Here is a 115,343-nt window from a genome sequence, read left to right on the forward strand (position 1 = left end):
TGACGCGAAATGAGAAGGGGCGATGGAGTCTTGCTCAAGAAGCGGTTCGCCCTGCGGCTCAAGATACATGGCAATGCCGCCCGACCACTTCTGGCATTGGGTGCAGTGGCATGCGTATACGTCAAAATTGTTGAGGCTCACGCTGAACTGACTCATTCCGCACAAGCAGCGTCCTTTGAATATGTGCATGGCGTACTCCTTTTTGACGCCAGAAATCCGTATAAAAAAAGCCAGCCACATGGGCTGGCCTTTTATCGTGACAAATCTTAGAACTGGTAGGTCAGGCCTACAGCTACGATGTTGTCGGTAGCAACGCCAGTTGCTTTGGTGAAGCTGTTGTCGTCAACCAGGTTGATTTTGTAATCAACATAGGTAGACATGTTTTTGTTGAAGTAGTAGCTCGCGCCAACGTCAACGTATTCAACCAGATCCTGGTCGCCGTATGAACCCAGGTCTTTACCTTTGGATTTCAGGTAAGCGATGGATGGGCGCAGGCCGAAGTCGAACTGGTACTGAGCAACAACTTCAAAGTTCTGAGCTTTGTTCGCGATATAACCGTCACCGAAGTTGGTCATGTTGCGGGTTTCAGAGTAGGTAGTTGCCAGGTAGATGTTGTTCGCATCATATTTCAGGCCAGCAGCCCATACTTCTGCGTTCTCACCGCCAGCGTTAACGGTGTTAGCGACGCGACCTGCAGCAACCTGACGGTCAGTACGGTCAGATTTCGCGTAGGTTGCACCAACGCCGAAGCCGTCCATTTCATAGGTAGAAGACAGACCCCAGCCGTCACCGTTCGCTTCGGTGATGTCATTACGGTCGTTTTTACCCTGGTACTGAGCGGCAACGTTCAGACCGTCAACCAGACCGAAGAAGTCGGTGTTACGGTAGGTTGCAACGCCAGTCGTACGGCCAGTCATAAAGCCATCGGTCTGGGTCCAGGTATCGCCACCGAACTCTGGCAGAACGTCAGTCCACGCGCCGATGTCGTAAGCAACACCGTAGTTACGACCGTAGTCGAATGAACCGAATTCGTTGAATTTCAGACCCGCGAATGCCAGACGGGTTTTGTTGCCGTCAGCGCCCTGAGATTCAGAACGGTTGCCTTTGAACTCATATTCCCACTGGCCGTAACCGGTCAGCTGATCGTTGATCTGAGTTTCGCCTTTGAAGCCCAGACGAACATAAGTTTTGTCGCCGTCGTTATCAGTATCATCAGAGAAATAGTGCAGACCTGTTACTTTACCGTACAGATCCAGCTTGTTACCGTCTTTGTTATAAACTTCAGCTGCGTTTACAACGCCTGCTGCCAACATGGAAGTCACTGCCACTGCAACTAATTTAAGTTTCATCTTAAATATTCCTTATAATTTTCTTAGGTATTTCCTGAGCCACTTTGAACAATTTCTAAACGAGGCTAATCGTCAATGGCATGCTATTTTTAAAAATCTTGTAGTCCTATTTCAATAATAAGTTTCAAATTATTAGTAATAATTTCAGTTAGTGTGATCGAGATCGGGTAAATGACGGTGAAATGGCGTGAATTGGTGAATATTCATTCAATTTTTTGCGTGATTGATTGCCAGTAATATAGTTGCGGTGTGGTTTTATAAAAAATGGTAATTATCGGTATTTTCGTTCTTTTTGTGGGGTCGGAGTGGCAATTCAAGCCGTAACACCTTGTTTTAAACCTTTAATGTACGGAATTTCCGTTCTATTAAATGAAATAAACAGAAACACACTATTGCACTTTGTGCTATTAAGATCGTGAGTATTCGCAAGTAACTAATCACGCACCGGTGTCAATTTGTGTCAATGGGAGTGAATGGAAATTTACGAAAGGACGCTAATATAAACAGAATCTAAACACACGCTCTACTGGCCTGACGAATATTTTGGCGTGCGCTCACATATTAAATTTATGTTAATTTTTTGCTGTCGGGTAATATTTATCCCGACAGCAAAACTGGCATTATTTTCTGGTGGCGTACCAGCAAAGTAACGACCCGGCGCAGACCATCAGCGCGCCTTGCCAGAATGCGAAGGAGAGTGGGGAATTCAGCACTGCGGCGGCAAGCGCGGCTGAGAGGACCGGGGTGAAATAGGATACGGCAGCCAGTACCGTGACGTTACCGTGAAGGATGCCAATATTCCATGCGGCATAACCAAACCCAAGGGCTACCCCGCACATCACGAGTTTTACCACCACCGGAAGCGTGAACACCATATCGGGCTGATCGCTGAGGGCATATTTCACCCAGAGACTCAGCGCTGTCAGCAAAACAAACAGGGTGATACCGTTTTGCCCTTTCGCAAATTTACTGGTTACGGTGCAGTAGGCCGCCCAAATAAATGCCCCGGCGAATGCCAGCGCATAGCTCAGCGGACTGGACACGATATTGCGGGTGATTTCATCAAGATGTAACCCCTGTTCGCCCCCTAATACCCAGCAGACGCCCAGCAGCGAGATGGCTAATCCGGGGATCACCCACAGGGTAGATTTTTGACCATTGAACAAAATGGCAAACACAATCGTCAGGCTTGGCCAGAGGTAATTCACCATACCGACTTCAATGGCCTGAGCGCGCGTTGCGGCATAGCCCAGCGACAGCGCCAGGCATATTTCGTAGCTGACAAATAAAACGCTGCCAGCAATAAGATACCGGGGCGAAAACCGCCTGATATCAGGAAATCCTACGGTTACCAGACACAGTAATCCGCTGAGGGTGTATATCATCGCCGCGCCGCCTACAGGCCCCAGCCCTTCGCTCACGCTGCGAATAAGGCCGACCATGGTGCTCCATAACAGTATCGCCGCCAGCCCAATAAGCGTTGCTCTCTTTCTGTCCATGTCGTTGCCATTGCAATAAAAATCAGAGGGAAAATGTAGCGCATTCATCCTGACGCTGTCGCGAATTATTCTCTTAAGCCGTTAATCAAAAAGGGGTATTTAACCGTACCGGAGGTGACTATTAAGGGGGGGAAGGGAGATGACCTTGATTTGACGCAAAAAAAACAGGGGCATTGCTGTTAGTTTGCGCCACGAAGTCTTATCAGATAACGAGGACAACAATGGACGTCAGCCGCAGACAATTTTTTAAAATCTGCGCGGGCGGTATGGCCGGAACAACAGCCGCTATGCTGGGTTTTGCTCCCAAAATGGCACTGGCTCAGGCACGCAACTTTAAGCTGCTGCGCGCGAAAGAGATCCGTAACACCTGCACATACTGCTCCGTGGGTTGTGGGCTTTTAATGTATAGCCTGGGCGATGGCGCGAAGAACGCCAGAGAAGCGATTTACCACATTGAAGGGGACCCGGATCATCCGGTGAGCCGCGGCGCACTTTGCCCGAAAGGGGCGGGCCTGCTGGACTACGTGCACAGCGAAAACCGCCTGCGCTACCCGGAATACCGCGCGCCGGGCTCTGACAAATGGCAGCGTATCTCCTGGGATGAAGCCTTCTCCCGTATTGCAAAATTAATGAAGGCTGACCGCGACGCTAACTTTATTGAAAAGAACACGCAGGGCGTGACGGTCAACCGCTGGCTTTCCACCGGGATGCTATGTGCCTCTGCGGCAAGTAATGAAACCGGCATGCTGACGCAAAAATTTGTGCGCTCTCTCGGCATGCTGGCGGTAGACAACCAGGCGCGCGTCTGACACGGACCAACGGTAGCAAGTCTTGCTCCAACATTTGGTCGCGGTGCGATGACCAACCACTGGGTTGATATCAAAAACGCGAACGTCGTGGTGGTGATGGGCGGTAACGCCGCTGAAGCCCATCCGGTGGGGTTCCGCTGGGCGATGGAAGCGAAAAACAACAACGATGCGACGCTTATCGTCGTCGATCCGCGCTTTACGCGTACGGCATCGGTGGCGGATATCTATGCGCCTATTCGCTCCGGCACGGACATTACGTTCCTGTCCGGCGTACTGCTGTACCTGATTGAAAACAACAAAATTAACGCGGAATACGTTAAGCATTACACCAACGCGAACCTGCTGGTGCGGGATGATTTTGCCTTCGATGACGGGCTGTTTAGCGGCTATGACGCCGAAAAGCGCCAGTACGATAAGTCCTCCTGGAACTATCAGTTCGATGAGAACGGCTTCGCGATGCGCGATGAAACGCTGACGCATCCGCGCTGCGTGTGGAACCTGCTGAAACAGCACGTGTCACGCTATACGCCGGACGTGGTGGAGAACATCTGCGGCACGCCGAAAGCGGACTTCCTGAAAGTGTGTGAAATGCTGGCCTCTACCAGTGCCGCTGACAGGACCACCACGTTCCTGTACGCGCTGGGCTGGACGCAGCATACCGTCGGCGCGCAGAACATCCGCACTATGGCGATGATCCAGCTGCTGCTCGGCAATATGGGCATGGCAGGCGGCGGCGTGAATGCCCTGCGCGGTCACTCCAACATTCAGGGCCTGACCGACCTCGGCCTGCTGTCCACCAGCCTGCCGGGCTACCTGACGCTGCCTTCGGAAAAGCAGGCGGATCTGCAAACGTACCTGACGGCGAACACGCCAAAAGCGACGCTGCCGGACCAGGTGAACTACTGGAGCAACTATCCGAAGTTCTACGTCAGCCTGATGAAATCCTTCTACGGCGACGCGGCGCAGAAAGAGAACGACTGGGGCTTTGAGTGGTTACCGAAGTGGGACCAGGCATACGACGTTATCAAATATTTCAACATGATGGATAAGGGTAACGTCACGGGGTACATCTGCCAGGGCTTTAACCCGGTAGCCTCGTTCCCGGATAAAAACAAGGTGGTTCGCAGCCTGAGTAAGCTGAAGTACATGGTCGTTATCGACCCGCTGGTGACCGAGACCTCCACCTTCTGGCAAAACCACGGGGAATCGAACGATGTCGATCCGGCGTCGATTCAGACCGAAGTGTTCCGCCTGCCGTCCACCTGCTTCGCGGAAGAGGACGGCTCCATTGCCAACTCTGGCCGCTGGCTGCAGTGGCACTGGAAAGGTCAGGATGCACCGGGTGAAGCGCGCAACGACGGTGAGATCCTGGCCGGAATTTACCATCGCCTGCGCGAGATGTACCGCACCAAAGGCGGCAAAGGCGCTGAGCCGCTGCTGAAGATGAGCTGGAGCTATAAGCAGCCGGATCATCCTGAGTCGGAAGAGGTAGCGAAGGAAAATAACGGCGTGGCGCTGGCCGATCTCTACGATGCGAACGGCAATCTGGTGGCGAAGAAAGGCCAGCTGCTGAACAGCTTTGCGTTGCTGCGCGATGACGGCACCACGGCCTCGTCCTGCTGGATTTATACCGGCAGCTGGACGGAGCAGGGTAACCAGATGGCCAACCGCGATAACGCTGACCCGTCCGGGCTCGGCAACACGCTGGGCTGGGCATGGGCGTGGCCGCTGAACCGCCGCGTGCTGTACAACCGCGCGTCGGCGGATATCAACGGCAAGCCGTGGGATCCGAAGCGGATGCTGATCCAGTGGAACGGCACTAAGTGGGCGGGGAACGATATCCCGGACTACAACACCGCCGCGCCGGGCAGCAACACCGGGCCGTTCATCATGCAGCCGGAAGGGCTGGGACGCCTGTTTGCCCTCGACAAGCTGGCGGAAGGGCCGTTCCCGGAACACTACGAGCCGATGGAAACGCCGCTGGGCACCAACCCGCTGCACCCGAACGTTATCTCCAGCCCGGTGGTGCGTATCTACGAAGACGACGTGCTGCGCTTAGGCAAAAAGGACAAATTCCCGTACGTTGGGACGACCTACCGCCTGACCGAGCATTTCCACACCTGGACCAAGCACGCTCGGCTTAACGCCATCGCGCAACCGGAACAGTTTGTGGAAATCAGCGAAACGCTGGCGAAAGCGAAAGGGATTGCCAACGGCGATCGCGTGAAGGTGAGCAGCAAGCGCGGGTTTATTCGCGCGGTGGCGGTGGTCACTCGCCGTCTGCAAACCCTGAACGTGCACGGGCAGCAGGTGGAAACCGTCGGTATCCCGCTGCACTGGGGCTTTGAGGGGGTGGCGCAGAAAGGCTACATCGCCAACACCCTGACGCCAAACGTTGGCGACGCCAACTCGCAAACGCCGGAGTACAAGGCGTTTCTGGTCAACATCGAGAAAGCGTAAGGAGCGATTAGATGGCGATGGAAACACAAGACATTATTAAGCGCTCCGCGACCAACCCGATTACCCCCGCGCCTCGTGCGCGGGATTACAAGGCAGAAGTCGCCAAGCTGATCGATGTCTCCTCCTGCGTAGGCTGCAAAGCCTGCCAGGTGGCCTGCTCGGAGTGGAACGACATCCGTGACGAGGTGGGGCACTGCGTTGGGGTTTACGACAACCCGGCGGATCTGAGCGCCAAGTCCTGGACGGTGATGCGCTTTAGCGAAACCGAGCAGAACGGCAGGCTGGAGTGGCTGATCCGCAAAGACGGCTGCATGCACTGTGAAGATCCTGGCTGCCTGAAGGCGTGCCCGTCTGCCGGGGCGATTATTCAGTACGCCAACGGGATCGTCGATTTCCAGCAGGACAACTGCATCGGCTGCGGCTACTGCATCGCGGGCTGTCCGTTTAATATCCCGCGCCTCAATAAAGAGGATAACCGGGTATATAAATGCACCCTGTGCGTCGATCGCGTCAGCGTCGGCCAGGAGCCTGCCTGCGTGAAGACCTGTCCAACCGGCGCCATTCACTTTGGCACCAAAAAAGAGATGCTGGATGTGGCGCAGGCGCGGGTGGATAAGCTGAAAGCGCGCGGCTATGAGAATGCGGGCATCTATAACCCGCAGGGCGTGGGCGGCACGCACGTCATGTATGTGTTGCACCACAACGACCAGCCAGAGCTGTACCACAACCTGCCGAAGGATCCGGCGATCGATACCTCGATCAACCTGTGGAAAGGGGCGCTGAAACCGCTCTCTGCGGCGGGCTTTATCGCCACCTTTGCGGGGCTGATTTATCACTATATCGGTATTGGGCCAAACAAAGAGGTGGATGACGATGAGGAGGAGCATCATGAGTAAGTCGAAGATGATAGTGCGTACAAAGTTCGTCGACCGCGCCTGTCACTGGACGGTCGTGATCTGCTTCTTCCTGGTGGCGGTGTCGGGGATATCGTTTTTCTTCCCGACGCTGCAGTGGCTGACCGAAACCTTCGGCACCCCGCAGATGGGGCGCATTCTGCACCCGTTCTTCGGCGTACTGATTTTCGTGGTGCTGATGTTTATGTTCGTGCGCTTCGTTCATCACAACATCCCGGACAAGCAGGATATCCCATGGGTGAAAGGGATCGTCGAAGTCCTGAAGGGTAACGAGCATAAAGTCGCGAAGGTGGGCAAATACAACGCCGGGCAGAAAATGATGTTCTGGACCATCATGAGCATGATTTTTGTGCTGCTGGTGACCGGGGTGATTATCTGGCGACCGTATTTCGCGCACTATTTCCCGATCCAGGCGGTGCGCTACGCGCTGCTGATTCATGCAACTTCGGCCATCATCCTGATTCATGCCATCCTGATCCATATGTATATGGCATTCTGGGTGAAAGGATCGATTAAAGGAATGATTGAAGGGAAGGTGAGCCGTCGCTGGGCGCAGAAACATCACCCGCGCTGGTACCGTGATGTGGAACGGCTGGAAGCGAAAAGGGAAAGTACGGAAGGAATAAAGTGAGCTCTGCGCCGTCGGCTTTGCCCGGCGGCGCTGCGCTTGCGCGGGCCTACGTTATGTATTGGTTACCAACGCATCTATCGCCGCAATCACAGTACTTCTCGCGCTGCGAAGATTGCATACATAATTTTTATTATTCAGTTTCTTTTTCTCCACGTGTGTTATGCCAGCGGTATTAAGGAAATATCGCTCAAAATCAATATTCACCAGTGGCATCGCGGCGTGGATATGCCCACGTAAATAGCTATGGTAACTTAATGGAAGAATCAGTCTTGTTGATAAGTCATCATAATAGTCATGTTGAATTATCATAAAGTAAGGCTGGTAGTCGCGTGTTCTCTCTGAAAGATTACGGTAAACGTCAAACTGAAAGCACATTAAATCCCTCCAAAGAAAGGATCGTCTGATAATAATCCCGCTTTAGCCGTAAATTCATTCATGGCTCTTATGAACTCCTTATCTTGCTGTTGCTGTCGTCTCCGCGTCTCTTGTGTCTGGGCTGGACGGGAGACTCCGCCCGCTACACGTTCTCTTTTGCCATAGTCTTTGCTTCGGTTTGGTTTCATTTTTATCTCCTTTGTTGGTGCGGTCATTATCAACCGCAGCCAACAAAAAACAATACCGTTTCCCCTGGTAATCTACATTCTGCGAGCCACCTTCTAGTAATATTAAAACCTCTCTGAAATATACCGGAACGGGTATTTCGTTGGCTTCACCTTACCTATTTTACGCTTCGGTAAATCGACCTTTTCAACGTGCAGTTCTTTATACGGAATCTGCGAAAGCAGGTGCGAAATAATATTCAGGCGCACGCGCTTTTTATCTTCTGAACGCGCCACAAACCACGGTGCCCAGGCGGTATCGGTGGCTTCAAACATGGCGTCGCGGGCGCGGGTATACTCGTCCCACAGGTTAAAGGATTTAATATCCATCGGTGAAAGCTTCCAGATTTTACGACCATCGTTAATACGGTCGCGCAGGCGGCGCTCCTGCTCTTTAGGCGTCACCTCCAGCCAGTACTTCAGCAGGATGATGCCGGCATCGACCATCGCTTTTTCCATGACCGGCGTGCCGTCCAAAAATTTCTCAACCTGTTCCTCAGTACAGAACCCCATCACCCGTTCCACGCCCGCGCGGTTGTACCAGCTGCGATCGAAAATCACGATCTCGCCTGCCGAAGGCAGATGCGGTACGTAGCGCTGAAAGTAGAGCTGGCTTTTTTCTTTATCCGTCGGGGCAGGGAGCGCAACAACGCGAAACACGCGGGGGCTGACGCGCTCGGTGATCGCTTTAATGATACCGCCTTTGCCGGCACCGTCGCGTCCTTCAAAGACGATACACACCTTTAGTCCTTTGGCGACGACCCACTGCTGGAGCTTAACCAGTTCGACGTGCAGGCGGCGGAGCTCTTGTTCGTACTCTTTGGTCTTCAGCACGGGTTTAACCACGCTATCTGCGCTTGCTTTGTTCACGGTCACTGCTTTGGTTTTCTTCTGTTTTGCGTTTCCCATGATAATCCTCATCTCCGGATCGGGTGATGTGCTTAGAAGGAACTAACACTTTGAAGTGTAATGCTGGCCTGCAACCTCCGCGGGAATTTTTGACATGTGTGTCTGATAAGCGTGTTTCTCTTCATCAGGTAACGGGTTAGAATGGTTGAGGGTACTGTATGAATAAACAGGTGGGTGTGATGACATTGATTATTGAGGGCGAAAAAATCGGTCGTACTCGTTTTACCGGCGAGAAAATAGAGAATGCAATTTTTCGTAACTGCGACTTTTCAGGCACGGATTTAACCAGCACGGAGTTTATTGGCTGTCAGTTCTATGACCGGGAAAGCCAGCAGGGCGGTAAGTTTACTCGGGCGCAGCTTAAAGATGCTATTTTCAAAAGCTGCGATTTATCGATGGCGGATTTCAGGCATTCGAATGCATTAGGCATCGAAATCCGTGAATGCAGGGCGCAAGGGGCTGATTTTCGCGGAGCCAGTTTTATGAACATGATCACTACGCGTACCTGGTTTTGCAGTGCTTACATAACAAAAAGCAACCTGAGCTATGCCAATTTTTCGAAGGTGGTTCTGGAAAAATGCGAGTTGTGGGAAAACCGCTGGAACGGTGCGCAAATACTCGGTGCCACCTTCAGCGGCTCGGATCTGTCGGGGGGCGAGTTCTCCTCTTTTGACTGGCGAGCAGCCAATTTTACCCACTGCGATCTGACCAACTCAGAACTGGGTGAACTGGACGTGCGCGGTATTGATTTACAGGGTGTCAAACTGGACAGCTATCAGATTGCCCAGCTGATGGAGCGGCTTGGCATCGTGGTTTTGGGCTAGCGGTATTCACAACCTTACCTGAATTAATGGATTAACCTGTCAGCCAGCTGATTTGAACTGGCTCACCATACAAGATTATTCAATAATGCCCGTCGCGAGTGATTAACCAGTGGTTGAAGTATGAAAAAGACAATTTTTTCGTTGGCGCTGAGCACCTTTGGCCTGGGAATGGCTGAATTTGGCATTATGGGAGTGTTAACCGAGCTGGCGCATGACACCGGCATTTCAATTCCCTCTGCCGGGAATATGATCTCGTTTTATGCCTTCGGGGTGGTGATTGGCGCGCCGATTATGGCGCTGTTTTCTGGCAAGCTCTCGTTAAAAACCACGCTGCTGTTTCTGGTGGCGATGTCCGCCGTCGGAAACGCCCTGTTTACCTTTTCAACGTCCTATTTCTGGCTGGCGGCGGGGCGCTTAATTTCGGGATTCCCACACGGCGCGATTTTCGGCGTCGGGGCAATTATCCTCTCGAAAATAGCGCCACCGGGGAAGGTGACGGTCGCGGTGGCCGGGATGATCGCTGGCATGACGGTGGCAAACCTGGTGGGCGTTCCGCTGGGCACATGGCTTGGGCACCAGTTCAGCTGGCGCTATACCTTTTTCCTGATTGCCGTGTTCAATGCGCTGGTGATCCTTTCAGTGCTGCTCTGGGTGCCGGACATCCATGACAAATCAGAAATTAAATTGACCGAGCAGTTCCACTTTCTGAAGAAACCAGAACCCTGGCTGATTTTTGCCGCCACGATGTTTGGCAACGCCGGCGTGTTCGCCTGGTTCAGCTTCGTTAAGCCGTTTATGGTCAACGTTTCCGGCTTCACTGAAGGCGTGATGACCATCATCATGATGCTGATGGGCCTTGGCATGGTGTTGGGCAATCTGCTGAGCGGTAAGCTCTCGGGTCGCTTTAGCCCGCTGCGCATTGCGGCCACCACCGACATGGTGATTGTCGCCTCGCTGCTGCTGCTTTTCGCCTTTGGCGAGCTGAAAACGGCCTCGCTGGTGATGGGCTTTATCTGCTGCGCAGGGCTGTTCGCGCTCTCTGCGCCGCTGCAAATCCTGCTTCTGCAAAATGCGAAGGGCGGTGAGATGCTGGGGGCCGCGGGCGGGCAGATGGCGTTTAATCTCGGCAGCGCGATCGGCGCGTACTTTGGCGGGATGATGATTACCCTCGGCTTTAGCTGGAACTACGTCACGCTGCCTGCGGCGATACTCTCTTTCTCGGCCATGAGCGCGCTGCTGATCTACGGCTATCTGCGGGCCAGGCAGGCTCAGGCTAACGCTCGCGCGCTAGCCTGATCGGTTCAGGCAAGCCAGGGCTCGCCCAGGGTCAGCATCAGGCGGTTGGCCCAGGCGAAGAACGCCGCGGACTGCACCAGGTCAAGCTGCGCTAAGGTATCCAGCCCCTCTTTTTCCAGCGCGGCAAGGTGCAGCGGCGTGGCGGCAGGCGGCGTAACCGACAGCGCTGCCGCAAAGTTAATTTCCGCCTGCCAGCGCGCAGACTGCCCCTCGCTCAGGGATTGCCCCGGACGCACTGCCAGAAGCGCCTCTACCGCGCCGTCATCCTTTGACAGCTGGCTGGCTTTACGCGCATGGACAGATGCGCAGTAGATGCAGCCGTTGATTTTACTGGCGACCGTTGCGGCCAGCTCGCGCTCGGCGCGCGGCAGTCCCCCTGAAGTATAAAAAATCCCTTTATCGGTCAGCGTGCGCTGTTCAAGCACCGGCAGATTGCGCCCCAGCAGGCGGAAATAGTCGGAATCGGTATGACCAAATTTCGCCAGTATGGCAACCTCATCGTCGCGGAAATCTGCCAGCGGTTTAGCGGCTAGCCACGGCTCCCAGCCCAGCTCCTGCTGGGTGAACGCGACGGGAGCCGCCTTCCCGGTGGCAGTGGTTGCGGTCGTGTGCCAGAGGCCCGCGGCCACCGGCGTATCGCTAGCGGCGACGGGCCTGTCGTTAAGCAGCCGCAGCCCGGCAATCAGTCGGCTCTGGAAGCTCACAAACGCGATGAGCTGCGCCAGGGTAACGATACTTTCCTTGCTCCATCCCGCCTGGGTCAATGCCTTTAACGCGGTCGGCGTGGCTTCAACGGGCGAGAACGTCAGCAGGCGCGCGAAGTTCAGCGCCGGGGTCAGGCGTTCTGAGGTGGGGTCGGCCAGGCCAAACCCCGCGTAGTGCGCGGCCAGCGCCTCCGCGCTGTGCCATCTGGCCACTTTCGCGGCCACGGCGAAACGCTCGTCGAGTGCAAAATCATCATCCTGCTGGCTGAAGAGGATTTCGTAGCTGCCCTGCGCGTGGCGCGTGGCGGCATCCCGCGTGGCGCGCGCCTCTGCCAGAGGGGAACCGGGTTTAATTTCCGCCAGCTCGGCGAGAATGTCCTGACTTAATGACATAGGTGTCTCCTCAAAGTATGTGGGGGGCGATGTGTTCAGCAATCAGCTCAATGGAGCGCAGCGTGTCGCGGTGCGAGGGTTCGACCGAATGGACCTGGAACGAGATATCCGTGGCGCGCCTGAGAATGGAATCAGCGTGCAGTGAACGCAGTACCGTCTCGGGTGAACCGATATGGGCGTCAAACTGACGGCGATAATCGGTGACGGTGTCACCTTTAACCGCGTGTCCGGCAGCGCGATGCTGTTGCGCCTGTTTCGTCAGGCCCGGCGTTGCCACCTTCAGCGCATAGTCATCGCTGTCGGCGACGAACGCGGTACGGGAGGCAAGAATGCGCGGTGCGATGCCCGCCGGCAGCGCCTCAAGGTAGGCATCCACAATCGGGTTCTGGATTTCATCGAGCGTGAGATCCGGCCGGTCCGCCGGGCGCGGCTGCGTGCGCGAGAGCATTAAGCCGTGTCCGGCCTGTGCGGCACGCACTGCGCCGTCTACGGAGAAGGTGGCAATCCAGATGCGGTCCGCCAGCTGTGGTGCCGGAGGGTATAAATGGTTATCCGGGTGGGCGAGGGAATCGCCGCGCCAGGCGCTCTGGAGCACGTGAAGGTTCTCGGCAAACGCGCTCGCGCGCGCTTCAAACGTCAGGCCGAACGGCAGGAATGAGGTGGGCGTGCCGCCTGACCCCAGCCCGACTTCAAGACGTCCATCGGCGAGTAAATCAAGCACCGCGGCATCTTCCGCCACGCGCAGCGGGTTTTCCATCGGCAGGGTGATGATAGCCGTGCCCAGGCGGATGGTTTCGGTATGCGCGGCCACGTGCGCCAGGAACAGCAGCGGCGACGGCAGCCCGCCTTCGCTTTCATGGAAGTGGTGCTGCGCAATCCAGGCGCTGTCGAAACCGTGGCGTTCAGCGTGGCGGATCTGTTCTGTTGCCAGACGATAGCGCTCCTTCGGCGCGGCGTCGTCAAGCAGGCGGGTGAAAAACCCCAGGCGTTTTCGCGTCATGCGAACTCCTCCGTAGCGGGTGAAAAATGGGGAATGGCGTCAATCAGCTCGCGGGTATAGGCGTTCTGCGGCGATGCGAATAAGGTCCCGACGTCGCCGTGCTCGACCACCTGACCGCTGCGCAGCACCGTGACGCTGTGGGCGATCCGGCGAACCGTGGAGAGATCGTGCGTAATGAAGAGGTAGGTCAACCCCAACTGCTGCTGCAGCTGCTGAAGCAGAGCCAGGATCTGCGCCTGGACGGTGACGTCCAGCGCGGAGGTGGCTTCGTCCAGCACCAGAATGCTTGGCTCCAGGATCAGCGCCCGGGCGATGGCAACGCGCTGGCGCTGTCCGCCTGAAAGCTCCCGGGCGGTGCGGCTCAGGAGTTCGACAGGCAGGGCAACCCGCTGCGCGACCGTCTCTACACGGGCCTTACGCTCCGCTTTGCGCAGGCGGGAAAAGTTCTTCAGCGGTTCTTCGATAATGTCAAACAGCGTCTGACGCGGGTCGAGAGAGGCAAACGGGTTCTGGTAAACAAACTGGATCTTCTGGCGAAGCTGACGACGGGCCTCGCGGCTGAGCGTGGTGGCATCGATATCGTCAATAATGACCTGCCCGCTGTCGGCCTGTTCAAAGCCCAGCAAAATACGGGCGAGGGTAGTTTTCCCGGAGCCGGATTCACCGACCAGCGCATGCGTGCTGCCGCGCCTGACGTCAAACGTTACCCGATCCAGCGCCTGAAGCTGATGGCCTTTGCCCAGCGAGAACCGTTTGCTGATGTCGCGGGCGCGAATGGCCGGTGACGCGAGCGGCAGACCGGCCACCGGGGCGATGGTCAGGCGCTGGCCCTGGAGATCGCTCAGCAGCTGGCGAGTGTAGGCGTGCTGCGACGTGCGGACGATATCGGCGGTGTTTCCCTGCTCCTGAATTTCGCCATCGCGAAAAACCAGCAGCCTGTCCGCGCGCTCTGCGGCCAGCGCCAGATCGTGGGTGACAAACAGGACGGCGGTACCCGATTCCCGACGCAGGATATCCAGCAGGTCGAGAATGCGTTTTTGCACCGTCACGTCCAGCGCGCTGGTGGGCTCATCGGCAATGATGACGTCCGGACGCAGCGCCATCGCGATGGCAATCAGCACGCGCTGCTTCATGCCGCCGGAGAGCTGATGCGGGTACTGCTTCATGCGCTGCTCGGGGTGGCTCAGGCCGACCTTTGTCAGCAGGGCGAGCACCTGCTCGTCGCGCTGGTGAGCCGTTACCTTTTGGTGCAGCTGAATAATTTCGCCGACCTGCGCGCCGATGGTTTTTACCGGGTTGAGTGAATTACCCGGGTCCTGCGGAACCAGGCTCACCCGCGCGCCGCGAAGGGTGTCGAGACGCTTAGCGGACCACTGGCTTATCTCCTCGCCGTTGAGAATGATTTTCCCCGCATCGCGCCGGGCGTTATCGGCCAGCAGACCGATAATCGCCTGCGCCGTGGTCGTTTTTCCGGAGCCGGACTCGCCGACAAACGCCAGCATTTCTCCTCGCCCGAGCGTGAAGCTGACGTTATGCACCACCTCTCGCCACTGGCGCGCGGTGCGGTAGCTGATGGTGAGGTTTTCTACCGAGAGTACGGTCATTTCAGGCCTCCGCTGAACTGTTGGCTGATACGGTTGGTTGCCAGCACCACGGCGATAACGGCCAGACCGGGGAAGGTGGTTAACCACCAGGCGGTAGAGAGATAGTTACGGCCTTCGGCAATCAATAAGCCCCATTCCGGCACGGGCGGTGGGGTGCCGTAGCCGAGAAAGCTCAGCGTGGAGAGCGCCAGGATGGCCTGACCAAACTGCAGCGTGGCAAAGGCGAGCACGGCGGTTAAGGCGTTGGGCAGGATGTGTCGCCACAGCACCGCAAAGAACGTCCCGCCGCTGCCATACGCCGCTTCGACATAATCCGTATGGCGGATGCGCACCACTTCACCGCGCGCGAGGCGGGCGAAGCTGGCAATGGAGGCTACGCCCACGGCAATCGCGGCGTTAACGGTGCCAAAGCCGAGCAGAATAATCACCGTCAGCGAGAGCAGCAGAGACGGGATGGACAGCAGCACGTCGACAAAACGCATCAGCAGAGACTCGACGCGTCCGGCGAACGCCCCGGCAACCACTCCTAAACCGGTACCCACCAGCAGACCCATCGTGACGGCGGCCAGCGCCGCGCTCAGGGAGTGGGAGGCGCCATAAACGATACGCGCGTAAACATCGCGGCCAAGCTGATCGGTGCCGAGCCAGTGGCCGGCCTGCGGCGCCAGGCGCTGTGCGCCCGCGATGCCCTCAATCGGGCTGTAGTGGGTCAGAAGGCCGGGCGCCACGGCGGCAAAAAGGGCGATAATAATCACCGCCCATGCCAGCCACAGCCCGGGCTGCCATTCGACGCCCTGCCAGGTGGGGACGCGTTTTCGCGCGGCGGCTGCGTAATCAACAAGGCTCATGATGCACCTCCGGAAAGGGGTTGCAGACGGGGATCCAGCAGCGGCATCAGGAGATCCACCAGCAGATTGATCAGGACAAAACCGAGGGCGGAAATCATCACCACCGCCTGAAGCACGGCGATATCCTGGTTATTCACCGCCTGCTGGGTCAGTTGCCCGAGCCCGCTGCGGCCAAAAACGGTTTCCGTGATCAGCGCTCCGGCAATCAGCTCGCCCAGCAGCAGCCCGGCAATATTCAGCACCGGCAGCAGGGCGTTGCCCGTCACGTGACGCCACAGCACGGCGGTTTCACTCAGCCCTTTGGCCCGGGCAACGGCAACAAACGGCTGCGTCGCCACCTGGTCCAGGCTGCGCATCAGGATTTGCGCCAGCGGGGCGGAGATCGGGATGGCGACGGTCACGATCGGCAGGATCAGCCCCTGCAGCGGCGTCGGGTTAATTACCGGGATCAGCCGCAGCTGAAAAGAAAAAAGCTGGATCAGGGCAATGCCCAGCCAGAACGTCGGTAACGAGATAAACAGGACCGGCAGAGACTGGAGGGTATTGCTCAGCCAGCGCAGACCCGGCAGCCGCGACGCAAAGGCCAGCGCAAACGCCAGCAGGACCGCGAGTACAAACGCGGGCAGGGCGAGGCTCAGGGTATCCGGCAGGTTGCTGGCAATCAGCTCGCTGACCGGCACGCCTGCCTGTAGCGAATAGCCGAAATCCCCGCGCAGCATCGCCAGCAGCGTGTGGCCGTACTGCTGCCACAGCGGGCTATCCGCGCCGTAGGCCACGCGCATCTCCTCGATTTGCGCCGGGCTTAAGCCCAGGTCCGGGTTCTGAAATTTAATCAGCACCGCGTCGCCCGGCAGCACCTGGAGCAACACGAACGAGAGGGTAAAGGCGGCCCACAGCACCAGCAGCCCGTGCCCAAAACGTTGAAGAAGTGCGTGGCGCATCGTCGGCTCCTCAGTGTTTCTCAATCCACGCGCCGTAGAACGACGGGCGGCCTACCGCTTCAAAACTCACGCCTTTCAACCACGGGGCGCCGGCGAAGACCTGCGGCTCCTCGAAAATCGGAATGACGTAGGCGTTATCCAGCAGGTAACGCTGGGCATCGCCGCTCAGCTGCAGGCGTTTTTGCGGATCGACCTCGGCGGAGATATCGACCAGCAGTGCGTTCAGCTTGTCGTCGCGGAAGTTTTTGACCTTGTCGCTGGAGCCGCCTTTCTGCAGCAGCGCGTCGCGGTTAGCGGGGTAGAACATGCTTTTCACCACGTCCGGATCGGCGCGGCCCACTTCGGAGACGGTTAGCGGCGTTTTCAGCGGGTCAAGGTTATCCAGGGTGCGGCTGCCAGCGTCACCGGCTTTGACGCTCAGCGCCACGCCCACCTGACGCCACTGCTGGGCAACCAGCTGCAGCACCTCTTTGTTTTGCGGCTGCGGCAGCGATTCATACACCGTCAGCGCTAGCCGCTGCCCGTCTTTGGCGCGGATCCCGTCGCTGCCCGCTTTCCAGCCCGCTTCGTCCAGCAGCTGGTTAGCTTTTGCCGGGTCGAAAGTCAGCTTGTCGCTGAGGTCGACAAAGCCTGCGGCGGAATCGGCAATCACCGACTTCGCCTGCGGATAGTTGGCCGAGAAGAGGGTCTCGACCACCTGTTTGGCATTGGTGGCGTGCAGCAGCGCCTGACGGACGCGAATATCGGCGACCAGCGGGTTGTCCGGGCGGAAGCTGATACTGTCATTCACGCCGCGCGTCGGGGCGGCGTAGATCTTATAGCCCTGGTCCGTCGCCTGCTTTTCGTCATACGCCTGCACCTGGCGGATAAAATCCGCCTGCCCGGCCAGCAGGGCACCTACGCGCACGCTGTCCTCCTGGGTCACGATAAACTTGATGCCGTCCAGATTGGCCGGCCCCTGCTGCGCCAGATTTTTGGGTCCCCAACGGTAGTCTTTGCGGGCTTCGAGCGTCACTTCGCGGCCGAGCTTCTCGTCCTTCACCACGAACGGGCCGGAGCCAATGATATGGCGGGCGTCTCCCAGCTCTTCAAAGTTGCGCTTCAGCGTGCTGAGCGAGACCAGGCCAGAGCCAATCGTGGCGGTGCCCTGCAGGAATCCCGGCGACGGTTTTTTGAAGTAGAACTTCACGGTCAGCGGGTCGACCACTTCGCTGCGATCGTAGTTATTGATCACTTCGGACACCGGCAGGCGCTGCGCCTTGTTGCCCAAACCGTAGGTATCAAAGTTTTTCGCTACGGCGCTGGCGTCCAGCGGCGTGCCGTCGGAGAAGGTGATGCCCGGGCGAATTTTAAAGGTGTATTCGGTTTTATCGGCGTTGGTGGTCCAGCTTTCTGCCACCCACGGTTCGACCTGCAGCGTCTTTGGGTTCTGCCAGGTCAGCTTGTCGGTGATTTGGTTCAGGATGCCGCCGTTCGGGTAGAAGCCGCCGGCGGGCGGGTAGAGGTTAGTGTGCGCCTGTTGCTCCAGATAAATCAGCGTGCCGCCTTTGACCGGCGCATCGGCGGACCAGGCTGCGGTTGTCGTCAGAATGAGCGCCGTCAGCAGCGGCAGACGAAATGGGGTTTGCATGGTGAATTCCTTTGTTATCTTCTTGTTAGCGTCGGATTCATCATCGGGCGCGGGGGAAAACAAGGGAACAAAGGAATTAAGATAAGGATTGCCGGAAAATGGCTATAAAAGCGCCCCGTCAGGGGGCGCAGGCTGGGAATTAAACGAATTTCGCCAGCGGGTCTGCGGCGGCAAACGCAACCGCTTTATCGGCTGCCGGGGGGTAGATCAGCTCGTTAGTGATGGCAATCTTGATCTTCTTGGCTTCATCCTGCACTGATTTAACGGCCTGATCCCAGCCCTCTGTATAAACCGCACCCCAGCCCCCCAGGTCCAGGCAGGTTACGTAATTCACCTGACGATAAGGATAAGGTTCAATGTTCAGCAGGCTGGCCGCCGCGTTGTGTCCGGCAAATTTCCCTAGCTGGATCGCGTGCTGGCAGGTCATCAGTGCCGTATTGCCCGCATCGTCTGTTTTGGCGTGAGCCATATCGCCAGTAGCATAGACGTCCGGATGCGCGGGAACCTGCAACGTCTCTGCCACGACCAGGCGACTCTGGCTATCGCGTTCACCGTCAATCTGCAGGCTAAGAGGGTTGGCCTCCACGCCGGCGGTCCAGACGACGGATGCAGTAGCAATACGTTCACCATTTTTCAGCGTTACCCCGTGGGCATCAACGGCTTCAACTTCACTGTTTAAGCGCCATTCAACGCCCAGCGCCTGGCTCGCTTCCGCAATGGTTTCACGTAGTGCTTCACTATAGCGGCCGCCAATGACTGGCCCTCTTTCAACTACGACTATTTTAATCTCTGTATCATCTCCAAGACGGGACCGCAGCCGGGCAGGCAGCTCCGTTGCCAGCTCAATGCCGGTAAAGCCGCCTCCGCAGATTACCACGGTGTTGCGTTCAGGCGTTGCGGGGCGTAACGCCAGCGAGTCAAGGTGACGCTCGAATGCCTGTGCAGTTTCCATCTGGTCGATATCGAAGGCGTAGTCAGCCAGGCCGGCAAGCGGTGGGCGTTTGGTCTGGCTGCCCGTAGCGAGAATCAGCCGGTCGAAAGAAGCCGTAGCACGATCGCCATGCGACGTCCGGTATAAAACGGTTTTCTTAGCGGTATCAATCTGTTCTGCGTGTCCGGCAATGAACGTAATATCAAGCTCAGCAAACAGGTCTGTTAATGGGGCGACCAGCGTTGACACGTTCTCCTCATAGAAGCGTGGGCGAACACGCAGTTCAGGCTCGGGGGCCAGTACGGCAATTTTAAGGCTGTCTTTTTCCTGCTGCGCCGACAGGCGCGCGGCGCTGACCGCAGCCCACATACCGGAAAACCCGCAACCCACAATTAATATCTGCTTTTTCATACTCGATCCTTTTGAACGGCAGGCCGTATACCTGACATAACTGCCACTATACTTGTCGGAGTTAACTGCGACAACTTCTTTCTGAGTTAAAAAACGTTATACTGCTGCGAACAATGATTCGGAGTGAACCATGGCGTTTTACAGTTCCGGTGTGGAATACGGCATTCACAGCCTGATGTGTATGGTGGATGCGAAGGGCAACGAGCGTGAGATGAGCGTCCGGGAGATGGCTGCCCTGCAGGGCGTACCGTATGATTATCTTGGAAAAATTTTTACGCGCCTGTCGCGCGCCGGGCTTGTCATCAGTACGGAAGGCAAGGGCGGGGGCTTTAAGCTGGCGCGTCCGGCGGAGCTGATCAGCGTGCTGGATGTGGCGCATGCCATTGACGGCGAGAAAAACATGTTCGAATGTCGTGAAGTGCGCCAGCGGCTGGCCGTGTTTGATGAAACCCCTCCCGCCTGGGTATGCGATGGCCCGTGCGGAGTACGTTCAGTAATGGACAGTGCGCAGCAGCGGATGGAAGAGGAGCTCGCGCGTCATACTATTCTCGACCTGGCGCGCAAAATGTATCGAAAGGCGCCGGACACCTTCCAGATTGAGGTTCAGGAGTGGATTTCAGTTCGTCGTTCGTCGTAGTTATGAGCCGGGTAAGGCGTAGCCATTACCCGGCAAAAGGTGTTTACGAACGTAAGTCGATCACCATACGGCCACGGATCTGGCCCTGTTCCATCTCTTTAAAGATGGCGTTGATGTCCTCGATCGGACGCATCGTCACTTTCGGCACCACTTTGCCTTCTGCGGCGAACTGGAACGCTTCCTGCAGATCCTGACGGGTGCCGACCAGCGAACCCACCACCTGAATGCCGTCCAGCACCAGGCGCGGAATATCGAGGCTCATCGCTTCCGGCGGCAGGCCAACGGCGACCACGCGGCCGCCGGCACGCACGGCGTCTACCGCCGAGTTGAATGCCGCTTTTGCGACGGCAGTGACGACTGCGGCATGCGCGCCGCCGGTTTTTTCCTGCACAATTTTAGCGGCATCTTCGCTGCGGGAGTTGATGGTTAAATCCGCACCCATGCTTGCCGCCAGCTTCAGCTGCTCGTCGTTAACGTCAAGGGCGATGACTTTGGCGTTAAAGACGTTTTTTGCATATTGCAGCGCGAGGTTGCCCAGGCCACCCAGACCGTAAATCGCAATCCACTGGCCCGGTTTAATACCGGAAATTTTTACCGCTTTGTAGGTGGTGACCCCGGCACAGGTGATGCTGCTGGCTGCAGCAGATTCCAGACCGTCCGGTACTTTTACCGCGTAATCCGCGGTGACGATGCACTCTTCCGCCATGCCGCCGTCAACGGAGTAGCCGGCGTTTTTCACATCGCGGCACAGGGTCTCGTTGCCGGTATTACAGTATTCGCAGTGGCCACAGCCCTCAAAAAACCATGCCACGCTTGCGCGGTCGCCGACCTTCAGCGATTTCACGCCAGGGCCGACTTCTTTCACGATCCCAATCCCTTCATGGCCCAGGATAACCCCGGTTTTATCGCCGAAATCACCGTTCTTCACGTGGAGATCGGTGTGGCATACGCCACAGCACTCCATCTTCAGCAGGGCTTCCCCATGCTTTAGCGGGCGTAAGGTTTTTTCGGTAACGTTGACCTGGTGGTCCTGTGTGACAACAGCAGCCTTCATGTGTATCTCCTTGTTCATGATAAGAATCTGCATAGCAGGTGTAATACCCCTTAAGGATTAATACATTAGCCTGGTAATGCAAGGCTGCCGCAACATAATGTCATCATTTGATTCGATTTCAGATTAAGAATACGGCGATCCTCTAATAATTAAGGGGGGAAAATGCTGGCCCGGCGAGGTGCTCGCCGGGCGCAGGCTTACAGCTGTGCTTCTATCTCCTCAATCTCCTTACGCCATTGTGCCTGCAGCTGGGGCTTTTGATGCTTCGGCTTACGCGCCAGATCGTCTTCCAGCAGCGTTTCCAGCGCAACCAGCCGTTCAAACAGATCGTCGTACGGCGAGGGTTGTACCGTCGCGGCAGCAGCGGGCGCAGCGGATGTCATAAGCCCCGCGCTTTCACGCAGCCGCTCAAACACCGCTTCTGCATCGTGCCACTCGCTCAGCGTTCCCTCTTCAATCAGCCAGAAACGGTTGCAGCTTTGGCTGATTAACTGACGGTCATGGCTGACCAGCAGCACGCCCCCTTCGAACTGCTGAAGGGTTTGCGCCAGCGCCTCTTTGCCTTCCATATCCAGGTGGTTGGTTGGCTCATCCAGCATCAGCAGGCTGTAGCGGGCAAGCGTAAGGCCAACGAACAGCAGGCGCGAACGTTCGCCGCCGCTGAGCGTGCTGACTTTTTGCCCGTGACGGGACCACGGAAACCCGGCGCTGATGAGCGCCATCTTCCTGTTTTGCGGGTCGGGCGCGAAGGGCTCCAGCGCGTCGAGCAGCGTGGCATCATCCGGCAGCTGGTTCAGCGTCTGGTCGTAATAGCCCGGCGAGACGCGCGGATGGATTTTCAGCCCGCTGCCTGCGAGCTCATCGGCAAATTGTTGCCAGATAAGCCTCATCAGCGACGATTTACCGCAGCCGTTGCGACCGACAATCGCCACGCGATCGCCGCTTTTCAGCCGCGCCATTTCGATGTTAAACAGCGGCGGTAGCCCGGGCGCAGGCGGGACGCCGAGGTTTTCCATCTCCAGCAGACGGTCCGCCCGCAGCGCGTCACCACGCAGGGTTAACGTCCACGGGCTGCCCGCCGTGAGCGCGGTCTGGCTCTCTTTGAGCCTTTCAACCTGTTTTTCCATCTGTTTGGCTTTGCGGGCCAGGTCTTCGTTGTCGTAAACCTTGCCCCAGGTCGCCAGACGTTTGGCGCTGGCCGTCACGCGATCGATCTCCTTTTGCTCCGCCTTGTGGCGCTGCGCGTCGCTTTCATCTTTTGCTTCAAGCGCCTGGCGTGCCGCCGTGCAGGGAAGGGCAAAGTAGTGCAGCGTTTTATCGCGCAGGATCCAGCTGCCGTTGGTAACGGCATCCAGCAGCTGTCTGTCGTGCGAGACCAGCACGAAGCTGCCTGACCAGTTCTGTAAAAAGTGCTCCAGCCAGAGCATGGTCGGCAGGTCCAGGTGGTTGCTGGGCTCATCAAGCAGGAGCAGGTCCGGCTCGTGAATCAGCGCCCGAGCCAGCAGCAGGCGGGTGTGCTGCCCGCCGCTGAGCGTCGCGGAGTGCAGCGACATATCCTGCGGCGTGAAGCCCATGCCCGCCAGCAGCGTTTCGGCTTTCCAGCGCAGGCTGTCGCGTTCCGCTAAGGGCAACTGGGCCAGGACGGCATCCAGCATGGTCAGCGGTAAAATAGCGTCCGGGAGGTGTTGCTCCACGCGCGCCATCAGGCAGTGCCCGGCCAGCGCTACCGTTCCGGCAGCAGGGGAGTCAGTGCCGTCCAGTACCTTCAGCAGCGTACTTTTGCCGCAGCCGTTATCGCCCAGCAGACCAATGCGGTCCCCTTTTTTCAGCGTAAAGGAGAGCGAGTCGAAGAGCGTGCCAAACGCCGTATCAACGCGTAAAGATTGTGCAGTGAGTAAAGTGCTCATTGTTGCTTACCCAAGAGTTACAGGCATGTTTATGCCTCGTCAAACATCGCTGACGATAACTCAGTAAGCCCGAGAGAAGGGATTTCAGGGGTTGGTGTCTTCGCTCAAGCAGAAGTTATCGCAGCACGATACCGATAACGCTTGAGCTGGTGCGATCACCAAATGTATGTGAAACATTGAAAATTTCACAGTACAGCATAATTGGCCTCCTTATATATTCAGTGGGTTAATGGATGAAGGGAGTGTAGCGGGGGAAAAGGGGTTTGGCTAGTGGGTATTCGATGGTGCGGTCTGTTCCCCTCACCCTAACCCTCTCCCAAAGGGAGAGGGAACGGCCGGCGCGCAGAGTTAAATCGAGGTGCGGCGATAGCTGCGGTATTCAGGCTTCCAGAAGTTGTCGTCGATGGCCTGCTGCAGCGCGTCGGCAGAGGTTTTCACCGCCACGCCCTGCTGCTGCGCCATTTTACCTACCGCGAATGCGATAGCGCGCGACACCTTGTGAATGTCTTTCAGCTCTGGCAGCACCAGACCTTCGCCGTCGTTGACCAGCGGCGAGTGGCCCGCCAGGGTCTCGCTTGCCGACATCAGCATTTCATCGGTGATGCGGGACGCGCCGGAGGCGATCACGCCCAAACCAATGCCCGGGAAGATATAGGAGTTGTTGCACTGGGCAATCGGATAGATTTTATCCTTCCACACGACCGGATCGAACGGGCTGCCGGTGGCAACCAGCGCGTTACCTTCGGTCCAGGCGATGATGTCCTGCGGCGTTGCTTCCACGCGTGAGGTCGGGTTAGAGAGCGGCATCACGATAGGGCGTTCGCAGTGCTTGTGCATCTCGCGAATAATCTCTTCGGTGAAGAGACCGGTTTGCCCGGAAACGCCGATCAGGATATCCGGCTTCACGTTGCGCACCACGTCCAGCAGGGAAAGGACTTCGTTGTCGGTATCCCAGTTTTTCAGGTTCTCGCGCTTCTGCACCAGTTTAGTCTGGAACGGCAGCAGGTTCGGCATGCCGTCGGTCAGCAGGCCGAAGCGGTCAACCATAAAGACGCGGGAGCGGGCCAGCTCTTCACTCAGGCCTTCGCGCTGGGTCTGGGCGATAATCTGCTCGGCGATACCGCAGCCCGCGGAGCCTGCGCCCAGGAAGACGATTTTCTGGTAGCTCAGCTGGCTACCGGCCGCGCGGCTGGCGGCGATAAGCGTACCCACGGTCACGGCGGCGGTGCCCTGGATGTCGTCGTTAAAGGAGCAGATCTCATCGCGATAGCGGTTCAGCAGCGGCATCGCGTTTTTCTGCGCGAAGTCTTCGAACTGCAGCAGCACGTCCGGCCAGCGATGCTTCACGGCCTGGATGAAATCGTCGACAAACTCATAGTACTCGTCGTCGGTAATACGCGGATGACGCCAGCCCATATAGAGCGGGTCGTTCAGCAGCTGCTGGTTGTTGGTGCCGACATCCAGCACGACCGGCAGGGTATACGCCGGGCTGATGCCGCCGCAGGCGGTGTAGAGGGAGAGTTTACCGATTGGGATCCCCATCCCGCCAATGCCCTGGTCACCGAGGCCGAGAATACGTTCGCCGTCGGTCACCACAATCACTTTGATATTGTGGTTCGGCACGTTCTGCAGAATGTCGTCCATGTTGTGACGGTTCTGATAAGAGATGAAAACCCCGCGGGAGCGACGGTAGATCTCGGAGAAACGCTCGCAGGCCGCACCCACCGTCGGGGTGTAGATCACCGGCATCATCTCTTCCAGATGGTTCTGCACCAGGCGATAGAAGAGGGTTTCGTTGGTGTCCTGAATGTTGCGCAGGTAGATGTGTTTGTCGATCTCAGTTTTGAAACCCTGATACTGGATCCACGCGCGCTCTGCCTGTTCTTCAATGGTCTCAACCACTTCTGGCAGTAAACCCAGCAGGTTAAAGCTGCTGCGCTCTTCCATGCTGAAGGCGCTGCCTTTGTTGAGCAGGGGGAATTCGAGTAAAACCGGTCCGGCGTATGGGATGTATAAGGAACGATGTTTTTTCAGTTTGTTGTCCATGTCACTCACTCTTTTTATGAAGATCCGTCCCTGACACTGCTGTTTGTCATCTTTCTGGCCTGTGCGCTGGGGTGCGGTCAGGCGGTATTATAAAGGAGCTAAATATTAATTACCGCAACACATAAACAAAAACACCATCGGGATTACCGATGGTGTTCTGGATCTCAGTCTGGAACTTACTTGCCGGCGTGGCGTTTTCTGCCGGTGGCGTGAGTGACTTGCGTTTCATGGTCGCCTTCAATCACCACTTTACGCTGATTAGAAAGCTTGTAGTTCAGTCCCAGAATATGGCGTGCCTGACGGTTCGATTTCATGTTAACTCCTCAATCCTGTTGATAGTTTTAAGGACCAGTTTGCTTACGCAAACGAAATGTAACCCCTTAGGTTGCAGATCCAGCTTAGCAGGTTTTTACAAGGGTGCGTTTTGCCCGCTGACGACGTAGTTAATGGTCTGCTGGTAGATGTCACTGAGGATGTCATTATCCGTGGATTCCACCCACTTGGTCAGTTCCATTAAAATGTCATCTTCAGTCACAGCACCGTGCTCGGCGTGAAGACCCTGCGCAATCGCGTTAACGAGTTCAGGTTGTGCTGCTGTGGTATTAGCCGGGTAATAAGTAAACATGCTGCCTCCGTGTCGTTGTCTGTTTAATGGTACGGCTCGCAAAAAATTTAATTCACAAACAGAATGGCAAATATTTTCCCGGTTGTGGCTCAGATTCATCTTAGAAATAAAAATGACATAAGTGCATGCTTTTATGCGCTTTTAGACGGAGAGGATATATCGACGAGTAACAGCGGGGATATTATGAGGGTGCTCCTGCTATCACGAATATATAGCAGGAGCAGAGGTTAAATTACCACTTCATTTCGCCGGTATTCACCTTCGCGCTTAATTCCAGCGAGCTCTCTTCCGCCAGGCCCGGATACTGTTTTTTCAGGGTGCTGATAACGCCTGCGGAATCTTTATGTGCGGTTAAGGCCTTTTCAAAGCGCTGCAGATAGTCGCGCGTAAAATCAATCGCGCCAGCGCCCGCCGGTGGGGTGCCCAGATAGTGTCCCGGGATCACGCGTTCTGGCTTGTGCGCGGCCATAGCCTGCAGCGTGTCCTGCCACTGCTTACGGCTTTCCGGGGTCTGGGTGTCTGCCGTCCAGACGTGAATACCCCAGGCTACCCCGGTGCCGCCGAGGATCGTTTTCGCTGACGGGATCCACACATAGGCCGCGTAGCTGTCCGGCTGCTCAATATCGACCTTTTCACCGTCAATCATAAACGTGGTGGAGGCGAGAACCTGCGGAACAATCAGTTCCGTAGGGGCGCCGTCTTTCATCTGCGGGCCCCAGAAGGCGAGCTTGGCGTCTTTGGTCGCTTTAATATGGTCAACCACGTGCTGCGTGGCCACCACTTTGGCATTCGGGAAGGCTTTGACCAGCGGCTGCAGGCCAAAATAGAAATCCGGATCGCCGGAGGTGATCACAATCTTATTCAGGGTTTTACCGCTGCGGCGAATTTTCTCCACCAGCGCTTCGCCATCCTTCACGCTGAACTGCGCGTCAAACAGCACCGCTTCCTTCGGGCCGGAAACCAGCGTGGAGGAGACCGCGAAAATGCCTTTTTCCTGCGGGTTGTAGGTATCAACGTTCAGCTGTGCGGCAAACGCGGCCGGCGTGATAAGGGTGGAAAGCAGGGCAAAGTGAGTGAGTTTCATGCTGTTGTCTCTGTTGTTCAGGAATGTCTCTATTGTACGGATATTCGCATTTGCCAGAATTCCTGAAACAAGACATGCTTAGTTTCATAAATCGAGCAAATGGAGCTTATATGGATCGCGTTATTGCCGCTCAGGTCTACAACCGGATATGCGAGCTGGGAAGCTTGAGCGCGGCGGCCCGCGCGCTGGGCATCTCCCGGCCGATGGTGAGCCGCTACCTTGAACAGATGGAGAAGTGGGCGGGCACGCGGCTGGTAAACCGCTCCACGCGAAAGCTGACGCTGACCGCGGCAGGGGAAAAGGTGCTGCAAAAAACGCGGACGCTCTCGCAGATCTCGCAGGAAATTGAGGGCCAGTCGGAGAAAGACCTTCCTTCAGGCACCCTGCGGGTGGCCTGCGCGCACTTTACCGCCATGCACCTGATAGCGCCGGTCCTGCCCGGCCTGCTCGCGCGCTACCCGCAGCTGCGCGTTGAGCTTGACGTGAACAACCACCCGGTGAGCCTGGTGGGGGAGCGCATTGATGTCGCCGTGCGTATTACCGACAACCCCGAGCCCGGCATGATTGCCCGCCGGCTGGGGGAATGTCGCTCGGTGCTCTGTGCTTCGCCGGACTATCTGGCACAGCGCGGTACGCCCGCCGGCCCCGAAGAACTCGCGCAGCATAACTGCCTGCACTACAGCTTCTTCGCCGGGCAGTCCTGGCACTTCCTGACGCCGGAAGGGGAAAGCCTGAGCGTGGCCGTCAGCGGTAACCTGAGCGCCAGCATCTCTTCGCTGCTGATGGACGCGGCGATCAAGCACTGCGGTATCGCCATGCTGCCGGAGCGCGAAGCGCGTGCCGCGCTGGAGCAGGGGTCGCTGGTGCCGGTACTGGAGGCGCTGGAACCCAAGCCGCTTGCCATCCACGGCATTTACCAGTCCCGGGAATATCAGCCTGCCGCGCTGCGGGTGTTCCTTGATGAGCTGGCCCGCTATCTGGCATAAGAGGCGATTACTTTGTCTTTAGCCAGGGAGACGTCGTGCTCCAGAAAATAATATCGGCCCCGAGATAACTTTCACCGAAGCGGACAAATTCAGCTTTGGTGAAGGGTTTACCGGTCTGAGGATTCTTGTAGGTCAGGGTCGGTTCCTGAACCGCCATCGCGATGAGCGGCAGCGTCTGTTTATTTTTATTGAAGAAAGGATAGGCATTCTTCATGTGTGCCTTGCGGTTGGGAACAATGTCCGGCCCACCCAGGCCTACTTTGTTGGCGCTGGCCCAGGCAAAAAGACGCCCCATGTAGTTGTGGTCATTATCCCATTCGCACGGCCAGAAGTTCACGTATTGCACCACGTGTGATTTCTGGAAAGCCTTCCGCGCAAAGGCCAGGTTTTCCATTTCTCCCGCAAAATAGCCGTCGCAGGTAAACCCGGCGGGCGGATTTTTTTCGTCGAGATCGATGGCGGTTTCAGGCAGGTTTACCCCATACACCTCGCCGTCAAAGCGTTTCGCAAGGGCCGCCAGCAGCGCCTGGTAGCGCTGGCGCACGGCGGGGTCCCACTGACGCGCCACCCATCCTGAACCGACGGGCTTGCCTTCGCCGGGGTTATCGAACTGCGGTGCAATTCCGCCACCGTATTGCTTATCATGCATCAGATAATCCGGCACGTAGCGGGCGTCCGGCTCGAAGAAACGATCCTGAACCTGGATGAAGAGCTTTTTCCTGGCAGCCTTAAGACGCGCCAGGTCCCGTTCAATGCGCGAGAAGTCGTAGCGATCCTTCTCTGGCTCAAGCGCGCGCCAGTTGTAGACGATCTGCACGCCGCCGATGTCGCTTCGCGCAACGAGCGGAAACGCGGCGTCGAGATCGCCGGAGCTGGTATAGATAAAGTTCTCCGGCGTTTTCGCCAGCGAAGACAACGATAAAGCCAGCGTGGTTACCGCAACGGCCATCCTGATTTTTAGCGCCATAGGTTTATCCTTTTTTGTCGGTACAGCAGGTGTCAGTCCCGGAATTGTCTGTGTTCCGGGGTGGGGCAAATGCGTAGTCTATACTTAACCCTTTGTAAGCCAAAAGGAGAGCAAGAATGACTATTCATAAGCACGGTTCGGCACACTGGTCTGGCGACATTAAGCGCGGGAAGGGAACTGTTTCCACCGAGAGCGGCGTTCTTAATCAGCAGCCTTATGGTTTTAATACCCGCTTCGAGGGTGAAAAGGGGACCAACCCCGAAGAGCTGATTGGCGCGGCACACGCGGCCTGTTTCTCGATGGCGCTGTCGCTGATGCTCGGCGAAGCGGGCTATACCGCCGATTCCATTGACACCACCGCGGACGTCTCTCTGGATAAAACCGACGGCGGCTTTGCCATCACGAAGGTGGCCCTGAACAGTAAGGTGACCGTTCCGGGCATCGCCCCGCAGCAGTTCGATGGCATTATTCAGAAAGCAAAAGCGGGCTGCCCGGTTTCGCAGCTCCTGAAAGCCGAAATTACGCTGGACTATAAGCTTAACTAAGCCTCAGCCGGGTTCGCGCCCGGCTATCCCTTCAGCGCGGCGGGGAACACCTCCGCCAGCCACGCAATAAATACCTTAAGACGGTGCGTTAAATGCCGGTTTTGCGGGTATACCACGTGAAACGGATAGGCGGCAGGGCGCCAGTTGCCCAGAATCGCCGTCAGAGTACCTGCCTGTAAATATGCGTTAGCCGAATACTCGAAGGTCTGCACAATCCCCAGCCCCGCCGCGGCCGCCGCCAGGTGGGCATTACTTTCATTTATGCCGAGATAATGCGGAATGTTGATTTCCAGCGTCTCGCCGTTCTCTCTGAAGCGAAACGGAAATGGCCGCCCGGTGACGGGCGAGAGGTAGCTAATGAGCTTGTGGCCGTTGCACAGCTCCTGCGGATAGGCCGGAACGCCGTGATTTTTCAGGTAGCCTGGCGTCGCACAGGTGACCATTTCAGCGTTGCCAATATGGCGGGCGATGAGGGTCGAGTCGTCTAGCGGGCCGCCGCGGATCACGCAGTCTACGTTACCGCCGATCAGGTCCACCGGACGATCGGCCACCCCAAGGTCGATGCGGATATCCGGATAGCGCTGCATGAAATCCGGCAGCAGGGGGATGAGCACGTCCCGGGCGGTGGAGCCGCCCACGTCAACCCGCAAATGCCCTTTTGGCGTCGCGCGGGAAACGCGAAACGAGGTGTCGATATCTTCGATATCTATCAGGACCCTGAGCGCTTTTTCATAGTAATCCGCCCCTTCCGGCGTCGCGACAACCCGTCGAGTGGTGCGGTGCAGAAGGCGTATCTCCAGATGCGCCTCAAGCGATTTTACCAGCTTGCTCAGCGTGGCGATGGGCATGTTCAGCGAGTCCGCCGCGCGGGTAAAGCTGCCGGTTTCCACCACCCGCGTGAAGGCGCGCATCGCCATGAGCTGGTCCATGATGACCTCTGATTATTTCTGTGGGTGAATAGTCATTTTCATTTTTGCCCATTTTTCACTAATGCCGCAAGGGCTAAAGTCTGTTCAACGCGAGCGAAAGCGCGCAACGCAAACCCAACAAAAGGTAAATGACATGAACACGACTCTCTCAGGAAAAATTGCACTGGTCACCGGCGGCAGCACCGGTATTGGTCTTGCCACGGCGCAGGAGCTGGCGGCACAGGGCGCGAAGGTGTACATCACCGGCCGACGCCAGGCCGAGCTGGACGCGGCGGTAGCAGAGATTGCTTCTAACGCAGTGGGCATTCGCGCGGACGTCTCTAAGCTTGCCGATCTGGACGAGGTCTATGCCCGGATAGCAAAAGAAGAAGGCCGCCTTGATATCCTGTTCGCCAATGCGGGTGGCGGCGATATGCTGCCGCTGGGCGCCATCACCGAAGAGCAGTTTGACCGTATTTTCGGCACCAACGTCCGCGGGGTGCTGTTTACGGTGCAGAAGGCGCTGCCGCTGCTCTCCGCCGGGTCGTCGATTATTCTGACCGGCTCGACGGTCTCCGTTAAGGGGACGGCAAACTTTAGCGTCTACAGCGCCAGCAAGGCCGCCGTGCGCAACTTTGCCCGCTCCTGGGCGCTGGATCTGCAGGGCCGCGGGATCCGCGTCAACGTGGTGAGCCCGGGCCCGATCAAAACCCCGGGGCTTGGCGATCTGGTGCCGGAAGAACATCGTCAGGGGCTGTACGACGCGCTGGCCGCTCAGGTACCGCTTGGGCGTTTAGGCGCGCCGGGTGAAGTGGGTAAAGCGGTGGCGTTTCTGGCCTCCGACGCGGCCAGCTTTATTAACGCCATCGAGCTGTTTGTAGACGGCGGGATGGCGCAAATCTAATCCAGACTGCGCCAGCAGCGAACGTCACGGCCCTCGCGAGAGGGCTGTAACGGCTGGGGACGTTCACACCCCAGCGCTGCCATCGGGCAACGGTCGCGGAAAAAACAGCCTTCGGGCAGGCGGCGGTTGCCGGGAAGCTCCGTTTTGCGCAAGGCCAGGTTTTCATCCAGCGGTTCACCGGTTCGAGGTACTGAGTCGAGCAACAGGCGGGTGTAGGGATGGCGCGGTTCTCCCAGAACCTGCGCGGCGCTGCCCAGCTCGACAATTTGCCCGAGGTACATCACCGCCACGCGGTCGCTCATGTGCCTGACCACCGAGACGTTATGCGAGATTAACACGTAGGTCAGATTACGCTGCTGCTGCAGCGTCACCAGCAGGTTGAGGATTTGCGCCTGCACGGAGATATCCAGCGCGCTGGTGGGTTCGTCGAGCACGATAATATCGGGGTCGGACGAGAGCGCCCGGGCGATGGCGATGCGCTGGCGCTGCCCGCCGGAAAAGGCGTGCGGAAGCCGGTCGAGATATTCCGGGCGAATGCCGACCTGCTGCGCCAGGTTTTCAGCCAGCTGGCGGCGTTCGCGCTCGCGGCTGCGCTTTTGTACCCACACCGGCTCGGTGATAATGCGCCAGACCGGCAGTCGCGGGTCGAGCGAGGAGAGCGGGTCCTGAAACACCATCTGCATGCCGCCCGCGTGGTGCGCCCGCTGGCATGCGCCGGTGCTGGGCTTAAGCATGCCCATCAGCAGCTGGGCCAGCGTGCTTTTCCCGCAGCCGGATTCCCCGACGATGCCGAGCGTTTCTCCCCGACGGATCTCCAGGTCGAGCCCGTTGAGGGCGTGGACCTGTTCCGTTACGCGCCCCAGCCAGTTTTTGCGCGCCGCAAAGTTCACGTGCACGCTATCCAGTTCCAGCAGTACGTCAGACATGGTGTTTCTCCCGTTGTGGATACCAGCAGGCGGCCTGTTGGCCCTCTGCGCCGTTGGGCTGCAGGCGCGGCGTTTCGCTGCATTTCGCCCCGGCGGCAAAACAGCGATCGCGAAAAGCGCATCCCTGCGGAAGCTGGCTGAGGTTGGGCACCGTGCCGGGGATGGCGGGAAGCAGGGCGCGCGGCTCGCCGTTTTCCGGTGCGCACTGCAGCAGGCCAATGGAGTAGGGATGCACGGGGCGGTGGATCAGCGTTTGCGTGTCACCGCTTTCTATCACGCTACCGGCATACATCACGTACATTCTGTCGCAGAGCTGCGACACCACGGCCATATCGTGGCTGATAAACAGCACCGAGGTGCCGCTGGCCCGCGCCTTGTGCTTCAGCAGCCGCAGCACCTGCAGCTGGACGGTGACGTCCAGCGCGGTGGTCGGTTCGTCGGCGACGATCAGCTCCGGCTCGCAGGAGAAGGCAAGGGCGATCATCACCCGCTGGCGCATGCCGCCGGAGAGTTCGAACGGATAGCGTTCCATCACCGCCTTCGCGTCCGGGATTTGCATCTCTTCCAGCAGGGTTATCGCCTTTTGCTGCGCCTCACGTCGCGACAGCGGCTGATGCTGGCGGATCACCTCCATCATCTGTTTGCCGATCCGCCGCGTCGGGTTGAGGGCGGTCATGGGCTCCTGAAAAATCATCGCCACTCTGGCACCGCGCCACTGGCGAAGCTGTTTCTCGGACGCCGTCAGGACGTTTTCGCCGAGTAATGTCACCTGACCATGATGAATGCGGTAGCTCCCTTCCGGCAGCAAACGCATGGCGAGCATGGCGGTCACGGACTTGCCCGATCCCGACTCGCCCACCACGCCGACGATTTCGCCCCTGTCGATCTCCAGCGAAACGTGGTTCAGCGCGTGGACCTCGCCGCGAAAAATCGGGAAGCTCAGGTGCAGGTCTTCTATGCGTAATACCGTTTCGGTCATCACTGTTTTCCTCCCGATTTCGGGTCCAGCAGATCGCGGATGCCATCGCCAAACAGGTTAAAGCCCACGGCGGTAATCAAAATCGCCGCACCGGGAAACGCGCAGTACCACCACTGGTCCAGAACGTAGTTACGGCCAACGGCCACCATCGCGCCCCACTCGGCGGTGGGCTGCTGCGCGCCCAGGCCAATAAACCCGAGCGTGGCGGCCATCAGTATGGCGCTGCCGATGTCCAGCGAAGCCTGCACAATCAGCGGCGGCAGGGCGTTGCGCAGGATATGCCATCTGATCAAATGCCAGCGGGACGCGCCGAACGTGCGGGCGGCCTGAACGTAGGTAAACTGGCGCACCACCAGGGTTTGTCCCCGCGCCAGGCGGACGTAGAACGGAATGCGGACAATCGCAATCGCCAGCATGGCGTTAAACAGGCTCGGCCCAAGCGCGGCGGCCAGCGCCATGGTCAGCACCAGGGAGGGAATAGAGAGCATTATGTCCATCACCCGCATGATGATGGCGTCGCCGCGCCCCCCCAGCACGCCGGACAAACAGCCCAGCAGCGAGCCGATGCCGCCCGCAATCACCACCACCGCCAGCCCGGCGGTAATCGACTGCTGGCTGCCCGCCAGCACGCGGCTGAACAGGTCGCGTCCCACCTCATCGGTGCCAAACCAGTGCTGCGCGGACGGCGCCTGCAGGCGGGCGGTCAAATCCAGCGCGTTCGGGTCATGCGGTACGATCCAAGGTGAGGCCACCATCAGGAACAGCATCACCATCATAATGACGCCGCCGACGATGGTGAGCGGGCTTTGACGCAGCATCCAGAACAGCTTTGCCCAGTTGATGCGTTGTCTGGCGGTTTTAACCGGGACGGGCGTTTCCTGAGTTAACATCATTCGGCACCTCCGCGCCCGATTCGCGGGTCAATCCACAAGTAAAGCAGATCGACCACCAGATTAACCAGCACGTAGGCCAGCGAAACAACGACGGCAAAGCCCATCACGGCGGGGAAATCGAGCGCCTGAATGGACGTCACCACCCACGCGCCCATGCCCGGCCAGGCAAAGACGGTTTCGGTCAGCACGGCGCCGTAAAGCAGATCGCCCAGCGCCAGCCCGAGCACGGTAATCGACGGGATCATCGCATTCGGCAGGGCGTACCGCAGGACGATGTACCAGCCGGGCAGGCCGCTGGCGCGGGCCGTGCGGATGTAGTCCTCGCTAAGCTGTTCGAGCATGGCAGAGCGAACCTGACGCGCCACGATGCCCAGATGCACAAACGCCAGCGTCAGCGAGGGTAAAATCAGGTGCTGAAGCGCATTGAAAAAGACCTCGCCGTTGCCCTCCAGCAGCGCATCCAGCAGATAAAAGCCGGTGACGTGCGTCGGCGGGTCGAGCCAGTCGTCCAGCCTGCCGCCGCCGGGCAGAAGCTGCAGATGCCCGTAAAACAACACGATGACGCCCAGGCCCAGCCAGAAGGCGGGGGTGGAGATGCCGGTCATCGCCATCAGCCGCACCAGGTGATCCAGCCAGCGGTTGCGGTATACCGCCGACAAAATCCCCAGCGGCACGCCGATGACCAGCGCCAGCAGCAGGGAGCAAAAGGCCAGCTCCAGCGTGGCGGGGAAAAAGGCCTTCAGATCTTCCGCTACCGGGCGTCCGGTGCGGATGGACGTGCCCAAATCACCGTGGGCCAGGGCGTCCACGTAGCGGCCAAACTGAATATACAGCGGCCGATCCAGCCCCAGCTGCTGGCGGATGTTCTGCACGATTTCGTCGCTGGCGCGGTCACCGGCCAGCAGACGGGCCGGATCGCCGGGGATCAGGTGCGAAATAATAAAGGTGATGATACAGACACCGGCCACCACCAGGAGTAACCCCCAGCAGCGCTGGCGCACGATGCTCCAGAACGTCATACACTTTCCCCCGGCAAGAACCGTTATTTGCTCATGGTGGCGATGTTAAACACCTGCTCGAGCATCGGATTAAAGGTGAAGCCTTTGACCTCTTTGTTCATCGCCAGCTGGTAGTTCTTCTGGAACAGATAAACGTAGGCCGCCTCGTCAATCACCACCTTTTGCGCCTGCTGGTAATCTTTAGTGCGCTCTGCCTGGTCCGTGGTTTTCAGCGCGGCCTGCAGCAGCGAGTCGACCTCTTTGTTCTCATAGAACGAACGGTTGCCCGGCAGCCCTTTTTTGTCTGATTCAAACCAGTAGTTCATGAACATATACGGGTCGGCAAAATCCGGGCTCCAGTTGCCGATGGCGATGTCGTAATCGCCTTTGCCGACGCGGTCGCGCATGGTGGCGTTCGCCAGCTTCTCCAGCTTGACGGTAATGCCGATCTTGCCAAGGCTGGCCTGGGTTGAGAGGGCGATAGGCTCCCAGTTCGGATCGTTGTCCGAGTAGAGGAAGGTCAGGCTGGCGGGCTTGTCTTTTACCTTCTCCAGGGCCGCTTTGGCTTTGGCCTCGTCAAAGCTGTACTGCATGGCCGTGGCGTCAAAGCCCCACATGCCTTCCGGGATCGGGCCGCGCATCTGCTTGCCGTTGCCGCTCAGAATGCCCTTCACCATGCCCTGGTAGTCCGTCGCCCAGGAGACGGTCCGGCGTAAATCCACCTGGTTGAGCGGGGCTTTGCTGTTATTGAGGTAGAGGTAAGTCACGCGCAGCGAGGGGTATTCCGCGACGGCGACTTTTCCTTCCTGCTTCAGGGCCGCGAGCTGATCGACCGGCAGGGAGTCGGCAATGTCCAGGTCGCCGCGGGAAAGCTGCAGCCGGCGGGAGGCGCTTTCACCGATAATTTTCACCGAGACGCGCTTAAAGTGCGGCTTCTCGCCCGGCCAGTGGGGGTTCGGCACCAGGATCAGCTGCTGGCCTTTCTGCCAGCTTTTCAGCATAAACGGCCCGGAACCGGCGGTGTTTTGCGCCAGATACCCGCGCGCGTCGTCCGCGGCATTGGCCTTCAGCACCGCCGGGTTAATGATGGAGGCCCCGTCGTTCGCCAGGGTGTACAGGAAGGGCGCGAACGGCTGGCTGAGGGTGAATTTCACCGTGTGGTCATCAACGGCGTCAACTTTCAGGTCTTTCGGGAAAGCTTCGGACGGCCCCTGGCTGAGCTTGAGCAGGCGTTCAAAGGAGAGTTTTACCGCTTCTGCGGTGACCGGCGTGCCGTCGGAGAATTTCGCGTTATCCGCAAGGGTAAAGGTCCACTCCTTCTGGTCGTCGGACGCCTTCCAGCCCGTCGACAGATCGCCTTCCACCTCGGTCGAGCCCGGCTTGTATTTGACCAGGCGCTGATAGGACGGATAGGTAACGGTCCAGTCGTTGTTATCGATGGTGATGGCCGGATCGAGCGTTTGCGGGTCGGCGGCTTTACCGATCGCCAGCATGTCTTTCGGGACGGCAGCCAGCGCCAGCGGGGCGCTCAGGACCAGCGCGGCGGCAATTACGGTCGAGAGAAGCGATGTTTTCATGGCAGTGCTCCAGGTTCAAAGAGGGGTGTGCGTCAGTGGAAAACAGGCAAAACGGTCATCAAGCAGCGGATAGCTAGCGGCGTTCGGCAGTTCGAAGTGCCACCATTCGCTGGCGATCCCGACAAAACCGCCGCCGAACATGATGGCGTTCAGCAGCAGACGGTTGCGCTGGGCGTGCGGCGGCACGGAGGGGTGATACGGATGCGAGCGGTCGTGCATTTCGTCAAAACCGGCCCCCATATCCAGCACGACGTTATCTTCGTCCATTAGCGTGACGTCGATTGCCGTGCCGCGGCTGTGGTTGGAGCCAATCGCCACATCGACCACATATTCCGGGTTCGGGCAGGCATCCCACAGCTGGGCCTGCGCCTGCTGCGGACGATAGGCGTCGTAGACAACCAGCTTCAGCCCGGCCAGCGCGGCAATGCTGATGGCTTTTGCCAGCGCGGTGGCGGCGTCGGTATGCAGCAGGCACAGCGCCTCCTGGTAGATCGGGCGGCCGGTGATGTTGTCGACGGTGGCGTACTTCAGATCGATATGCAGCGTGGGAAAGGTCTTCGCCACATCGATCAGTTCACTCTCTTCGGGCATAGCTCCGCTCCTTTAGCGTTCGAATTGTCCAAACTCTTGTTGTAATTGTCGGTTGACCGCCAGGCGCGCCGGAAGCGCGTCACCCAGCGCTTCCACCACGCCCGACAGCAGCAGGTTGAACAGACAGCTCACGGGGGCAAGTGAATCCCAGAAATGACCGGTATCGGTTTTCACCTGCAGTAAATCCAGCGGGTAATCCCGCGCCCACGGGCACCAGATGTCGGTGATCAGGGCCAGCGGAATGCCTTTCTCGCTCGCGACGCGGCAGTACTGGCGCGCCATTGCGGAGTAGGTGCGGGTATCGGTCAGCACGACGTAGGGATGCGAAAAACCAGAGTTCAGGGACTCAACCCAGCTCCCGGATGCTCCCTCTGAATAGCTCACGCGCGGGCGGAGGTACTCGAGGTGGCTGAAGAAGGCGTTGGCAATCCCGCGCGTTGACTGGATCCCCAGCACAAACACCGCGTCCGCGTGGGCCAGGTTGTGCACCACCTGACGGAAGGCGTCCGTTTGCGCCAGCTGATACACCTGCGTGATGGCGTCCACCTCCAGCGACAGAGCGTGCTGAAGGCGGTTGGGCAGGGGGCGCTGCTGCTGCCAGGAGTCCAGCCGCTCGTTCATGCCCCAGGGCTGATACGGGTCGCGCAGGCTTTTTTTGGCATCCTCCAGGTTGCGATACCCCAGCTTGCGCAGAAAGCGTCCGACGGTGATCCCGCTGGTCCCGCTCGCCAGACCCACGCTCTCCGCCGTTTCAAACGGGATTTGCGCGGCGTGCGCCAGCAGCCAGCTCGCAACCCGCTTTTCGCTGGGCGTGAGCTGGCTGAAGGTCGCTTCGATACGGCTCAACATCTCGGGTTTCGTCGTCATACCGCCTCGCTGTTAACAGGCTGTCAATGGCCGGATTCGTGTTACCAGGTTAACAATGCATGACGCGTGCCATGTTCACAGGAGGGTGAAAACCCGCTGCGCCGTAAACTTCATGCAATATTTGCTTAACCAATGATCAACATTTGTGCAGCGTAGTTCACTTTTGGTGCACTGGCTGAAGCGGCAGGTATGAATTTGATGAATACGTCAGCGTGTTCACATTTTTGATAAGATAGAGGCAAAGTGAATATAAAAAGGATCCCGGCATGGCGAATTTGCCCTGGCGAGTCAGCGTGCGCCTGATGGCGCTTGCAAAGAAAATGGCGATAGTCGTGGGGATCGTGCTGATCGTCCTGCTGGCGGTGCGGGTCTATCTCTCGCAGCAGGGGCCGGAACTGCACCTGTGGCATACCTGGCGGGCCGATGAGATGTCCGTGCGCGAGCTGGACAAAGCCGATTTTGCCGGGTATATCGCCCGGGAAAACGCCATTTTTGCCGATCTGGATAAGGCGGTGACGGCGAAAACTGAGCGTGAAGAACGCACGCCGCTAAACCGCTATTATCGCCAGAGCCTGGTGTGGCCCGGCCAGTTTTCACCCGATGCCAACCGCTCATTTGTGCTGATGCCTGCCGGAAAGCCGCGCGGCGCGGTAGTGCTGCTGCACGGTTTGACGGACTCGCCTTACAGCGTCAGGCGTCTTGCCCTGAACTACCAACAGCACGGCTTTGTGGCCGTCGTCCCGCGCCTGCCCGGACACGGCACCGCGCCCGGCGCGCTGACCGGCGTTGACTGGGAGATGTGGCAGGCGGCAACGCGCCTTGCCGTGCGGGAAGCCACGCGTCTGGCGGGGGAGAATGTGCCGCTGCATCTGGTGGGCTACTCCAACGGCGGCGCGCTGGCGATGAAATATGCTCTCGATGCGCTGGACGCGCCTGCGCTGCGTAAACCGCAGCAGGTCATCCTGCTCTCCCCGATGATCGGCGTGACGGCCTTTGCGCGGTTCGCCGGTTTCGCCGGACTACCAGCGCTGCTGCCGGCATTTGCCAAAGCGGCGTGGCTGAATATCGCGCCGGAATATAACCCGTATAAATACAATTCTTTCCCGGTGAACGCCGCCCGCCAGTCTTGGCTGCTGACGAAAGCCCTGCAGGAGCAGATTGGCCGCGCGGCGCGAGAGCAGCGGCTGGGGCAGCTTCCGCCGGTGCTGGCGTTCCAGTCGGTGATGGATTCCACGGTCAGCACCCGCGCGGTGGTGACCGGTCTGTTTGACCAGCTTCCGGCAAACGGCAGCGAGCTGGTGGTGTTTGACATCAACCAGGCGGCGAGCTTCCGCCCGCTGTTCAAGCCGTCGTCATGGACGGCAACCTCGGCGCTGCTGCCGGTGGCGCAGAGGCGTTACAGTGTCACGGTTGTCACCAATGCGGACGAACGCAGTTTCTCGGCGGTCGCGAAAACAACGCCGGCAGGCAGCACTCGCGAAACGGTCGTGCCGCTTGCGCAGTCCTGGCCGCAGGATGTCTATTCGCTGTCGCACGTTGCCGTGCCGTTCCCGCCGGATGACGATCTCTATGGCCGCGAGCCAGGCGTGAAAAACCGCTACGGCATCAGTCTCGGGACGATTGCGCTGTGGGGGGAGACGTCCGTGCTGAGCGTTGGCAAAGAGGCGCTTATGCGGGTTACCTCGAACCCGTTCTACGGCTATATGCAGGAGAGGATCGACAGTCGGATCGGGGATGGGGAAAAGTAACGTTCCCTTGTGGCGTGAATATGTTAGGTCGCATTGATTAAGTATGTTAAATAGTAGCTTCAAGGCACCGCTCTTTCTCATCGGAACCCATTTTTGTGCTGACTACTCTGATCTACCGAAGCCAGTTGAATTTATCCCAGCCGTCCACGGAACTGCGGGAGCTGGTGGAGCGCGCCAGGGGCCGCAACGCAAAGCTGAATATAACCGGTGTACTCCTTTCTAAAGGGAGCGACATCCTGCAAATCCTTGAAGGATCGGAAGAGAGCGTCGTCAGCCTGTTCCATACCATCCGTGATGACAAGCGGCACAGTGGGGTGGTTGAACTGCTGCGGGACTACGGCCCGCGCAGGCGCTTCGAAAACGTCGGTATGCTGCTGTTCGATCTGCAAACGCAGTCGCCGAAAGAGGTGCTGCAGTCGGTTCTGCACTACAGCAAGCTGGACAGCTATCTGACCTCCGACGATCGGGTGTTCAAATTCATTCAGACGTTTATTATGGGTAAGCGTCCGTCTCCGTCAGGAGCACGCTACGTTCCTGAAAAATGGACGCTTTCACCCGAAGCGTTACCCTTTGGCGAGAGCCTGGGCCTGATTGCCGGTCAGCCCTGTCAGTTTGCGCTTCAGCCCATTGTCGAGCCCTCGGAAGGGAAGATCAGCTCCCTCGAGGCCCTCATCCGCGGCAACGACGGCGGCAGCCCGGAGCATTTCTTCAGCACCCTCGACCCGGATAAAATCTACGAAGTCGACCTCCAGACGAAAGCGTATGCCTTTGCGCTGGCCGAAAAGCTCGGCATTGGCAGCCATAAAATTGCGGTCAACCTGCTGCCCATGTCGCTGGTGAACGTCCCCAATGCCGTGGAGTTCCTCGTCAGCGAGATAAAAAAACATGGGCTGCAGCCGGAGCAGGTGGTGATTGAAGTCACCGAAAACGAGATGATCTCCGGCTTCAACCAGTTTAATAGCGCCATCAAGCAGCTTCGCGGCGAGGGCGTTGGCCTGGCGATCGATGATTTTGGTTCCGGCTATGCCGGTCTTTCTCTGCTGACTCGCTTTCAGCCGGACAAAATTAAAATCGACCGGGAAATTGTCAGCGATATCCACCTCAGCGGCGTGAAGCAGGCGATTGTGCGCTCCATCATCAGCTGTTGCTCCGACCTCGAAATTACCCTGGTGGCCGAAGGCATTGAGAAAATAGAGGAGTGGTGCTGGCTGGAATCTGCCGGTATCCGCCGCTTCCAGGGCTTTCTGTTCGCCCGCCCGCAGCTTGACGGCGTCGGTGATATTTACTGGCCGCATCTGGTGCGCTAAGTCATTTTTCCTTCCCCGTTATTTCCCCTTTGCCCTGCCTGTGCTTAAATAGCTAAAACGGTTTAACATGGTTTAGCTGCGAGGATAACATGAAGAAAATCTGGGTACTGGGCGATGCGGTGGTGGATCTGCTGCCCGATGGAGAAGGCAGATTGCTGCAGTGTCCCGGTGGGGCACCGGCAAACGTTGCTGTGGGTATTGCCCGGCTGGGCGGCCAGAGCGCTTTTATCGGCAGGGTTGGCGACGATCCCTTCGGACGTTTTATGTATAAGACGTTAGCGGATGAACAGGTCGACGTGCAGCAGATGCGCCTTGACCCGGCGCACCGCACCTCGACGGTGGTGGTCGATCTCGACGACCACGGCGAGCGCTCGTTTACGTTCATGGTGCGCCCGAGCGCCGATCTGTTTCTGGAACCCGACGACCTGCCGTCGTTCAGCGCCGGGGAGTGGCTGCACGTCTGTTCCATCGCGTTAAGCGCTGAGCCGAGCCGCTTGGCGACATTTCAGGCGATGGAGGCCATTCGGAAGGCGGGCGGCTACGTCAGCTTCGACCCCAACATTCGCCCGGATCTCTGGCCGGACGAGAACGCGCTGCGCCACAGCCTGGAGCAGGCCCTGCAAAGCGCCGACGTGGTGAAACTCTCCGTCGAAGAGCTGGCGTTTTTAACCGAAAATGAGCAGGTGACCGCCGGCCTGGAGGCGCTGATGCAGCGCTGCCCGGCGCGTCTGGTGCTGGTCACCCAGGGCAAGGAGGGCGTTATCGCCTGGCATGAGGGCACCGTAAAACACTATCCGGCAACCCCCGTTCAGTGCGTCGATACGACCGGCGCGGGAGATGCCTTCGTGGCGGGCCTGCTCTACGGCCTGGCCGCTGGTCAGGATTTAACGCCGGTTATCGCCTTAGCCCAGCGCTGTGGCGCGTTAGCCACTACCGCCAAAGGGGCAATGACCGCATTACCCTGGCAGCACGATCTGTAATTCCTCCCTTCACTGGCCGCCATCCGGCGGCCTGAATTGTCGCCTCGATCACACTTACTAAATCGGTTTAGCAAAAAAGATTGCCGATCCAAAAATCACCGGTTTAGTATCAGCAACCTAAACCGGTTTAGCAATTTAGCACGTTTAATGACTTCTTTTAGGGATGCGACAAAATGTATAAAAAACGCAGACTTGCCATGATGATAGGCATGCTGGCCGGTAGTACCTCTGTTTTTGCCCAGACGGATATGTCCACTATTGAAGCGCGTCTTGCCGCGATGGAGCAGCGCCTGCAGGACGCAGAAACGCGTGCGCAGGTGGCTGAGAAGCGCGCCACGGCGGCTGAACAAAAAACGCAGCAGCTGGTTGCCGCTCAGCAGCAGGCGCAAACGACAACCCAGGAGGTGGCGCAGCGCACCACCGCGCTGGAGAAGAAAGCGGATCAAAGCAGCGGGTTTGAGTTCCACGGCTACGCCCGCTCTGGCCTGCTGATGAATGACGCGGCCTCCAGCAGCAAAAGCGGTCCTTACCTGACGCCAGCCGGCGAAACCGGTGGCGCAGTAGGGCGTCTGGGTAACGAAGCTGATACCTACGTTGAGCTGAACCTGGAGCACAAGCAAACTCTGGACAACGGGGCGACCACGCGCTTCAAAGCGATGCTGGCCGACGGTCAGAGAACCTATAACGACTGGTCAGCCGACACCAGCGATCTCAATATTCGTCAGGCCTTCGCGGAGCTCGGCAACCTGCCTGATTTTACCGGCGCGCTGAAGGGCAGCACCTTCTGGGCGGGTAAGCGCTTTGACCGCGACAACTTTGACATTCACTGGTTAGACTCCGACGTGGTGTTCCTGGCCGGTACCGGCGGCGGCGTCTACGACGTGAAATGGAACGATTCGCTGCGCAGCAACTTCTCCCTTTATGGCCGCAACTTCGGCAGCGTGGAGCAGACCGACAATAACGTTCAGAACTATATCCTCACCATGAACCACTTCGCCGGCCCGTTCCAGCTGATGGTGAGCGGCCTGCGGGCGAAAGATAACGACGACCGCAAAGACGCCAACGGCGATCTCATTAAAACGGATGCCGCCAATACCGGCGTTCATGCGCTGGTAGGCCTGCATAATGAGAGCTTCTACGGCCTGGGGGAAGGGTCCGCTAAAACGGCGCTGCTGTATGGTCACGGGCTGGGGGCAGAGGTCAAAAGCATCGGCTCCGACGGCGCGCTGCTGTCTGAAGCGGATACCTGGCGCTTTGCAAGTTACGGTGTCACGCCAATTGGCGGTGGCTGGAGCGTTGCGCCCGCCGTCCTGGCGCAAAGCAGTAAAGATCGCTACGTCAAGGGCGATAGCTATGAGTGGGTCACGCTCAACACCCGCCTGATTAAAGAGGTCACCCAGAATTTCGCGCTGGCGTTTGAGGGTAGCTATCAGTACATGGATTTAAATCCGGAAGGCTATAAGGACCGGAACGCCGTCAGCGGCAGTTTCTACAAGCTGACCTTTGCTCCCACGCTCAAAGCGAGCAAGATCGGCGACTTCTTTAGCCGTCCCGAGCTGCGCCTCTTTGCCACCTGGATGGACTGGAGCAGCAAACTGGATAATTACGCCAGCGATGATGCCTTTGGCAGCAGCGGCTTCAACGCCGGCGGGGAATGGAACTTTGGGATCCAGATGGAAACCTGGTTTTAACCCATCCCGCTCCCGCCCGGCGGGAGCGGTTTAAACATCATAAAAAATGAAGTCAGGCAGAGGTAACTATGGATTTTGATAATATCGCCCGCGCGCTTATTCCGCTGCTCGGTGGCAAAGAGAACATCGCCAGCGCGGCGCACTGCGCGACGCGTCTGCGTCTGGTGCTGGTCGATGACGCGCTGGCCGACCAGCAGGCTATCGGCAAGATTGACGGCGTAAAAGGCTGTTTCCGCAACGCCGGGCAGATGCAGGTGATTTTTGGTACGGGCGTGGTCAATAAGGTTTATGCCGCGTTTATTCAGGCGGCGGGGATTAGCGAGTCCAGTAAATCTGAGGCCGCGGACCTGGCGGCGCGCAAGCTGAACCCGTTCCAGCGCATTGCCCGTCTGCTCTCCAACATCTTTGTGCCGATCATTCCCGCGATTGTGGCGTCCGGTCTGCTGATGGGCCTGCTCGGCATGGTGAAAACCTACGGCTGGGTCAATGCGGATAACGCTATCTACATCATGCTGGACATGTGCAGCTCCGCGGCGTTTATCATTCTGCCAATTCTGATCGGCTTTACCGCCGCGCGCGAGTTTGGCGGTAACCCGTATCTCGGCGCGACGCTGGGCGGCATTCTGACCCACCCGGCGCTGACCAACGCCTGGGGCGTGGCGTCGGGTTTCCACACCATGAACTTCTTCGGCCTTGAGGTGGCGATGATTGGCTATCAGGGCACGGTGTTCCCGGTGCTGCTGGCCGTCTGGTTTATGAGCATCGTGGAGAAAAACCTGCGCCGCGTGATTCCGGACGCCTTAGACCTGATCCTGACGCCGTTCCTCACCGTCGTGATCTCCGGGTTTATCGCCTTGCTGATTATCGGCCCGGCGGGGCGCGCCCTGGGGGATGGTATCTCCTTTATCCTCAGCACCCTTATCGCCCACGCGGGCTGGCTCGCGGGACTGCTGTTTGGCGGACTTTACTCGGTGATTGTGATCACCGGTATTCACCACAGCTTCCACGCCATTGAGGCCGGGCTGCTGGGCAATCCGTCGATTGGCGTTAACTTCCTGCTGCCTATCTGGGCCATGGCGAACGTGGCGCAGGGCGGCGCCTGCCTGGCGGTGTGGTTCAAAACCAAAGATGCCAAAATCAAAGCCATTACGCTGCCGTCGGCATTTTCTGCGATGCTGGGCATCACCGAAGCGGCCATTTTTGGTATCAACCTGCGCTTTGTTAAGCCGTTTATCGCCGCGCTGATTGGCGGCGCGGTGGGCGGGGCCTGGGTGGTATCGGTGCATGTCTACATGACCGCCGTCGGGCTGACCGCTATTCCGGGCATGGCCATCGTGCAGGCCAGCTCGCTGCTCAACTATATTATCGGCATGGTGATTGCCTTCGGCGTGGCGTTTACCGTCTCACTGCTGCTGAAATATAAAACGGACTCTGAATAATGACGTTACCTTCCCGCTGGCCTGCGATCCTGCAGGCCGTTATGCAAGGCCAGCCGCGGGCGCTCGCGGACAGCCATTATCCGCAATGGCACCCCGCGCCGGCGACGGGGCTGATGAACGACCCCAACGGGTTTATCTGGTTTGCCGGCCGCTACCACCTGTTTTATCAGTGGAACCCGCTGGGCTGCGAGCATCGGTTTAAGTGCTGGGGGCACTGGAGCTCTGCGGACCTGGTGCACTGGCAGCATGAGCCGATGGCGCTGCTGCCCGATGAAGACTATGACCGCAACGGCTGCTACTCCGGTAGCGCCGTGGATAACGAGGGCGTTCTGACTCTGTGCTATACCGGCAACGTGAAGTTCGATGACGGCAGCCGCACCGCCTGGCAGTGCCTGGCCGTGGAACAGCCGGACGGGACCTTTACGAAGCTGGGGCCGGTGCTGGCGCTGCCGGAAGGTTATACCGGACACGTGCGCGACCCGAAGGTCTGGCAGCACGACGGGATGTGGTACATGGTGCTCGGCGCGCAGGATCTGCAAAAGCGCGGCAAGGTGCTGCTGTTTAAGTCAGCCGATCTGCACGCCTGGACGTCCTGCGGGGAAATCGCCGGTCACGGCGTCAACGGCCTGACGGATGCGGGGTACATGTGGGAGTGTCCGGACCTGTTTGCACTCGACGGGACGCACGTCCTGATCTGCTGTCCGCAGGGGCTGGCGCGCGAGCCGCATCGCTACCTTAACACCTATCCGGCCACCTGGATGAGTGGGGCGTTTGACTATACAAGTGCCGCATTCGATCACGGTGAACTGCACGAGCTGGACGCGGGCTTTGAGTTTTACGCCCCGCAAACGACGCTGGCGGCAGACGGCCGCCGCATTCTGATCGGCTGGATGGGCGTTCCGGACGGGGAAGAGATGCTTCAGCCCACGCGGGCGCACGGCTGGATGCACCAGATGACCTGCCCGCGCGAATTACGCTACCGTGACGGCAGGCTCTGGCAGACCCCGGTGCGCGAGCTGGCGGCGCTGCGCGAAGCAGAGCAGAGCTGGCAGGGGCACGCCAGCGCCGCGCCACACCTGGACGCGACGCGCCTGGAGTTTGAGCTGAGCGCCGCGCGCGTGAGCGTTGATTTTGCCGGCGCGCTGCGTCTCACGGTCGATGAGCAGGGCGTGCGTCTGGAGCGCGCGAGTCTGAAAACCGGTGAAACGCTGACCCGCTACTGGCAGGGCGACGTCCGCCATTTACGCGTCCTGTGCGACCGCTCCAGCGTTGAAATATTCATCAATCACGGTGAAGGGGTGATGAGCAGCCGCTATTTTCCTGACCATCCGGCACGGGTGCGATTCGAAGGTGCGTCCGACATCACATTACGCTACTGGTCGCTGCGCGCCTGCATGATAGAATGAGGGTTTTGGCAGCCGGATCTAAGTCGTTGTGAGAAAAACAAAACGCGTCACCATTAAAGACATCGCGGAGCTGGCGGGTGTGTCAAAAGCCACCGCCAGCCTGGTACTGAACGGGCGCAGCAAAGAGCTTCGCGTGGCGGAAGAGACGCGCGAGCGCGTGCTGGCGATCGCGAAAGAGCACCACTATCAGCCCAGCATTCACGCCCGGTCGCTGCGCGATAACCGCAGCCACACTATTGGTCTGGTGGTTCCGGAGATCACCAACTACGGTTTTGCCGTCTTTTCTCACGAGCTGGAAACGCTGTGCCGCGAGGCGGGCGTTCAGCTGCTGATCTCCTGTAGCGATGAAAACCCGGGGCAGGAGACGGTGGTGGTGAACAACATGGTGGCGCGCCAGGTAGACGGGCTGATTGTGGCCTCCAGCATGCTTAACGATGCGGACTACCACAAGCTGAGCGAGCAGCTGCCCGTTGTCCTTTTCGACCGCCACATCAACGACAGCGCGCTGCCGCTGGTCATCACCGATTCCATTACCCCGACGGCGGCACTGGTGGCCGACATTGCGCGCCTGCATCCCGATGAGTTCTATTTCCTCGGCGGGCAGCCCCGCCTGTCCCCAACGCGTGACCGCCTGGAAGGGTTCAAACAAGGGCTTCGCGACGCTGGCGTAGCGCTGCGCCCGGAGTGGATCATTCACGGCAACTATCACCCGAGCTCCGGGTACGAGATGTTTGCCGAGCTCTGCGCCCGTCTGGGGCGTCCGCCGAAAGCGCTGTTCGCCGCCGCCTGCGGGCTGCTGGAAGGGGTGCTGCGCTATATGGGCCAACATAACCTGTTGCAAAGCGACATCAGGTTAGCCAGTTTTGACGATCACTATCTCTACGATTCGCTGACGATCCCCGTGGATACCATCCGCCAGGATAACCGCCAGCTGGCGTGGCACTGCTTTGATTTGATTAGCAAATTGATTGAGGGCGAGACACCGGAACCGCTGCAGCGGAAGCTGGATGCCACCCTGCAGCGACGCTATAAGCCAGCGGTATAGGCCGGTTCGATACATCAATAACTTTAATTAATTTAAGTTTTGGAAGCGCCGATAACCATAAGGAATAATTTTCCTTGAGGTATTGGTTTATGTCGTTGAAAAAGTCGTCCCTGATTGTCCTGTTCTCGCTGCTTTTCTTCTTTGTTGTCAGCACCGTCACGAGCGTTGGCCTCATCATTAAAAGTAATAATTCCCTGGATAACGTGAACAAAGAGATCCAGGTTGTGCTGTCCATTATTGACCCCATCAACCACAGCCGTACGCTGCGCGTGCGGGTGATGGAGTATGTAAAGATGGTGGAAGCGGGCAACTCGGCAGACGAGTCTGCAAAGCTTGCCGCAGTAAAAGAGGCGCTGACCAAAGCGGACCACGCCTTTGCGGCCTTTATGGCGTCGCCGCGTCTGACGGATGAAGCCCCGCTGGTGAGTGCCTATCAGGATGCCTGGCAAAACTACCGCAATCAGGGGCTGGCGCCGCTGATCGATGCCGCCGCGGCGCACGACGTCGCCAAATTTAACGCGCTGATCCCGGAAGTGTCCCGCCTCGACCGCCAGTACGAGATTGTTCTCGACCAGGTGCTTTCCGTCCACCAGAAATACGCCAAAACCCTGAACGAGGATGCGAGCAGTAACTTCATCTCTGGCCTGGTCATTATTGCCGCTATCGCCTGTCTGTTTGTGGTGGTGATTGTCGCCGTCAGCCTGCTGATGAAGCGCTTTGTCTTTGCGCCGGTAAACCTGGCGCGCGAGCACTGCAGCCAGATTGCGGCAGGCAAGCTGGACATTCCGGTGCCGGTGAAGGGGAGCGCACATAACGAAATCGATCATCTGATGAGCTCGATGGAGCAGATGCGTCAGGCGCTGCTTGCGACCATCGCCCAGGTGCGCGATGCGAGCCATACCGTGACGCACGCGGCCCAGGAGATTGCCTCCGGGAATATCGACCTGGCTTCACGCACCGAGCAGCAGGCTTCCGCATTAACCCAGACGGCGGCCAGCATGGAAGAGCTGAGCGCGACGGTGGCGAACAATACCGACAACGTCTATCAGGCCGGGAAACTGGTGCAGGACGCGGTGAAAAATGCCCACACCGGTGAAGCGGTAACCCGCGAAGTCATCGACACGATGAATACCATCGCGGCGAACTCGAAGCGCATCGAAGACATTACCAGCGTAATTAACAGCATCGCCTTCCAGACCAACATCCTGGCGCTGAACGCGGCGGTTGAAGCCGCACGCGCCGGCACGCAGGGACGAGGCTTTGCGGTCGTGGCCAGCGAAGTACGCACCCTGGCGCAGAAAAGCGCGGTGGCGGCCAAGGACATCGAGAGCCTGATTGCCCAGTCGGTTTCCAGCGTGAAAAACGGCGCGGAGCTGGTGAGCCGTTCAGGTGAGGTGATTGACTCGATTATTTCATCGGTGAACAAAGTGAATACGCTGATGGAGCAGATCTCCGTCGCCTCTGAAGAGCAGAGCCGCGGGATTAGCCAGGTCGGGCAGGCGGTAACCGAGATGGATGGCGTGACCCAGCAGAACGCCGCCCTGGTGCAGCAGTCCGCCGCGGCAGCGGCCTCGCTGGAAGAGCAGGCGCAGCAGCTTTCACGGAGTATTTCGAGTTTTAGTTTGCCGGTGCAGGCTTGATTGATGGATTAAGGCCCCCTTAGGGGGGCCTTTCTTGTGGCAGGGGTAACGAGGAAGAAGTGTCAGACAAGGCTTACTTTTTACTACTAGCATTCATATGAATAATTTTTATATGACTTGCTCCATTTAAATTACGCGTGAACCACGCGAAAACATGGCTTTTTTCTTAACGCCCGTAATTTCTTTCTGCCGAAGCTAATGCCTTATTTAAATTCTCTATAAACGTGCTTCTTACTGCTGTCAGTGGATTAACTCGCCATTCTTTTGGCAGAGCGCGCCTGTTTGCTTCTTCTTGTAATGGAGAATACAGCTTAACCATATAATCAAAGAAAAGTGTTGCCCTCTCAATTCTTAATTTTATACGATTCACAACATCACTAGAGCTATTAGCTATAGCCCTTTCAAGCCTTTTTAATTCTTCCCAGCTTGCATCATCTGCGATGAATGTGTCGACCATTACAGATTCTACGAACATGAAATTTGAGATGAGGTCTCTGGTAATATATCCACCCAGTCGTGTTGGATAGAAGCTGGAACTAAAAGCAGCTTCATCGTGTGAAGCTGTGTTTACAAATCTAAGCCTACACAAATCCTTTAAAACTGCGATTGATATATCGTCACCAATACCTACGCTTCTTAAATGTTTTTTCATCTCAGAACCATCGATGTATTGGAATGAAGCCTCACTGCTATATTGAACAAGCGCAGAGAGTATGAATAATCTTAATAACTGCAAATTGGTTTTGCCTTTTCTAGCATCAAAAGGATTACCTACAAGGGAATAATCTTCCGCATATAATGCTTGATTCCCTAGAAGTATGGCTCTAAGGGCTTCGTGCCGGGGTAATACATAATTTCCTGTGCTTTTATAGGTTTGCCATGCTTTACCGACGTTAGTGTAACCATGTTCAAGAAATTCTCGTGTCATTCTTAAAGCATTACGAATATCACCTGCAGCAAGTACTTCAAGTAAACTTCCAACTTCTGTACCTAACACAGAGCTTTGAACAAGAGAAATTATATCTGCATTATTACCTACATGTACCCTCATGCCATTTTCTGCTTCAAAATCTCCGCTTTGACCTTGAACCATATTTTTAGCCAAAAAGAATCTTTTAGATAAAACTGCCTCAACCTGTGGTGGTTCAATTAAAATAGGGTCAAAATCATAAGCATTAAATGCAGCAGAGTTTCGATGTTCTACATATGTTGAATTTCTTAATGAAATAACTAAGTTTATTTTCAGTCTTTTTGAAAATGCTACGCAATCAGTGAATATTTGTGATTGAGTTTTCTGATCTAATTGGTCGACATTATCAATAACTAAAAATACAGGTGCGTGCTGTGTTGCATAGGAAAATAAATTGTCAATATAAGGTTTTGTTTTATTATAATCCTCTTGTAATTTATCAGTAATTACTTTGTCTATTGCCTCTTTATTGTTGACTATTAAGAAAGCAGGTCCTTTTTTAATTGCATCGATTTCTTTTTTATAAGCATGCTCTACACATAATTTGAAATCAGAAAAGTATGGATCTTCAATAATATATTCTTTCATCGTTTTGTAGATGAAATCTATTGAAGTTTCATCATTTGTATGAGCAAGAAAATCAACTCTTATCCAATGAGGATATGGGCTGCCAGTTTTCTTTTCAAATACAGCTGCTGCAGAAATGTTTCTTGTATAATGTAAAAAAGTTGTCTTTCCTGCGCCAACAGTTCCAAGAATGACTATTGCTAGAGGGTTGGAGTTCTTATGTGCTTTAGATAAAGCATCTCTGAAAACATTTGCATCTCTTTTTTGCATCGGCCTTATTGGCTGAGTATTAAAAAGGTGCTGGCTTTTAGATATATTCATGTTAATTCTTCTGTCGAATTTCATGCGATCAGGTGAATTGACATAACATTTTTCGAAAAGAGAAGGTTCAATATCGGTAATAGAGTCAGAAAAAGCTGTTGTGATAGCTTGTTCAATTAAAGGATAGATAGGGTTTCGTCCATCATAAGTATTATTTTTTCTAATGACATTTTTTAATCTTCTTTCTTCAATCTGATCTTCAATGTTGCCTAAAAGATATAATTCTAAACTTGAGTTTATAACTGCTTTTCGAGATAGAAGATCATAGAACTCGGTGAAATCATCCCTTAGTGCACTTTGTAAGCTGTTGAAAACTCTGGCATATGAAGAGTTAAACGCAATTTGGTCAGTTCTATTAGCCGGGAAAATTATCCACTGTACACCATTGGTTACTACTGCAAACTGTATGCTTAGCTTTCTGCAGTAATCCCTTGCTTGAACTATAGCCTCACCGAACGGACCAATAAGAGCGTTATTTGATAGCTTTAATCTTCTGTCATATTGCTGAGTAGCGAAAGGTACGCCGATCTTTTTTGCTTCTATGATGAATGCTGTACTTGCCGTTCTTACTACATAATCTGAATATGTAGTAGTCCCATCTTCGCTTACTCTTTCCTCAACAGTAACATCGTCTAATTCCCATTTTAGAACATCAAAAAGAATTTTATCGATGACCTTGAGTCGTGTTTCAGCTTCATTTGCATCGGCTAGATCAAGTCTTCTTGATATCATTATGATATCTTCAATTGCATTGCTCATAACATTCCTTATCTGCTGCAGCATTGAACATACGATCGATACTAAATCACTGTGTTTTGAAAAAAAGTGGACTGACCGTGCTTCTTGCATATTAGTTATAGAACCTGAGATTTTGGAAGAAATCAAGGCGCAGCATCTTGTTAATACCGATGTGCGCAGCGAGGCTGGGATAGTGCCCTATGTCTAATGTGATGACATGATTTGTTTTCACGTGGTGGACTGTAGTGTTGTGAGGTCAGAGTGTGAGGGTGGAGTGTGGCATTGAGTGTACATATGAGGATGTTTCGTACGAAGGAGGTATTTTTGCAGGATTACTTGTGTTCGATGTTCTAAACTTTAAAACAGCTTAGACCTAAGTTTTTGTATACCTTTTTGAAACACTTCGAAACTGCTATCAGTTCGTTTCCTGCGAATACCAACTCATCTTCTTGATATCCTCCGTTGATTCAATAACTTCAGACCTGATGCATATGAGTTAGAATGGTGCAGGCTGTGTGTAAAGAAATTCAGAGGTTTTTACTGCTTTATGTTAAATAAAACATACTTCGCGTCGACCTCACTGACTGATAAGATTTAGATGCCATCAAGTTTTCGTATTTTACATCTTAAACAGAGCTTGAAATTTGTCAGCCCCTTATGAGTCTTGCGGAGTGCAGTGCATCGAAAAGGCCCCATCTTTTAGCACTGGTTCGCAAGGTTCTACAATTTGTACGGCATGTAAGTTTCTTATCATCCCGCGAAATTTTTCATTCACCCCAGCAATATTTCCCTCCCTCATCCGTCTACCTCATCACAAGCCATACTCAGTTACTGTAAACGAGGTAAACACCATGAGAGATTTTGAAATGCACGGCAGAGGTCACGGGCGCGGATTTGGTCGCCACCGCATGGGCAAGGGCTTAGTCATCGGCGCGGTGATTTTCATCGTGCTCGGCCTGCTGGTGATGTCTCTGTGGAACGCCTTGCTCCCGGCCATTCTCGGCGTTAAGGCCATTGGATTCTGGCAGGCGCTGGGCATTTTGGTGCTGAGCCGCATTCTGTTTGGTGGGTTAGGTTTCCGCCCTGGAATGTTTGGCGCGCACCGCCGGATGCACGAGCGCTGGATGAACATGACGCCCGAACAGCGCGAGGCGTTTATTCAGCAGCGTCGCGAAGGGTTCGGTCGCCACGGTCGCGGGCACTGCGGCTGGCACGGTTATCGTGACGAAAAACGCGACGACGCCACGCCAAAAACGCCGGAAGCAGAGTGAGCGAAATGAAAGCCGGGGAGGCGGGCGGATCCATGCTGATGTCGGCGCTCAATGCCTGCCGCGCCCGGCTGAAAGCCTTCATTCGCGGGCGGACGTCCGTCCGCGATGATGTCGACGACATTTTGCAGGAAGTGACGTATCAGCTGATGAAAGTGGAACAGCCGGTCGAAAACGTCGCCGCCTGGCTGTTCCGCGCGGCGCGTAACGAGATGACCGACCGGGCGCGTAAAAAGCGCGAGGTTTCGCTCTCCGGCTATTTTACGGGCGATGACGAGGAGGGTTTCCCGGAGGACGAGCTGGCCGAAACCCTGTTCGGCGTACCGCACACGCCGGAAGAGGAGTATCTCAAAACGCTGCTGTGGGAAGAGTTGGGGCAGGCACTGTCTGAACTGCCGCCGCCGCAGCGCGAGGTGTTTGAAAAGACCGAACTTCACGGCTACAGCATTAAAATGCTGGCAGAGGAGACCGGCGCCAGCGAACAGGCGCTGTTATCCCGCAAGCACAAGGCGGTACTGTTTCTGCGCACGCGGCTGCGGGACGTCTATGACGCGCTAACGGGCGAATAGCGGCGACAGACAAAACCTTACACTTCCGGCACTTGTAGATTCATCACTATCGTTTATGATCGGGGCGTCTTGTTACTCTGGAATGTTATGCGCAACCGTCAGCTCCTCGGAAAATGGCTTTTGATCGTCACCTGTCTCGCGATGGCAATTTGCCTCGTGCAGAAGGCGGTGTATCTCAACCATTTTTTACAGGGACTGGATCCGCAGACGTCTCTGGTGGCAGATGCCCCGGCTCAAACCAGCAGTACTGAACAGTCCGGCCCGTCGCCCTGTCAGCTGGGCGCACACTCGCTGCTTTGCGCGCAGCCGCTGTTCTTCGACGGTGCGCTACCGGCCATTATTATCTTCTTCGCGCTGCTGCAGCTGTTTACTCAAGGGCGGGCATTTGCTCCCGCAGAACAGCCCGTTCAGGCACCGCCTCCTCGAATACACCTGAAAAACTGCGTTTTCCGTGAATGAAAAACATCGTCACCGCACGATAATTTTTCACTGTTCACGGAGTAAAACATGGTTAACCTCTTCAGGGGATTCGTCTTCCTGTGGCTGTCCTGCATCGGCATTGCCCATGCGGCGGACACGGGCTGGCTGGTTTCCCCAAAAAACGATCACGCCCGCATCCGCCTTCAGGCGGAGAGGGAACAAACGCACATTAAAGGCCTGCTCACCGTTGAGCTAAAGCCCGGCTGGAAAACCTACTGGCGATCGCCGGGCGAGGGCGGCGTGGCGCCGAAAATCAGCTGGCCGGAAGGCGTAACGGATAGCTGGTCCTGGCCGGTCCCGTCGCGCTTCGATATCTCCGGGATGACCACGCAGGGCTATCACGATAGGGTGCAAATCCCGATTACCCTCGACGGGGTGAAGGGCGACGTGCTCGACGGAACGCTCACGCTCTCCACCTGCAGTAACGTCTGCCTGCTGACGGACTACCCGCTGCACCTCGATTTTACCCAGCCGGTGGATGACGGTTTCCGCAGCGAATTCGAGCAAGCGATGCGCGCCGTGCCGGGCACGTCGGGCGTTGCTGCCGATTTGTCCGCCTGGCTCGCTGACGGCAGCCTGGTGGTGACGGGAACGACGGACGGGAAATGGGAGAATCCGGGGATCTACTTTGACCCGCTGGAGGGCGACATTCTGCCCGGCGATCCTGTCATTACCCACGACGGCAACCGGCTTCGGGTAACGGTGCCCGTTACCGATGAATGGGGAGATAAGCCCGCCTCACTGGAGGGCAAAGCGCTGTCGTTTGTGCTGACCAACGGCAACCGGGCGCAGCAAACCTCACTCACCGTTGGGGCAACGCCCGACGCACCCTCTGCGCCTGACGGGACCGGCAAAATGGTGCTCTTTGCGCTGCTGGGCGGGCTGATCCTGAACCTGATGCCCTGCGTACTGCCGGTGATGGGCATGAAGCTAAACAGCATCCTCCACGCGGGCTCGGACAGCCGTACGATCGGGCTGCGCTTTCTGGCCACCAGCGCCGGGATCGTGACCTCCTTTATGCTGCTGGCCGCGATGGTCACCGCGCTTAAGCTGGCCGGCGCGTCGCTGGGGTGGGGTATTCAGTTCCAGAACCCGTGGTTTATCGGCCTGATGGTCGCCGTCACCTTCCTGTTTGCGCTAAACCTGTTTGGAACCTTTGAGATGCTGCTGCCCTCTGCCGCCGCAGGACGGCTGGCAGCGGCAGGGGGGACGGGGATTGGCGGCAGCTTCTGCGAAGGGATGTTCGCCACGCTGCTGGCCACCCCGTGCTCCGCGCCGTTCCTCGGTACCGCGGTCGCTTTTGCCCTTGGCGCGCCGCTGCACGCCCTGTGGCTCATCTTCCTGATGCTCGGCCTGGGCATGAGCCTGCCGTGGCTGTTTGTCGCCCTAGTGCCAAAAACGGCCCTGCTGCTGCCTAAACCCGGGCGCTGGATGAACACGCTGAAAGTCGTTCTCGGCCTGATGATGCTGGCCTCCAGCTTCTGGCTGGCATCGCTGCTGAGCCTGCATCTGGGCGACGCGGTCACGCAGGTCGTGATGCTGGTTCTGGTCGCCGTCGCGCTGGGGCTGTTCGTGATGAAGCGTCAGGCGTCCTCGCCGCTGTTCTGGCTCGTGGTCATCGCGCTGTCGGCGTTCGGCGGGTATCAGGTGCGCGGGCTGCTTAACGCGCCGCCTGACGCGTCGGCGCAAAATACCGCGCAGGCCATCCCGTGGCAGCCGCTCAGCGAAGAAGCCATCGGGGAGGCGCTGGCGCAGGGGAAGCGGGTGTTCGTGGATATCTCTGCCGACTGGTGCGTGACCTGCAAGGTGAACGAGCACCGGGTGCTCAATCAGCCGGAGATCGTTGCCGCGCTGTGCCAGCCGGACGTGGTGGCCCTGCGCGGAGACTGGAGCCAGCCTTCTGCAATGATTGCGGATTTTCTGGCGAAGCGAAACCGCTACGCCATTCCGTTTAACGCGGTTTATGGCCCCGGCCTGCCTGATGGCGAAATCCTCTCGCCGCTGCTGGACAAGCGCACCCTGGTCACCACCCTGAACAACGCAAAAGGCTAACCGTGTTATGAAAAAATTCCTTATTACGCTTCTGCTCCTGCTGGCCCCGGTTCAGGTGTTCGCTGCCCAGCCGCTGACGCCGGACCAGGAGCAGCGTGCGCAGAAGATGGTGTATGATTTTCTGTTTAACGATCCAAACTCCCCGCGCATCGGCGCGAAAAATCCCAGGCTGACCCTGGTGGTGTTCACCGACTACAACTGTCCGTACTGTAAAAAATTCGATCCGTACCTGGAGAAGATTGTCGAAAAACACCCGGACGTGGCGGTGGTCTTTAAGTTTTTACCTTTCCGCTCGGAAAGTTCGCTGACCGCGGCGCGAGACGCGTTAACGCTTTGGCGTCAGGAGCCCGGGCAGTTTATGAAGCTGAACCACACCCTGATGGCGAAGAAGGGCTACCACGATGACGCCAGCATTCAGGAGGCGCAGAAGCGGGCGGGCGTGAGCGTCACCGCGCCGGATGACGAGAGCCTGCTGACGATCAGGCGCAGTATGATCGTCGCGGAAAAAATGGGGATCCAGGGAACGCCCGCCACGCTTATCGGCGAGGGATTGCTTCCCGGCTGGGTGCCTTTTGAGCAGTTCGATGAAATGGTCAGCGATGCACTGAAAAACCGCTAACCTGAAGGGGGCGTAATGCCCCCGACAAACCGGAGAGGGAAATGAAAAAATTACTGTTACTTTCGGCGCTGGCGACGTCAGGGCTGGTACAGGCCGCTGAAGCCATACCGGATGTGGTGAAGCACTTCAGCGAGCAGCAGAACATTAAAATCATCAAGAAGCTGGATGCGCCGGGCGGTGCACCAGCCTGGCTGGGGCAGTATCAGGACATGGGCGTCACGCTGTTTTTAACGCCGGACGGCAAGCACGTCATCTCAGGCTATCTGTACGATGATAAGGGGAAAAACCTCAGCGAAGGAATTTTCCAGAAAGAGATCTACGCCCCGATGGGGCGCGAAATGTGGAAGACGCTCAACGCGGCGCATCCCCTGAAGGAAGGGGCTGATAACGCTCCGCGTAAAGTGTTTGTCTTCGCCGATCCGTTCTGCCCGTACTGTAAGCAGTTCTGGTCCGAGGCGCAGCCGTGGGTGAAGGCCGGTAAGGTTCAGCTCAACACGCTGCTGGTGGCGTTCCTCAACCCCAACAGCGGACGTAACGCCGCCGCGATCCTGAATGCGAAGGATCCGGTTGCGGCCTGGCGCGAATACGAGCTTTCCGGCGGGAAAAAGTTACCGAAGCCAGAGGGCGAGGCTTCCCGCGAAACGGTAGCGATACTGCAGAAGCACCAGGCGCTGATGGACAGCCTGGGCGCTAACGCCACGCCGGCCATTTATTACATGAATGCGGAAAATGAGCTGCAGCAGGTGGTCGGTATGCCGGATGCGCAGCAGCTTGAGGCGATGTTCGGGGCGAAACCTTAAAAAAACAGGCAGAAACGGGGCGTTTCTGCCTGACGTTCACCTAGCTGCCCCAGCGTCCTTTCAGGTAGTTTACCGCCTGCTGCGTCTGCGGCTGGTTCAGGTAATCTTCCCGGAACAGGATGGTGCCGTTGACGTTGGGCAGCGAATCGTTGAGGTCGAGCTGTTTTTTCAACTCAGGCACGCCGCCCTGGACCGTCCAGTCTGGCTCATTTTTCGAAGGCTCACCCACCTTGTAGAACGCAATGCCGATATACAGGCGAGTGTGGGTCGGCTTCACCACGTCGGCCCACCATTTGGTCAGCACGTCGTAGCGCGCGGCATCCCGCGAGAAGGGCCAGTAAATCTGCGGAGCGATGTAGTCCAGCAGGCCCTGCTGCACCCACTGACGCGTGTCGGCGTAGGATTCATCATAGGCCGCGGCGCCGCGGGTGTCGGAGCCTGCCGGGTCAAACGAACGGTTACGCCACACGCCCGCCGGGCTGACGCCGAACTCCACGTCGGGCTTTGTCTGTTTAATCGCCCGGGAAACCTGGACGATCAGCTGCTGCGTGTTGTGTCTGCGCCAGTCGGCTTTTGAGGCAAATCCCTGGCCGTACTGCCGCCAGGTCTGCGCGTCATTGAGCGCTGAACCGGGCGTTTCGGTATAGAAGTAATCGTCAAACTGCACGCCGTCTATCGGGTAGTTCGCCACTACCTCGGTCACCACCCGGGTTATCCAGTCGCGAACTTCCGGAATGCCCGGGTCGAGCACAAAGCGGTCGCCCGAGACGCGCACCCACTCCGGGTGCTGGACATAGACGCTGGACGGGGTCTGGTATGACGTCCGGTTCAGGGCGGCAATGGTTGACGGCTTGGTGTTGGTCGACACGCGGTACGGGTTGAACCAGGCATGCACCTTCATACCGCGCTTGTGCGCTTCATCGAGCATAAACTGCAGCGGGTCGTATCCCGGATACTCGCCGATGTTGCCCGTCAGCATATCCGACCACGGTAAAATCTTTGACGACCAGAGCGCCGTGCTGTCCGGCTTCACCTGGAAAAATACCGTGTTAATGCCGAGGTGCTTCAGGTTGTCGAGCTTGCTGGTCAGCGCCTGCTTTTGCATCGCGATGCGCTGGTCAGCGCTGCGGCCGTTCACCGAGGCCACCGGCGGCCAGTCGAGACGACTGACCGTTGCCAGCCAGATCCCGCGCATCGGCTCGTTTGCCTGCTGCGTCGGTTTGCTCACGGTGGGAAGAGGGGTAACCAGTGACTTTGGCGGTTTTGAGGAGCAGCTCACAAGTAAAAGCGCGCAGCCAGCCAGCGCACCAATCCGTTTTACGTGTCGCGTCATTTGCGTATTAGCTCTTTGTAATCCGACTGTTGGCCCAGGGATTAAAGGCGGGCGCCTCCTGTTCAGTACTCACCTCATCGTCGAGAGAGTCCAGATACAGGGCTTCAACCTCCGCGCGCGCCCACGGGGTACGGCGCAGAAATTTCAGGCTCGATTTAACGCTGGGATCTTTTCTGAAACAGTTAATTTTGATTCGGTCACCCAGCTCGCTCCAGCCATATTTCGCCACCAGGGCGTTGACCATCATCTCCAGCGTTACGCCATGCAAAGGATCTTTGGAAATATGTGCAGTCATAGGCGTCCGAATGTCTCGATTTTCAGGGGAATGGGGTAAACGCTGAAAGGGTACAAGAAAGCAGGGGAAGCGGCAATTTTAGCGTGAGGTTTCTTCACCTCCGGAGAGGTGAAGAAAAGGGAAAAGTGCGTTTATTTTTTGTCGCTGAACAGCTCTGGCGCCCACGGACGCGGGTCAACCTCCATAAACGGCGCCCGTTCGAAGCGATCCTTCAGCGCCCACGGCACCGTGCAGTCGAAGATGGTCTTGCAGGAAATCCCATTGCCGCGAATTGAGGTGCTGTAATCCGGCGACTGCGACGGATCCAGCTGGTGGCCGCGGATCCCCGGGATGTTGGTGATGCTCACATCTCCCTGCATGCGGGTGGTCATCGCCCACAGGATGTCGTCGCTGTCGAAAATATCCACGTCTTCGTCGACCAGAATAATGTTTTTCAGCTCCGAATAGGTGGCTAAGGCGATGAGCGCCGCCTGGCCCTGGCGTCCTTCATCTGACGGCTGGCGTTTTTTCACCTGCAAAATACCAAGGAACTTGCCGCCGCCCGCGGTATGCGCGTAGACGTTTTGCAGGAAGCCCGGAATAGCCTCCTCAACGGCATTGCGGATGCTGGCCTCCGTCGGCAAACCGGCCAGCGTGGTATGTTCTTCCCCCGGGCCCACCAGCGTTTGCAGGATCGCGTGGTGTCGCATGGTCACGGCCTTCACTTTGATCACCGGCAGGGACGGGTTCGCCTCGCCGCAGTAGCCCGGGAACTCCGGCATCGCGTGCCCGGTGTTGGTGTGCTGATCTTCCCTGACGCGCACGCCCGGCAGCAGTTCGCCTTCAATGATGATTTCCGCCCGCGCGATGGCTTTCTCTTTTACCGCTACGCCCTGCACCAGCTCCACCGGCTGCTGGCGCAGCGCCCCGGCGACGCCCAGCTCGTTGTAGCCAAACGGCGTGGTGGGGGCCTCAAAGCACGCGCCGATATAGATGGCCGGATCGAGCCCCATGTTGATCGTCACCGGCAGCGGTTTTCCGGCCTCTTCCGCCTTTTTGCGGAAGACTTCGATATGGCGACCGGCGGCAAGGAACATCGAAAGCTCGTCGCGCTCCTGAACGCAGAGGCGGTGGATGGTGACGTCCGTCAGCGAGCTGTCTTCCGGATCGCTTGCCAGCACCAGCCCCAGACAGAAGAACGGGCCGGCATCAATTGGCGTGTTTGTCGGCGCCGGAAGCAGCTTGCGCAGATCGAAGTCAGGATCGTCAGCGTAGAAGACCTGTTCCTGACACGGGGCCTGCGCCGCCGGGACGACAACCGGCGCAACCGGCTTTTTCACCGCCTGGCCAACGTGCTTTGCCAGCTCAGAGGGCTCGCAGCCTAGCAGAAGCGCCGCGCGCTCGCGGCTGGCGTGCATGCCCACCAGGATGCGGGAGCCCGGATAGCCCTTCACGCTGTTGAACATCATCGCCGGGCCCGTGCGGGTCGGACGTTTTACCGTGCCGCCCGCGCCGATATGACGATAGACTCCCGCCAGCTCCGCGTTGGGATCGACCGGATAATCGGTTTCGATATACTGCCCTTCATGGCTCTGCAGCAGGGCGATGGCGCTTCTGAGATCGTTGATCGGGTTTTCCATATTTTCCTCCCTCGGTTGAATACCTCCATTCTTATGGCAATGACCAATAGCATCAATTGCATCATTACTGCTAAATTGATAAGTAAATTCATATCAATAAGGGAGGCGTTACGTGCAGTTTCGTCAGATGCGCCATTTCATCGTCGTGGCAGAAGAGCTCCACATGCACCGGGCCGCAGAGCGCCTGAACATGGCGCAGCCCGCGCTGAGCCAGCAGATAAAGGCGCTGGAGGAACGTTTAGGCGTCACGCTCTTTAGCCGGGCGAACCGCCGCTTAACCCTGACGCCCGCGGGCGAAGCGTTTCTGGTGAAAGCCCGGCTTGCGATCTCCCTGACCGAACAGGCGGTTCTGGACGCCAGGCAAACGGCAAGGGGCGAGCAGGGGGTGTTAAACCTCGGGTGCGTGTCGAGCGCGATGTTCGACGGCAGGCTGCCCGCCGCGCTGCGCCAGATGCACAGCCGCTGGCCGGCCATCACCATGTCGCTGATGACGGGAAATGTGCAGACGCTCTACGCCGCCGTGCAAAGCAACCAGCTGGACGTGGCCATTATCCGGGCGCCGCTGCCGTCGCTGCCTGACGATCTGCAAAGCCGCCCGTTTGCCTCGGAGAAAACGGTGCTGGCGCTGTATCGCCAGCATCCGCTGGCGGGCTCATCCGCGCTGACGCTCTCGTCGGTGAGGGACGAAAAATGGATCTCCCTGCGCGACCCGGAGGGAATGGGGCTGGAGCAGTACTTTTATGATGCCTGCAGCGGGGCGGGGTTTCAGCCGGACGTGGTGCAAAACGCGACCGACGTGCCCACGGTGATAAGCCTGGTCTCTGCCGGATTTGGCCTGGCGCTGCTTCCCGCCTCGGCAAAGGCGGTGATCGTTGAGAACGTTGTTTACGTGGACATCCTCGACCGGCTGCGGGAGAGCGAGCTGACGCTGGTTTGCCACCGGATTATTCGCTCAGAGGTGCTTAAAAGGTTTCTGGCTACCCTCGATCACACCTGACGTCCGGCGGCCTGCAGCAGCTGCTCGCGCAGCCAGGCATTCGCCGGATCATGGCTGTTTTTCGGGTGCCAGTACATGTTGATGGTAATCGGCTGGAGCGGCAGCGGCGGCGCGAAGAGATCCAGCGTGCTGGCGAACTGTTTGAGCATTCGTTCCGGCAGGGTGCACACCAGGTCGGTACCGGCAACAAGCGCAGGCGCCACGGCGTAGCTCTGCGTCGACATGACGACGTGTCGCTGGTGGCCCAGCCCGGCAAGGGTTTGATCGACAAAGCCGGTGAACGGATCCCCCGCCGAAGACACTACCAGATGAGAAAGGGCGCAGTAGCTTTCCAGATCTAAAGCACCTGTCCCGCGCGGATGGCCTTTACGCTGTGCTGTGGCAAACGCGTCATCGATGAGTTTGCGCCTCACCCAGCCGTCATGGGCGCCCGCGCTCACGCCAATGTAGATATCCACATCGCCATTTTCAAGCTGCTGCGGCAGTTCAGCCATCACAGGCAGGGCAAAGCGCAGGCGAACGCCGGGGGCTGCTGCGCCTACCTGGTTAAGCAGCCCGGTGCCCAGCATCAGCGCCGGGTTTTCATGCAGCGCAATAACAAAGGTCCGGCTGCTGGTTTGCGCCTCGAACGCGGTGGGGGCAAACATCGCGCTGATGCCGCGCAGCACGCTCTCCACCTGCGGCCTGAGCGCCTCCGCTCTCGGCGTGGGGAGCACCCCGCGTCCATGCGGAGAGGGAATAAACAGCGGTTCGCCAAAGAGCGAGCGCAGGCGCGCGAGACGGGCGGACATCGCAGGCTGGCTGATGCCGAGCCGCGCGGCCGCATGGGTGATGTTCCTGTCCTGGAGCAGGGCGTCCAGGGTCAGGAGCAGGTCTATGTCCATCTCAGATACCCGCGTCATCTTATTTCGCGCCGCTGGCGTCCCGGTTGGTATAGGTTACCGGGACCCAGGCATAGCCGCCGCTTTCGCCTTTGGTCACGTAGCCGATACCCGGGAAAGGCAGGTGGGGCGCGGCAACCAGATCTTTATTTTTCACAAAATCCGCAAACGCGTGCTGGCGCACGCCTGCCGCTTTGTTCTGATCTTCATCGTAGGTGATGGTCACGTCAGGCTGCGGGAACTGGACCGCCGCGGCGTGAATAATGTCGCCCACGAAGGTGATCTTCTCGCCTTTGCTTTCCAGGGTGTAAAACGCTGAACCTGGCGTATGTCCGGGATGAACCGTGCCGGTAATGCCCGGAAGCAGCTCAGAGGTGCCGCTAAACGGCACGACCTTGCCGGCATCAAGATAGGGCTTTAAGGTCTTCTGCGCGACGGTAAAATAGTTTTTGCCGTAGCCGGTTTTTTTCTGGTTGTCGTCGTTAAAGAAAAAGTCGATGTCCGGTTTGCCCACGAAAACGCGCGCGTTGCTGAACACCGCCTTGCCGTCTTTCACCAGGCCGCCAGAATGGTCGGAGTGGGCGTGAGTCAGCAGGACTTCAGTAATATCCTGCGGCTTAATTCCCTGCGTGGCGAGGCTCTCAATCAGACGTCCGCCGTTGCCGGGGCCGAAGAGCTGGCCTGAGCCGGTATCCACCAGAATTTTATGTCCGGGCATCGCAATCAGGAAGGCGTTGATGGACACCTCAGCCGGGTTGGTCTGGAAGTTTTTCGCCAGCAGTGCATCGATTTGTTGTGGTGTTGTCCGGCGCAGCAGCTTGTGCAGATCCTGCGCGACGCTCCCGTCGGTAAACGAGGTGACAAGCACATCGCCGACCTGAACGCTGTATCCGCCCGCCGGTTGTTTAACGACGTGCTGGGGCGTCTGTGCCGACGCCTGCAGCGCAGGATAGAAAAGCAAAGAACTGGAAATCAGCGTGGACAGAGCAAGTTTTTTCACGGTAAGCATACGAGTCTCCTTTGAAAGCGCTCATCTTACTTCTCCGTAAAATTATAAGAACCTGCCTAATAATGATAGGACCTATAAACGGGATGGATAGGTCCAGCGGGAAAACGGCGGCTAACGCTTCGCAACGCTAATGGAAAAATGAGAGCGTGAACCGGAATTCATGTAACGAAACAACATGTGAACTCGCTTACATTTTAGACCTCTATCACACTTTATAGTGACGTCACTGTTTAGAGGGTGCGTTTCAACACTATGGCTTCCATTAAAGATGTCGCAAAAAAAGCTGGCGTATCAACAGCTACCGTCTCGCGGGTGCTGAACAATCACCCCAGCGTGGTGCCCGAAACGCGTCGGGCGGTACATGATGCAATGGATTACCTGTGTTATGTACCCCATAAAAGCGCGATTCAACTAAGCGGTAAATGCTCAGGCCTGATTGCCGTCGTGCTGCCGAATCTGGTCAACCCACATTTCTGCGAACTGCTGGCAACGTTTGAGGAAGAGGCGCGATACATTGGCAAAACGGTGATCGTTAAAACGCACCAGAACCAGCCGCAGCAGGATAAACAGATCGTTCATACCCTGATCGGGATGGGTATTGACAGCCTGCTGTGGGTTCCGACGGAAGCGGAAGCTGAGCTTGCACAGTGGCTTACCGCAACACACATTCCGGTTGCCGTGGTGACGCAGGTTTCCCGTTTTTTTAACTCGGTGTCAATCGATCAGAGCAAAGGTGCGGAAAAGATTGCGGAACATTTTATCCAGACCGGACATACCGCATTAGGTTTTATTGCACAGGAGGGCGTAGACAATCGAAAAGTATCCGCCTGGAGTAAAAAAATCACCAGTCACGGAATAGCACTTAATCCACAGAACCAGTTCTGGATAGCAAAAGGTGAGGGTGAAAAAATATCGGGCCATATCAGTATTCTTGACGACATTATAGAAAAACTAGCCAGCCGAAAAACGGTATGCACGGGCCTGATGATCTATAACGATGTGGCAGCCAGCTATATTATTGACGGATTGAATGCTAAGGGCTTATGCGTTCCACAGGACATTGCCATCGTCAGTTTCGATAATACGCTGCTGGCGCAGACCAGGAAAATGACCAGCATCGCACAGCCGATAAGTGAAATTGCGCATCTGGCATTTCAGATGGTCAATAATAACAACAAACAGGAAAGTATCGAAATGGTTGAAATCGACTCTCGCCTGATTATCCGTGAGAGCAGCATCAGCCTTAATATCACGACACTTTAAGTATTTATTAATCATATGCAACTGGAAGAGGGTAATGTTTCCCTGGCTTCACAGGGTAAACCTTGCTTTGTATTTATTATCAATATTTAAGGATATATATGACAGCCGCAGATAAACACAGCGCTTATGAAAAATTGAGTCTGAAAGAAAAAATCGGCTACGGTATGGGCGATGCTGGGTCATGTATGATCTGGAGCGTGCTGGCGCTATATCTGACCTGGTTTTATACCGACGTGTATGGCCTTGATGCCGGTATTGTTGGGACCCTTTTCCTGGTAATCCGTATTTTTGACGCCTTCAGCGACCCCGTCATGGGCGCAATTTGCGATCGTACCCGAACCCGCTGGGGTAAGTTCCGGCCGTGGCTGCTGTGGATGGCCGTACCGTTCGGTCTGGGCGCAGTGTTGATGTTCACAACGCCAGACCTGAGCATGAACGGGAAAATCATTTATGCATGGGTTACCTATCTGGTGATGTCTTTAATTTATACAGCAATAAATATCCCGTACTGCTCGGTTGCTGGCGTGATTACGCTTAATCAGAAAGAGCGTCTGGGCTGTCTTTCATGGCGTTTCTTCCTGAATGGTCTCGCCACGCTGATTGTGTCCTCCTCCATTTTGCCGCTAACCGACTGGCTGGGAGGCGGCAATCGGGCATCTGGCTTTCAATTGACCATGATGATCATGGGGGGCGCCGCCACATTAATGTTCTTGTTCTGTTTCTCAAGTATCAAAGAGCGCGTGGTCTCGATTAAGACCAATGACTCCTTAAGAAAGGATCTTAACGACATTATTAAAAATGACCAATGGCTGCTGATGATCACCATTACCTTCCTGAACGTTTTTCCAGCATTTATTCGGGGGGCGGTAACCATCTATTATGCTACCTATGTGATGCAAGCCTCCGTCGGGTTTATCACCTTCTTTATGGCTCTCGGCGTGGCCTGCAATATGCTGGGCAGCGTCATTGCTAAACCTCTGACCGATCGTTTTGATAAAGTTAAGCTCTTTCGCATCATTAACATTATTCTCGGCATACTTTCCTTTGCCCTGTGGTTTGTCGACCCGCATTCACTGACGCCGCTACTGACGCTGTTTATCGTTATTAATATTCTGCACCTGATTCAGTCCGGGCCGATTTTGTGGGCAATGATGTCCGATGTCGACGATTACGGTGACTGGAAGTTTGGTAAACGTCTGACGGGTATTTCTTTTGCCGGGAATCTTTTCATGCTGAAAATGGGTCTGGCTGTCGCTGGAGCTATTGTCGCGTGGATACTGTCCTGGACCGGCTATGTTGCGAATCAGGCGCAGCAAAATCCGCAGACCCTCCAGGGAATTATTATGATGTTTTCGCTATTGCCGATGGTGAGCTATTTCTTTAGCGCATGGATAGTGCGCTATTTCAAACTCAACCAAACGTTCCTTGAGAAAATTAAAGTCGATCTCGCTAAACGTGAATTAGAAGCTAACTCTACTTACGCGTAGCTATAAGCCTGCTTAATATTAATAGACCAGAAGGATTTTATACATGTCGAGTAATAATTATTACGATGTCACTGAGTGGACCACGGGTAATCCGTATGATGACATTGGTGAAGTGATTAATAGCATTATCGCAGATATTAAGAGCCGGCAAACAAACGCCGATGTGAATGAAGGGGGTAAACCCGGAGCGGTGATTTATATTCCACCCGGCGATTATCATCTTCTGACGCAGGTTGTCATTGATATTAGTTATTTAAAAATCATGGGTTCCGGGCATGGTTTTACCTCTTCCAGCATCCGCTTTAATACGCCAGAAAGCGACTGGCCAAACTGGCATGAATTATGGCCGGGCGGCAGCCGTATTCTGGTAGATATGTCACCTGAAGAGGGAGGCGAGGAATCAGCCGGAGCCGCATTCTATGTTGCACGCAGCGGTGACCCGCGAATAAGCTCGGTCGAATTTGCTGATTTCTGCATTGATGGTTTGCACTTTGTTGACGACGGTTCTGGAAGCAATGACCCGGAGAACAGCTACCTTAACGGTAAGACCGGCATTTACATTGCCAGCGCGCAAGACTCCTTTCGCATCAGCGGCATGGGGCTGGTCTACCTTGAGCACGGCGTGACGATTTATAATGCCGACGCCCTGGCTATCCATAACAACTTCATCGCTGAATGTGGTAACTGCATTGAGCTACGTGGGGCCGGGCAGGCTTCAAAAATCACCGATAACCTGATTGGTGCAGGCTACAGAGGCTACTCTGTTTACGCTGAAAACTTCGGTGGCCTGTTGATTACCGCTAACAATATCTTCCCGCGCGGAAAAAGCAGCGTGCATTTCTCCGGGGTGGTTCGCTCCTCGGTCAGTAGCAACCGATTCCATTCGTTTTACCCGGGCATGCTGGTCCTTGAAGAAGGGAGCGCTGAAAACCTGGTATCGTCAAACCATTTCTTCCGCGAGCGTGAACCGTGGGGGCCAATGCAGAGTTACAATAACGGGTTAGATGATTTATATGGCCTGCTGTATATCAGCGGTGATAATAATTCCGTCATTGCCAACCATATTTCCGAGACAATTGATACGCAATTTATAACCCCACCGGGCGCAACCCCGGTCATTATTCGGGTGGTAACGGGTAAAGGAAATTATATTTCTGACAATCATATCGTCGCCACTACCGAAACGTCTGCCGTAGAGCCAGCGGCAGACGCCAGCGCGTGTTTCTCTACCCAGGTGAATGCATTACTGACGACCGATGGCCTTGAAGCGCTGACGGTAACAACCGTCCAGATTGAAACGGCATCGGTGCAAAATACCATACTGGATTCCGGCACTGACGCTCAGGTCGTGATGGATAAAACCGCGAATGCCTTCAGAGCGACGCCCACGCCTGCGTGTTAGCATCCCAGAAAATGTGAGTATCGCCCGGCGGCGCTACGCTTGCACGGGCCTACGTACAGAATGTAGGCCGGGTAAGCGCAGCGCCACCCGGCAAAAATTCATGGTTTCCAGCTGTCCGGCGTGGCTTTCGACCAGGCGCCATACGCGGCGTTAGGCAGCACAATCCAGTCATCGCCGAAGTGCGCTTTGCTGGCCTCAACCAGCTCGCGCTGCTGCTCGCTCGGCTTTTTGTTTTTAAACTGCACGGCGAAATCCGGCAGGCTGTCGCCGAACAGCATGACGATCTGCTGCTTTTTGAGGATGCTCTGGCGACGCTCTTCCTTGCTGACCGTATCCAGAAGCACGCTTTCCTCGGAGACCTGCGGAAGGCCGAGGGCGTTTAGCGTCTTCAGCGTGTCGGCTTTGTTTTCCTGCATGCGATCCGAGACGTAGTAGATGCGGACCTTGCTTTGATTCACATGGTCAAGAAACGCCTTCGCCCCCGGGATTAGTCCAGGTTTTCCCTTTTTCTCCCAGTCGCTCCAGGTGTCCCATTTTGTATAGTCGTGACACTGCTCCGCGTCGCGCACCAGCAGAGGGGTGTTGTCCAGTACCGTTTCATCCAGGTCCATCACCACGGCGTAATTTTCTGGCGTTTTCAGGTCTTTTAACTTTTCGTTAAAACGCTCGGTGGCAAACCGATACGTCTGCAGCTGAAGGGCCATAATCTCTGCCGATTTCTGCTGATAGCGCAGCGCCATTTCGTACGCTTTGGGTTCACACAGGTCGCGCTCAGCGGCGGTCGCCGCTGTACTTAAAACAGGTAATGCCAGCAGTAATGCCTTCGCCATAAAATTCACGCTTCTTTCCTCAACGCCTTGTTTATAATCCGCAAAGAGTAGTGAAGTTCAATGACAGAAATATGACTAGGCCAGCATGTAATACCAGAACAGAGCGACCTCGTCTTTTTCCGGTAAGGCGTTGTACAGATAACGATCGTATCCGCCCAGGGTAAAGCCGTAATGGCGGTAGAAAAGACAGGCAGACACGTTCACGTTTTGCGTCTCAAGACGTAACCCGGCCGCATTCACGCTGCGAGCCCAGACGTGGGCGGCGGCCATCAATTTTCGCGCGGCGCCGGTTCTGCGTTTTGCCCGCTCAACGGCAATATAATCCACTGAAATAAATTTATTCCAGCCCATTGAAGCGGTAATGAATCCGGCTATTTCACCGTCGTCCGTTTCCGCAATAAGAAATATGGCGTCCGGATTTACGCAATGGTTTTCAATGGTTTGGATGTCCAGCTCGTAGGTTTTTGTCCACGGCTCGGCGACCGCTTCAATATGCAAATCACAGTGGATAAACGGCTCTCGGGCAATGTGGCTAATGGTGAAAGAAAAGTCACAGCATTCAAGACGGACGAGGTCAGTATTTAATCCTTTTCGAATCTGCATAGTATTCCCGGTAGTGAGTTATTTCATAAAGAATAGACGAAGCGGTTAAATCCGCTGGGCTAACACACTTTTAATCCTGAACTAAGCTTGTACTTCATTCCGCGTAAAATGTGGGTCATTCGAGGACAATGAATGGAATTCAGGACATTTCAAAAGCAGTGGGGTACTGAGTTTATTTCCGATGACGTAGTCCGTTTTCGCGTCTGGGCAGAAGGACAGAAAAAACTTACGCTTCGTCTGGCCAGTACCGACGTGCCGATGACGGCAGTCGGCGATGGCTGGTTCCAGGCAGACGTACCCGGCGTCGCGCACGGCGCAGAGTATCAGTTTGTTTTGCAGGACGGCATGACGGTGCCCGATCCCGCGTCGCGCGCCCAAAAAGGGGATGTTAACGGGCCTTCCGTGGTTATCGACCCCCGACGCTACCTGCCCGTCAACCGGGACTGGGCAGGGCGTCCGTGGGAAGAGACGGTCATTTACGAACTGCATATCGGCACCTTCACCCCGGAGGGCACCTTCCGGGCGGCCATCGACAAGCTGCCTTATCTGGCAGAGCTCGGGATCACCCAGCTTGAAGTGATGCCCGTCTCCCAGTTTGGCGGCTCCCGCGGCTGGGGGTATGACGGCGTATTGCTGTATGCCCCGCACGCCGCCTACGGCACGCCGGAGGATTTTCACGCGTTTATTGACGCCGCGCACGGCCTTGGGCTTTCCGTGGTGCTGGATATCGTGCTTAACCACTTTGGCCCGGAAGGAAACTATCTGCCGCTGCTGTCGCCGGCGTTTTTCGATGCCGATCGCACGACGCCCTGGGGCAACGGCATTGCCTATGAGGTGGAGCCGGTCAGGCAGTACATTACCGACGCGCCGCTCTACTGGCTGACGGAATATCGTCTGGATGGCCTGCGCTTTGATGCCATCGACCAGATTAAAGATACCTCGGATACGCACGTTCTTCAGGAGATAGCCGAAAAGATCCGCGCGGCGATCCCGCACCGACACGTTCACCTGACCACGGAAGACAGCCGCAACGTGATTTTCCTGCACCCGCGGGATGAACAGGGCAATACGCCGCTGTTCACCGCCGAGTGGAACGACGACTTTCACAATGCCGCCCACGTATTTGCCACCGGCGAGACCCACGCGTACTACCAGGATTTTGCCTTTGAACCGGAGAAAAAATTCGCCCGGGCGCTGGCCGAAGGGTTTGTCTACCAGGGCGAGGTGTCTTTACAAACCGGTGAGTCCCGCGGGGTGGAGTGCTACACGCAGCCTCCGCAGTTCTTCGTCGATTTTATTCAAAACCACGACCAGACCGGGAATCGCGCGCAGGGCGAGCGGCTTATCACCCTGGCGGGTGCCGACAGGACGCGGGTGCTGCTTGCCGCGCTGCTGCTTTCCCCCCATATCCCGCTGCTGTTTATGGGCGAGGAGTTTGGCGAAACGCATCCGTTCCTGTTCTTCACCGATTTTCACGGCGATCTGGCAAAGGCGGTGCGGGAAGGGCGCGCGAAGGAGTTTACCGGCCACGCCGGGCACGATGAGGCCGTACCCGACCCGAACGACGTGAACACGTTTAACCGCTCAAAACTCGACTGGAACAAAATCGCCACCGACGAGGGCAAAACGTGGCTGCGCTACACCCGCCACCTGCTGACGCTGCGCCATCGCTATATCGTTCCGCTTCTGCATCAGGGCGGCGCGGTTAAGGGCCAGGTGCTCAGCACCGCGCCCGGCATGGTGGCGGTGAGCTGGCGCTTCCCGTCGGGAACGCTCTCTCTGGCGCTCAATATTGGAGCGAAGCCCGTCGCGCTGCCCGCTCTTGCGGGGGAGACGCGCTTTGCCTGGCCGGAGAACCACGACGTTTTACCCCCGAACGGTATTGTCGTTCGCTTTGCTGATGGAGAAGCATCGTTATGATCCCTTCCGCTACGTACCGTATTCAGTTTCGTAATGGCATGACCTTTGACCGCGTCGTCGCGCTGGTGCCGTATCTGAAGGACCTTGGCATCAGCCACCTCTACGCCTCGCCGGTGTTTACCGCCACAAAAGAGTCGACCCACGGCTATGACGTGACCAACCCGAATGAAATTGACCCCGCCATCGGCGGACGAGAGGGGTTTGACCGCATGGCCGCGGCGCTCAGACAGGCCGGCATGGGGTTGATTCTGGATATCGTCCCGAACCATATGTCCACCTCGCTGGAAAACGCCTGGTGGCGGGACGTGATTGAGCACGGCAGGGAAAGCCGCTACGCCCGCTATTTCGATATCGACTGGTCGCGGCCGCTCACGCTGCCGTTTCTCGGCGACACCTTTGAGGCGGAGCTGGAGAAGGGGGCCATCACGCTAAAACGTGACCCTGTCACGAATAAGGCCGCGCTGGTTTACTATGACGCCGAGTATCCGCTCAACCCCGGCACGTACAGCGAGGAGAAGAGCATTGCCGAGCTGCACGACGCGCAAAGCTGGCGCCTGATGTCCTGGCGGGAAGCGCCGAAGCAGCTCTCGTGGCGGCGCTTCTTTGAAATAACCGGGCTGGTCGGCGTTCGGGTAGAAGATGAGGCGGTCTTCGACGATACGCACCGTCTCATCCTGGAGCTGGTCCACGCGGGCGTGGTGGACGGCCTGCGAATCGACCATGTCGACGGCCTGGCCGATCCGCTGGGCTATCTGCAGCGTCTGCGGCAGGAAGCCGGACCCGACTGCTACATTACGGTCGAAAAAATTCTCGCGAAGGGAGAGCAGCTTCCCGCAGACTGGCCGATCTCCGGCACCACCGGCTACGAGTTTATCGCCTCGCTGGCGGAGGTGCTGGTCGACGACGCTAACCTGCCGCGCCTGGAGAAAATCCACGACGAGACGCTGGGGAGCACGGTCGATCGCCACGCCGAGCTGCGCGATGCCAAAGGCCTGATGACCGATCGTAATTTTGAGGGCGAATTCACCACGCTGTTAACCATTGCGGCCGATCTGGCCCAGTGCAATGACGTTGCGCTGCCGCGCGACGAGATCCGCCACGCGCTGCGCGAGCTGCTTATCGCCTTTCCGGTCTACCGCACCTACGGCACCCCCGAGGGATTAACCCCGCCGGACGTGGCGCTGCTCAACCGCGTGGTCGCCAGCGTGGAGACTTCCGAAGCGGCGCTGAGCCTGATTGTGCGCATTCTTACCGGCGATCTGCCGGACGCGTGCCGCGAGTCCGCCGCGCTTTTCAGAACCCGCTTCCAGCAGCTTACCGGGCCGCTGATGGCGAAGTCGGTGGAGGACACGCTGTTCTTTCGCCACAACCTGGAGCTGGCGCTTAATGAAGTGGGCGCCGACCCGACGCCGCGCGCGTTCTCGCTATCGCGCTTTCACCAGGAGATGCGCATTCGCCTCGCCCGCCAGCCCGACGCGCTGCTGGGCACCTCCACGCACGACACCAAGCGCGGGGAAGACGCCCGGGCGCGTCTTTACACCCTGACGGAAGCCCCGGAACAGTGGGGGGAAAACCTGGCCCGCTGGCGACAGATGAACCAGACCCAGGTGCGTTTTCTCAACGACGGTACCGCGCCGAACGCCGCCGATACCTGGATGATCTATCAGGCGCTGGCGGGCGTCTGGCCCGCTACGCTGTCGCCTGACGACGCCGACGGGCTGAAAACATTGGAAGAACGTTTCCTCGGCTTCCTCGAAAAGGCGCTGCGCGAGGCGAAACAGCGCACCGACTGGATCGACAGCAACGAGAGCTATGAGAGCGTGGTGCTGAGCTACGCGCGGTACCTGCTTTCCCCGGACAACACCCTGTTCCTGCATGATTTCAGCGAGGCGATGCAGCCCTTTATCCGGGCCGGGCTGATGAACAGCCTCAGCCAGACGGTGATCAAGCTGACGGCTCCCGGCGTGCCGGATATCTATCAGGGCAGCGAGGCGCTTAACTTTAGCCTTGTCGACCCGGATAACCGCCGGGAGCCGGACTTCCCGGCCCTGGTGCAAAACCTCAGCGCGGCGGATGCCGGCGTGTTTAACGACCCGGCCTGCTGGCGGGACGGGCGGGTGAAACAGTTCGTTACCGCCACGCTGCTGCGGCTTCGTCCGCACTACGCGGCGCTTTTCCGCTATGGCGACTGGCTGCCGCTTAAGGTTACAGGCGAGCGCGAGGAGAATCTGATTGTTTACGCGCGCGTTAAGGACGACGAGGCGCTGATTGTAGCCGTGCCGCGTCTGGTGTTTGACGTCAGCGGTAACGACAAACTGTGGGTGAATACCAGGGTCGCGATACCGGAAGAACTGGCCGGGAAGCGCTATCGGGATCTGTTCAGCGGTGAAAGCCGCATTCTGCAAGAGACGCTGGATTTAACGCCAGAAAAGGGATGTGTATTGGTTCTGCTTACCTGCGAATAACCGTGGAGAACGAAAAATGTCAAAGGATACCAGGTTTGAAATTCGGGCCGGTCACGGCCAGCAGTTGGGTGCAAATTACGACGGGAAGGGGGTGAACTTTGCGCTGTTCTCCGCTCACGCCGAGCGGGTGGAACTCTGCCTGTTTGACCCGTCCGGGAAAACGGAAATCGCCCGGCTGGAACTCCCGGAATATACCCATGAGGTCTGGCACGGCTACGTTCCCGATCTGAAGCCCGGCGCGCTGTACGGCTATCGCGTCTACGGCCCCTACGACCCGGAAAACGGCCATCGCTTCAACCCGCATAAGTTGCTTATCGACCCCTATGCCCGCGAACTGGTGGGCGATATCGACTGGAACGACGCCCATTTCGGCTATGAGCTGGGGCATGACGAGTTAGATTTGAGCTTTGACGCGCGCGACAGCGCGCCGTTTACGCCGAAATGCCGGGTCATCGACCCCAATGCCTTTGACTGGCAGGACACAAACCGGCCAAACGTTCCCTGGCCGCACGCCGTCGTCTATGAAAGCCATGTGAAAGGCTTTACCCAGCTTAACCCGGCCATACCGCCCGAACTGCGCGGTACGTTTGAGGGGATGGGGCATAAAGCCTCTGTGGATTACATCAAGAGCCTGGGCATTACCTCGGTGGAGCTGCTGCCGGTTCACTGGTTCCCGGACGACCAGCACCTGCTCGACCGCGGCCTGAAGAACTTCTGGGGCTATAACACGCTCGGCTTTTTTGCCCCGGCGTCGCGCTACTATGGCCCGGCAGGGATCCAGGGCTTTCGCGATATGGTGCGCGCGTACCATGATGCGGGCATCGAGGTGATTCTGGACGTGGTGTATAACCACACGGCGGAAGGAAACGAGCTTGGCCCCACGCTCTCGTTTAAGGGGATTGATAACTACAGCTATTACCGCACGCTGCCCGATCAGCACCGGTACTACATCAACGACACCGGCACGGGAAACACGGTCAATACCTCGCATCCGCGCGTGCTGCAGATGGTGATGGACTCCCTGCGCTACTGGGCGGAGTCGATGCACATCGACGGTTTTCGCTTCGACCTCGGGACGATCCTGGGCCGCGAGCCCGAAGGGTTTGACCCGCGCGGCGGTTTCTTTGACGCCATGACCCAGGATCCGGTGTTATCCCGCCTGAAGCTGATTGGCGAACCCTGGGATATCGGCCCCGGCGGGTATCAGGTGGGCGGTTTCCCGCCGGGCTGGGGCGAGTGGAACGACAAATACCGCGACACCGTGCGCGAGTACTGGAAGGGGGACAACGTCTCCACGGACTTTGCCGCGCGGCTGCTCGGCTCCGGCGATCTGTACGATCTGCGCGGGCGTCGTCCGTGGGCCAGCGTCAATTTCATCACCGCCCACGACGGCTTTACGCTGAATGACCTGGTGTCATACAACGAAAAGCATAACGCCGACAACGGCGAGGATAACAACGACGGCCACAACGATAACCGGTCGTACAACTACGGCGAGGAAGGGCCAACCGAGAACCCGGACATCATCGCCACCCGCGAGCGGCAGAAGCGTAATTTCCTGACCACGCTCTTATTTTCACACGGCACGCCGATGCTGCTGGCGGGCGATGAGTTTGGCCGGTCGCAAAAGGGCAATAACAACGGCTACTGTCAGGACAGTGAGATCTCGTGGATCGACTGGAAGGGGCTTTCTGAAAACGACGCTGCGCTGCGCGAGTTTACCCGAAAGCTGATCGCCCTGCGCACGCAGCAGCCGCTGCTGCGTCGTGAAAGCTGGCGCGACGGGCTGGAGATCCGCTGGTTCAATGCCGGAGGCGGCCCGCAGCAGGCCGAGCAGTGGGATGAAGGCTCGACGCTGGGCGTTTCCATCAGCAGGCCGGATCTCAAACAGGAGGAAGGCGTCTGGCACGACGTGCTGATGCTGTTCAACCCGTTTGAAGGCACCGTGCCGTTCCAGATCCCGCAGTTTGGCGAGGGGGGATGGGTGCTGGAACTGTCCACGGCGGATGACGCTGCCGCCGGGACAGCGATCACCGAAACCGTCGAGTACGAGCTGGCCGGACGCAGTATTACCCTGTTCAGACGTCCTTAACCCTAGAGTGATGCCGCCGCGCGCGCGGCGGTGTCATACAGGGAGGAGATCGTGCGTAGCAGCTGCGCGGTTTCTCCGATTGATTTCCCGGCAATGCCGCTCTCCGCGTGTATCGCAATTAAGCACGCTTCCCGCACGTCCCGGTACTTCATGCACAACGCTTTCCCTTCCTCGGTGGTGGAGAAAAAGAGCTCTTTGCCCGCTTTCTCGCTCGTCACGTAGCCCGCTTTGACCAGCTTTTTCAGGGCATAGGTCACCACGTGGGTATCTTCCACGTTGAGAACGAAGCAGATATCGGCCAGCTTTTTCTTGCGATCGCGGTGGTTCACGTGATGGAGCAGCGAGACGTCAAAGGCGCCCATGTCCGGTTCGCCCGCTGCGGTCATGCAGCGCACCATCCATTTATTAAAGGCGTTGCTGGTCATGATTAGCGCGTATTCCAGCTCTGACAGCTCCGCGCAGCGCTCGGACACCAGATGGCGGGAGGAGACGATCCGGCCGTCGTTGATATCGTCGTGATGGGGAGTAGCACTCTTTTCTGAGGTCATAAGGTTCCTTAGCCAGAAATGTAAACTCATCGATAAAATAAGAACATTTTATTGATAAATTGTTTACATGTTTTTGAGGTTCAGATATAGCTTTTTAGCGCAGGTTTTGCGAAACCTGCCAACAAAACACAACATCGCTCGCCGCAAATTAAAAAAATAGCCGTCGGCGCGCAACGCTCACTTTGGATAGGGTAAACGTTATGGACGGTACTACGCTGTTGCCGCTGATCGGGATACCGATCGTGGTTATTGGTTTTGCACTGCGCTTCAACCCGCTGCTGGTGGTCGTGGTGGCGGGGCTGGCGACGGGCCTGCTGGTCGGTATGGATTTCGGCATGCTGCTGGAGACCTTCGGCGAGAAGTTCGTGAACAGCCGATCGCTGGCGACCTTCATTCTGATCCTGCCGGTGATTGGCCTGCTGGAATATTACGGGCTTAAGGAGCGCGCGCAGGCCTGGGTGGCGAAGATCGCCAGCGCCACCTCGGCGCGCATTCTGATGCTTTACTTCGTGGCGCGTGAGGGCACGGCCGCGCTGGGGCTGATGTCGCTGGGCGGCCATGCCCAGACCGTGCGTCCGCTGCTGGCCCCGATGGCCGAAGGGGCGGCGCTGAACGAATACGGCGAGCTGCCGCAGCACATCCGCGACAAAATCAAAGCCCATGCAGCCGCGTGCGACAACATTGCGGTCTTCTTTGGTGAAGACATCTTTATCGCCTTTGGCGCGGTGCTGCTGATTGACGCATTCCTGAAAGAGAACGGTATTCAGGGCATCGAACCGCTGCATATTGGCCTGTGGGCCATCCCAACCGCCATTGCAGCATTGATTATTCATATGACGCGCCTGCTGCGCCTTGATGCCAGCATCCGTCGCGACGTGATGGCCTGGCGCGCGGAGCAGGGTACGCAGGAGGCCGCGCAATGATGACGCTTATCAGCATTAACCGCGTGTACTACCTGATCGGCTTTGTCGTGATGCTGCTGGTTGTGATGACCCTGCGCGATCGCGCCAACCCTAAACGCTTTACCACCGCGCTGTTCTGGTTCCTGTTTGGCGGGATCTTCCTGTTTGGCGATCTGATGGTGCAGGAGCTCGGTAAATCCCTGGCGTACCGCATCATCGGCGGCGGCGTCATCGCTATCGCGCTGCTGGCGGGCTTTGGCCTGGTCGGAAAAGGGCACTATAAAATGTCCACCGAGGAGGAGCGCGTCGCGTCGTCTAATCGACTCAAAAACTGGCTGTTCCTGCCCGCCCTGATGATCCCGGTGGTCACGGTAGTCGGCACCCTGTTCCTGAAGGGGGTGTCGGTTGGCGGCGTGTTCCTGCTCGATCAGAAACAGCTCACCCTGGCGGCGCTTTGCGTGGCTTGCGTCGCGGCGATCCTCACCGGCTGGTGGCTCACCAAAGGCACGCCGCTGCATGCGGTTCGCCAGTCTCGTCGCCTTGTCGATACCATCGGCTGGGCGGTGATCCTGCCGCAGATGCTGGCCATGCTCGGCGGGGTCTTCGTGGTGGCGAACACGGGCGACTCGGTGCAAAAGGTGGTGAGCCTGTTTGTAAACCCGGATAACCGCTTCATGCTGGTGGTGATTTACTGCGTGGGTATGGCGCTGTTTACCATGATCATGGGTAACGCCTTTGCGGCCTTCCCGGTGCTGAGCGCCGGTATCGCCTTGCCGTTCCTGATTAACGTGCATCACGGCAACCCGGCGCCGCTGCTGGCGATTGGCATGTACGCGGGCTATTGCGGCACGCTGATGACGCCGATGGCCGCGAACTTCAATATCGTTCCCGCCGCGCTGCTGGAGCTGAAGGACAAATATCAGGTGATCAAGATCCAGATCCCGACCGCGTTAACCCTGCTGGTGGTGAACGTGTTCCTCATGTATTTCCTCGTGTTTCGCTAAGGAGCTGTTATGGAATTAACGCAACATCAGGCTGACGCGTTTGCCCGCATGCCTTTGACCTATTTGCGCCAGGAATACCCGAACCACATCATGCACCTGCTGAATGATGATGGCGACGTGCTGCCGCCCCGCGAACTGCACCCGATTTTCTACGGCTGTTTCGACTGGCACTCGGCGGTGCACGGCTACTGGCTGCTGCTGCGCTGCGTGCGTCTCTACCCAGAATTGCCGTGCCGGGATGAGATCGTCGGGCTTTTCGAGGAGCACATGACCGAAGAGAACGTGGCGAAAGAGCTGGCCTATTTCACCGCGCCGTTCCGCGCCTCGTTTGAGCGCCCGTACGGCTACGGCTGGCTGCTGGCGCTGGCCCAGGAGCTGAAGCAGTCGTCGCTGCCGCAGGCCGCGGGCTGGTATGAGACGCTCGAGCCGCTCACCCAGGACATTCGCAACCGGCTGGTGGATTACCTCGGCAAGCTCACCTATCCGATCCGCGTCGGGACGCATTACAACACGGCGTTTGCCCTCGCGCTGGCGCTCGATTACGCCCGCGCCGTGGAAGATAGCGCGCTTGAGCAGGCGATTCTGACGGCGGCGGAGCGGTTTTACCTCGCCGACACGCGCTACCCGGCGCACTACGAGCCCGGTGGTGATGAGTATATTTCCGGCGCGCTGACGGAAGCGCTGCTGATGAGCAAGGTGTCGAAGGACTTCCCGGCCTGGTTTGACGCGTTTCTGCCGGAGGTTGGCTCCGTTGCGGCACTGATGAACCCGGCGGAGGTGAGCGACCGTACCGACCCGAAAATTGCCCATCTCGACGGGTTAAACCTCAGCCGCGCGTGGTGCATGAAGCATATTGCCCGCGCGCTTCCGTCAGACTACCCGGCGCAGCAGGCGCTGCGTGATGCGGTGGCGAAACACCTGACGGCGAGCGTCGAGCACGTTGTCGGCAGCCACTACAGCGGCGGGCACTGGCTGGCGAGCTTTGCGCTGCTGGCGCTGGAGTAAACAAACGAGTCGCCTTTTTGCCGGGTGGCGCTGCGCTTACCCGGCCTACATTCTTCACCGTTGTAGGCCCCGCCGCCGGGCAAATCAGGCTGATGCCCTCACCGCAGGGCGCAGCCTGCTCAGGCTAAACAACACCGAGCCCGTCGAGGCAAGGACGGCTATCCACAGCGCAAAATGCACGGCCCGCTCATGGTCTGATCCGGTCGTCGCAAGCAGTACCCCCACCGCGGCGGCCCCCAGACATTGCCCGAACGTCCTCACAATCGACAGCACGCCGGAGGCATAGCTGGCATGCTCCCGCGCCACGCCAGAGAGCATTTCCCGGTTATTGGGGCTCTGGAAGCAGCCGAAGCCAATCCCGCAAACCAGACTGCGCAAGCAGATATTCCATGCGGAAGGATTTTCCGGCAACGTCGCCAACAGGACCAACCCACCGACAAAAATCATCAGCCCGAGGGTCGAAATCAGCGGTGCGGAAATCGTATCTGCCCAACGCCCCGCGTGCGGCGCGATCAGCACGATGCCGATCGGCCACGGGGTGAACAGCAGCGCGGAGACCACCGGGCTGTAGCCATAGACGCTCTGAAACAGGAACGGCAGCGCGATAAACGTGATGCCCTGGCTCACAAACGAGGCCAGCGAGGTCAGCGCGGCGAGGGTAAAGCGGGCGTTTTTGAACATCACCGGCGGCAGTAAAGGATTCTGCGCGCGCCGGATACGCCAGATAAAGGCGAGGGCGCTGACCAGCGCGAGAAGTCCCCAGCATACGGCTTCCCGGCTAACGTGCTGCGTCACGCTCTGAAGGCTGTTGGCCATCATGATCGCTGATCCTAACAGTACGGCCGAAAGCACGGCACCCGGCGCGTCAAAGGGAGCCCTGTCGGTAGCCGTTTCCCGCGGCAGGGCCCGCCACGCCAGCAGCAGGGCGATGCTGCCGGGAATAATGTTAATGGCGAACAGCCACTGCCAGCTCAGCGCGTCCAGTATCGTCCCGCCCAGCACGGGGGCAATCGCCGTGCTGGAGGCGATAAGCAGGGCGTGCAGCCCCAGAATGCGGCCAAGCAGCCGTCCTGGGAAAACGGAGCGCAGGATCGCCGGGGCGATACTCAGGGTAGCCGCGCCGCCGATGCCCTGCAGAATGCGCATCCCTGTTAGCATTTCCGGCGTGGTTGCCAGCGCGCAGCCGAGCGAGGTGAGCGTAAAGGTGGCAAGCCCGGCCAGAAAGACCGGGCGATAGCCCACGCGCGCCGCCAGCGCCGCGAAGATGGCTAACGTCATTGCCGCTGACAGCAGATAGCCGTTGGCGAACCAGACCGCAACGTTCGCGGGGACCTGCATTGCACTCGCCATGGAGGGCAGCGCGATGTTGATCATGGTGCCGTCAAAGACGCCCATCAGCGTGGTGGTCATGACGGCGGCCAGGACCCGGGCGCGTTCATGCCCCGGTAAACCCTCGTCGCCGGGCTGGTTTGAAAATAGCGTCATCGTCGTCACTCCGGATAAGAATATTGATGACGAAACTATAATCATGCGATATACAGGGCGGAAGACGCAGCATTTGCACTTAATCGTTGCATATAACGCCTTATCTGAGGATTCACCGTGTCCGACCCTGATTTTAACCTTCTGGTTGCGCTCGACGTTCTGCTGGCAGAAGCCAGCGTGGCGGGCGCGGCGCGACGCTTAAACCTGAGCACCTCCGCCATGAGCCGCACCCTGAGCAGGCTGCGGGAGGTGACTGGCGATCCTATTCTGGTGCGGGCCGGTCGTCATATGGTGCTGACGCCCTGGGCCGAAGCCACCCGGGACCGCGCCCGAAGCGCGGTGCATGAGGCAAGGGCGGTGCTCCAGCCCTCCACCGACGCGCTAAAGGTGGAAAGCCTCGAGCGGCTGTTCACCATCCGCGCCAACGACGGTTTTGTGGTGGCGTTTGGGCCACTGCTGATTGCTGCGGTGGCGAGCGTTGCCCCCGGGGTGTGTATCCGTTTTTCGCCGAAACCTGAAAAAACGTCGCGCTACTTGCGGGAGGGGCTTGTCGATCTGGAAATCGGCGTGCAGGGCAATATGGGGCCTGAAATACGGCTGCAAAGGCTGTTCCAGGATCGGTTTGTTGGCGCGGTGCGCAAGGGGCATCCCCTGTCATTACAGTCTGAGGTCAGCCTGAGCGAGTATATCGCCTGGGGCCACGTGGTGGCCTCACCGGACGGTTCGCTGCATGGGTTTGTCGATGAGGCGCTGGCGGAGCGCGGGCTGAAACGCAAGGTCGCCAGCGTGGTGCCAGGTTTTCCGACGGCGCTATCCGTGGCGCTGGCCTCCGATCTGGTTGCCATGGTGCCGGCGCTGTACCTGCTCAACCAGCCGATGACCGAGCGCGTGCACGTCTTTGAACTGCCTTTTAAGACCCGAACGATTACGGTTTCACAGATGTGGCATCCGCGCATGGAGCGGGACCCGGGGCACCGCTGGCTCAGGGAGAAGGTGCTGGAAGTCAGCCGCGCGGTGCGCTGATGGCTCAGGCAACCTTTCCCGGCACGGTGAGGATGAAGCGCGTCGACACCGCGTCCGATTCCACGCGGACTTTACCGTGATGCGCGGTGACGATGGACTTCACGATGGCAAGCCCAATTCCGCTGCCTTCCCCCTTACGCTGCCTGGACGGATCGACGCGGTAAAATCGGTCGAACAGCTTCGACAGATGCGCCTGCGGGATCGGCGTGCCGGGGTTTTCCGTTACCAGCTCAACGTCGTTATCCCGTTTTCTGAGGGAGACCGTCACCGTTTTGCCCGCTGGGGTATAGCGCAGGGCGTTGGATAGCAGGTTATTGATGGCGCGTCTGAACATCTGCGGGTCGCCTTCTATCAGGCAGGGCACCCCGTTAAACGCCAGCGTGACGTTGCGCTCTTCCGCCCAGGCCTCGAAGAAGTCGAAGACTTTCATCACCTCTGCGCCGAGGTCAAACATCACCCGGTCAGGGATCAGCTGATTGTTATCCGCCTGCGCCAGGAAGAGCATGTCGCTGACCATCCGGGTCATCCGGCTGTACTCCTCCAGGCTGGAGTACAGCACGTCTTCCAGCTCCTTCTGCGTCCGGTGCTGGCTCAGCGCAATTTCCGTTTGCGTCACCAGGTTGGTGATCGGCGTTCTGATTTCGTGCGCGATATCGGCGGAAAAATTAGCCTGCCGGGTAAAGACATCTTCTATTTTCCCCATCATATGGTTGAACGAGATAACCAGCTGCTCCAGCTCAACGGGGACGCGGGACGGCTCCAGCCGTGCATCCAGATTTTCGGAGGTGATATTTTTAATGGCGGTGCTGACGTTACGCAGGGGTAAATGCCCCTGGCGAACCGCGATTCGAATGACGAGCACAATCAGCACGCTAATCACCGCGGCGATCGCGAACAGATTCTTTTTCAGCGCCTCAAGGTAATGCAAATGGAAATTAATGGAGAGCCCGATCAGCATGACGTAATTCTGCGTTTTGCCCTGTAGCGTCGCCGTCCCTGAAGAGGCGATAATCCGGTAGGTTTCCATCTTCATGTCGGACCCGGCATGCATGGCCGGAGCCTGGCCCCCGACCGTCCAGAGAAATACGTCCCGTGCCTGCCGGTGTTGGCTAAAGTTCGCCGCGTTCATCGCAGGGCGCAATGCCGCCCCCTGCGCCGAGCTGAACAGGGTATTTCCCTGCGGATCCAGAAGCAGAACGGCAACGTTGCGGTAGCTGGCGATCGACTCGTTGATCTTACTGATTTTCTTTTGGTCGGGATCGGCCGGGGATTGCAGTATGCGGTGCATCGCGGTGCTGATTTGCTGCAGGTCGCTGATATCCTGCTCGGCGAAGTGTTTTTCAACGGAATGCAGCATAAACCAGGTAAAGGCGAAGAAGGCCAGGATCGTGGAGAGGCTGATGAAAAAGGTCAGCCGCAGGGCGAGAGAAAAAGGGCGCCTGGGGAGCTTAACGGGCATCCGGCACCTCCAGCATATAGCCCACGCCGCGCACCGTCTGGATCAGCTTCGGTTCATAGTCGTTATCGATTTTCGCGCGCAGGCGCTTTACCGCCACGTCAATCGCGTTCGTGTCGCTGTCAAAATTCATGTCCCACACCTGGGAGGCAATCAGGGAGCGGGGAAGCACCTCGCCCTGATGACGCATGAAAAACTCCAGCAGGCTGAACTCCTTGCTGGTGAGCAGGATGCGATTGCCCGCCCGGTTCACCTTTCTCGACACCAGGTCAACCGTCAGGTCAGCCGCCTGAAGCTGGCTTTGTGCAATCACCGTATTCCCGCGCCTTAGCAGCGTTCTGACCCGGGCGAGCAGCTCAGCAAAGGCAAACGGCTTTATCAGGTAATCGTCCGCGCCCAGCTCAAGCCCCTTAACCCGGTGCTCAATCGTGCCGAGCGCCGTCAGCAGCAGGATGGGCATCCCTTTGCCGGCGGAGCGGAGCATGCGGACGATATCCCAGCCGTTCACGTCGGGCAGCATGATGTCCAGAATCAGCAGGTCATAGTCCGCGGTCATGGCGAGGTGGTATCCGGTCAGGCCGTTGTCCGCGTGGTCCACGACAAACCCCGCCTCAGTGAGCCCCTTGCTGAGGTACTCACCGGTTTTCTTTTCATCTTCAACGATCAGTATTTTCATCTTGCTCCCCTGACTGGCTGCTGCTGACATTCTATTGCGCCCGCGACCGTTAACAATGACTTACGCCATAAATGACAACATTGTCATTATCCTGTCACCCGTCAAACAGGATGCGTTCAGTAGAGTAGCCCTAAAAATACTCTGGAATTCATTTGAACCGCTATGTTCCTGTTAAAACGACTCAGCATCAGTACGGTATTTATCCTGGCAGGCTGCGTCTCGCTGGCCCCTGAATACCCGCGCCCGGCGTCACCGGTACCCCAGCAGTTTTCGCTCTCGCGTAACGGCCTGACGCCTTCGGCGGCAGGGTATCAGGACACCGGCTGGCGCAATTTCTTCGTCGACCCTCAGATAGCGGAACTGATTAAAGAAGCCCTGAAGAACAACCGCGACATCAAAATGGCCGCCCTGAAGGTGGAAGAAGCCCGGGCGCAGTTCAGCGTGACGGATGCGGATCGTTATCCTCAACTGAACGCCTCCTCGAGCATCACCTACAGCGGGGGGCTGAAAAGTGACAAACCCACCTCACAGCAGTACGACGCGGGTCTTGCGCTTAGCTACGAACTCAACTTTTTCGGCAAGCTGAAGAACATGAGCGATGCCGACCGACAAAACTTTTTCGCCAGCGAAGAAGCCCGCCGCGCCGTGCATAATCTGCTTGTCTCCAACGTGTCGCAGAGCTATTTCAACCAGCAGCTGGCGTATAAACAGCTGCGCATCGCGCGGGAAACGCTGAAAAATTACCAGCAGTCTTATGCGTTCATTGAGCAACAGCTGGTGACGGGCAGCACGAACGTCCTGGCGCTGGAGCAGGCCCGGGGGCAGATCGAAAGCACCCGGGCAGAAATCGCCAAAAGAGAGGGAGAGCTGGCGCAGGCCAATAATGCCCTGCAGCTGGTCCTCGGGACGTATGGCGCGCTGCCGGGCGACGGCGGAATGAACGCCCGTGATATTGCGCCGGTAACGCTGCCGCCCGGTCTTTCATCGGCCATATTGCTCCAGCGCCCGGATATTATGGAGGCGGAGTATCAGCTTAAAGCGGCCGATGCGAATATTGGCGCGGCGCGCGCCGCCTTTTTCCCGTCCATCTCCCTGACCAGCGGGCTTTCAACAGGCAGCACGGAATTATCCAGCCTCTTCACGTCCGGGAGCGGCATGTGGAACTTTATTCCCAAAATAGACATTCCCATTTTTAATGCGGGCAGAAATAAAGCCAACCTGAAGCTGGCCGAAATTCGCCAGCAGCAGTCGGTTGTGAATTACGAACAAAAAATTCAGTCCGCTTTTAAACAGGTCGCCGACGCGCTCGCGCTGCGGGACAGCCTCAGCCAGCAGCTTGCCGCGCAGCAGCGGTATCTTGATTCGCTAAACATCACCCTGCAGCGTGCCAGAGGGTTATATACCAGCGGCGCGGTGAGTTATATCGAAGTATTAGACGCGGAACGATCGCTTTTTTCCACGCGGCAAAACATCCTCGACCTTATTTATGCCCGACAGGTTAATGAAATTAATCTCTTCACCGCGCTGGGCGGCGGCTGGGTCGAATAACCTCATTTAATGAAAAGGAATATAAACATGCGCAATTCACTTAACGCCGTTGTATTTGGTGCAATCATTATTTTTTCTGCCGGCCTCCAGGCCGAGGTTCATCAGCACGCGGAGATGAGTGCCGCCAGCGAAGGGAGCTCAGAGCAGATTATCACCGGAACCGGCATCGTGAAGGAGATCGATCTCACGAACAAAAAGGTCACGATTGCTCACGAAGCCATTCCGGAAATTGGCTGGCCCGCGATGACCATGCGCTTCACCTTTATTCAGGCCGACGAGAGCATCAAGGCCTTAAAAGTCGGTAGCCACGTTAATTTCTCGTTTGTTCAGCAGGGCAATCTCTCTTTACTTAAGAGCATTAAATAGCGAGAAACGGCATGGCCTCTTTAAAAATAAAATATGCTGCCGTGATAGCCAGCAGCCTTATCGCGGGAGGGCTGATCTCGGTGACGGCATGGCAGGCTCTTCATTCATCGGTAAAAACAGAAAATAGCGCGCCTGAAAGAACGGTGCTTTTCTGGTATGACCCGATGAAACCCGACGTTAAATTCGATAAGCCCGGTAAATCGCCGTTTATGGATATGGATCTGGTGCCGAAATACGCGGACGAGAATGACGATAAAAGCGGTGCCGGTATCCGAATTGACCCGACTCAGGTGCAGAACCTGGGGTTAAAAACGCAGAAGGTGACGCGCGGAACGCTAAATTATGCCCAGACGATCCCGGCGAACGTCAGCTATAACGACTATCAGTTTGTGATTGTGCAGGCGCGCGCGGAGGGTTTCGTTGAGAAAGTGTACCCGCTGACCCTCGGAGATAAGGTGAAGAAAGGCACGCCGCTGGTTGATATTACGATCCCGGACTGGGTCGAAGCGCAGAGCGAGTTCCTGCTGCTTTCCGGCACCGGCGGTACGCCCACGCAGCTAAAAGGGGTTCTGGAGCGGCTGCGGCTGGCCGGCATGCCGGATGATGATATCCAGAGGCTGCGTGCGACCCGCACGATTCAGACCCGCTTTACCATCAGGGCGCCTATCGACGGGGTTATCACGGCCTTTGACCTGCGCACCGGCATGAATATATCGAAAGATAAGGTGGTGGCGCAGATTCAGGGGATGGATCCGGTCTGGATCGGCGCGGCGGTCCCTGAATCCATTGCTTATCTGCTGAAAGACACCTCGCAGTTTGCCGTTTCGGTACCGGCCTGGCCGGATAAATCTTTCCCGGTTGAAAAATGGAACCTTCTGCCGAGCGTGGACCCCACCACCCGTACGCTACAGGTGCGTCTGCAGGTCTCAAACAAAGATGAGCTGCTGAAGCCGGGCATGAATGCGTACCTGAAGCTGAATACCCAAAGTCAGGAGATGCTGTTGATCCCGTCTCAGGCCGTTATCGATACCGGCAAAGAGCAGCGCGTCATTACCGTTGATGCAGAGGGGCGCTTTGTGCCGAAGCCTGTCCACGTTCTGCATGAATCTCAGCAACAGTCTGGTATTGGATCTGGCCTGAATGAAGGGGATTCGGTGGTGGTTAGCGGTCTGTTCCTGATTGACTCGGAGGCCAATATTACCGGCGCGCTGGAGCGCATGCGCAAGTCTGAACCTGCTGACGACGCGCATTCAGGCCATTAAGGAGACGATGATGATTGAATGGATTATCCGGCGGTCGGTCGCCAACCGTTTCCTGGTGATGATGGGCGCGCTGTTTCTCAGCGTCTGGGGGACATGGACCATCATCAACACGCCGGTCGATGCCTTGCCCGATCTGTCTGACGTTCAGGTGATTATCAAAACCAGCTATCCCGGCCAGGCCCCGCAGATTGTTGAAAACCAGGTGACCTATCCGCTCACTACCACCATGCTGTCGGTGCCCGGCGCAAAGACCGTGCGCGGGTTTTCTCAGTTCGGCGATTCGTACGTGTACGTTATTTTTGAAGACGGGACCGATCTGTACTGGGCGCGTTCTCGCGTGCTGGAGTACCTGAATCAGGTACAGGGCAAACTGCCCGTCGGCGTGAGCTCAGAGATCGGCCCGGACGCCACGGGCGTGGGCTGGATCTTTGAATATGCGCTGGTGGATCGCAGCGGAAAACACGATCTCGCAGAGTTGCGCTCGCTGCAGGACTGGTTCCTCAAGTTCGAGCTGAAAACTATCCCGAACGTCGCCGAGGTGGCGTCGGTCGGCGGCGTGGTGAAGCAGTATCAGATTCAGGTCAACCCGTTAAAACTGTCTCAGTACGGCATCAGCCTGCCGGAGGTTAAGCAGGCCCTTGCGTCCTCTAACCAGGAAGCCGGGGGATCGTCAGTTGAAATGGCGGAAGCGGAGTATATGGTCCGCGCCAGCGGCTATCTGCAGACGATGGACGATTTCAATAACATCGTCCTCAAAACCGGCGAGAACGGTGTGCCGATTTACCTGCGCGATGTTGCCCGCGTGCAGACGGGGCCAGAAATGCGCCGCGGGATTGCCGAGCTGAACGGGCAGGGTGAAGTGGCGGGTGGCGTGGTGATCCTGCGCTCGGGCAAAAACGCGCGCGAGGTCATCACGGCGGTAAAAGATAAGCTTGAAACGCTGAAGGCCAGCCTGCCGGAAGGCGTTGAGGTTGTCACGACCTACGATCGCAGCCAGCTCATCGACCGGGCCATTGATAATCTGAGCGGCAAGCTGCTCGAAGAGTTTATCGTGGTGGCCATCGTCTGCGCGCTGTTCCTCTGGCACGTCCGCTCCGCGCTGGTGGCGATTATCTCTCTGCCGCTTGGCCTGTGCATCGCCTTTATCGTCATGCACTTCCAGGGGCTGAACGCCAATATTATGTCCCTGGGCGGTATCGCCATCGCCGTCGGCGCGATGGTCGATGCCGCCATCGTGATGATTGAAAACGCGCATAAGCGGCTGGAAGAGTGGGATCGTCAGCACCCCGGGGAAGACATTGACAACGCCACGCGCTGGAACGTCATCACCAATGCCTCCGTGGAAGTGGGGCCAGCGCTGTTTATCAGCCTGCTGATCATTACGTTATCGTTCATTCCTATTTTTACCCTTGAGGGTCAGGAAGGGCGGCTGTTCGGCCCGCTGGCCTTTACGAAAACGTACGCCATGGCGGGCGCGGCCGCGCTGGCTATCATCGTCATTCCGATTCTGATGGGGTTCTGGATCCGGGGAAAAATACCCGCAGAGAACAGTAACCCGCTGAACCGGCTGCTGATCGGAGCCTATCATCCGCTGCTGCTTAAGGTGCTTCGTTGGCCAAAAACCACCCTGCTGGTTGCGGCCTTGTCCATCTTCACGGTTATCTGGCCGCTGAGCCAGGTGGGCGGGGAGTTCCTGCCGAAGATCAATGAAGGTGACCTGCTGTATATGCCGTCGACGCTGCCGGGCGTCTCTCCGGCGGAAGCGGCGGCGCTGTTACAGACCACGGACAAGCTCATCAAAACTGTTCCTGAAGTGGCCTCTGTGTTTGGTAAAACGGGTAAGGCAGAGACCGCAACGGACTCCGCGCCGCTTGAAATGGTGGAAACCACCATTCAGCTTAAACCTGAGAATGAGTGGCGGCCCGGCATGACGATTGACAAGATTATTGACGAACTCGACAAGACCGTTCGCTTGCCTGGCCTGGCGAACCTCTGGGTACCGCCGATCCGCAACCGGATAGACATGCTTTCCACCGGGATCAAAAGCCCTATTGGTATCAAGGTGTCAGGGACCGTTTTATCGGATATCGACGCCACGGCGCAGAGCATCGAGGCGGTAGCCAAAACGGTGCCGGGCGTGGTGTCGGCCCTGGCTGAACGTCTGGAGGGCGGGCGCTACATTGATGTCGATATTAATCGGGAAAAAGCCTCCCGCTACGGGATGACGGTAGGCGATGTGCAGCTGTTTGTTTCATCGGCCATCGGCGGTGCGACGGTGGGAGAAACGGTGGAAGGCGTCGCGCGATACCCGATTAACATTCGCTATCCCCAGGACTACCGGAACAGCCCGAGCGCGCTGAAGCAGATGCCGATCCTGACGCCGATGAAACAGCAGATCACGCTGGGGGATGTGGCGGATATTCGTGTCGTTTCCGGCCCGACGATGCTGAAAACGGAAAATGCCCGGCCTGCGAGCTGGATTTATATTGATGCCCGCGGCAGAGATATGGTGTCGGTGGTAAATGACCTTAAGACCGCCATCAGCCAGAACGTGAAGCTGAGACCGGGAACCAGCGTGTCGTTCTCCGGCCAGTTTGAGCTTCTGGAACATGCGAATAAGAAACTGAAGCTAATGGTGCCGATGACGGTGATGATCATTTTCATTCTGCTGTATCTGGCGTTCCGACGCGTGGATGAGGCGTTGCTGATCCTGATGAGCCTGCCGTTCGCGCTGGTGGGAGGGATATGGTTCCTGTACTGGCAGGGCTTCCATATGTCTGTCGCAACCGGCACCGGGTTTATCGCCCTGGCCGGAGTGGCGGCTGAGTTTGGGGTGGTCATGCTGATGTATTTACGCCATGCCATTGAAGCGCATCCGGCGCTGTCCCAGCGCGAAACATTCACCGAGCAGGGGCTTGATGACGCCCTCTATCATGGCGCCGTGCTGCGCGTGCGGCCAAAAGCGATGACCGTCGCGGTGATCATTGCCGGTCTGCTGCCCATTCTGTGGGGGACCGGTGCCGGATCGGAGGTCATGAGCCGGATAGCGGCACCGATGATTGGCGGGATGATCACGGCGCCGCTGTTATCGCTGTTTATTATTCCTGCGGCGTACAAGCTAATCTGGTTGCGCAGGCATAAAAAGCCATAAAAAAACCGCCGGTAACGGCGGGTTTTTTACGGGATGAATGCTTAGCGCGTCTGGCTGATAAGCTTGCGCCCGGCTCTGGAATGAACATGAGAAGGCAGCGATTGCTCACGAGATGGCGAATAACGGCCAGTCTTCGGTCAGCCATCAGCAGCAGGCTGAACAGCATCGCCGCCAGATGACCGGAAGATAATCTACACTTTTCGGTCTGCGCGCGTTAAGCCATTATTATTTTGATAAAACAGATTATTACTTTGATAAAAACGGCGCTGCACGGGAATCATTCTCACGCAGCGCCGCTTTTGATAGACGCTTTTCACGCAACGACGCGGTTTTTACGCGTGCACAATCACAAAAACGAACCCTGATGTTCACCTCGTTGATCTCTGGCACAAATCTTGGATTTGTACGTAGCGATGGGCTTTTCCCGTGGCTACTTACAGGATTGATAATAAGGGGAGCATTATGTGTGCTTTGCGTTCAGCGTCGCCAGGGCGCGTGGATGGGTTGGCGAAAGTCAAAGGAACCGCCATATATGGCGATGATATAACACTGCCGGATATGCTCTACGGCGTTTGTCGCTATGCGGATATTCCCGCAGGAAAAATCGACGAGCTGGATCTTAGCGACGCGCTGGCGGTAGACGGCGTGGTGAGGATTGCCACCTGGCAGGATATTCCCGGCACGCCGGTGGTGGGCGTTATCGTTAAAGATTACCTGCCGATAGTCAAAGACGAGGTGGTCTTTCACGGCGACGTTATCGCCGTTGTCGCCGCGACCACCTATGAAGCGGCGTGCGAAGCAGCCGATAAAATCCACGTGCGCTACACGCCGTATGCGCCGCTCACCGACGTGGAAGCGGCGCTGGCGCCCAGTGCACGACGAATTCACCCGGAGCGCGACGACAATATTGCCGCGCATCACCACACCATTAAAGGCGATATCGAAAAGGGATTTGCCGACTCCCGGCATATCCTTGAACGCGAATATGAGGTCGGCTTCCAGGAACACGCCTATATTGAACCGGAAGTGGTACTGACATGGCTGGACCCTACTGACGGCAGCCTGATTATTTCCGGATCTATTCAGAACCCTCACCGGGTGCGCGGCTTTGTGGCCAAATTTATGGGCTGCCCGCAGAGCCAAATCAACGTCAAGCGCGCGGTCATGGGAGGGTCGTTTGGCGGTAAGGATGACGTTATCGATCATCTTGCCTGCCGCTCGGCGCTTCTGACGCGCCTGACCGGGAAGCCGATCAAGTTCGCCTATACCCGCGAACAGTCCATCATTGAAAGCTGCAAACGCCACCCCTACAAAATGAAATACAAGGTAGGGCTGAACGACGCCGGACGTATCCAGGCAATGAAAATCGATATTCTGGCCGACAGCGGCGGCTATGCGGCCTCATCGCCGTTTGTCACCTGGCGATCTTCCGTACAGGCGGCTGGCCCGTATGCGATTCCCAACGTGCATATCGATGTAAAGGCGGTGTACACCAATAACAGCTATACCTCCGCGATGCGCGGTTTTGGCTCGCCGCAGGTGGTTTATGCCAATGAATCATTGATGGATGAAATCGCTGAATATCTCAATATCTCACCGGTTGAAATTCGTGAAATCAATGCATTACGTCAGGGCGATACGTCCGTGACTGGACAGGTTTTCGATCAGCATACGGTGTCGGCATGCGAGGTGCTGAAAAAGGCGGCCGCCTCGGCGGAATTTATGGCGAAGCGTGAGCATTACCAGGTACTGAACGAGCAAGGCGGCGTGTATCGCTACGGCATTGGGTTGGCGCTCAGCTATCGCGGTTGCTCCATTGGCGCGGAAGGGGTTGATACCTCAACGGCGCTGATTCAGGTCAACGAAGATGGCAGCGTTAATCTCTCTACGTCGGTATCGGAAAACGGTCAGGGCCTACAAACCACAATGTCGCTTATCGCCGCTGAAGCTTTCGGGATAACAATGACCGACATCCACTTCAGCGAACCGCCCACCTCAGTGATTGGCGACGGCGGCTCGACCGCCGCCACGCGCGGGACGATGGTCGGCGGCGGGGCGATTCTGGATGCCGCGGAGAAAATTAAGCGGCGCATTCTGAGCGTGGTGGGCGAGACCATCGGCGCGACATGCCTTGAAGATACCTGCTGGCAGGACGGTTTTATCATCAATAAACAGGATGATAGCCAGCGCATAGCGTTTAAAGATGCGGTCAATAAAACCAAATGGGCCAGCGTCAGCCTCACCGAGTACGGCTGGTTTGTGCCGCCGCCGATCCACTGGGATGAAGAAAAAGGCTGCGGCAGCCCGTATTTCACCTGGGTATATGGCTGCCAGGTTGCGGAAGTGCGGGTCAACACCAGCACCGGTAAGACCGACCTGCTGCACGTGACCGCTGCGCATGACGTGGGCCAGGTGCTGAACCCGGTCGGCTTTGAAGGCCAGGTATGCGGCGGCATCGCACAGGGCTTTGGCTACGCGCTGCTGGAAGATTTTAATATTGAACACGGGCAGGTGAAGTCCGAGAACTTTGACAGCTACCTGCTGCCGACCATCAAGGACATTCCCTCCATTACGGTGATCGGGGTGGAAAACCCGGATAAAGCGGGCCCGCTGGGGGCGAAAGGCATTGGCGAACCGGCCACCGAGCTGGCGGCGGCCGCCATCAACAACGCCGTAAGCTTCGCGCTGGGCACGCGTTTTAACCACCTGCCGCTGACGCTGGAGCAGGTGATTCTCGGCTATAACCTGAAAAAACCGGCGCGCCAGAGCGAGCTGATGATTGAGCAGGAGAACAAAAAGCAGGTGCTGCGGCTTACCGACGTCACGGTGACGCGGCCGAAGAGTCTGGATGAGGCGCTGGCACTACTGAAAAGTGACGGTGTCACCGCAATTGCGGGCGGGACAGACGTCATCGTGCAGGGGCGGCTGCAAACCAAAGCGGTGAGGCTGGTCGATATCTCCCGCCTCAGCGAGCTGACCGGGATAACGGAAGATCCGCAAAGCCATGAGGTGTCCATCGGCGCGGCGGTCACCTTTAACCGTATTACTGACCATCCGCTGCTGCGCGAACGCTACCCGCTGCTGGTGCAGGCCTGCCATACGGTCGGTTCTCACCAGATCCGTAACCGCGCAACCATCGGCGGCAATATCGTCAACGCCGCGCCGTGCGGCGACTCGATTCCGCCATCGATTCTTTACGATGCCAGCATCGAACTGCGTTCCCACACCGCAACCCGGCGCATGTCGCTGGCCGAGTTTCTGCTCTCGGGCTACAAAACGCAACGCCAGCCGGATGAGCTGCTCACTCGCGTGATTCTCCCGGCTCCGGCGCACCCTAAAGCGAAGGGGTTTTACCATCAATTGGGACGGCGAAACGCGCTGAACATTACCCGTCAGAGCTTAACCGCGCTGCTGGAGTTCGCTGCTGACGGTACCGTCAGCTATTGCCGCCTGGTCGACGGCGCGTTGTTCAGCAAACCGCAGCGTCTGCTTGACGTTGAGCGCTGTCTGCTGGGGCAGCGCATCACGCCGCAAACCATTGATAGCGCCTGCGAGGTGCTGGACAAGCTGATTTATGCCGCCATCGGCAAACGCTGGTCCGCCGCCTATAAGCAGCCGGTTTTTGTCAGCATGTTCCGCGACATGATGGCGCAGGCATCCGCTCAATAATCAGTGAAAGCAGGGCGCCAGGCGCCCTGTCGAGGACAAAACAATGAGTATCATTAAAGTGAAGGTTAACGGCAAACTGGTAGAAGCCAAAGTCGAAGGCAATATGCGCCTGCTGGATTTGGTCCGCAACACGCTGAAGTTAACCGCAACGAAGGAAGGCTGTTCTATTGGTGAATGCGGCGCCTGTACGGTGATGATGGACGGCAAAGCGGTCTGTTCCTGTCTGGTGCTGGCCGAACAGTGCGATGAAGCGGAAATCACCACCCTGGAAGGGCTAAACGACAACCCGATTACGCAAAAATTACAGCATGCTTTTGTGGAGAAAGGCGGCGTACAGTGCGGTTTCTGCACGCCGGGCGTGCTGGTCAGTACGACCGCGCTGCTGCAGGAAGTGCCACAGCCGAGTGACGAACAGTTGAAAGACGTGCTGGAAGGGAATATCTGTCGCTGCACCGGCTACCAGCCGATTCTTGATTCTATCCACCACGCGTTAAAGTCATAACGCCATGATGGCGCGCCGGGGAGGTTCAGACCTCCCCAACAGCGACGTTTACGCGTGACCCTCGCTGCATTCACGCAGCCGTGCTTTGAGCTTCGCATACTCTTCTTTAACGTAGCGCTCTGCTGCCGCCTGATCGGTAATTGCCTCTACCCGTACCGCACAGTACTTGTACTCCGGGGTTTTAGTGATGGGGCTGAGGTTTTCCGTGACCAGTTCGTTACAGGCGCCAATCCACCACTGGTAGGTCATGTAAATGGCTCCTTTGTTTGGCCGATCGCTCACGTTCGCCCGGGTAATAATCCGCCCCTTACGCGAGTTCACCCACACCAGTGCTTCATCGACAATGCCTAAACGCGCCGCGTCGGCGGTGTTGATCTGCGCATAGCCCGGTTCATCCGCCAGCGCAGAGAGCGCCGTACAGTTCCCGGTCATCGAGCGGCACGAGTAGTGGCCCACTTCGCGTACCGTGGAGAGCACCATGGGAAATTCCTCGGTCAATTTGTCGATCGGTGCCACCCAGTCGCAGGTGAAAAAGTGCGCCAGCCCGTCTGGCGTGGAGAAACGATCTTCGAATAGCCATGAGGTTCCCTTATCTGCTGGAGATTCATCGCGGCACGGCCACTGCACGTACCCCAGCTCGCCCATTTTCTCATAGGTGGCGCCGAAGAAGTCCGGACACAGATGGCGCAGTTCATCCCAGATTTCCTGCGTGTTACGGTAGTGCATCGGATAACCCATGCGGGTGGCGATTTCGCTGACGATCTGCCAGTCGGTTTTCAGATCCCACTGTGGCTCCACCGCTTTAAAGAAGCGCTGGAACCCACGGTCGGCAGCGGTATAAACGCCTTCATGCTCGCCCCACGATGTGGAGGGCAGGATGACGTCGGCCGCGGACGCGGTTTTGGTCATGAAAATATCCTGCACAATTACCAGCTCCAGCGTCTCAAACGCCTTGCGCACCGCCGACAGCTCGGCGTCGGTTTGCAGCGGATCTTCCCCCATGATGTACGCCGCACGGACTTCGCCCTGTGCCGCGCGGTGCGGCAGCTCGCTGATGCGATAGCCGGTATGCGCCGGCAGGCTCTCAACCCCCCAGGCTTTAGCGAACTTTTCGCGGTTTTCGGCCACTTTTACGAACTGATAGCCCGGATAGGTATCCGGTAGGGCCCCCATATCGCAGGCCCCCTGCACGTTATTTTGCCCGCGAACCGGGTTGACGCCGACGCTCGCTTTGCCAAGATTGCCGGTCAGAATCGCCAGGCTGGTCAGCGAGCGCACCGTTTCGACTCCCTGATAGAACTGGGTGACGCCCATGCCCCACAAAATCGTGGCCGTTCCCGCGCTGGCGTACAGTCGGGCGCAGGCGCGAATGTCCTGCGCGCTAATGCCGGTAATCTCTTCAACCGATTCCGGCGGATAGCCTTCGACAATCTTACGGTACTCCTCAAAGCCTTCAGAACGCCGGGCAACAAATGATTTGTCGTAAAGATCCTCCGCAATAATGACGTGTCCAATGGCGTTCAACAGCGCGATATTAGAGCCGTTTTTGAGCGGGAGGTGCATATCGGCGATGCGGGCGGTTTCAATACGCCGTGGATCGCAAACGATAATTTTTGCGCCATTTCGCTTCGCATTAAGCACATGGTTGGCGACGATAGGGTGAGAATCTGCCGGGTTGTAGCCGAAGATAAACACCAGTTCGCTGTTATCAATTTCAGTGATGGCATTGCTCATTGCGCCGTTACCGACCGACTGGTGCAGACCTGCAACCGAAGGGCCGTGTCAGACGCGCGCGCAGCAGTCAACGTTATTGGTACCGATAACCGCGCGGGCGAATTTTTGCATCACATAGTTGGTTTCGTTGCCGGTACCCCGAGAAGAACCGGTGGTTTGAATGGCATCAGGGCCATATTTCGCTTTAATCTCGCTAAGCCGCGTGGCGACGTAATCCAGCGCTTCATCCCACGAGACCGCTTCCAGCTTGCCGCCGCGCCGGCGGCGTATCATCGGCGTTTGCAGGCGCGGCGTCAGAATGCGGGTATCGTGGACAAAATCCCAGCCGTAGTAGCCTTTCAGGCACAACGTACCCTGGTTGTTTTTGCCCATCGCCGCCTCGGCGCGAACGATCCGCCCGTCCTCAACCACCAGCTGCAGCTTGCAGCCAGCGGCACAGTAAGGGCAGACGGTGGTCACTTTTTTCATCATGGTTCTCCAGATAAGGGTGACATCCTAAAAAAACAGCCAAAAATCAAAGCGGCTGTGGACCCCAAAGGCAATGGCCTGCTGGACGGCGGGCAGGGTCATTAACGCCAGCACCAGCAACGCCAGTATGATTCGGTTTTGCATTATTCCCCCGCGCTTTGCTGTGGCTGTTGGCCCTTCTGCACCTTGCGCAGCAGCAGCCACATACGAACGGTGCGTACCGCCATATTTCGCGCCGCGGCGCTCGGCGGCAGCGGATCGGGTTCCGGAATATCGTGAGAAATACGCAGTGGCACGCTGCCGTTGAGCGTCAGGTTGGCGACGATTGCCGTGAGCGTCCCGATGGTGATACCGCTGTGGAGGAACAGCTGCATCATCGGTGGGAACTGGGTAAACAGGTTCGGTACCAGGACCGGCATCATGCCCAGACCAAGCGTCAGTGCTACCACCATGCCATTGTTATTGTTACGGTAGTCGACCTGGCCAAGGGTACGAATACCGGAGACGGCGACCATGCCAAACATCACGATCCCGGCACCGCCGAGGATCGGCTTTGGGATCAGCACGACCAGCGCGGCCATTTTCGAGAACAGGCCCATCAAAATGAGAATCGCACCAGAGACCGATACCACAAAGCGGCTGCGTACGCCGGTCAGGCCGATCAGGCCGACGTTCTGTGCAAAAGCGGCATAGGGGAAAAGGTTGAAGAAGCCGCAAATGGTGGTGGCCAGCCCGCAGGTGTTCAGGCCGTTGCGCAGCATGGTGGCATCCACTTTCTTACCGACGATATCGCCGGTGGCCATAATCGAGGACATGGTTTCCACCATCACCACGACCATGACCATGGACAGCAGGGCGACGGGAACGATATGAAACTCAGGGCGGGCAAACTGCATGACCGTCGGCAGATGCAGCCACGGGGTGGCGTTCACCAGGTGAAGGTCGAGCGGCTTGAAGAAGCTCCAGAGGATTGTGCCGATAATCAGCCCGATCAGCACCGCCGTGTTTTTCACCACCCCGGTGGCGAAGGTGTACAGGTTGAGAATGATGACCAGCGTAATCGCGGCCATCATCAGGGAAAACAGGTCGCCGAAGCCTTGCATTTCAGTGCTCCCGCCGCCTATCCACCCGCCGGCCACCGGCATGATCGACAGGCCAATCAGCGTGACAATACTGCCCATCACCACCCTGGGAAAGAAACGAATCAGGCGACTAATCCACGGCGCGCAGCAGAGGATAAAGATCCCCGAGACAATCACCGAACCGGAAATGGTCCCGATACCGTACTCTTTGCCAATCAGCACCATCGGGATCAGCGCGGCGAAAGTGCAGCCCTGAATCAACGGTAAACGGCAGCCGAGCCAGGGACGAATCCCCATTGACTGGACGATGGTTGCCGCGCCGCAGATAAACAGATCGGCGCTAATCAATAGAATGATGTGCTCGGCGGGCAGGCCAACGGCGTTGCCGACCACCAGAGGAACGGCCACCGCGCCGGCGTACATCACCAGTACGTGCTGCAGTCCGTAGAGAATCATTTGCGTTATCGGCAAAACCTCATCGACCGGCGCCGTTGAAGCCGTCGAGCGTGAGGCGGGAGTGGCTGAATCTTTCATGAGGTGGTTATCTCCTTTACGACTTTCGCTTGGTTGAGAGCGGAAGTTACGATTCGAAGGCAGTTGCCTCCCTGAACTGATGTCGCCATCAGCGTGTTGCGCGCACGGCGATAACTATGCGTAAGCTGTGCCAGAATTAACCGTTTAGCGGAGCAAAGAATATTTTTGTGAATGGAGTCACGACTTGTTGGAAATAACTGCGCGGTGGTGAAACAGGAATGAAAGAGGGGATAAATACCCGGGTATCACTATGAGAGTAACTCTCTCATTTTGGTATCGAATAAGATAAAAGACGCCGACGCGGAAAAATGAGAATAATTGTTTATTTGACCTGCATCGCAAAAAATAACCCCAGCAGACGCGAAACCCAAAATGCGCCTGAATATTGCATCGCGACCCTTGATGAATATCTGAATAAAAGGGAAGCCAATGAACCGATTTATTGTGGCTGATGCCACCCGCTGTATTGGTTGTCATGCCTGTGAGGTTGCCTGCGTGACCGCCCATCATCAGGATAACTGGCCGCTGCAGCGTCGCGATTTCACGCCGCGCATTCAGGTTGTTTTCCACCGTAAAGAGAGCCGTACCGCCACTTGTCACCACTGTAACGACGCGCCCTGCGTGGCGTCCTGCCCAACGGAGGCGCTCTATTTCGCTAACAACAGTATTCAGCTGAAGCAGGAAAAATGTATTGGCTGTAAGAACTGCGTCATTAGCTGTCCGTTCGGGGCTATCGAAATGGTCGCTGCCAATGAAGACGCGCCGCAGCTGGCGCAGAAATGCGACCTGTGCAGCGAACACCCCAGCGGACAACCGGCCTGCGTGGCCACCTGCCCAACGCAGGCGCTGCGCCTGATGGATGAGCAGCAGCTAGAAAAAATCCGCCGCGAGCGCCAGACGCGTACCGTACTCGGGCAGCCGGTGCAGCCGCGCCAGCCGCGGCTTCGTGACATGTTCCTCGCTAAACCCCCTCGCGTCGGGGCGAAAAAGGTCGACGCAGCGCTGCGCAAAACGCATTTCGAGGAGATTTACTACGGTCTGGGCTGCTCAGAAGCGGAATATGAGAGCGAACGCTGCCTGAGCTGCGCGCAGAAAGCGTGGTGCAACTGGACCTGCCCACTGCATAACCACATTCCCGATTTCATTCGCCTCGTTAATGAAGGAAAAATCATTGAAGCGGCGGAGCTGTGCCATCAGAGCAGCTCATTGCCGGAAATTTGTGGCCGCGTTTGCCCGCAGGATCGCTTATGCGAAGGGGCCTGTACGCTGAAAAACGAGGGGGGCGCGGTGGCGATTGGCAATCTCGAGCGCTACATCACCGACACCGCGCTGGCGATGGGCTGGCGTCCGAAGATGGCTGGCGTGACGCCGCGCAAGGAGCGGGTTGCCATTATTGGCGCGGGGCCTGCGGGGCTGGGCTGCGCCGATATCCTGGTGCGTGCGGGGGTGCAGGTGGATGTCTTTGATAAGCATCCGGAGATTGGCGGCCTGCTGACGTTTGGTATCCCGCCCTTCAAGCTGGATAAAGGGATCCTTGACATGCGCCGGACGATCTTCAGCGAAATGGGTATTCAATTTCATTTAAACCAGGAAGTTGGGCGTGATGTCGACTTTAACGATTTGGTCGCCAATTACGATGCGGTATTCCTCGGCGTCGGGACCTATGGCCTGATGGCCGCGGGGCTGGAAGGTGAAGACGCGGCTGGCGTGATCCAGGCGCTGCCGTTCCTGATCGCCAGCACCCGCGAGGTGATGGGGCTTGAAGAGAGCGCGGAGTACCCGCTTATTGATATTCAGGACAAGCACGTGGTGGTGCTGGGCGGCGGCGATACCGCGATGGATTGCCTGCGTACGGCGGTGCGGCGCGGAGCCGCGAGCGTGACCTGCGCCTATCGTCGCGACGAGCTGAGCATGCCCGGCTCTATAAAAGAGGTGGTCAACGCGCGGGAGGAAGGTGTGGAATTCCAGTTCAACGTCCAGCCGCAGTATATCCAGCGCAACCGTAAGGGGCAGGTCAGCGCGGTCGGCATGATTCGCACCGACATGGGAGAGCCCGGGCCGGATGGACGCCGCCGTCCAAGGCCGATTGTGGGCTCCGGCTTTGAGCTACAGGCGGATGTGCTGATCATGGCATTTGGTTTCCAGGCCCACGATATGCCGTGGCTACGCGGCCACGGCGTACAGCTGGACCGCTGGGGGCAAATCCGTACCGGCGGCAGCGGTCGCGGCATCACGCAAACCAGCAACGACAAGATTTTTGCCGGCGGTGACGCGGTGCACGGCGCTGACCTGGTGGTCACGGCGATGGTGGCGGGGCGTCAGGCCGCCAGTGAAATGCTGACGCTGTTTAACAGCAAGGAGGGGGAATGACCAGCTTTATCATGGCCAACCCGGCGTCCTGCATTGGCTGTCGCACCTGCGAGATAGCCTGCGCGCTGGAACATGCCACAGAACATGCGGCGTTCGCGCCGCGCTTAACGGTGCTGCGTCTGAATACGCTTAGCGTGCCGGTAATGTGCCATCAGTGTGAAAATGCCCCCTGCGCGGGGGCGTGCCCGGTGGGCGCATTAACCATGGGGGACGAGCGGGTGGAAGCCGATGCCGCTCGCTGTATCGGCTGTCAAAGCTGCGTGGTGGCCTGTCCGTTTGGCGTGATTACCGTCGAGGTAGCCAAAAATCAGGCAGTTACGATTGTGAAGTGCGATCTCTGCTACGGTCGCGAGCGCGGCCCGGCCTGTATTGACGTCTGCCCAACGGCGGCATTAAGTAAAATCACCGGCGAGGCGCTGGCGGAAATGCAAAAGCAGCGCAAGATAACCACCGCATTCTGACGTTATAGCCGGGCGTGGCCCGGCCTGATGTTGTGGTTCAGTCTAGCCCATCCATTCGTTTCCACATCTTCGCCGCCACCTTACGCGCTTCGGCGAAAATCGGCTCACAGTCGAAGGTAAACTGGCGGTTTTCATAGACCATCACGCCGTTGACCATCACGCTGTGCACGTTGCCCGAACCCATGCCAAAGGCGATATGCCCGGCGATGTTCTCCGCCACTAACGGGGTAGGCGGCAGATAATCGCACACGGTGAGATCCGCTTTATATCCCGCGGCAATACGGCCAAACTGCGCATTGAAGTTGCGGCTGAGCAGGGTATTACCGTTGCTGAGCGCCCGGGCAAAGCTGTCTGGCCAGAGCGGGCCACCGGCGTCGCGGTGTTTGAAGAATGCGAACTTCAGCTCTTCAAACATATCGGAACCGATGCCGTCGGTGCCCAGCGCCAGGTTGCGGTAGGCGGTGAGCTTGTGGTTGTAGCCCACGTGGTTATTCATGTTTGAGCGCGCGTTATGCACCAGGAAACCGTCGCGTTCGTTCAGTAAGGCGATATCGGCGTCGGAGAGATACAGGCCGTGCGCGATCAGCGTCTTCGGGCCGATCAGGTCAAACTCCGCCAGGCGAACCAGCAGATCCTTAGCGTAGTGATGATGGCTATGCGAGACGTCATAGCTGTCCTCAGCCGCGTGGATATGCAGCCCGCGACCGGTCGCCTTCACCGCCTCGCTTAGCATCGATAACCCTGCATCGGTGACGGTAAAGGGCGCATGCGCGCCGATATGCGCCTCGACCAGGTATGGCGCATTCCCCGCTTCGCGCGCGCGGTCTATTTCGCGCGCAAAGCGGATATTTTCTTCGACGCTGGCCTGGAGCTCCTGCTGGCCACCGTTACGATCGGTGGTTTCAAAGCAGGTCATGCCGCGCAGGCCCACCTTCAGGAAAGCGTTACGCAGCTGGCTCAGCGAGCCGGCAATGTAGTTCGGCGAGGCATGATGATCGATGACCGCCGTACAGCCGCTGCGAATCGCCTCCATGGCGCAGATAAGCCCGCTGTAGTACAACGACTCTTCGTCCAGCGCGCGGTCCAGCCGCCACCAAAGGTTTTTCAGCGTGGAGATAAAGTCCGGGCTCGGGGCGATATTGGCCTGAATGCCGCGCGACAATCCCGAATAGAAGTGGTTGTGGGAACAGACCATTCCCGGCATCACCAGCCTGCCGCGCATCTCCTTGATTTTTGCCTGCGGGTATTGATGCCCAAGATCGGGCCCGACCGCGACGATGTTCGTATTTTCGATTACGATGTCGACGTTTTCCTGCACCATCGCCGGATAGAGTTGGGCGATAGTGGCGTTTTTTAGCAGTAGCTGACTCATACTTCAACGGCCCCCAGAAGATAGTGATGATGGCGATAGACATGGCTGATGATGCGGCACATGGCTTCCAGCTGCGGTGGTATCTGATTGAACTGCCCGCCGTCGTCGAGCGTCAGCAGCCAGGTTTGAGCGTTCTGGCGAATATGGACGCGATTCCCCTCGACCAGGAAGCCCGGATTGCTGCTGTTGCTGAAATCCTGCGGCAGGCTGAAGACGGTAATTTTGTCTTTGTACGGTTTGCCCTGCCACGGGCAGAACTGGGCGCAGTTGCCGCATTCGTTGCAGTAGGCGTCGAGGTGCAGCGTCTGAAAGCGGTTTTCGAAACCGGGGACGGCAATCGACACGTTGGCGCGGTTCGGGCAAACGTCCACGCATTTACTGCACACATAGTTGCATTCCAGGCAGCGTGCGGCTTCCTGAGCGACGAACGCATCGCGATCGTCTTTGCCTACGCTGGCGACCACAATGGCGCCTTTACGCCGGTACACTTCAGCGGGATCAACGTTGTTCCAGTGCTTGTTGCCATGATGGCTGCGGATATTTTCCCGGGCCAGAATCGTCTCCGTAGCCCGACGAGCGTTGCCGATGGCGGAAACAATTGAAGACGGTCCGCGCTGTACGTCGCCAATCAGGAATACACCCGGTTTGCGGGTTTCACCATCGGCGTTCACCTCCGGCCAGCCGTGCGCGTCCAGCGGAATACCCATCGCGGCCAGCGCATCGCCGTCCTGTTGCTCACCAATGGCGGTAATCAACGTGTCGACCCGTAACGTACAGGTTTCTGCTGTCTCTACCGGGCGGCGACGGCCTTTTTCATCGATATCGCCCAGCGCCATTACGCGTACGGTTAACGTGCCGTCGGCATCGAATCGCTCTGGATTATTCAGGAAGCGGAAGGTAACACCATCGTGTACGGCTTCTTCATACTCTTCACGCCAGGCTGGCATCTCCTGCTGTGAACGGCGGTAGATGACTGTCGCTTGCTCAACGCCCGGTACGCGTAAGGCCGCACGGGCGCAGTCCATCGCGGTATTCCCCGCGCCAACGATAGCCACGTGCTTGCCTAACTGCAGATTATCGCCCCGGTTATATTCACGCAGGAAGGACAACGATTTACGCACGTTCGGGTTATCACCCTGGAGCTTCACGCCGCTGTTTTTATCGGTGCCGGTGCCGACCAGAACGTAGCGGAATCCCTGTTGCTGGAGCTTTTCCACCGTCAGGTGGGGGTCGCAGCCGTAGACAATATTGACGCCGTGACTCACCACAAAGTCGATATCCTGCTGGATAAGCTCTCCGGGGATACGGAACTGAGGAATAATGTTGCGCACCACGCCGCCCGCGTTAGCTTCGCGCTCGAATAACGTGACGCTGTAACCTTCGCGCGCAAGGAAATACCCCGCGGCCAGACCTGCGGGTCCCGCGCCAATCACCGCGACCGGGTGCTGGGTGCCTGAACCGGCGGGTTTATGCCAGCGGCGCTGATATTCATCCCAGCCTTTTTCGAGGGCGATTTTCTTCAGTTCACGAATGTTCAGCGCGCTGTCGTAGTCGAGGCGCGTACAGTTGTACTGGCACTGATGGTCGCAAATATGGCCGGTAATCGCCGGCAGCGCGTTGCGCTGATAGATAAGCTCCAGCGCGTCAACGTAGCGCTGTTCGCCCATCAGCCGAATGTACTCGGGGATATCCTGCTTGATAGCACACGCGCTGACGCAGGGGGCGACGTAGCAGTCGGTCAACGGCAGCGTTTCACCCACATCAATCCGGTCGTCCGGTTTCCAGTGCTTCTGGGTATACGCCATGCTGACCGCTTTTTCCGCCAGCGCGTTCAGGCGCTCAACGTCGACCTGCGTCATCTGCCAGCCGTCGGCCTGTTCCAGCTCGCGCATGCATTCGCTTAAGCGCAGGTAGCCGCCGGGTTTCAGCAGATCGGTTGCCATGGTGATCGGTCGAATGCCGGTCTCGAAAATATCGCGGATGTTGAGCTGGCTCGCGCCGCCGGAATAAGAAATCGGCAGTTTGCCATCAAACTCTCGCGACAGCAGGGCGGCGACGTTGATCGACAGCGGGAACAGCGCGCGCCCGGACATGTACATTTCGTCGCCGGGCAGCGCGCCTTTGTTGTTCACCGTACCAAGGGTGTTGGTTAACTTCACGCCGAAGCCCAGATTCTTGCTTTTAGCGAGCGACATCAGGCGCTTGAGCATCGCCAGCGCCTGGTCGATTTTCAGGTCGTGGTCAAACGACGCTTCGTTCAGACCAATATAGCCAAAGCCGCAGGTATCGAGAATTTCACGCACCCGTTTGAACCCCAGCAGCGTCGGGTTGAGTTTCACAAAGGTATTCAGCTGCTTTTCTTCCAGCATATAGCGGCAGATCGCTTCAATTTCGTCCGGGGGGCAACCGTGCATCGTAGAGAGCGTCACGCTCTGAACCAGTTTTGCCGGAATGCGGCTCGCCAGCGCGGCTTTATCTGGGTGATGCAGTCGCAGCCAGCGGGCCAGCGTGTCGCGATACCGGGCAAATTTCGGCTGCGAACCCGCGTTCATCATATTGTCGATAAACTGCTGCATTGGCGGCTCTTTTATGCCCTCGAGGTTATAGCCAACGCTCATATTGAAGATAAACGACTTACCGTCTTTGAACGGCGTCAGCGGCAGGATCTCCTCCAGCAGGTGCAGAATAAACCACGCCTTCATGTACTCATCCCAGGCTTTCAGCAGGGTAAATTCAGTGGACCATTCGGTGTTGAAGCATTCGTCTTCGGCATCAATACAGGGTTTTTCCAGCTCCAGGCGGTCGAGGATTTGTACCGTTTTCAGTTCGATAAACCGCCCGCCGGTGAGCCAGGAGGTAATAATGTTTTGCGCCAGCTGGGTATGCGGACCCGCAGCCGGGCCAATCGGCGTGGCGCAGGTTTCACCAAATACGCTCACCTTATACGGGGCGTGCGCTGAATAAAACTGCTGCTCCGGAATACCAAAGATGGAACGATGATTCTGGTATTCATCAACAATACGCGTTAAGAGTTCCTCAAACGGAACGGGACGCATGATATCGCCCATAATCCTCTCCTTAGACTTACCTGTTAAATCATAGTGGTCGGTATTGCGATAATTCCGACGGGTAAGGGGAGCTCAGCAACAATCACGCCAGAAATTGGATTCATAGACGGAATCGGTATAAAAACGTGAGGAAAGTCTAAAGTTAAAACGGCTTCAGAGAGAGAGGCTGGGTCATTGGTGAGAATTAAAATCACTCACCTGAAGGGCGTTTTTTTATTTCTCAAAAACGACAGCGCCCTATCAAATTGATAATATCATTTGCGCAAATCTTTATTTTCACCCTTATTGAGTCGGCTATAATCTTCCGGTGTATCAATATCGAGAACGATCGCTGGATTATTGAGCGGGATCTGTCGGCAGGGGCCGGTGAGCAGCGACTGGCGTACCGATGTCTGCTGTTCTCCGCTTAAACAGCGCCGCAAATTGCTGGTGGATGTGAGAATCGGGTGCCCCGGAACCCCGCCGTAATAGGGCATCAGCGTGCCTTCGAAGCGCTGTTCCCACAGGCCATGAAAAATAGCATCGTCAAGGCACGGCAGGTCTCCGTGGGTGATAAAACAATAGTCATGACGTAATGCCTGAAGACCCGCTTTTACCGAAGAATAGAGCCCCTGGCGGAAGTCAGGATTATAAACGAGCGTCAGGTTCGGGACCGATGAATATCGCTCAATTAGCTCTTGATGGCGAAACCCGATCGCTAAAATAATGTGCGAGCAGCAGCGTCGCGCATTTTTAATACTTGCATCAAGTATTGTGCCACCTTGCCAGGGTAACATCATTTTCCATTGCCCCATCCGGGAGGACAGCCCCGCGGCGGTAATAATACAATCGACCTGCATTTTTGCTCCTGAATAGAGAGATAATGCGCAACATGGAAAATATACCGCACGCTGACGAGCTGTTATGTGATTTAAACGCCACTGCCGGCCCTTTGCTGATCGCCGCCGTGGGAGCGGGTGGCAAAACCAGCACCTTGTTCTGGCTGGCAGAGCTGTTTCAGCAGGCGGGGCGGCGCGTGTTGCTGACCACCACTACCCACATGTTTCTCCCCCGCACGCTGCCGGTGACCCTCTGTCGCGACCCGCATGCGCTGCCCGCCGCGTTCTGGCAGCGGCCGCTACAGGCGTGTTTTTCCGCCTGGCTGCCGGAAGCGGGAAAGGTCAGAGGCTTCACGCCAGCGCAGCTGGATGCGCTCATGGCGAGCGGCCAGCCGGACGTCGTGCTGGTAGAAGCTGACGGCGCTCACGGTTTTGCACTTAAAGCGCCGGATGTGCACGAACCTTGCATCCCTAATTCCTGCTGTTGCGTAGTTGCCGTTACCGGAGCGGGGATGCTCGGGAAACCCGTTGGTCCAGCCGCTGTCCACCGCTGGCCACTTTTTTCCAGCATCACCGGCGCCACGGCGCATGACGCGCTGACGTGGCCGATGCTGCATCGCCTGGTTCAGCATCCGGAAGGGGCGTTTAAAGGCGCGCCGACGGGCTGTCGGCGTATCTGGCTGCTCAACCAGCTTTCTCAAAATGAGAATTTGCAGCCTGGCAATTTGATAATGAGAAAGGACGTTGACGCTATCTGGGCCGGTTCGGTCCAGTCGCGTCCGGCGATTACGCGCAGACGAGTGAGAAAGTGACTCCATTCTGGGGTAATGAAGGGATATCCATTTGAGGTTGTTATGAATATTTTCTCAGAAGCGGCAAGACTCGAAGCACAAAACCGCCCGTTCGCGCTGGCACAGATCGTCGACAGCCGTGGTTCCACTCCCCGACATTCCGCACAGATGCTGGTTCGTGATGATGGCAGCATTGTCGGCACCATCGGCGGCGGCATGGTCGAACGCCGGGTGATTGATGAAGCGCTTGATGCCCTGCGTGAAAAGGCCTCGCGCATGTTTCATGGCCGAATGACGCGCACCGGGGCCGATGCGGTGGGCTCGGACTGCGGCGGCGCGATGTCGGTATACATCAGCGTTCATGGGCTGCGTCCCAGGCTGGTGTTGATTGGTGCCGGGCATGTGAATCGCGCCGTAGCGCACAGCGCTGCGCTGCTCGGTTTTGAGCTCGCGGTGGCGGATATTTATCCGGAAAGCCTTAATCCTGAACGTTTCCCGCCGTTCACCCAGCTGGTACACGCCGAGAGCTTTGGCGCAGCCGTCGATAAGCTGGCCGTTCAGCCAGATAACTATGTCCTGATCGCCACCAATAACCAGGATCGCGAAGCGCTGGATAAGCTGGCCGTACTGCCTACCGCCTGGCTGGGGCTTCTGGCCAGCCGTCGCAAGGTACAGGTGTTTTTACGCCAGCTGCGCGAAAACGGCGTCGCGGAGGAGCATATCGCCCGGCTGCACGCGCCGGTGGGCTACAACATTGGCGCTGAGACGCCGAATGAAATCGCCATCAGCGTGCTGGCGGAGATCTTACAGGTCAAAAATAACGCGCCGGGCGGGCTGATGATGGCCAGCGACTCTCCCACTCAGCCGCTGCGGGTGGCCATTCGCGGGGCGGGGGATATTGCGACGGGCGTGGCGCTGCGGCTGTGGCACGCCGGGTTTAAAGTGGTGATGCTGGAGGTGGAGAAACCGACGGTGATCCGCCGTACCGTGGCCTTTGCCCAGGCGGTTTTTGACGGAGAAATGACGGTAGAAGGCGTGACCGCGCTCCGCGTCGATTCCGTCCAGGAGGCGATTCAGGTGGCGGATAACGGTGTGATTCCCGTGTTGGTTGATCCGCTGTGTGAATCGCTGCGTGAGCTGAATCCTGGCTGTGTGGTCGATGCCATCCTCGCGAAAGAAAACCTGGGTACCCACTGCGGGCTGGCGCCGTCGGTCATTGCGCTGGGGCCGGGCTTTTGCGCGGGTATCGACTGCCATGCGGTGATTGAAACCAACCGTGGGCACTGGCTGGGTCAGGTTATCTATCAGGGCCGCGCGCAGGACAACACCGGCGTACCGGGTAACATTATGGGGCATACTGCAAAACGGGTGATCCGCGCGCCCGGCGCGGGGGTGATGCGCTCGCGCGTGAAGTTGGGCGATATCGTCGAAGAGGGCGAGGTGATTGCCACCGTCGGCGAGACGGAGATTCAGGCACCGCTCAGCGGCATGGTGCGCGGGCTGCTGAACGACGGTCTGGTGGTGGATAGTGGTTTTAAAATCAGCGATATTGACCCACGCGGCGATAAGGCTGACTACACCAGCGTATCGGATAAGGCGAGGGCGATTGGCGGTGGCGTGCTGGAAGCGCTGATGACGCTAACAAACCAGCGTATTAAACAGCAAAATCGTTGCCCGGTTGAGGCGTAAGTCAACGCCGGGGCGGCTCAAAACCCGCCCCGGCGTCACTTCTTGTGGTCGGTCGACGTTTACCCTTCGATAATCGTGCCGGTTTTTCCTTCAATACCTTCTTTCGCTTTGCTCAATACGGTAATCAATGCTTTACGCCCCGGACGAGAGCGGGCAAAGGAGGCTGCGGCCTCCACTTTCGGCAGCATAGAGCCTTTGGCAAAGTGGCCCTCGGCAATAAAACGGTCGGCATCGCCTAAGGTGAGTTTATCCAGACACTGTTCGTTGGGTTTCCCAAAGTTAATCGCCACTTTCTCCACAGCGGTCAAAATGATGAGCATGTCGGCATCAATCATCGCCGCCAGCTTCGCGCTAGCCCAGTCTTTATCAATGACCGCGCTGGCGCCGCGAAGATGATTCCCCTCGCGGATCACCGGGATCCCGCCGCCACCGGCGGCGATCACCACATGGCAGGCATCTATCAACGCCTTCACCGTCTCTTTTTCAATAATATCGACAGGCTGCGGCGAGGCGACCACGCGACGATATCCGCGCCCGGCGTCCTCTTTCAGGATATCGCCTTTCAGGGCCAGCTGTTCCGCTTCTTCTTTGCTAAAGAAGGAGCCGATAGGCTTGGTTGGGTTGCTGAACGCCGGATCGTTGGCGTCGACTTCCACCTGGGTAATCAGCGTGGCGACCGGAATATGCATATTGCGCGACAAAAGCTCCTCGCGCAGCGCATTTTGCAGGTCATAACCGATATAGCCCTGGCTCAGCGCCACGCACACCGACATCGGCAGCATTGGGGTATGGGCATCGGTTTTGGCGGCCGCTTCAAAGGCCTGGTTGATCATCCCTACCTGCGGGCCGTTGCCGTGCGTCACCACCACCTGGTGGCCGTGAGCAATCAGGTCGACGATGGCCTGCGCGGTTTGTTTAACCGCCTGCATTTGCCCGGCCAGGTCGTCGCCCAGCGCGTTTCCGCCTAGCGCGAGTACAATTTTTTTACTCATGACATCCTCTCTTTAAGATGATATTCCGCTCATGGGGATCGGAGCGGAAGAAAAAGGAGCGCGACGCAGGAAACGGCCCTGTCCGGCGACGCCGCTAAAGCTCCCATTGCTGAAAATCACCCGGCCGTGCGACAGCGTCTGGCAAATGGAGCCCTGACAGATAAACCCTTCCCACGGTGAATAGTCGGCGTTGTCGTGCAGCATTTCGTGACGAATGGTGGTGGTGCGGCGCGGGTCGATAATCACCACGTCGCCGTCCGCGCCCGGCGTCAGCACGCCTTTTTGCGGCCACAGGCCGAACAGCTTCGCCGGGTTGGCGCTGGTGAGCGCCACAAAATGCTCGGGCGTGATGCGTCCGGTCATTACCCCGTGGGAGAACAGCAGCAGCAGACGGTTTTCCACCCCCGGCAGGCCGTTCGGGCAGCGGCTAAAATCGCCGTTTGATAAATGCTGACGCTGGGCCATCGAAAAGGCACAGTGGTCAGTGGCCATCACATCGATCGAACCGTCGCTCACCCCGCACCACAGCGCGTCATTGTTACTGGCGTTGCGCAGCGGCGGGCTGAGCAGATACTTCAGCGCATCCTCGCGTTCATAGCAGCGGTCATCGAGCAGCAGATACTGCGGGCAGGTTTCAACCCATACCGGCTGATGACGTGAACGCGCCAGCTTCAGGTATTCCAGCCCCAGCCCGTTCGACAGGTGCACAATGTACAGCGGCGCGTTACCGGCGAGCTGCGCGAGGTTAATCATCCGGGCGATAGCCTCCGCCTCGCACTCCAGCGGCCGACTCAGGGCGTGATAGCGGGGCGCGGTTTTTCCCTGGGCCAGAAACTCAGAGCGTTTAAGGGCAATGGCCGCGTCGTTTTCCGGGTGTACGGTGGTGAGCGCGCCGGCGGCGTGCAGATGACGCATCGCCTGCAGCACATCGTCGTCGCTCAGCTTGTACTGGTAGGTTAAATAGAGCTTAAAGCTGCTGATCCCCGCATCGACCATCATGGGAATTTCATCGAGAATGGCGTGGTGGATGTGCTGAATGACGCCGTGAAAGCTGTAGTCAATCACCGCTTTGTAGGCGGCGTAGCCGTGATAGGTTTCCAGTTGGTGACGTAATCGGCAGCCTGGCGGGCCAAATCCCATATGATCGACGATGGTGGTCGTACCGCCGCAGGCTGCCGCGCGGGTGCCGGTAAAGAAATCGTCACAGCTGCGGGCCAGGCCGGTATCAATATTGAAATGGGTATGAACATCAACGCCGCCGGGCATTACGTAGCAGCCGCTGGCGTCGATCGTTTCACAGGGTTGTTCAACTGTGATGTTATCGGCCAGCTGGCTAACGAGGCCGTTTTCAATCAGCAGGTCCTGCCTGGCTCGTCCGTCGGCGTTGACGACGGTGCCGTTTTTAATCAGTACGCGCATATAAACTCCAGATTCCCGCCGCGAACGGCGGGAGGAATAGCGGACTACAGTGACTCGGTGGCCAGCCAGCTCAGCGGAATAGCGGCATACATGGCGGCGCAGGTGACCAGGTGAGACTTCCAGGTTTTTTCGTTTGGCGCGTGGGCTTCAGGTTCTTTACCTGGGCCAAAACCAATCACCGGAATGCCGTGACGGCCCATGATTGAGACGCCGTTGGTGGAGAAGGTCCACTTATCCACTACCGGAGCCTTGCCGAAGAGTCCTTCATACGCGTTGCTCAGCGCGCGCACGGTGAAGTGGTTCTCTTCCACTTTCCAGGTCGGGAAGTAGCATTCGGTTGGATACACCAGCCCGGTCCACGATGGGCGGTCATAGTTGTACATGGAGACAACCGCACCGGCTTTTTGTACCGCAGGCAGGGCACGAATTTCGTCCAGCGCGCCTTCCCAGGTTTCGCCCCAGGTCAGACGTCGGTCAATGGAAACGGCGCAGCTGTCGGCGACCGCACAGCGGCTTGGCGAGGTGAAGAAGATTTCCGAGACGGTGAGGGTGCCTTTACCCAGGAATTCGTCGTTGCCCAGCCTGTGGGAGAGTTCCTGCAGCTCGTTGAGAATCGGCCCCATTTTAAAGATGGCGTTGTCGCCGCGTTCCGGCGCGGAGCCGTGGCAGCTAACGCCAGAAACATCCACGCGGATTTCCATTCGCCCGCGCTGGCCGCGGTAAATCTGACAGTCGGTGGGTTCAGTACTGACCACGAACTCCGGACGAATACCGGACTGCTCGATAATATACTGCCAGCACAGCCCGTCGCAGTCTTCTTCCTGCACCGTACCGGTCACCAGCAGGGTGTATTCATCTTCCAGCCCCAGATCTTTGATAATTTTTCCGGCGTAGACCATGGACGCCATCCCGCCTTCCTGGTCCGACGCGCCGCGTCCGCCGATAAGTTCGTCGGTTTCCATCCCCTGATACGGGTCGAAGCTCCAGTTTTTGATATTACCGATGCCTACGGTATCAATATGCGCATCCATCGCCACCAGGCGCGGGCCGTGGCCAATATAGCCCAGCACGTTACCCATAGGGTCAATTTCCACTTTATCGAAGCCGACTTTCTCCATCTCTTCTTTGATGCGGTGCACCACGCGTTTTTCGTCGCAGCTTTCGCTTGGGATGGCGATCATATCGCGCAGAAAGCGGGTCATGTCCTGCTGGTAGTGGTTGGCTTTTTCAACAATCAGTTTAAAAGGAATATGCTTAGCCATAAGGATGTTCTCCAGTTCTTAATTTGTGAGGGTTATTGCGCTGCCGGATGCTTGCCTTCCCAGACGATTTCCCGATAATGCTTCACGTCGGTATCGCCTTCGGTGCTGACGATCAGCACGACGGAGCGGCTATCCAGCTGCAGCTTGTCCATCAGCGCATCGCGCTGCGGGTGGTAGTGAACGGCGGCGAGCACGCCAAGACCGACCGCGCCGGACTCGCCGGAAATAACGCGCGGATCGTGGCCGATCGGGTTGCCCAGCACTCGCATACCGAGTGCGGAAACCGCGTCCTGACACGAGATAAACTGGCTGGCGCAGTTGCGCAGGACGTCCCACCCGAGCGGGTTGGGTTCACCGCAGGCAAGCCCTGCCATGATGGTGGCCATATTGCCGCCGACGTTGACGATTTGCCCCTTCACCCCGGAGCGGTAGAGACAGTCGGCTAGTTCAGGCTCAACGATAACGGAATGCAGGTTATCCGCGCCGTAAACGTCGACCAGATAACCCAGCACGCCGCCGGCCAGCGCGCCCACGCCGCCCTGTAAGAAAACGTGCGTCGGGCGGGCGATGCCCATCGCCGACATCTGTTCGACGGCTTCATCAGCCAGCGTGGCGTAGCCCTGCATAATCCAGGTGGGGATTTTGGTGTAACCATCCCATGCGGTGTCCTGGACCACCTCCCAGCCTTTTTTCTGCGCCGTCTGCATGGTGAAGCGCACGGTGTCGTCGTAGTTCATGTCGGTGACGATGCATTCCGCGCCCAGGCGTAAAATGGCATCCACGCGTTCTTGCGCCGAACCTTTCGGCATATAAATCACCGCGTTTTGCCCAAGCTGCTGCGCTGCCCACGCCACGCCGCGACCGTGGTTACCGTCGGTGGTGGTGGCGAAGGTCATTTTCTCTTTAATGCGTGACTTCAGGCCGTCAAGCGACAGTTCGTTGATATCCAGCTGATACTTTTCACACAGCAATTGTGCAATCGCGTAAGAACCGCCGAGCATCTTGAAGGCGTTCAGGCCAAAACGCCGTGATTCGTCCTTCACCAGAATTTTGCCCACGCCAAAGAGGGCGGCCAGTTCATTCAGCGCGTACAGCGGCGTCGGCTGATAGCCGCTAATTTTTTGATGAAAACGGCGCGCCTGTTGCGCTGGCTGGCGCGAAAACAGCGGCGACGTTTCGCCGGTGTAAAAACGGTTATCGGCAATATCCATTTTCAGCGAGAAAGCAGACATACTCTGTCCTTATTCGTCATTACGGGGAGAGATGCTGGCCCACAGGCCAGCAGGGAAGGCTATTTGATGCGTTTTTGCGCTTCGGCCAGCAGTTGCTCCAGCAACATGCCCGGCTTCGCGTATTTACGGCAGAGGATCATGGCGGCGATGATGTACGGCTTCCAGCTGGCCTCTTTGTAGGTGGCGATACGGTATTTTTCGAACACGGCTTCGGTGACTTCGCCTTCATTGCAGGAGACGCCGGTAATATCCGCGGGCAGGCAGTGCATATACAGCGCATCGCCGTCGCGGGTTTTTGCCATCATCTCTTCGGTGCAGTGCCAGTCTTTATGCTGGGCGTTCTGTGCCAGGCAGGCTTTCTCCAGCGCTTTCAGGCCGTCGCGATCGTTAGCGCGCAGTAGCTCAGTACGCTGCTCCATGACCTGATACGGTGCCCAGGATTTCGGGTAGACGATATCGGCATCTTTAAAGGCTTCCGCCATATCCGTTACCTGGCGGAAGCTGCCGCCGGAGGCTTTGGCATTGTTTTTCGCCACTTCAATCACGTCAGGAATCAGGTCGTAGCCTTCCGGGTGGGCGAGGGTGACGTCCATACCGAAACGGGTCATCAGGCCAATAATGCCCTGCGGCACGGAGAGAGGCTTACCGTAGCTTGGGGAGTAGGCCCAGGTCATAGCAATTTTTTTGCCTTTAAGATTCTCCAGCGACCCAAAGTATTCACGTAACCACGCCAGATCGGCCATCGCCTGCGTAGGGTGGTCAATATCGCATTGCAGGTTAATCAGCGCCGGACGCTGCGGCAGCACGCCTTGCTTGTAGCCGTCATCTAGCGCTTCGCCAACCTCACGCATATAGGCATTACCCGCGCCAAGATACATGTCATCACGAATACCGATAGCATCGGCGCAGAAGGAGATCATATTTGCGGTTTCACGCACCGTTTCACCGTGGGCAATCTGCGATTTTCCTTCGTCGAGATCCTGCTGCGCCAGCCCGAGCAGATTCAGCGCCGAGGCATAGGAGAAGCGGGTTCGGGTAGAGTTATCGCGGAATACCGAAATTCCCAGCCCGCTGTTGAACACGTTGGTGGCGATATTTTCCGCACGCAGCGTTTTTAACGCTTCCGCGACGTCCAGCACCTGCTTGAGTTCATCCGGCGACTGTTCCCATGTCAGCAGAAAATCCTTCTCATGCAGATTCGAATTCAGCGTGTTGATTTCCTTAATCAGTTCGTTAACAGTTTTCATATTTCAATCCTGGTCGTGAATGACGGGCTTATTGATTGCTGGTTACCGCTGCGGCAAATGCCAGCGCTGATATTTCACTAACAATAAGCATGCCAATTTCAAAACGACCTGATTAGCCGCGGATG

94 protein-coding genes and 1 pseudogene (1 of these 95 running past the window's edge) are annotated in these 115,343 nt (G+C 57.4%); 45 read left to right on the forward strand and 50 right to left on the reverse strand.

What is annotated here, in order from left to right; translation table 11 throughout:
• From ABR39_RS20225 to yddG, 3 genes are all read right to left on the reverse strand, one after another.
• Window positions 1-189: the beginning of a GFA family protein gene (locus ABR39_RS20225; protein WP_023311941.1), read on the reverse strand. The gene continues 252 nt to the left of window position 1, outside the view; the window shows 189 of its 441 coding nt (coding positions 1-189); its start codon is at window positions 187-189; its stop codon lies beyond the left edge, outside the window.
• A 77-nt stretch (window positions 190-266) separates the two neighbouring features.
• Window positions 267-1,349 (reverse strand): porin OmpC, encoded by a 1,083-nt coding sequence (gene ompC, locus ABR39_RS20230; RefSeq protein ID WP_047348410.1) that lies wholly within the window; start codon window positions 1,347-1,349, stop codon window positions 267-269.
• A 620-nt stretch (window positions 1,350-1,969) separates the two neighbouring features.
• On the reverse strand, window positions 1,970-2,848 hold the full coding sequence (gene yddG / locus ABR39_RS20235) for an aromatic amino acid DMT transporter YddG (RefSeq protein WP_047348411.1): 879 nt from the start codon (window positions 2,846-2,848) through the stop codon (window positions 1,970-1,972).
• A gap of 221 nt (window positions 2,849-3,069) precedes the next feature.
• Between yddG and fdnG the strand changes: the two genes are divergently transcribed.
• The 3 genes from fdnG to fdnI are packed head-to-tail and all read left to right on the forward strand — an operon-like array spanning window position 3,070 to window position 7,662.
• Window positions 3,070-6,117 carry a formate dehydrogenase-N subunit alpha gene (fdnG, locus tag ABR39_RS20245; RefSeq protein WP_165587296.1) on the forward strand — a complete coding sequence of 1,016 codons (3,048 nt, stop codon included), beginning with the start codon at window positions 3,070-3,072 and terminating at the stop codon, window positions 6,115-6,117.
• Between the two features lie 11 nt (window positions 6,118-6,128).
• Window positions 6,129-7,013: a formate dehydrogenase subunit beta gene (gene fdxH, locus ABR39_RS20250; protein WP_047348414.1), complete on the forward strand. Its 885-nt coding sequence runs from the start codon at window positions 6,129-6,131 to the stop codon at window positions 7,011-7,013.
• Window positions 7,006-7,662 carry a formate dehydrogenase-N subunit gamma gene (gene fdnI, locus ABR39_RS20255; protein ID WP_047348415.1) on the forward strand — a complete coding sequence of 219 codons (657 nt, stop codon included), beginning with the start codon at window positions 7,006-7,008 and terminating at the stop codon, window positions 7,660-7,662. The genes fdxH and fdnI overlap by 8 nt, the downstream gene beginning before the upstream one ends.
• A 51-nt stretch (window positions 7,663-7,713) precedes the next feature.
• On the opposite strand, the gene ABR39_RS20260 is transcribed toward fdnI, so the two are convergent.
• The 3 genes from ABR39_RS20260 to ppk2 all read right to left on the reverse strand — a co-directional run bounded on the left by ABR39_RS20260 (window position 7,714) and on the right by ppk2 (window position 9,170).
• Entirely contained in the window at window positions 7,714-8,037 is a 324-nt protein-coding gene (locus tag ABR39_RS20260; RefSeq protein ID WP_047348416.1) for a CcdB family protein, read from the reverse strand.
• A complete protein-coding gene (locus tag ABR39_RS20265) occupies window positions 8,037-8,225 on the reverse strand; it encodes a type II toxin-antitoxin system CcdA family antitoxin (protein ID WP_047348417.1) in 189 nt (62 codons plus the stop codon). The genes ABR39_RS20260 and ABR39_RS20265 overlap by 1 nt, the downstream gene beginning before the upstream one ends.
• Before the next feature lie 102 nt (window positions 8,226-8,327).
• The gene (ppk2, locus tag ABR39_RS20270; RefSeq protein WP_047348418.1) at window positions 8,328-9,170 is read right to left on the reverse strand and encodes a polyphosphate kinase 2; all 843 of its coding nucleotides are present in this window, start codon (window positions 9,168-9,170) and stop codon (window positions 8,328-8,330) included.
• Between the two features lie 179 nt (window positions 9,171-9,349).
• On the opposite strand from ppk2, the gene ABR39_RS20275 reads away from it, so the two are divergent.
• Both ABR39_RS20275 and araJ read left to right on the forward strand, forming a co-directional pair.
• Window positions 9,350-9,994 carry a QnrE family quinolone resistance pentapeptide repeat protein gene (locus tag ABR39_RS20275; protein WP_047349057.1) on the forward strand — a complete coding sequence of 215 codons (645 nt, stop codon included), beginning with the start codon at window positions 9,350-9,352 and terminating at the stop codon, window positions 9,992-9,994.
• Between the two features lie 120 nt (window positions 9,995-10,114).
• Window positions 10,115-11,290 carry an MFS transporter AraJ gene (gene araJ, locus ABR39_RS20280; protein WP_047348419.1) on the forward strand — a complete coding sequence of 392 codons (1,176 nt, stop codon included), beginning with the start codon at window positions 10,115-10,117 and terminating at the stop codon, window positions 11,288-11,290.
• A gap of 5 nt (window positions 11,291-11,295) precedes the next feature.
• Here araJ and ABR39_RS20285 read toward each other — a convergent pair whose 3' ends face one another.
• The 7 genes from ABR39_RS20285 to ABR39_RS20315 all read right to left on the reverse strand — a co-directional run bounded on the left by ABR39_RS20285 (window position 11,296) and on the right by ABR39_RS20315 (window position 19,752).
• Window positions 11,296-12,387 carry an alkylhydroperoxidase domain protein gene (locus ABR39_RS20285; RefSeq protein ID WP_047348420.1) on the reverse strand — a complete coding sequence of 364 codons (1,092 nt, stop codon included), beginning with the start codon at window positions 12,385-12,387 and terminating at the stop codon, window positions 11,296-11,298.
• Between the two features lie 10 nt (window positions 12,388-12,397).
• Window positions 12,398-13,387 carry a putative FMN-dependent luciferase-like monooxygenase gene (locus ABR39_RS20290; RefSeq protein ID WP_047348421.1) on the reverse strand — a complete coding sequence of 330 codons (990 nt, stop codon included), beginning with the start codon at window positions 13,385-13,387 and terminating at the stop codon, window positions 12,398-12,400.
• Window positions 13,384-14,991 (reverse strand): dipeptide ABC transporter ATP-binding protein, encoded by a 1,608-nt coding sequence (locus ABR39_RS20295; RefSeq protein WP_047348422.1) that lies wholly within the window; start codon window positions 14,989-14,991, stop codon window positions 13,384-13,386. The genes ABR39_RS20290 and ABR39_RS20295 overlap by 4 nt, the downstream gene beginning before the upstream one ends.
• Entirely contained in the window at window positions 14,988-15,839 is an 852-nt protein-coding gene (locus tag ABR39_RS20300) for an ABC transporter permease (RefSeq protein WP_047348423.1), read from the reverse strand. Before ABR39_RS20300 ends, ABR39_RS20295 begins: the two co-directional genes overlap by 4 nt.
• Window positions 15,836-16,780, reverse strand: a complete 945-nt coding sequence (locus tag ABR39_RS20305) for an ABC transporter permease (RefSeq protein WP_047348424.1) — start codon at window positions 16,778-16,780, stop codon at window positions 15,836-15,838. The genes ABR39_RS20300 and ABR39_RS20305 overlap by 4 nt, the downstream gene beginning before the upstream one ends.
• 10 nt (window positions 16,781-16,790) lie before the next feature.
• Entirely contained in the window at window positions 16,791-18,410 is a 1,620-nt protein-coding gene (locus ABR39_RS20310; protein ID WP_047348425.1) for a TIGR04028 family ABC transporter substrate-binding protein, read from the reverse strand.
• Between the two features lie 139 nt (window positions 18,411-18,549).
• A complete protein-coding gene (locus ABR39_RS20315) occupies window positions 18,550-19,752 on the reverse strand; it encodes an NAD(P)/FAD-dependent oxidoreductase (protein ID WP_047348426.1) in 1,203 nt (400 codons plus the stop codon).
• Between the two features lie 130 nt (window positions 19,753-19,882).
• On the opposite strand from ABR39_RS20315, the gene ABR39_RS20320 reads away from it, so the two are divergent.
• Window positions 19,883-20,389, forward strand: a complete 507-nt coding sequence (locus ABR39_RS20320) for an RrF2 family transcriptional regulator (RefSeq protein WP_047348427.1) — start codon at window positions 19,883-19,885, stop codon at window positions 20,387-20,389.
• 43 nt (window positions 20,390-20,432) lie between these two features.
• Here the strand turns inward: ABR39_RS20320 and adhP are convergent, their stop codons facing one another.
• The 6 genes from adhP to ABR39_RS20350 form a co-directional block, all read right to left on the reverse strand.
• On the reverse strand, window positions 20,433-21,443 hold the full coding sequence (gene adhP / locus ABR39_RS20325; protein WP_047348428.1) for an alcohol dehydrogenase AdhP: 1,011 nt from the start codon (window positions 21,441-21,443) through the stop codon (window positions 20,433-20,435).
• Window positions 21,444-21,640: 197 nt separating this feature from the next.
• On the reverse strand, window positions 21,641-23,350 hold the full coding sequence (locus tag ABR39_RS20330; RefSeq protein WP_047348429.1) for an ABC-F family ATP-binding cassette domain-containing protein: 1,710 nt from the start codon (window positions 23,348-23,350) through the stop codon (window positions 21,641-21,643).
• 348 nt (window positions 23,351-23,698) lie between these two features.
• The gene (locus ABR39_RS20335; protein WP_047348430.1) at window positions 23,699-25,396 is read right to left on the reverse strand and encodes an NAD-dependent malic enzyme; all 1,698 of its coding nucleotides are present in this window, start codon (window positions 25,394-25,396) and stop codon (window positions 23,699-23,701) included.
• A gap of 176 nt (window positions 25,397-25,572) precedes the next feature.
• The gene (gene sra, locus ABR39_RS20340) at window positions 25,573-25,710 is read right to left on the reverse strand and encodes a stationary-phase-induced ribosome-associated protein (protein ID WP_008501714.1); all 138 of its coding nucleotides are present in this window, start codon (window positions 25,708-25,710) and stop codon (window positions 25,573-25,575) included.
• Between the two features lie 95 nt (window positions 25,711-25,805).
• Window positions 25,806-26,021 (reverse strand): biofilm-dependent modulation protein, encoded by a 216-nt coding sequence (gene bdm / locus ABR39_RS20345; RefSeq protein ID WP_023335793.1) that lies wholly within the window; start codon window positions 26,019-26,021, stop codon window positions 25,806-25,808.
• A gap of 232 nt (window positions 26,022-26,253) precedes the next feature.
• Window positions 26,254-27,105 (reverse strand): Vmh family MBL fold metallo-hydrolase, encoded by an 852-nt coding sequence (locus tag ABR39_RS20350; RefSeq protein ID WP_047348431.1) that lies wholly within the window; start codon window positions 27,103-27,105, stop codon window positions 26,254-26,256.
• Window positions 27,106-27,215: 110 nt separating this feature from the next.
• On the opposite strand from ABR39_RS20350, the gene ABR39_RS20355 reads away from it, so the two are divergent.
• Window positions 27,216-28,091: a LysR family transcriptional regulator gene (locus tag ABR39_RS20355; protein ID WP_047348432.1), complete on the forward strand. Its 876-nt coding sequence runs from the start codon at window positions 27,216-27,218 to the stop codon at window positions 28,089-28,091.
• Between the two features lie 7 nt (window positions 28,092-28,098).
• Here the strand turns inward: ABR39_RS20355 and ABR39_RS20360 are convergent, their stop codons facing one another.
• The gene (locus ABR39_RS20360) at window positions 28,099-29,058 is read right to left on the reverse strand and encodes a hypothetical protein (protein ID WP_047348433.1); all 960 of its coding nucleotides are present in this window, start codon (window positions 29,056-29,058) and stop codon (window positions 28,099-28,101) included.
• A 116-nt stretch (window positions 29,059-29,174) separates the two neighbouring features.
• On the opposite strand from ABR39_RS20360, the gene ABR39_RS20365 reads away from it, so the two are divergent.
• Window positions 29,175-29,603 (forward strand): OsmC family protein, encoded by a 429-nt coding sequence (locus ABR39_RS20365; RefSeq protein ID WP_045326427.1) that lies wholly within the window; start codon window positions 29,175-29,177, stop codon window positions 29,601-29,603.
• A gap of 23 nt (window positions 29,604-29,626) precedes the next feature.
• Here the strand turns inward: ABR39_RS20365 and ABR39_RS20370 are convergent, their stop codons facing one another.
• Complete coding sequence (locus ABR39_RS20370; protein ID WP_047348434.1) at window positions 29,627-30,532, reverse strand: LysR family transcriptional regulator; 906 nt, start codon at window positions 30,530-30,532, stop codon at window positions 29,627-29,629.
• A 133-nt stretch (window positions 30,533-30,665) separates the two neighbouring features.
• Here ABR39_RS20370 and ABR39_RS20375 point away from each other — a divergent pair, with 133 nt between their 5' ends.
• Window positions 30,666-31,415 carry an SDR family NAD(P)-dependent oxidoreductase gene (locus tag ABR39_RS20375; RefSeq protein ID WP_047348435.1) on the forward strand — a complete coding sequence of 250 codons (750 nt, stop codon included), beginning with the start codon at window positions 30,666-30,668 and terminating at the stop codon, window positions 31,413-31,415.
• On the opposite strand, the gene ABR39_RS20380 is transcribed toward ABR39_RS20375, so the two are convergent.
• The 7 genes from ABR39_RS20380 to ABR39_RS20410 are packed head-to-tail and all read right to left on the reverse strand — an operon-like array spanning window position 31,412 to window position 38,246.
• A complete protein-coding gene (locus ABR39_RS20380; RefSeq protein WP_047348436.1) occupies window positions 31,412-32,341 on the reverse strand; it encodes an oligopeptide/dipeptide ABC transporter ATP-binding protein in 930 nt (309 codons plus the stop codon). The genes ABR39_RS20375 and ABR39_RS20380 overlap by 4 nt on opposite strands.
• The gene (locus tag ABR39_RS20385) at window positions 32,334-33,320 is read right to left on the reverse strand and encodes an ABC transporter ATP-binding protein (protein ID WP_047348437.1); all 987 of its coding nucleotides are present in this window, start codon (window positions 33,318-33,320) and stop codon (window positions 32,334-32,336) included. Before ABR39_RS20385 ends, ABR39_RS20380 begins: the two co-directional genes overlap by 8 nt.
• Complete coding sequence (gene ddpC, locus ABR39_RS20390) at window positions 33,320-34,213, reverse strand: D,D-dipeptide ABC transporter permease (protein WP_047348438.1); 894 nt, start codon at window positions 34,211-34,213, stop codon at window positions 33,320-33,322. The genes ABR39_RS20385 and ddpC overlap by 1 nt, the downstream gene beginning before the upstream one ends.
• Window positions 34,210-35,232 (reverse strand): ABC transporter permease, encoded by a 1,023-nt coding sequence (locus ABR39_RS20395; RefSeq protein ID WP_047348439.1) that lies wholly within the window; start codon window positions 35,230-35,232, stop codon window positions 34,210-34,212. The genes ddpC and ABR39_RS20395 overlap by 4 nt, the downstream gene beginning before the upstream one ends.
• Window positions 35,233-35,255: 23 nt before the next feature.
• Window positions 35,256-36,788 (reverse strand): ABC transporter substrate-binding protein, encoded by a 1,533-nt coding sequence (locus ABR39_RS20400; protein ID WP_047348440.1) that lies wholly within the window; start codon window positions 36,786-36,788, stop codon window positions 35,256-35,258.
• Window positions 36,789-36,803: 15 nt separating this feature from the next.
• Window positions 36,804-37,379: a D-alanyl-D-alanine dipeptidase gene (ddpX, locus tag ABR39_RS20405; RefSeq protein ID WP_047348441.1), complete on the reverse strand. Its 576-nt coding sequence runs from the start codon at window positions 37,377-37,379 to the stop codon at window positions 36,804-36,806.
• Window positions 37,380-37,391: 12 nt separating this feature from the next.
• Window positions 37,392-38,246, reverse strand: coding sequence for a MurR/RpiR family transcriptional regulator (locus ABR39_RS20410; RefSeq protein ID WP_047348442.1), 855 nt, complete (start codon window positions 38,244-38,246; stop codon window positions 37,392-37,394).
• 266 nt (window positions 38,247-38,512) lie between these two features.
• Here ABR39_RS20410 and ABR39_RS20415 point away from each other — a divergent pair, with 266 nt between their 5' ends.
• The 8 genes from ABR39_RS20415 (at window position 38,513) to ABR39_RS20450 (ending at window position 49,502) form a co-directional block, all read left to right on the forward strand.
• Window positions 38,513-39,994 carry an alpha/beta hydrolase gene (locus ABR39_RS20415; RefSeq protein ID WP_047348443.1) on the forward strand — a complete coding sequence of 494 codons (1,482 nt, stop codon included), beginning with the start codon at window positions 38,513-38,515 and terminating at the stop codon, window positions 39,992-39,994.
• Window positions 39,995-40,089: 95 nt separating this feature from the next.
• The gene (locus ABR39_RS20420) at window positions 40,090-41,301 is read left to right on the forward strand and encodes a diguanylate phosphodiesterase (protein ID WP_047348444.1); all 1,212 of its coding nucleotides are present in this window, start codon (window positions 40,090-40,092) and stop codon (window positions 41,299-41,301) included.
• A gap of 89 nt (window positions 41,302-41,390) precedes the next feature.
• On the forward strand, window positions 41,391-42,281 hold the full coding sequence (locus tag ABR39_RS20425; RefSeq protein ID WP_047348445.1) for an aminoimidazole riboside kinase: 891 nt from the start codon (window positions 41,391-41,393) through the stop codon (window positions 42,279-42,281).
• Between the two features lie 173 nt (window positions 42,282-42,454).
• Window positions 42,455-43,972 (forward strand): carbohydrate porin, encoded by a 1,518-nt coding sequence (locus ABR39_RS20430; RefSeq protein ID WP_047348446.1) that lies wholly within the window; start codon window positions 42,455-42,457, stop codon window positions 43,970-43,972.
• Window positions 43,973-44,040: 68 nt separating this feature from the next.
• Window positions 44,041-45,411, forward strand: coding sequence for a sucrose-specific PTS transporter subunit IIBC (locus ABR39_RS20435; protein WP_047348447.1), 1,371 nt, complete (start codon window positions 44,041-44,043; stop codon window positions 45,409-45,411).
• Entirely contained in the window at window positions 45,411-46,817 is a 1,407-nt protein-coding gene (locus ABR39_RS20440) for a sucrose-6-phosphate hydrolase (protein WP_047348448.1), read from the forward strand. The genes ABR39_RS20435 and ABR39_RS20440 overlap by 1 nt, the downstream gene beginning before the upstream one ends.
• Before the next feature lie 28 nt (window positions 46,818-46,845).
• Window positions 46,846-47,862, forward strand: a complete 1,017-nt coding sequence (locus ABR39_RS20445; protein WP_047348449.1) for a LacI family DNA-binding transcriptional regulator — start codon at window positions 46,846-46,848, stop codon at window positions 47,860-47,862.
• 89 nt (window positions 47,863-47,951) lie between these two features.
• A complete protein-coding gene (locus ABR39_RS20450) occupies window positions 47,952-49,502 on the forward strand; it encodes a methyl-accepting chemotaxis protein (RefSeq protein ID WP_047348450.1) in 1,551 nt (516 codons plus the stop codon).
• Between the two features lie 166 nt (window positions 49,503-49,668).
• Here the strand turns inward: ABR39_RS20450 and ABR39_RS26290 are convergent, their stop codons facing one another.
• Window positions 49,669-52,119 carry a P-loop NTPase fold protein gene (locus ABR39_RS26290; RefSeq protein ID WP_047348451.1) on the reverse strand — a complete coding sequence of 817 codons (2,451 nt, stop codon included), beginning with the start codon at window positions 52,117-52,119 and terminating at the stop codon, window positions 49,669-49,671.
• Window positions 52,120-52,949: 830 nt separating this feature from the next.
• On the opposite strand from ABR39_RS26290, the gene ABR39_RS20460 reads away from it, so the two are divergent.
• From ABR39_RS20460 to dsbG, 6 genes are all read left to right on the forward strand, one after another.
• On the forward strand, window positions 52,950-53,369 hold the full coding sequence (locus ABR39_RS20460) for a hypothetical protein (RefSeq protein ID WP_047348452.1): 420 nt from the start codon (window positions 52,950-52,952) through the stop codon (window positions 53,367-53,369).
• Window positions 53,370-53,374: 5 nt separating this feature from the next.
• Window positions 53,375-53,935 (forward strand): RNA polymerase sigma factor, encoded by a 561-nt coding sequence (locus tag ABR39_RS20465; protein ID WP_082132675.1) that lies wholly within the window; start codon window positions 53,375-53,377, stop codon window positions 53,933-53,935.
• Window positions 53,936-54,022: 87 nt separating this feature from the next.
• The gene (locus ABR39_RS20470) at window positions 54,023-54,394 is read left to right on the forward strand and encodes a hypothetical protein (protein WP_047348454.1); all 372 of its coding nucleotides are present in this window, start codon (window positions 54,023-54,025) and stop codon (window positions 54,392-54,394) included.
• 48 nt (window positions 54,395-54,442) lie between these two features.
• Window positions 54,443-56,467, forward strand: a complete 2,025-nt coding sequence (locus tag ABR39_RS20475; protein WP_047348455.1) for a protein-disulfide reductase DsbD family protein — start codon at window positions 54,443-54,445, stop codon at window positions 56,465-56,467.
• Window positions 56,468-56,474: 7 nt separating this feature from the next.
• Window positions 56,475-57,086: a DsbA family protein gene (locus tag ABR39_RS20480; protein WP_047348456.1), complete on the forward strand. Its 612-nt coding sequence runs from the start codon at window positions 56,475-56,477 to the stop codon at window positions 57,084-57,086.
• 41 nt (window positions 57,087-57,127) lie between these two features.
• Window positions 57,128-57,886, forward strand: a complete 759-nt coding sequence (dsbG, locus tag ABR39_RS20485; RefSeq protein WP_047348457.1) for a thiol:disulfide interchange protein DsbG — start codon at window positions 57,128-57,130, stop codon at window positions 57,884-57,886.
• A 40-nt stretch (window positions 57,887-57,926) separates the two neighbouring features.
• On the opposite strand, the gene ABR39_RS20490 is transcribed toward dsbG, so the two are convergent.
• The 3 genes from ABR39_RS20490 to ABR39_RS20500 all read right to left on the reverse strand — a co-directional run bounded on the left by ABR39_RS20490 (window position 57,927) and on the right by ABR39_RS20500 (window position 61,133).
• Window positions 57,927-59,219: a glycoside hydrolase family 10 protein gene (locus tag ABR39_RS20490; protein ID WP_047348458.1), complete on the reverse strand. Its 1,293-nt coding sequence runs from the start codon at window positions 59,217-59,219 to the stop codon at window positions 57,927-57,929.
• A gap of 7 nt (window positions 59,220-59,226) precedes the next feature.
• Window positions 59,227-59,514, reverse strand: a complete 288-nt coding sequence (locus ABR39_RS20495) for a VF530 family DNA-binding protein (RefSeq protein WP_047348459.1) — start codon at window positions 59,512-59,514, stop codon at window positions 59,227-59,229.
• 131 nt (window positions 59,515-59,645) lie between these two features.
• Entirely contained in the window at window positions 59,646-61,133 is a 1,488-nt protein-coding gene (locus ABR39_RS20500) for a UbiD family decarboxylase (RefSeq protein WP_047348460.1), read from the reverse strand.
• 112 nt (window positions 61,134-61,245) lie between these two features.
• On the opposite strand from ABR39_RS20500, the gene ABR39_RS20505 reads away from it, so the two are divergent.
• Window positions 61,246-62,130 (forward strand): LysR substrate-binding domain-containing protein, encoded by an 885-nt coding sequence (locus ABR39_RS20505; RefSeq protein ID WP_047348461.1) that lies wholly within the window; start codon window positions 61,246-61,248, stop codon window positions 62,128-62,130.
• Here ABR39_RS20505 and ABR39_RS20510 read toward each other — a convergent pair.
• Together ABR39_RS20510 and ABR39_RS20515 are read right to left on the reverse strand one after the other, a co-directional pair.
• The gene (locus tag ABR39_RS20510; RefSeq protein ID WP_047348462.1) at window positions 62,121-63,032 is read right to left on the reverse strand and encodes a LysR family transcriptional regulator; all 912 of its coding nucleotides are present in this window, start codon (window positions 63,030-63,032) and stop codon (window positions 62,121-62,123) included. The genes ABR39_RS20505 and ABR39_RS20510 overlap by 10 nt on opposite strands.
• A gap of 1 nt (window position 63,033) precedes the next feature.
• Window positions 63,034-64,020 carry an MBL fold metallo-hydrolase gene (locus ABR39_RS20515; RefSeq protein ID WP_047348463.1) on the reverse strand — a complete coding sequence of 329 codons (987 nt, stop codon included), beginning with the start codon at window positions 64,018-64,020 and terminating at the stop codon, window positions 63,034-63,036.
• Between the two features lie 252 nt (window positions 64,021-64,272).
• On the opposite strand from ABR39_RS20515, the gene ABR39_RS20520 reads away from it, so the two are divergent.
• From ABR39_RS20520 to ABR39_RS20530, 3 genes are all read left to right on the forward strand, one after another.
• Window positions 64,273-65,283 (forward strand): LacI family DNA-binding transcriptional regulator, encoded by a 1,011-nt coding sequence (locus ABR39_RS20520; protein ID WP_047348464.1) that lies wholly within the window; start codon window positions 64,273-64,275, stop codon window positions 65,281-65,283.
• A gap of 98 nt (window positions 65,284-65,381) precedes the next feature.
• Window positions 65,382-66,770 (forward strand): glycoside-pentoside-hexuronide (GPH):cation symporter, encoded by a 1,389-nt coding sequence (locus ABR39_RS20525; protein ID WP_047348465.1) that lies wholly within the window; start codon window positions 65,382-65,384, stop codon window positions 66,768-66,770.
• 43 nt (window positions 66,771-66,813) lie between these two features.
• Complete coding sequence (locus ABR39_RS20530; RefSeq protein ID WP_047348466.1) at window positions 66,814-68,172, forward strand: NosD domain-containing protein; 1,359 nt, start codon at window positions 66,814-66,816, stop codon at window positions 68,170-68,172.
• A gap of 98 nt (window positions 68,173-68,270) precedes the next feature.
• Here the strand turns inward: ABR39_RS20530 and ABR39_RS20535 are convergent, their stop codons facing one another.
• Both ABR39_RS20535 and ABR39_RS20540 read right to left on the reverse strand, forming a co-directional pair.
• On the reverse strand, window positions 68,271-69,011 hold the full coding sequence (locus ABR39_RS20535; protein ID WP_047348467.1) for a 5'-nucleotidase, lipoprotein e(P4) family: 741 nt from the start codon (window positions 69,009-69,011) through the stop codon (window positions 68,271-68,273).
• A 66-nt stretch (window positions 69,012-69,077) separates the two neighbouring features.
• Window positions 69,078-69,605, reverse strand: a complete 528-nt coding sequence (locus ABR39_RS20540; protein ID WP_047348468.1) for a GNAT family N-acetyltransferase — start codon at window positions 69,603-69,605, stop codon at window positions 69,078-69,080.
• A gap of 132 nt (window positions 69,606-69,737) precedes the next feature.
• On the opposite strand from ABR39_RS20540, the gene treZ reads away from it, so the two are divergent.
• The 3 genes from treZ to glgX are packed head-to-tail and all read left to right on the forward strand — an operon-like array spanning window position 69,738 to window position 76,082.
• A complete protein-coding gene (gene treZ, locus ABR39_RS20545) occupies window positions 69,738-71,525 on the forward strand; it encodes a malto-oligosyltrehalose trehalohydrolase (RefSeq protein ID WP_047348469.1) in 1,788 nt (595 codons plus the stop codon).
• Window positions 71,522-73,990, forward strand: coding sequence for a malto-oligosyltrehalose synthase (gene treY, locus ABR39_RS20550; protein ID WP_047348470.1), 2,469 nt, complete (start codon window positions 71,522-71,524; stop codon window positions 73,988-73,990). The genes treZ and treY overlap by 4 nt, the downstream gene beginning before the upstream one ends.
• Window positions 73,991-74,006: 16 nt before the next feature.
• Window positions 74,007-76,082 (forward strand): glycogen debranching protein GlgX, encoded by a 2,076-nt coding sequence (gene glgX / locus ABR39_RS20555; protein ID WP_047348471.1) that lies wholly within the window; start codon window positions 74,007-74,009, stop codon window positions 76,080-76,082.
• Between the two features lie 2 nt (window positions 76,083-76,084).
• Here glgX and ABR39_RS20560 read toward each other — a convergent pair whose 3' ends face one another.
• Window positions 76,085-76,630: a winged helix DNA-binding protein gene (locus ABR39_RS20560; protein WP_047348472.1), complete on the reverse strand. Its 546-nt coding sequence runs from the start codon at window positions 76,628-76,630 to the stop codon at window positions 76,085-76,087.
• A 200-nt stretch (window positions 76,631-76,830) separates the two neighbouring features.
• On the opposite strand from ABR39_RS20560, the gene ABR39_RS20565 reads away from it, so the two are divergent.
• Genes ABR39_RS20565 through ABR39_RS20575 form a run of 3 tightly spaced genes read left to right on the forward strand, consistent with a single transcriptional unit; the run spans window position 76,831 to window position 79,541 of the window.
• A complete protein-coding gene (locus tag ABR39_RS20565) occupies window positions 76,831-77,553 on the forward strand; it encodes a DUF969 domain-containing protein (RefSeq protein WP_008501655.1) in 723 nt (240 codons plus the stop codon).
• The gene (locus tag ABR39_RS20570) at window positions 77,550-78,536 is read left to right on the forward strand and encodes a DUF979 domain-containing protein (protein WP_047348473.1); all 987 of its coding nucleotides are present in this window, start codon (window positions 77,550-77,552) and stop codon (window positions 78,534-78,536) included. The genes ABR39_RS20565 and ABR39_RS20570 overlap by 4 nt, the downstream gene beginning before the upstream one ends.
• Window positions 78,537-78,545: 9 nt before the next feature.
• Window positions 78,546-79,541, forward strand: coding sequence for a DUF2891 domain-containing protein (locus ABR39_RS20575; RefSeq protein WP_047348474.1), 996 nt, complete (start codon window positions 78,546-78,548; stop codon window positions 79,539-79,541).
• Between the two features lie 84 nt (window positions 79,542-79,625).
• Here the strand turns inward: ABR39_RS20575 and ABR39_RS20580 are convergent, their stop codons facing one another.
• Window positions 79,626-81,026: an MFS transporter gene (locus ABR39_RS20580; protein ID WP_047348475.1), complete on the reverse strand. Its 1,401-nt coding sequence runs from the start codon at window positions 81,024-81,026 to the stop codon at window positions 79,626-79,628.
• A 117-nt stretch (window positions 81,027-81,143) separates the two neighbouring features.
• Here ABR39_RS20580 and ABR39_RS20585 point away from each other — a divergent pair, with 117 nt between their 5' ends.
• Window positions 81,144-82,049, forward strand: a complete 906-nt coding sequence (locus ABR39_RS20585) for a LysR family transcriptional regulator (RefSeq protein ID WP_047348476.1) — start codon at window positions 81,144-81,146, stop codon at window positions 82,047-82,049.
• Between the two features lie 4 nt (window positions 82,050-82,053).
• On the opposite strand, the gene ABR39_RS20590 is transcribed toward ABR39_RS20585, so the two are convergent.
• Together ABR39_RS20590 and ABR39_RS20595 are read right to left on the reverse strand one after the other, a co-directional pair.
• The gene (locus ABR39_RS20590; protein WP_047348477.1) at window positions 82,054-83,508 is read right to left on the reverse strand and encodes a Cu(+)/Ag(+) sensor histidine kinase; all 1,455 of its coding nucleotides are present in this window, start codon (window positions 83,506-83,508) and stop codon (window positions 82,054-82,056) included.
• A complete protein-coding gene (locus tag ABR39_RS20595) occupies window positions 83,498-84,181 on the reverse strand; it encodes a copper/silver response regulator transcription factor (RefSeq protein WP_047348478.1) in 684 nt (227 codons plus the stop codon). Before ABR39_RS20595 ends, ABR39_RS20590 begins: the two co-directional genes overlap by 11 nt.
• Before the next feature lie 162 nt (window positions 84,182-84,343).
• On the opposite strand from ABR39_RS20595, the gene ABR39_RS20600 reads away from it, so the two are divergent.
• From ABR39_RS20600 to ABR39_RS20625, 7 genes and pseudogenes are all read left to right on the forward strand, one after another.
• Window positions 84,344-85,729 (forward strand): efflux transporter outer membrane subunit, encoded by a 1,386-nt coding sequence (locus ABR39_RS20600; RefSeq protein ID WP_047348479.1) that lies wholly within the window; start codon window positions 84,344-84,346, stop codon window positions 85,727-85,729.
• Window positions 85,730-85,756: 27 nt separating this feature from the next.
• Complete coding sequence (cusF, locus tag ABR39_RS20605; RefSeq protein WP_047348480.1) at window positions 85,757-86,095, forward strand: cation efflux system protein CusF; 339 nt, start codon at window positions 85,757-85,759, stop codon at window positions 86,093-86,095.
• A gap of 11 nt (window positions 86,096-86,106) precedes the next feature.
• Window positions 86,107-87,357, forward strand: a complete 1,251-nt coding sequence (locus tag ABR39_RS20610) for an efflux RND transporter periplasmic adaptor subunit (RefSeq protein ID WP_047348481.1) — start codon at window positions 86,107-86,109, stop codon at window positions 87,355-87,357.
• Between the two features lie 10 nt (window positions 87,358-87,367).
• The gene (gene silA, locus ABR39_RS20615; protein ID WP_047348482.1) at window positions 87,368-90,508 is read left to right on the forward strand and encodes a Cu(+)/Ag(+) efflux RND transporter permease subunit SilA; all 3,141 of its coding nucleotides are present in this window, start codon (window positions 87,368-87,370) and stop codon (window positions 90,506-90,508) included.
• Window positions 90,509-90,587: 79 nt separating this feature from the next.
• A pseudogene (locus tag ABR39_RS25755) lies at window positions 90,588-90,698 on the forward strand (copper-binding protein); the annotation flags it as partial.
• 272 nt (window positions 90,699-90,970) lie between these two features.
• A complete protein-coding gene (locus ABR39_RS20620; RefSeq protein WP_047348483.1) occupies window positions 90,971-94,177 on the forward strand; it encodes a molybdopterin cofactor-binding domain-containing protein in 3,207 nt (1,068 codons plus the stop codon).
• A 43-nt stretch (window positions 94,178-94,220) separates the two neighbouring features.
• Window positions 94,221-94,679 carry a (2Fe-2S)-binding protein gene (locus ABR39_RS20625; protein ID WP_047348484.1) on the forward strand — a complete coding sequence of 153 codons (459 nt, stop codon included), beginning with the start codon at window positions 94,221-94,223 and terminating at the stop codon, window positions 94,677-94,679.
• A gap of 48 nt (window positions 94,680-94,727) precedes the next feature.
• Here the strand turns inward: ABR39_RS20625 and fdhF are convergent, their stop codons facing one another.
• Window positions 94,728-96,881, reverse strand: a complete 2,154-nt coding sequence (gene fdhF, locus ABR39_RS20630; RefSeq protein WP_082132664.1) for a formate dehydrogenase subunit alpha — start codon at window positions 96,879-96,881, stop codon at window positions 94,728-94,730.
• Window positions 96,882-97,024: 143 nt separating this feature from the next.
• Window positions 97,025-98,497 carry a nucleobase:cation symporter-2 family protein gene (locus tag ABR39_RS20640; RefSeq protein ID WP_047348487.1) on the reverse strand — a complete coding sequence of 491 codons (1,473 nt, stop codon included), beginning with the start codon at window positions 98,495-98,497 and terminating at the stop codon, window positions 97,025-97,027.
• Window positions 98,498-98,926: 429 nt separating this feature from the next.
• Between ABR39_RS20640 and ygfT the strand changes: the two genes are divergently transcribed.
• Window positions 98,927-100,867: a formate-dependent uric acid utilization protein YgfT gene (ygfT, locus tag ABR39_RS20645; RefSeq protein WP_047348488.1), complete on the forward strand. Its 1,941-nt coding sequence runs from the start codon at window positions 98,927-98,929 to the stop codon at window positions 100,865-100,867.
• Complete coding sequence (locus ABR39_RS20650; protein ID WP_047348489.1) at window positions 100,864-101,328, forward strand: 4Fe-4S dicluster domain-containing protein; 465 nt, start codon at window positions 100,864-100,866, stop codon at window positions 101,326-101,328. The genes ygfT and ABR39_RS20650 overlap by 4 nt, the downstream gene beginning before the upstream one ends.
• 37 nt (window positions 101,329-101,365) lie before the next feature.
• Here the strand turns inward: ABR39_RS20650 and ssnA are convergent, their stop codons facing one another.
• From ssnA to ABR39_RS20665, 3 genes are all read right to left on the reverse strand, one after another.
• Complete coding sequence (gene ssnA / locus ABR39_RS20655) at window positions 101,366-102,700, reverse strand: putative aminohydrolase SsnA (protein ID WP_047348490.1); 1,335 nt, start codon at window positions 102,698-102,700, stop codon at window positions 101,366-101,368.
• Window positions 102,697-105,768 carry a putative selenate reductase subunit YgfK gene (gene ygfK / locus ABR39_RS20660; protein WP_047348491.1) on the reverse strand — a complete coding sequence of 1,024 codons (3,072 nt, stop codon included), beginning with the start codon at window positions 105,766-105,768 and terminating at the stop codon, window positions 102,697-102,699. Before ygfK ends, ssnA begins: the two co-directional genes overlap by 4 nt.
• A gap of 254 nt (window positions 105,769-106,022) precedes the next feature.
• The gene (locus tag ABR39_RS20665; protein ID WP_047348492.1) at window positions 106,023-106,607 is read right to left on the reverse strand and encodes an NTP transferase domain-containing protein; all 585 of its coding nucleotides are present in this window, start codon (window positions 106,605-106,607) and stop codon (window positions 106,023-106,025) included.
• Window positions 106,608-106,639: 32 nt separating this feature from the next.
• Between ABR39_RS20665 and yqeC the strand changes: the two genes are divergently transcribed.
• On the forward strand, window positions 106,640-107,398 hold the full coding sequence (gene yqeC, locus ABR39_RS20670) for a selenium cofactor biosynthesis protein YqeC (protein ID WP_047349058.1): 759 nt from the start codon (window positions 106,640-106,642) through the stop codon (window positions 107,396-107,398).
• A 42-nt stretch (window positions 107,399-107,440) separates the two neighbouring features.
• Window positions 107,441-109,066 (forward strand): selenium-dependent molybdenum cofactor biosynthesis protein YqeB, encoded by a 1,626-nt coding sequence (yqeB, locus tag ABR39_RS20675; RefSeq protein WP_047348493.1) that lies wholly within the window; start codon window positions 107,441-107,443, stop codon window positions 109,064-109,066.
• A 59-nt stretch (window positions 109,067-109,125) separates the two neighbouring features.
• Here the strand turns inward: yqeB and arcC are convergent, their stop codons facing one another.
• The 5 genes from arcC to ygeW are packed head-to-tail and all read right to left on the reverse strand — an operon-like array spanning window position 109,126 to window position 115,218.
• Window positions 109,126-110,058 (reverse strand): carbamate kinase, encoded by a 933-nt coding sequence (arcC, locus tag ABR39_RS20680; protein ID WP_047348494.1) that lies wholly within the window; start codon window positions 110,056-110,058, stop codon window positions 109,126-109,128.
• 12 nt (window positions 110,059-110,070) lie between these two features.
• Entirely contained in the window at window positions 110,071-111,477 is a 1,407-nt protein-coding gene (hydA, locus tag ABR39_RS20685; RefSeq protein WP_047348495.1) for a dihydropyrimidinase, read from the reverse strand.
• A 44-nt stretch (window positions 111,478-111,521) separates the two neighbouring features.
• The gene (locus ABR39_RS20690) at window positions 111,522-112,739 is read right to left on the reverse strand and encodes a YgeY family selenium metabolism-linked hydrolase (protein ID WP_047348496.1); all 1,218 of its coding nucleotides are present in this window, start codon (window positions 112,737-112,739) and stop codon (window positions 111,522-111,524) included.
• A 32-nt stretch (window positions 112,740-112,771) separates the two neighbouring features.
• Window positions 112,772-113,971, reverse strand: coding sequence for a diaminopropionate ammonia-lyase (dpaL, locus tag ABR39_RS20695; RefSeq protein WP_047348497.1), 1,200 nt, complete (start codon window positions 113,969-113,971; stop codon window positions 112,772-112,774).
• A 59-nt stretch (window positions 113,972-114,030) separates the two neighbouring features.
• Window positions 114,031-115,218, reverse strand: a complete 1,188-nt coding sequence (ygeW, locus tag ABR39_RS20700; RefSeq protein ID WP_047348498.1) for a knotted carbamoyltransferase YgeW — start codon at window positions 115,216-115,218, stop codon at window positions 114,031-114,033.
• Window positions 115,219-115,343: the final 125 nt, after the last annotated feature.

Source organism: Enterobacter genomosp. O (genome assembly GCF_001022965.1).
In the GTDB taxonomy this organism is placed as follows: domain Bacteria; phylum Pseudomonadota; class Gammaproteobacteria; order Enterobacterales; family Enterobacteriaceae; genus Enterobacter; species Enterobacter cloacae_L.

Coding starts and splice junctions, on each gene's coding strand:
- ompC (WP_047348410.1), bottom strand. CDS start 1,349: ATGAAACTTAAATTAGTTGCAGTGGCAGTGACTTCCATGTTGGCAGCA.
- yddG (WP_047348411.1), bottom strand. CDS start 2,848: ATGGACAGAAAGAGAGCAACGCTTATTGGGCTGGCGGCGATACTGTTA.
- fdxH (WP_047348414.1), top strand. CDS start 6,129: ATGGCGATGGAAACACAAGACATTATTAAGCGCTCCGCGACCAACCCG.
- fdnI (WP_047348415.1), top strand. CDS start 7,006: ATGAGTAAGTCGAAGATGATAGTGCGTACAAAGTTCGTCGACCGCGCC.
- ABR39_RS20260 (WP_047348416.1), bottom strand. CDS start 8,037: ATGTGCTTTCAGTTTGACGTTTACCGTAATCTTTCAGAGAGAACACGC.
- ABR39_RS20265 (WP_047348417.1), bottom strand. CDS start 8,225: ATGAAACCAAACCGAAGCAAAGACTATGGCAAAAGAGAACGTGTAGCG.
- ppk2 (WP_047348418.1), bottom strand. CDS start 9,170: ATGGGAAACGCAAAACAGAAGAAAACCAAAGCAGTGACCGTGAACAAA.
- ABR39_RS20275 (WP_047349057.1), top strand. CDS start 9,350: ATGACATTGATTATTGAGGGCGAAAAAATCGGTCGTACTCGTTTTACC.
- araJ (WP_047348419.1), top strand. CDS start 10,115: ATGAAAAAGACAATTTTTTCGTTGGCGCTGAGCACCTTTGGCCTGGGA.
- ABR39_RS20285 (WP_047348420.1), bottom strand. CDS start 12,387: ATGTCATTAAGTCAGGACATTCTCGCCGAGCTGGCGGAAATTAAACCC.
- ABR39_RS20290 (WP_047348421.1), bottom strand. CDS start 13,387: ATGACGCGAAAACGCCTGGGGTTTTTCACCCGCCTGCTTGACGACGCC.
- ABR39_RS20295 (WP_047348422.1), bottom strand. CDS start 14,991: ATGACCGTACTCTCGGTAGAAAACCTCACCATCAGCTACCGCACCGCG.
- ABR39_RS20300 (WP_047348423.1), bottom strand. CDS start 15,839: ATGAGCCTTGTTGATTACGCAGCCGCCGCGCGAAAACGCGTCCCCACC.
- ABR39_RS20305 (WP_047348424.1), bottom strand. CDS start 16,780: ATGCGCCACGCACTTCTTCAACGTTTTGGGCACGGGCTGCTGGTGCTG.
- ABR39_RS20310 (WP_047348425.1), bottom strand. CDS start 18,410: ATGCAAACCCCATTTCGTCTGCCGCTGCTGACGGCGCTCATTCTGACG.
- ABR39_RS20315 (WP_047348426.1), bottom strand. CDS start 19,752: ATGAAAAAGCAGATATTAATTGTGGGTTGCGGGTTTTCCGGTATGTGG.
- ABR39_RS20320 (WP_047348427.1), top strand. CDS start 19,883: ATGGCGTTTTACAGTTCCGGTGTGGAATACGGCATTCACAGCCTGATG.
- adhP (WP_047348428.1), bottom strand. CDS start 21,443: ATGAAGGCTGCTGTTGTCACACAGGACCACCAGGTCAACGTTACCGAA.
- ABR39_RS20330 (WP_047348429.1), bottom strand. CDS start 23,350: ATGAGCACTTTACTCACTGCACAATCTTTACGCGTTGATACGGCGTTT.
- ABR39_RS20335 (WP_047348430.1), bottom strand. CDS start 25,396: ATGGACAACAAACTGAAAAAACATCGTTCCTTATACATCCCATACGCC.
- sra (WP_008501714.1), bottom strand. CDS start 25,710: ATGAAATCGAACCGTCAGGCACGCCATATTCTGGGACTGAACTACAAG.
- bdm (WP_023335793.1), bottom strand. CDS start 26,021: ATGTTTACTTATTACCCGGCTAATACCACAGCAGCACAACCTGAACTC.
- ABR39_RS20350 (WP_047348431.1), bottom strand. CDS start 27,105: ATGAAACTCACTCACTTTGCCCTGCTTTCCACCCTTATCACGCCGGCC.
- ABR39_RS20355 (WP_047348432.1), top strand. CDS start 27,216: ATGGATCGCGTTATTGCCGCTCAGGTCTACAACCGGATATGCGAGCTG.
- ABR39_RS20360 (WP_047348433.1), bottom strand. CDS start 29,058: ATGGCGCTAAAAATCAGGATGGCCGTTGCGGTAACCACGCTGGCTTTA.
- ABR39_RS20365 (WP_045326427.1), top strand. CDS start 29,175: ATGACTATTCATAAGCACGGTTCGGCACACTGGTCTGGCGACATTAAG.
- ABR39_RS20370 (WP_047348434.1), bottom strand. CDS start 30,532: ATGGACCAGCTCATGGCGATGCGCGCCTTCACGCGGGTGGTGGAAACC.
- ABR39_RS20375 (WP_047348435.1), top strand. CDS start 30,666: ATGAACACGACTCTCTCAGGAAAAATTGCACTGGTCACCGGCGGCAGC.
- ABR39_RS20380 (WP_047348436.1), bottom strand. CDS start 32,341: ATGTCTGACGTACTGCTGGAACTGGATAGCGTGCACGTGAACTTTGCG.
- ABR39_RS20385 (WP_047348437.1), bottom strand. CDS start 33,320: ATGACCGAAACGGTATTACGCATAGAAGACCTGCACCTGAGCTTCCCG.
- ddpC (WP_047348438.1), bottom strand. CDS start 34,213: ATGATGTTAACTCAGGAAACGCCCGTCCCGGTTAAAACCGCCAGACAA.
- ABR39_RS20395 (WP_047348439.1), bottom strand. CDS start 35,232: ATGACGTTCTGGAGCATCGTGCGCCAGCGCTGCTGGGGGTTACTCCTG.
- ABR39_RS20400 (WP_047348440.1), bottom strand. CDS start 36,788: ATGAAAACATCGCTTCTCTCGACCGTAATTGCCGCCGCGCTGGTCCTG.
- ddpX (WP_047348441.1), bottom strand. CDS start 37,379: ATGCCCGAAGAGAGTGAACTGATCGATGTGGCGAAGACCTTTCCCACG.
- ABR39_RS20410 (WP_047348442.1), bottom strand. CDS start 38,246: ATGACGACGAAACCCGAGATGTTGAGCCGTATCGAAGCGACCTTCAGC.
- ABR39_RS20415 (WP_047348443.1), top strand. CDS start 38,513: ATGGCGAATTTGCCCTGGCGAGTCAGCGTGCGCCTGATGGCGCTTGCA.
- ABR39_RS20425 (WP_047348445.1), top strand. CDS start 41,391: ATGAAGAAAATCTGGGTACTGGGCGATGCGGTGGTGGATCTGCTGCCC.
- ABR39_RS20430 (WP_047348446.1), top strand. CDS start 42,455: ATGTATAAAAAACGCAGACTTGCCATGATGATAGGCATGCTGGCCGGT.
- ABR39_RS20435 (WP_047348447.1), top strand. CDS start 44,041: ATGGATTTTGATAATATCGCCCGCGCGCTTATTCCGCTGCTCGGTGGC.
- ABR39_RS20440 (WP_047348448.1), top strand. CDS start 45,411: ATGACGTTACCTTCCCGCTGGCCTGCGATCCTGCAGGCCGTTATGCAA.
- ABR39_RS20450 (WP_047348450.1), top strand. CDS start 47,952: ATGTCGTTGAAAAAGTCGTCCCTGATTGTCCTGTTCTCGCTGCTTTTC.
- ABR39_RS26290 (WP_047348451.1), bottom strand. CDS start 52,119: ATGAGCAATGCAATTGAAGATATCATAATGATATCAAGAAGACTTGAT.
- ABR39_RS20460 (WP_047348452.1), top strand. CDS start 52,950: ATGAGAGATTTTGAAATGCACGGCAGAGGTCACGGGCGCGGATTTGGT.
- ABR39_RS20465 (WP_082132675.1), top strand. CDS start 53,375: ATGAAAGCCGGGGAGGCGGGCGGATCCATGCTGATGTCGGCGCTCAAT.
- ABR39_RS20470 (WP_047348454.1), top strand. CDS start 54,023: ATGCGCAACCGTCAGCTCCTCGGAAAATGGCTTTTGATCGTCACCTGT.
- ABR39_RS20475 (WP_047348455.1), top strand. CDS start 54,443: ATGGTTAACCTCTTCAGGGGATTCGTCTTCCTGTGGCTGTCCTGCATC.
- ABR39_RS20480 (WP_047348456.1), top strand. CDS start 56,475: ATGAAAAAATTCCTTATTACGCTTCTGCTCCTGCTGGCCCCGGTTCAG.
- dsbG (WP_047348457.1), top strand. CDS start 57,128: ATGAAAAAATTACTGTTACTTTCGGCGCTGGCGACGTCAGGGCTGGTA.
- ABR39_RS20490 (WP_047348458.1), bottom strand. CDS start 59,219: ATGACGCGACACGTAAAACGGATTGGTGCGCTGGCTGGCTGCGCGCTT.
- ABR39_RS20495 (WP_047348459.1), bottom strand. CDS start 59,514: ATGACTGCACATATTTCCAAAGATCCTTTGCATGGCGTAACGCTGGAG.
- ABR39_RS20500 (WP_047348460.1), bottom strand. CDS start 61,133: ATGGAAAACCCGATCAACGATCTCAGAAGCGCCATCGCCCTGCTGCAG.
- ABR39_RS20510 (WP_047348462.1), bottom strand. CDS start 63,032: ATGACGCGGGTATCTGAGATGGACATAGACCTGCTCCTGACCCTGGAC.
- ABR39_RS20515 (WP_047348463.1), bottom strand. CDS start 64,020: ATGCTTACCGTGAAAAAACTTGCTCTGTCCACGCTGATTTCCAGTTCT.
- ABR39_RS20520 (WP_047348464.1), top strand. CDS start 64,273: ATGGCTTCCATTAAAGATGTCGCAAAAAAAGCTGGCGTATCAACAGCT.
- ABR39_RS20525 (WP_047348465.1), top strand. CDS start 65,382: ATGACAGCCGCAGATAAACACAGCGCTTATGAAAAATTGAGTCTGAAA.
- ABR39_RS20530 (WP_047348466.1), top strand. CDS start 66,814: ATGTCGAGTAATAATTATTACGATGTCACTGAGTGGACCACGGGTAAT.
- ABR39_RS20540 (WP_047348468.1), bottom strand. CDS start 69,605: ATGCAGATTCGAAAAGGATTAAATACTGACCTCGTCCGTCTTGAATGC.
- treZ (WP_047348469.1), top strand. CDS start 69,738: ATGGAATTCAGGACATTTCAAAAGCAGTGGGGTACTGAGTTTATTTCC.
- treY (WP_047348470.1), top strand. CDS start 71,522: ATGATCCCTTCCGCTACGTACCGTATTCAGTTTCGTAATGGCATGACC.
- glgX (WP_047348471.1), top strand. CDS start 74,007: ATGTCAAAGGATACCAGGTTTGAAATTCGGGCCGGTCACGGCCAGCAG.
- ABR39_RS20560 (WP_047348472.1), bottom strand. CDS start 76,630: ATGACCTCAGAAAAGAGTGCTACTCCCCATCACGACGATATCAACGAC.
- ABR39_RS20565 (WP_008501655.1), top strand. CDS start 76,831: ATGGACGGTACTACGCTGTTGCCGCTGATCGGGATACCGATCGTGGTT.
- ABR39_RS20570 (WP_047348473.1), top strand. CDS start 77,550: ATGATGACGCTTATCAGCATTAACCGCGTGTACTACCTGATCGGCTTT.
- ABR39_RS20575 (WP_047348474.1), top strand. CDS start 78,546: ATGGAATTAACGCAACATCAGGCTGACGCGTTTGCCCGCATGCCTTTG.
- ABR39_RS20580 (WP_047348475.1), bottom strand. CDS start 81,026: ATGACGCTATTTTCAAACCAGCCCGGCGACGAGGGTTTACCGGGGCAT.
- ABR39_RS20590 (WP_047348477.1), bottom strand. CDS start 83,508: ATGCCCGTTAAGCTCCCCAGGCGCCCTTTTTCTCTCGCCCTGCGGCTG.
- ABR39_RS20595 (WP_047348478.1), bottom strand. CDS start 84,181: ATGAAAATACTGATCGTTGAAGATGAAAAGAAAACCGGTGAGTACCTC.
- ABR39_RS20600 (WP_047348479.1), top strand. CDS start 84,344: ATGTTCCTGTTAAAACGACTCAGCATCAGTACGGTATTTATCCTGGCA.
- cusF (WP_047348480.1), top strand. CDS start 85,757: ATGCGCAATTCACTTAACGCCGTTGTATTTGGTGCAATCATTATTTTT.
- ABR39_RS20610 (WP_047348481.1), top strand. CDS start 86,107: ATGGCCTCTTTAAAAATAAAATATGCTGCCGTGATAGCCAGCAGCCTT.
- silA (WP_047348482.1), top strand. CDS start 87,368: ATGATTGAATGGATTATCCGGCGGTCGGTCGCCAACCGTTTCCTGGTG.
- ABR39_RS20620 (WP_047348483.1), top strand. CDS start 90,971: ATGTGTGCTTTGCGTTCAGCGTCGCCAGGGCGCGTGGATGGGTTGGCG.
- ABR39_RS20625 (WP_047348484.1), top strand. CDS start 94,221: ATGAGTATCATTAAAGTGAAGGTTAACGGCAAACTGGTAGAAGCCAAA.
- ABR39_RS20640 (WP_047348487.1), bottom strand. CDS start 98,497: ATGAAAGATTCAGCCACTCCCGCCTCACGCTCGACGGCTTCAACGGCG.
- ygfT (WP_047348488.1), top strand. CDS start 98,927: ATGAACCGATTTATTGTGGCTGATGCCACCCGCTGTATTGGTTGTCAT.
- ABR39_RS20650 (WP_047348489.1), top strand. CDS start 100,864: ATGACCAGCTTTATCATGGCCAACCCGGCGTCCTGCATTGGCTGTCGC.
- ssnA (WP_047348490.1), bottom strand. CDS start 102,700: ATGAGTCAGCTACTGCTAAAAAACGCCACTATCGCCCAACTCTATCCG.
- ygfK (WP_047348491.1), bottom strand. CDS start 105,768: ATGGGCGATATCATGCGTCCCGTTCCGTTTGAGGAACTCTTAACGCGT.
- ABR39_RS20665 (WP_047348492.1), bottom strand. CDS start 106,607: ATGCAGGTCGATTGTATTATTACCGCCGCGGGGCTGTCCTCCCGGATG.
- yqeC (WP_047349058.1), top strand. CDS start 106,640: ATGGAAAATATACCGCACGCTGACGAGCTGTTATGTGATTTAAACGCC.
- yqeB (WP_047348493.1), top strand. CDS start 107,441: ATGAATATTTTCTCAGAAGCGGCAAGACTCGAAGCACAAAACCGCCCG.
- arcC (WP_047348494.1), bottom strand. CDS start 110,058: ATGAGTAAAAAAATTGTACTCGCGCTAGGCGGAAACGCGCTGGGCGAC.
- hydA (WP_047348495.1), bottom strand. CDS start 111,477: ATGCGCGTACTGATTAAAAACGGCACCGTCGTCAACGCCGACGGACGA.
- ABR39_RS20690 (WP_047348496.1), bottom strand. CDS start 112,739: ATGGCTAAGCATATTCCTTTTAAACTGATTGTTGAAAAAGCCAACCAC.
- dpaL (WP_047348497.1), bottom strand. CDS start 113,971: ATGTCTGCTTTCTCGCTGAAAATGGATATTGCCGATAACCGTTTTTAC.
- ygeW (WP_047348498.1), bottom strand. CDS start 115,218: ATGAAAACTGTTAACGAACTGATTAAGGAAATCAACACGCTGAATTCG.